Origin of the sequence: Halomonas sp. M20 (genome assembly GCF_020622265.1) — a bacterium.
Classification (GTDB): Bacteria; Pseudomonadota; Gammaproteobacteria; order Pseudomonadales; family Halomonadaceae; genus Modicisalibacter.
The window spans coordinates 1-115,343 of sequence record NZ_JACNMQ010000008.1; the positions used below are offsets into that span (position 1 = coordinate 1).

The 115,343-nt window shown below is 56.1% G+C and carries 97 protein-coding genes, 1 tRNA gene and 2 pseudogenes (1 of these 100 running past the window's edge); 57 read left to right on the top strand and 43 right to left on the bottom strand.

Going from position 1 to position 115,343, the window contains the following annotated elements; genetic code table 11:
- From cysD to rffA, 24 genes and pseudogenes are all read left to right on the top strand, one after another.
- A partial coding sequence (gene cysD, locus H7850_RS16230) for a sulfate adenylyltransferase subunit CysD (RefSeq protein ID WP_227370527.1) occupies positions 1 to 888 on the top strand: 888 nt, incomplete at its 5' end.
- Complete coding sequence (cysN, locus tag H7850_RS16235) at positions 888 to 2,804, top strand: sulfate adenylyltransferase subunit CysN (RefSeq protein ID WP_227370528.1); 1,917 nt, start codon at positions 888 to 890, stop codon at positions 2,802 to 2,804. The genes cysD and cysN, both read left to right, overlap by 1 nt.
- A 75-nt stretch (positions 2,805 to 2,879) precedes the next feature.
- Positions 2,880 to 4,022 carry a non-hydrolyzing UDP-N-acetylglucosamine 2-epimerase gene (wecB, locus tag H7850_RS16240; RefSeq protein WP_227370529.1) on the top strand — a complete coding sequence of 381 codons (1,143 nt, stop codon included), beginning with the start codon at positions 2,880 to 2,882 and terminating at the stop codon, positions 4,020 to 4,022.
- A 19-nt stretch (positions 4,023 to 4,041) separates the two neighbouring features.
- Entirely contained in the window at positions 4,042 to 5,295 is a 1,254-nt protein-coding gene (gene wecC, locus H7850_RS16245) for a UDP-N-acetyl-D-mannosamine dehydrogenase (RefSeq protein ID WP_227370530.1), read from the top strand.
- Between the two features lie 25 nt (positions 5,296 to 5,320).
- On the top strand, positions 5,321 to 6,349 hold the full coding sequence (locus tag H7850_RS16250) for an SDR family NAD(P)-dependent oxidoreductase (RefSeq protein WP_227370531.1): 1,029 nt from the start codon (positions 5,321 to 5,323) through the stop codon (positions 6,347 to 6,349).
- Between the two features lie 70 nt (positions 6,350 to 6,419).
- Positions 6,420 to 7,604, top strand: coding sequence for an NAD-dependent epimerase/dehydratase family protein (locus H7850_RS16255; protein ID WP_227370532.1), 1,185 nt, complete (start codon positions 6,420 to 6,422; stop codon positions 7,602 to 7,604).
- A gap of 21 nt (positions 7,605 to 7,625) precedes the next feature.
- Entirely contained in the window at positions 7,626 to 9,401 is a 1,776-nt protein-coding gene (locus tag H7850_RS16260) for a glycosyltransferase (protein ID WP_227370533.1), read from the top strand.
- A gap of 12 nt (positions 9,402 to 9,413) precedes the next feature.
- The gene (locus tag H7850_RS16265; RefSeq protein WP_227370534.1) at positions 9,414 to 10,658 is read left to right on the top strand and encodes a sulfotransferase; all 1,245 of its coding nucleotides are present in this window, start codon (positions 9,414 to 9,416) and stop codon (positions 10,656 to 10,658) included.
- The gene (locus H7850_RS18285; protein WP_227370535.1) at positions 10,648 to 12,975 is read left to right on the top strand and encodes a glycosyltransferase; all 2,328 of its coding nucleotides are present in this window, start codon (positions 10,648 to 10,650) and stop codon (positions 12,973 to 12,975) included. The genes H7850_RS16265 and H7850_RS18285 overlap by 11 nt, the downstream gene beginning before the upstream one ends.
- A gap of 115 nt (positions 12,976 to 13,090) precedes the next feature.
- Positions 13,091 to 13,792 (top strand): sulfotransferase domain-containing protein, encoded by a 702-nt coding sequence (locus tag H7850_RS16275; protein WP_227370536.1) that lies wholly within the window; start codon positions 13,091 to 13,093, stop codon positions 13,790 to 13,792.
- Positions 13,793 to 14,023: 231 nt separating this feature from the next.
- The gene (locus H7850_RS16280) at positions 14,024 to 15,697 is read left to right on the top strand and encodes a hypothetical protein (RefSeq protein WP_227370537.1); all 1,674 of its coding nucleotides are present in this window, start codon (positions 14,024 to 14,026) and stop codon (positions 15,695 to 15,697) included.
- Between the two features lie 306 nt (positions 15,698 to 16,003).
- Positions 16,004 to 17,125, top strand: a complete 1,122-nt coding sequence (locus tag H7850_RS16285) for a glycosyltransferase (protein WP_227370538.1) — start codon at positions 16,004 to 16,006, stop codon at positions 17,123 to 17,125.
- 107 nt (positions 17,126 to 17,232) lie between these two features.
- A pseudogene (locus H7850_RS16290) lies at positions 17,233 to 17,712 on the top strand (transposase).
- 64 nt (positions 17,713 to 17,776) lie between these two features.
- A complete protein-coding gene (locus H7850_RS18365) occupies positions 17,777 to 18,838 on the top strand; it encodes an acyltransferase family protein (protein WP_227370539.1) in 1,062 nt (353 codons plus the stop codon).
- A 69-nt stretch (positions 18,839 to 18,907) separates the two neighbouring features.
- A pseudogene (locus H7850_RS16300) lies at positions 18,908 to 19,678 on the top strand (transposase).
- 176 nt (positions 19,679 to 19,854) lie between these two features.
- Positions 19,855 to 21,117, top strand: coding sequence for a glycosyltransferase family 4 protein (locus H7850_RS16305; protein WP_227370540.1), 1,263 nt, complete (start codon positions 19,855 to 19,857; stop codon positions 21,115 to 21,117).
- Between the two features lie 133 nt (positions 21,118 to 21,250).
- Entirely contained in the window at positions 21,251 to 22,642 is a 1,392-nt protein-coding gene (locus tag H7850_RS16310; RefSeq protein ID WP_227370541.1) for an undecaprenyl-phosphate glucose phosphotransferase, read from the top strand.
- Between the two features lie 225 nt (positions 22,643 to 22,867).
- On the top strand, positions 22,868 to 23,959 hold the full coding sequence (rfbB, locus tag H7850_RS16315; RefSeq protein ID WP_227370658.1) for a dTDP-glucose 4,6-dehydratase: 1,092 nt from the start codon (positions 22,868 to 22,870) through the stop codon (positions 23,957 to 23,959).
- On the top strand, positions 23,956 to 24,837 hold the full coding sequence (gene rfbA, locus H7850_RS16320) for a glucose-1-phosphate thymidylyltransferase RfbA (protein WP_227370542.1): 882 nt from the start codon (positions 23,956 to 23,958) through the stop codon (positions 24,835 to 24,837). Before rfbB ends, rfbA begins: the two co-directional genes overlap by 4 nt.
- A gap of 144 nt (positions 24,838 to 24,981) precedes the next feature.
- Positions 24,982 to 26,385, top strand: a complete 1,404-nt coding sequence (locus H7850_RS16325; RefSeq protein ID WP_227370543.1) for an O-antigen ligase family protein — start codon at positions 24,982 to 24,984, stop codon at positions 26,383 to 26,385.
- A gap of 5 nt (positions 26,386 to 26,390) precedes the next feature.
- Positions 26,391 to 27,563 (top strand): glycosyltransferase, encoded by a 1,173-nt coding sequence (locus H7850_RS16330; RefSeq protein ID WP_227370544.1) that lies wholly within the window; start codon positions 26,391 to 26,393, stop codon positions 27,561 to 27,563.
- Positions 27,564 to 28,625 carry a TDP-N-acetylfucosamine:lipid II N-acetylfucosaminyltransferase gene (locus H7850_RS16335; protein ID WP_227370545.1) on the top strand — a complete coding sequence of 354 codons (1,062 nt, stop codon included), beginning with the start codon at positions 27,564 to 27,566 and terminating at the stop codon, positions 28,623 to 28,625.
- Between the two features lie 6 nt (positions 28,626 to 28,631).
- Positions 28,632 to 29,207: an acyltransferase gene (locus H7850_RS16340; protein WP_227370546.1), complete on the top strand. Its 576-nt coding sequence runs from the start codon at positions 28,632 to 28,634 to the stop codon at positions 29,205 to 29,207.
- Complete coding sequence (rffA, locus tag H7850_RS16345; RefSeq protein ID WP_227370547.1) at positions 29,191 to 30,321, top strand: dTDP-4-amino-4,6-dideoxygalactose transaminase; 1,131 nt, start codon at positions 29,191 to 29,193, stop codon at positions 30,319 to 30,321. Before H7850_RS16340 ends, rffA begins: the two co-directional genes overlap by 17 nt.
- Here rffA and H7850_RS16350 read toward each other — a convergent pair.
- Together H7850_RS16350 and H7850_RS16355 are read right to left on the bottom strand one after the other, a co-directional pair.
- Positions 30,309 to 30,878 (bottom strand): YrbL family protein, encoded by a 570-nt coding sequence (locus H7850_RS16350; protein WP_227370548.1) that lies wholly within the window; start codon positions 30,876 to 30,878, stop codon positions 30,309 to 30,311. The two genes, rffA and H7850_RS16350, sit on opposite strands and share 13 nt — an antisense overlap.
- 16 nt (positions 30,879 to 30,894) lie before the next feature.
- Positions 30,895 to 32,040, bottom strand: coding sequence for a glycosyltransferase family 4 protein (locus tag H7850_RS16355; RefSeq protein WP_227370549.1), 1,146 nt, complete (start codon positions 32,038 to 32,040; stop codon positions 30,895 to 30,897).
- A 158-nt stretch (positions 32,041 to 32,198) separates the two neighbouring features.
- Between H7850_RS16355 and H7850_RS16360 the strand changes: the two genes are divergently transcribed.
- Complete coding sequence (locus H7850_RS16360) at positions 32,199 to 33,047, top strand: hypothetical protein (RefSeq protein WP_227370550.1); 849 nt, start codon at positions 32,199 to 32,201, stop codon at positions 33,045 to 33,047.
- Between the two features lie 141 nt (positions 33,048 to 33,188).
- Positions 33,189 to 33,791, top strand: a complete 603-nt coding sequence (locus H7850_RS16365; RefSeq protein WP_227370551.1) for a Yip1 family protein — start codon at positions 33,189 to 33,191, stop codon at positions 33,789 to 33,791.
- 133 nt (positions 33,792 to 33,924) lie between these two features.
- Here H7850_RS16365 and H7850_RS16370 read toward each other — a convergent pair whose 3' ends face one another.
- The 6 genes from H7850_RS16370 to H7850_RS16395 form a co-directional block, all read right to left on the bottom strand.
- Complete coding sequence (locus H7850_RS16370; RefSeq protein ID WP_227370552.1) at positions 33,925 to 38,211, bottom strand: S8 family peptidase; 4,287 nt, start codon at positions 38,209 to 38,211, stop codon at positions 33,925 to 33,927.
- Positions 38,212 to 38,235: 24 nt separating this feature from the next.
- The gene (locus H7850_RS16375) at positions 38,236 to 38,718 is read right to left on the bottom strand and encodes a hypothetical protein (RefSeq protein WP_227370553.1); all 483 of its coding nucleotides are present in this window, start codon (positions 38,716 to 38,718) and stop codon (positions 38,236 to 38,238) included.
- Positions 38,719 to 38,740: 22 nt separating this feature from the next.
- Positions 38,741 to 39,502 carry a hypothetical protein gene (locus H7850_RS16380; RefSeq protein ID WP_227370554.1) on the bottom strand — a complete coding sequence of 254 codons (762 nt, stop codon included), beginning with the start codon at positions 39,500 to 39,502 and terminating at the stop codon, positions 38,741 to 38,743.
- Between the two features lie 42 nt (positions 39,503 to 39,544).
- Complete coding sequence (locus H7850_RS16385; protein ID WP_227370555.1) at positions 39,545 to 40,006, bottom strand: hypothetical protein; 462 nt, start codon at positions 40,004 to 40,006, stop codon at positions 39,545 to 39,547.
- A 15-nt stretch (positions 40,007 to 40,021) separates the two neighbouring features.
- The gene (locus tag H7850_RS16390; protein ID WP_227370556.1) at positions 40,022 to 40,891 is read right to left on the bottom strand and encodes a hypothetical protein; all 870 of its coding nucleotides are present in this window, start codon (positions 40,889 to 40,891) and stop codon (positions 40,022 to 40,024) included.
- Between the two features lie 182 nt (positions 40,892 to 41,073).
- Positions 41,074 to 41,979, bottom strand: coding sequence for an AfsR/SARP family transcriptional regulator (locus H7850_RS16395; protein ID WP_227370557.1), 906 nt, complete (start codon positions 41,977 to 41,979; stop codon positions 41,074 to 41,076).
- Between the two features lie 215 nt (positions 41,980 to 42,194).
- On the opposite strand from H7850_RS16395, the gene H7850_RS16400 reads away from it, so the two are divergent.
- Positions 42,195 to 43,010: a motility protein A gene (locus H7850_RS16400; RefSeq protein WP_227370558.1), complete on the top strand. Its 816-nt coding sequence runs from the start codon at positions 42,195 to 42,197 to the stop codon at positions 43,008 to 43,010.
- Positions 43,003 to 43,935, top strand: coding sequence for a flagellar motor protein MotB (locus H7850_RS16405; protein WP_227370559.1), 933 nt, complete (start codon positions 43,003 to 43,005; stop codon positions 43,933 to 43,935). Before H7850_RS16400 ends, H7850_RS16405 begins: the two co-directional genes overlap by 8 nt.
- 20 nt (positions 43,936 to 43,955) lie before the next feature.
- Here the strand turns inward: H7850_RS16405 and H7850_RS16410 are convergent, their stop codons facing one another.
- From H7850_RS16410 to rbsD, 5 genes are read right to left on the bottom strand one after another with little or no spacing between them, the layout of a single operon-like run.
- Positions 43,956 to 44,972 carry a LacI family DNA-binding transcriptional regulator gene (locus H7850_RS16410; protein WP_227370560.1) on the bottom strand — a complete coding sequence of 339 codons (1,017 nt, stop codon included), beginning with the start codon at positions 44,970 to 44,972 and terminating at the stop codon, positions 43,956 to 43,958.
- Positions 44,973 to 44,984: 12 nt separating this feature from the next.
- On the bottom strand, positions 44,985 to 45,872 hold the full coding sequence (gene rbsB, locus H7850_RS16415; RefSeq protein WP_227370561.1) for a ribose ABC transporter substrate-binding protein RbsB: 888 nt from the start codon (positions 45,870 to 45,872) through the stop codon (positions 44,985 to 44,987).
- A gap of 37 nt (positions 45,873 to 45,909) precedes the next feature.
- Positions 45,910 to 46,872: a ribose ABC transporter permease gene (rbsC, locus tag H7850_RS16420; RefSeq protein WP_227370562.1), complete on the bottom strand. Its 963-nt coding sequence runs from the start codon at positions 46,870 to 46,872 to the stop codon at positions 45,910 to 45,912.
- Positions 46,869 to 48,431, bottom strand: coding sequence for a sugar ABC transporter ATP-binding protein (locus H7850_RS16425; RefSeq protein WP_227370563.1), 1,563 nt, complete (start codon positions 48,429 to 48,431; stop codon positions 46,869 to 46,871). Before H7850_RS16425 ends, rbsC begins: the two co-directional genes overlap by 4 nt.
- A complete protein-coding gene (gene rbsD, locus H7850_RS16430) occupies positions 48,428 to 48,847 on the bottom strand; it encodes a D-ribose pyranase (RefSeq protein WP_227370564.1) in 420 nt (139 codons plus the stop codon). The genes H7850_RS16425 and rbsD overlap by 4 nt, the downstream gene beginning before the upstream one ends.
- 291 nt (positions 48,848 to 49,138) lie before the next feature.
- On the opposite strand from rbsD, the gene H7850_RS16435 reads away from it, so the two are divergent.
- Positions 49,139 to 49,642 (top strand): hypothetical protein, encoded by a 504-nt coding sequence (locus tag H7850_RS16435; protein ID WP_227370565.1) that lies wholly within the window; start codon positions 49,139 to 49,141, stop codon positions 49,640 to 49,642.
- A gap of 32 nt (positions 49,643 to 49,674) precedes the next feature.
- Here the strand turns inward: H7850_RS16435 and H7850_RS16440 are convergent, their stop codons facing one another.
- On the bottom strand, positions 49,675 to 50,436 hold the full coding sequence (locus H7850_RS16440) for an alpha/beta hydrolase (protein WP_227370566.1): 762 nt from the start codon (positions 50,434 to 50,436) through the stop codon (positions 49,675 to 49,677).
- A gap of 92 nt (positions 50,437 to 50,528) precedes the next feature.
- Positions 50,529 to 52,196, bottom strand: a complete 1,668-nt coding sequence (locus H7850_RS16445; RefSeq protein WP_227370567.1) for an amidohydrolase — start codon at positions 52,194 to 52,196, stop codon at positions 50,529 to 50,531.
- Positions 52,197 to 52,499: 303 nt separating this feature from the next.
- On the opposite strand from H7850_RS16445, the gene H7850_RS16450 reads away from it, so the two are divergent.
- The 3 genes from H7850_RS16450 to H7850_RS16460 all read left to right on the top strand — a co-directional run bounded on the left by H7850_RS16450 (position 52,500) and on the right by H7850_RS16460 (position 56,152).
- The gene (locus tag H7850_RS16450; RefSeq protein WP_227370568.1) at positions 52,500 to 53,678 is read left to right on the top strand and encodes an acyl-CoA dehydrogenase; all 1,179 of its coding nucleotides are present in this window, start codon (positions 52,500 to 52,502) and stop codon (positions 53,676 to 53,678) included.
- 18 nt (positions 53,679 to 53,696) lie between these two features.
- On the top strand, positions 53,697 to 54,914 hold the full coding sequence (locus H7850_RS16455) for a CaiB/BaiF CoA transferase family protein (RefSeq protein WP_227370569.1): 1,218 nt from the start codon (positions 53,697 to 53,699) through the stop codon (positions 54,912 to 54,914).
- Between the two features lie 92 nt (positions 54,915 to 55,006).
- On the top strand, positions 55,007 to 56,152 hold the full coding sequence (locus tag H7850_RS16460) for a glycosyltransferase (RefSeq protein WP_227370570.1): 1,146 nt from the start codon (positions 55,007 to 55,009) through the stop codon (positions 56,150 to 56,152).
- Between the two features lie 29 nt (positions 56,153 to 56,181).
- Here the strand turns inward: H7850_RS16460 and H7850_RS16465 are convergent, their stop codons facing one another.
- Both H7850_RS16465 and H7850_RS16470 read right to left on the bottom strand, forming a co-directional pair.
- Positions 56,182 to 57,042 (bottom strand): glycosyltransferase family 2 protein, encoded by an 861-nt coding sequence (locus tag H7850_RS16465; protein ID WP_227370571.1) that lies wholly within the window; start codon positions 57,040 to 57,042, stop codon positions 56,182 to 56,184.
- Positions 57,039 to 59,111: an HAD-IIB family hydrolase gene (locus H7850_RS16470; protein ID WP_227370572.1), complete on the bottom strand. Its 2,073-nt coding sequence runs from the start codon at positions 59,109 to 59,111 to the stop codon at positions 57,039 to 57,041. The genes H7850_RS16465 and H7850_RS16470 overlap by 4 nt, the downstream gene beginning before the upstream one ends.
- A gap of 105 nt (positions 59,112 to 59,216) precedes the next feature.
- On the opposite strand from H7850_RS16470, the gene H7850_RS16475 reads away from it, so the two are divergent.
- The gene (locus tag H7850_RS16475; protein ID WP_227370573.1) at positions 59,217 to 60,263 is read left to right on the top strand and encodes a glycosyltransferase family 4 protein; all 1,047 of its coding nucleotides are present in this window, start codon (positions 59,217 to 59,219) and stop codon (positions 60,261 to 60,263) included.
- A gap of 24 nt (positions 60,264 to 60,287) precedes the next feature.
- Here H7850_RS16475 and phnE (H7850_RS16480) read toward each other — a convergent pair whose 3' ends face one another.
- The 4 genes from phnE (H7850_RS16480) to phnD form a co-directional block, all read right to left on the bottom strand.
- Positions 60,288 to 61,088, bottom strand: a complete 801-nt coding sequence (phnE, locus tag H7850_RS16480) for a phosphonate ABC transporter, permease protein PhnE (protein WP_227370574.1) — start codon at positions 61,086 to 61,088, stop codon at positions 60,288 to 60,290.
- Between the two features lie 12 nt (positions 61,089 to 61,100).
- On the bottom strand, positions 61,101 to 61,913 hold the full coding sequence (gene phnE / locus H7850_RS16485) for a phosphonate ABC transporter, permease protein PhnE (protein WP_227370575.1): 813 nt from the start codon (positions 61,911 to 61,913) through the stop codon (positions 61,101 to 61,103).
- Positions 61,910 to 62,701 (bottom strand): phosphonate ABC transporter ATP-binding protein, encoded by a 792-nt coding sequence (gene phnC / locus H7850_RS16490; RefSeq protein ID WP_227370576.1) that lies wholly within the window; start codon positions 62,699 to 62,701, stop codon positions 61,910 to 61,912. Before phnC ends, phnE (H7850_RS16485) begins: the two co-directional genes overlap by 4 nt.
- A 225-nt stretch (positions 62,702 to 62,926) precedes the next feature.
- A complete protein-coding gene (phnD, locus tag H7850_RS16495; protein WP_227370577.1) occupies positions 62,927 to 63,949 on the bottom strand; it encodes a phosphate/phosphite/phosphonate ABC transporter substrate-binding protein in 1,023 nt (340 codons plus the stop codon).
- Positions 63,950 to 64,123: 174 nt separating this feature from the next.
- Between phnD and H7850_RS16500 the strand changes: the two genes are divergently transcribed.
- Both H7850_RS16500 and H7850_RS16505 read left to right on the top strand, forming a co-directional pair.
- Entirely contained in the window at positions 64,124 to 64,933 is an 810-nt protein-coding gene (locus tag H7850_RS16500) for an HAD-IIB family hydrolase (RefSeq protein WP_227370578.1), read from the top strand.
- A 97-nt stretch (positions 64,934 to 65,030) separates the two neighbouring features.
- Complete coding sequence (locus H7850_RS16505; protein WP_227370579.1) at positions 65,031 to 67,031, top strand: sulfatase-like hydrolase/transferase; 2,001 nt, start codon at positions 65,031 to 65,033, stop codon at positions 67,029 to 67,031.
- 160 nt (positions 67,032 to 67,191) lie between these two features.
- Here H7850_RS16505 and H7850_RS16510 read toward each other — a convergent pair whose 3' ends face one another.
- The 3 genes from H7850_RS16510 to H7850_RS16520 all read right to left on the bottom strand — a co-directional run bounded on the left by H7850_RS16510 (position 67,192) and on the right by H7850_RS16520 (position 69,566).
- A complete protein-coding gene (locus tag H7850_RS16510) occupies positions 67,192 to 68,439 on the bottom strand; it encodes a DUF3618 domain-containing protein (RefSeq protein ID WP_227370580.1) in 1,248 nt (415 codons plus the stop codon).
- The gene (locus H7850_RS16515; RefSeq protein ID WP_227370581.1) at positions 68,429 to 68,872 is read right to left on the bottom strand and encodes a phage holin family protein; all 444 of its coding nucleotides are present in this window, start codon (positions 68,870 to 68,872) and stop codon (positions 68,429 to 68,431) included. The genes H7850_RS16510 and H7850_RS16515 overlap by 11 nt, the downstream gene beginning before the upstream one ends.
- Before the next feature lie 76 nt (positions 68,873 to 68,948).
- On the bottom strand, positions 68,949 to 69,566 hold the full coding sequence (locus H7850_RS16520) for a hypothetical protein (protein ID WP_227370582.1): 618 nt from the start codon (positions 69,564 to 69,566) through the stop codon (positions 68,949 to 68,951).
- A gap of 377 nt (positions 69,567 to 69,943) precedes the next feature.
- Here H7850_RS16520 and H7850_RS16525 point away from each other — a divergent pair, with 377 nt between their 5' ends.
- The 3 genes from H7850_RS16525 (at position 69,944) to H7850_RS16535 (ending at position 72,656) form a co-directional block, all read left to right on the top strand.
- Entirely contained in the window at positions 69,944 to 70,450 is a 507-nt protein-coding gene (locus H7850_RS16525; protein ID WP_227370583.1) for a CinA family protein, read from the top strand.
- A 60-nt stretch (positions 70,451 to 70,510) separates the two neighbouring features.
- Positions 70,511 to 71,341: an ammonia-dependent NAD(+) synthetase gene (gene nadE, locus H7850_RS16530; protein WP_227370584.1), complete on the top strand. Its 831-nt coding sequence runs from the start codon at positions 70,511 to 70,513 to the stop codon at positions 71,339 to 71,341.
- 88 nt (positions 71,342 to 71,429) lie between these two features.
- Positions 71,430 to 72,656, top strand: a complete 1,227-nt coding sequence (locus H7850_RS16535) for a cation:proton antiporter (RefSeq protein WP_227370585.1) — start codon at positions 71,430 to 71,432, stop codon at positions 72,654 to 72,656.
- Positions 72,657 to 72,766: 110 nt separating this feature from the next.
- On the opposite strand, the gene H7850_RS16540 is transcribed toward H7850_RS16535, so the two are convergent.
- Positions 72,767 to 74,485: a methyl-accepting chemotaxis protein gene (locus tag H7850_RS16540; protein WP_319799295.1), complete on the bottom strand. Its 1,719-nt coding sequence runs from the start codon at positions 74,483 to 74,485 to the stop codon at positions 72,767 to 72,769.
- A 328-nt stretch (positions 74,486 to 74,813) separates the two neighbouring features.
- Positions 74,814 to 76,796 carry an ATP-dependent DNA helicase RecQ gene (locus tag H7850_RS16550; RefSeq protein ID WP_227370659.1) on the bottom strand — a complete coding sequence of 661 codons (1,983 nt, stop codon included), beginning with the start codon at positions 76,794 to 76,796 and terminating at the stop codon, positions 74,814 to 74,816.
- A 156-nt stretch (positions 76,797 to 76,952) separates the two neighbouring features.
- On the opposite strand from H7850_RS16550, the gene cysQ reads away from it, so the two are divergent.
- Positions 76,953 to 77,780, top strand: coding sequence for a 3'(2'),5'-bisphosphate nucleotidase CysQ (gene cysQ / locus H7850_RS16555; RefSeq protein ID WP_227370586.1), 828 nt, complete (start codon positions 76,953 to 76,955; stop codon positions 77,778 to 77,780).
- A 207-nt stretch (positions 77,781 to 77,987) separates the two neighbouring features.
- Positions 77,988 to 78,392, top strand: coding sequence for a hypothetical protein (locus H7850_RS16560; RefSeq protein WP_227370587.1), 405 nt, complete (start codon positions 77,988 to 77,990; stop codon positions 78,390 to 78,392).
- Positions 78,393 to 78,406: 14 nt separating this feature from the next.
- Here H7850_RS16560 and H7850_RS16565 read toward each other — a convergent pair whose 3' ends face one another.
- The 3 genes from H7850_RS16565 to H7850_RS16575 form a co-directional block, all read right to left on the bottom strand.
- On the bottom strand, positions 78,407 to 80,449 hold the full coding sequence (locus H7850_RS16565; protein WP_227370588.1) for a PhoX family protein: 2,043 nt from the start codon (positions 80,447 to 80,449) through the stop codon (positions 78,407 to 78,409).
- 104 nt (positions 80,450 to 80,553) lie between these two features.
- On the bottom strand, positions 80,554 to 81,915 hold the full coding sequence (locus H7850_RS16570) for a nicotinate phosphoribosyltransferase (protein WP_227370589.1): 1,362 nt from the start codon (positions 81,913 to 81,915) through the stop codon (positions 80,554 to 80,556).
- Positions 81,916 to 81,973: 58 nt separating this feature from the next.
- Entirely contained in the window at positions 81,974 to 83,686 is a 1,713-nt protein-coding gene (locus tag H7850_RS16575) for a SulP family inorganic anion transporter (RefSeq protein WP_227370590.1), read from the bottom strand.
- Positions 83,687 to 83,923: 237 nt separating this feature from the next.
- Here H7850_RS16575 and H7850_RS16580 point away from each other — a divergent pair, with 237 nt between their 5' ends.
- From H7850_RS16580 to H7850_RS16595, 4 genes are all read left to right on the top strand, one after another.
- Entirely contained in the window at positions 83,924 to 85,270 is a 1,347-nt protein-coding gene (locus H7850_RS16580; RefSeq protein ID WP_227370591.1) for an arylsulfotransferase family protein, read from the top strand.
- A 446-nt stretch (positions 85,271 to 85,716) separates the two neighbouring features.
- Positions 85,717 to 86,463, top strand: a complete 747-nt coding sequence (locus H7850_RS16585) for a hypothetical protein (protein WP_227370592.1) — start codon at positions 85,717 to 85,719, stop codon at positions 86,461 to 86,463.
- Positions 86,460 to 87,575: a sulfotransferase family protein gene (locus H7850_RS16590; protein WP_227370593.1), complete on the top strand. Its 1,116-nt coding sequence runs from the start codon at positions 86,460 to 86,462 to the stop codon at positions 87,573 to 87,575. Before H7850_RS16585 ends, H7850_RS16590 begins: the two co-directional genes overlap by 4 nt.
- Before the next feature lie 244 nt (positions 87,576 to 87,819).
- Positions 87,820 to 88,785 carry a hypothetical protein gene (locus tag H7850_RS16595; protein ID WP_227370594.1) on the top strand — a complete coding sequence of 322 codons (966 nt, stop codon included), beginning with the start codon at positions 87,820 to 87,822 and terminating at the stop codon, positions 88,783 to 88,785.
- A gap of 25 nt (positions 88,786 to 88,810) precedes the next feature.
- Here H7850_RS16595 and rarD read toward each other — a convergent pair whose 3' ends face one another.
- Positions 88,811 to 89,728: an EamA family transporter RarD gene (gene rarD, locus H7850_RS16600; RefSeq protein ID WP_227370595.1), complete on the bottom strand. Its 918-nt coding sequence runs from the start codon at positions 89,726 to 89,728 to the stop codon at positions 88,811 to 88,813.
- 194 nt (positions 89,729 to 89,922) lie between these two features.
- Here rarD and H7850_RS16605 point away from each other — a divergent pair, with 194 nt between their 5' ends.
- The 3 genes from H7850_RS16605 to H7850_RS16615 all read left to right on the top strand — a co-directional run bounded on the left by H7850_RS16605 (position 89,923) and on the right by H7850_RS16615 (position 92,192).
- The gene (locus H7850_RS16605) at positions 89,923 to 90,726 is read left to right on the top strand and encodes an amidohydrolase (protein ID WP_227370596.1); all 804 of its coding nucleotides are present in this window, start codon (positions 89,923 to 89,925) and stop codon (positions 90,724 to 90,726) included.
- Entirely contained in the window at positions 90,726 to 91,427 is a 702-nt protein-coding gene (rsuA, locus tag H7850_RS16610) for a 16S rRNA pseudouridine(516) synthase RsuA (RefSeq protein WP_227370597.1), read from the top strand. Before H7850_RS16605 ends, rsuA begins: the two co-directional genes overlap by 1 nt.
- 105 nt (positions 91,428 to 91,532) lie before the next feature.
- Complete coding sequence (locus H7850_RS16615) at positions 91,533 to 92,192, top strand: hypothetical protein (protein WP_227370598.1); 660 nt, start codon at positions 91,533 to 91,535, stop codon at positions 92,190 to 92,192.
- Here the strand turns inward: H7850_RS16615 and H7850_RS16620 are convergent.
- Genes H7850_RS16620 through gloB form a run of 6 tightly spaced genes read right to left on the bottom strand, consistent with a single transcriptional unit; the run spans position 92,189 to position 99,980 of the window.
- Positions 92,189 to 93,781, bottom strand: a complete 1,593-nt coding sequence (locus tag H7850_RS16620; protein ID WP_227370599.1) for an ABC transporter ATP-binding protein — start codon at positions 93,779 to 93,781, stop codon at positions 92,189 to 92,191. The two genes, H7850_RS16615 and H7850_RS16620, sit on opposite strands and share 4 nt — an antisense overlap.
- Complete coding sequence (locus tag H7850_RS16625) at positions 93,771 to 94,877, bottom strand: ABC transporter permease (RefSeq protein ID WP_227370600.1); 1,107 nt, start codon at positions 94,875 to 94,877, stop codon at positions 93,771 to 93,773. The genes H7850_RS16620 and H7850_RS16625 overlap by 11 nt, the downstream gene beginning before the upstream one ends.
- Positions 94,877 to 95,953 carry a microcin C ABC transporter permease YejB gene (locus H7850_RS16630; RefSeq protein WP_227370601.1) on the bottom strand — a complete coding sequence of 359 codons (1,077 nt, stop codon included), beginning with the start codon at positions 95,951 to 95,953 and terminating at the stop codon, positions 94,877 to 94,879. The genes H7850_RS16625 and H7850_RS16630 overlap by 1 nt, the downstream gene beginning before the upstream one ends.
- A 24-nt stretch (positions 95,954 to 95,977) precedes the next feature.
- Positions 95,978 to 97,816: an extracellular solute-binding protein gene (locus tag H7850_RS16635; RefSeq protein WP_227370602.1), complete on the bottom strand. Its 1,839-nt coding sequence runs from the start codon at positions 97,814 to 97,816 to the stop codon at positions 95,978 to 95,980.
- 45 nt (positions 97,817 to 97,861) lie between these two features.
- Positions 97,862 to 99,157, bottom strand: a complete 1,296-nt coding sequence (locus H7850_RS16640) for a LysM peptidoglycan-binding domain-containing protein (protein ID WP_227370603.1) — start codon at positions 99,155 to 99,157, stop codon at positions 97,862 to 97,864.
- 55 nt (positions 99,158 to 99,212) lie between these two features.
- Positions 99,213 to 99,980 carry a hydroxyacylglutathione hydrolase gene (gloB, locus tag H7850_RS16645; RefSeq protein WP_227370604.1) on the bottom strand — a complete coding sequence of 256 codons (768 nt, stop codon included), beginning with the start codon at positions 99,978 to 99,980 and terminating at the stop codon, positions 99,213 to 99,215.
- 111 nt (positions 99,981 to 100,091) lie between these two features.
- Between gloB and H7850_RS16650 the strand changes: the two genes are divergently transcribed.
- The 4 genes from H7850_RS16650 (at position 100,092) to nudC (ending at position 102,942) form a co-directional block, all read left to right on the top strand.
- A complete protein-coding gene (locus H7850_RS16650) occupies positions 100,092 to 100,868 on the top strand; it encodes a class I SAM-dependent methyltransferase (protein ID WP_227370605.1) in 777 nt (258 codons plus the stop codon).
- Positions 100,861 to 101,322: a ribonuclease HI gene (rnhA, locus tag H7850_RS16655; protein WP_227370606.1), complete on the top strand. Its 462-nt coding sequence runs from the start codon at positions 100,861 to 100,863 to the stop codon at positions 101,320 to 101,322. The genes H7850_RS16650 and rnhA overlap by 8 nt, the downstream gene beginning before the upstream one ends.
- Before the next feature lie 61 nt (positions 101,323 to 101,383).
- On the top strand, positions 101,384 to 102,163 hold the full coding sequence (dnaQ, locus tag H7850_RS16660; RefSeq protein WP_227370607.1) for a DNA polymerase III subunit epsilon: 780 nt from the start codon (positions 101,384 to 101,386) through the stop codon (positions 102,161 to 102,163).
- On the top strand, positions 102,163 to 102,942 hold the full coding sequence (gene nudC, locus H7850_RS16665) for an NAD(+) diphosphatase (RefSeq protein ID WP_227370608.1): 780 nt from the start codon (positions 102,163 to 102,165) through the stop codon (positions 102,940 to 102,942). The genes dnaQ and nudC overlap by 1 nt, the downstream gene beginning before the upstream one ends.
- Before the next feature lie 5 nt (positions 102,943 to 102,947).
- On the opposite strand, the gene H7850_RS16670 is transcribed toward nudC, so the two are convergent.
- Positions 102,948 to 103,265 carry an SCP2 sterol-binding domain-containing protein gene (locus tag H7850_RS16670; RefSeq protein ID WP_227370609.1) on the bottom strand — a complete coding sequence of 106 codons (318 nt, stop codon included), beginning with the start codon at positions 103,263 to 103,265 and terminating at the stop codon, positions 102,948 to 102,950.
- A 159-nt stretch (positions 103,266 to 103,424) separates the two neighbouring features.
- Between H7850_RS16670 and sohB the strand changes: the two genes are divergently transcribed.
- Positions 103,425 to 104,465 carry a protease SohB gene (gene sohB, locus H7850_RS16675; RefSeq protein ID WP_227370610.1) on the top strand — a complete coding sequence of 347 codons (1,041 nt, stop codon included), beginning with the start codon at positions 103,425 to 103,427 and terminating at the stop codon, positions 104,463 to 104,465.
- Between the two features lie 37 nt (positions 104,466 to 104,502).
- Here sohB and H7850_RS16680 read toward each other — a convergent pair whose 3' ends face one another.
- Positions 104,503 to 104,817: an ArsR/SmtB family transcription factor gene (locus H7850_RS16680; RefSeq protein ID WP_227370611.1), complete on the bottom strand. Its 315-nt coding sequence runs from the start codon at positions 104,815 to 104,817 to the stop codon at positions 104,503 to 104,505.
- 407 nt (positions 104,818 to 105,224) lie between these two features.
- On the opposite strand from H7850_RS16680, the gene H7850_RS16685 reads away from it, so the two are divergent.
- The 3 genes from H7850_RS16685 (at position 105,225) to H7850_RS16695 (ending at position 108,818) form a co-directional block, all read left to right on the top strand.
- Positions 105,225 to 107,147: a propionyl-CoA synthetase gene (locus H7850_RS16685; RefSeq protein ID WP_227370612.1), complete on the top strand. Its 1,923-nt coding sequence runs from the start codon at positions 105,225 to 105,227 to the stop codon at positions 107,145 to 107,147.
- A 139-nt stretch (positions 107,148 to 107,286) separates the two neighbouring features.
- Positions 107,287 to 107,952: a 7-cyano-7-deazaguanine/7-aminomethyl-7-deazaguanine transporter gene (locus tag H7850_RS16690; RefSeq protein ID WP_227370613.1), complete on the top strand. Its 666-nt coding sequence runs from the start codon at positions 107,287 to 107,289 to the stop codon at positions 107,950 to 107,952.
- 62 nt (positions 107,953 to 108,014) lie between these two features.
- Positions 108,015 to 108,818 carry an alpha/beta fold hydrolase gene (locus H7850_RS16695; protein WP_227370614.1) on the top strand — a complete coding sequence of 268 codons (804 nt, stop codon included), beginning with the start codon at positions 108,015 to 108,017 and terminating at the stop codon, positions 108,816 to 108,818.
- A 17-nt stretch (positions 108,819 to 108,835) separates the two neighbouring features.
- Here the strand turns inward: H7850_RS16695 and H7850_RS16700 are convergent, their stop codons facing one another.
- The gene (locus tag H7850_RS16700) at positions 108,836 to 110,227 is read right to left on the bottom strand and encodes a 3'-5' exonuclease family protein (RefSeq protein WP_227370615.1); all 1,392 of its coding nucleotides are present in this window, start codon (positions 110,225 to 110,227) and stop codon (positions 108,836 to 108,838) included.
- 63 nt (positions 110,228 to 110,290) lie between these two features.
- On the bottom strand, positions 110,291 to 111,457 hold the full coding sequence (locus H7850_RS16705; RefSeq protein ID WP_227370616.1) for an ABC transporter substrate-binding protein: 1,167 nt from the start codon (positions 111,455 to 111,457) through the stop codon (positions 110,291 to 110,293).
- Positions 111,458 to 111,654: 197 nt separating this feature from the next.
- On the opposite strand from H7850_RS16705, the gene H7850_RS16710 reads away from it, so the two are divergent.
- Positions 111,655 to 113,364, top strand: a complete 1,710-nt coding sequence (locus tag H7850_RS16710) for a potassium/proton antiporter (protein ID WP_227370617.1) — start codon at positions 111,655 to 111,657, stop codon at positions 113,362 to 113,364.
- 69 nt (positions 113,365 to 113,433) lie between these two features.
- Here the strand turns inward: H7850_RS16710 and H7850_RS16715 are convergent, their stop codons facing one another.
- The 3 genes from H7850_RS16715 to H7850_RS16725 form a co-directional block, all read right to left on the bottom strand.
- Positions 113,434 to 113,883 carry a DUF2501 domain-containing protein gene (locus H7850_RS16715; protein ID WP_227370618.1) on the bottom strand — a complete coding sequence of 150 codons (450 nt, stop codon included), beginning with the start codon at positions 113,881 to 113,883 and terminating at the stop codon, positions 113,434 to 113,436.
- A gap of 189 nt (positions 113,884 to 114,072) precedes the next feature.
- The gene (locus H7850_RS16720) at positions 114,073 to 114,615 is read right to left on the bottom strand and encodes a porin family protein (protein ID WP_227370619.1); all 543 of its coding nucleotides are present in this window, start codon (positions 114,613 to 114,615) and stop codon (positions 114,073 to 114,075) included.
- A gap of 244 nt (positions 114,616 to 114,859) precedes the next feature.
- Positions 114,860 to 114,950 (bottom strand) — tRNA-Ser (locus H7850_RS16725).
- Positions 114,951 to 115,128: 178 nt separating this feature from the next.
- On the opposite strand from H7850_RS16725, the gene H7850_RS16730 reads away from it, so the two are divergent.
- Positions 115,129 to 115,343, top strand: the 5' portion of a protein-coding gene (locus tag H7850_RS16730) for a hypothetical protein (protein ID WP_227370620.1). Its footprint extends 79 nt past the window's final position; 215 of the gene's 294 nt are visible here — the first part of the coding sequence; its start codon is at positions 115,129 to 115,131; its stop codon lies beyond the right edge, outside the window.

A 115,343-nucleotide genomic window follows, 5' to 3' on the forward strand; every position in this document is an offset into this window, starting at 1 on the left:
CACCTCAAGCAGCTCGAGGCGGAGTCGATCCACATCCTGCGCGAAGTCGCCGCCGAGTTCGCCAACCCGGTGATGCTCTACTCCATCGGCAAGGACTCCTCGGTGATGCTGCATCTGGCGCGCAAGGCCTTCTATCCGGGGACGCCGCCGTTTCCGCTGATGCACGTCAACACCACCTGGAAGTTTCGCGAGATGATCGCGTTCCGCGACCGCATGGCCGCGGAGGTGGGCATGGACCTGATCGAACACATCAACGAAGAGGGGCGGGCCGCCAACATCAACCCCTTCGATCACGGCAGCGCCAAGTACACCGACATCATGAAGACCCAGTCCCTCAAGCAGGCGCTGGACAAGTACGGCTTCGATGCCGCCTTCGGCGGCGCGCGCCGGGACGAGGAGGCCTCCCGAGCCAAGGAACGGGTCTACTCCTTTCGCGACAAACACCATCGCTGGGACCCCAAGAACCAGCGTCCGGAGCTGTGGAACGTCTACAACGCCCGGATCAACAAGGGCGAATCGATCCGCGTGTTTCCACTCTCCAACTGGACCGAGCTCGACATCTGGCAGTACATCTACCTCGAATCGATCCCCATCGTGCCGCTGTACTACGCCGCGCCACGCCCGGTGGTCGAACGCGACGGCATGCAGATCATGGTCGACGACGACCGCCTGCCGCTAGAACCCGGCGAAGTGCCCGAACAGAAGTCGGTGCGTTTTCGCACCCTGGGTTGCTACCCGCTGACCGGCGCGGTGGAATCCACCGCCGCCACCTTGCCGGAGATCATCCAGGAGATGCTCCTGACCCGCACCAGTGAACGCAGTGGCCGCGCCATCGACCACGACCAGGCCGGCAGCATGGAGCGCAAGAAGCGCGAGGGGTACTTCTAATGGCACACCAATCGAATCTGATCGCCGACGACATCGACGCCTACCTCAAGGCCCACGAGAACAAGGATCTGTTGCGCTTCATCACCTGCGGCAGCGTCGATGATGGCAAATCGACCCTGATCGGGCGGCTCCTGCACGACGCCAAGATGATCTACGAGGATCAGCTCGCCGCCATTACCCGGGATTCGAAGAAAAGCGGCACCACCGGCGAGGCGGTGGATCTGGCATTGCTGGTGGACGGCTTGCAGTCCGAGCGTGAGCAGGGCATCACCATCGACGTCGCCTACCGCTACTTCTCCACGGACAAGCGCAAGTTCATCATCGCCGACACCCCGGGCCACGAGCAGTACACCCGCAACATGGCCACCGGCGCCTCCACCGCCAGTCTGGCGGTGATCTTGATCGATGCGCGCCATGGCGTACAGACCCAGACCCGCCGGCACAGTTTTATCTGCGACCTGCTGGGCATCCAGCATCTGGTGATCGCGGTCAACAAGATGGACCTGGTGGATTTCTCCCAGGCGCGTTTCGACGAGATCGTCGCCGACTATCAAACGATCAGCGACAAGCTGAATGCCCGAGACATCCGCTTCGTTCCCGTCTCGGCGCTCGAGGGCGATAACGTCGTCGATCGCAGCGAGTCCATGAGCTGGTATGACGGTCCCGCGTTACTCGACCTGCTCGAGACCGTCGAGATCACCCACGACCAGAACCTGCGCGATCTGCGCCTGCCGATACAGTATGTCAACCGGCCCAATCTGGACTTTCGCGGATACTGCGGCACCCTGAGCGCCGGGGTGATGACGCAGGGGCAAGCGGTACGTGCACTGCCTTCCGGCAAGACCTCCACCATCGAGCGCATCGTTACCTTCGATGGCGACCTGGATGCGGCATACCCCGGTCAGGCAATCACCGTGACCCTCGCGGATGAGATCGACATTTCTCGGGGCGACTGGCTGGTGGCCGAAACGGATTTAGTGCCGATGGCCGGAAGCTTCGAGGCGGATATCGTGTGGATGCACGAGTCGGCGCTGGAGCTTGGTAAATTGTACGACCTCAAGCTCGCCACTCGGGATCTAGCCGGCAAGATCACGGCCATCGACTACCAGGTCGATGTCAACAATCTGGAACAACGTCACGCCGACCATCTGGATCTCAATACTATTGCCCGCTGCCAAGTGGAACTGACCGCGCCAGTACCGGTGGACGACTACCGCGTAAGCCCGGGCACCGGCAGCTTTATCCTCATCGACCGGCTGAGCAACGTCACCGTGGGGGCGGGCATGATCCATCGGCCCCTGGAAAGTGAACTGCCCTACGAGTATCGCGAACACGACAGCAAGGCCAACGTGGTATGGAACCGCACCAGCGTGACCCAGGCCATGCGCGAGCAGATCAACGGCCATGCGGGCAAGTGCATCTGGTTTACCGGCTACTCAGGTTCCGGCAAGTCGACCTTAGCCAATGCTCTGGAAGTGGAACTCAATCGACGCGGCTACCACACCATGCTGCTCGATGGCGACAACGTCCGCCATGGCCTGTGCAAGGACTTAGGGATGGGCGAGGACGACCGCGCCGAGAATATCCGCCGAGTAGGGGAAGTGGCACGGCTATTCGCCGAGGCGGGCATCGTCGTGATCACCGCCTTCATCTCGCCGTTCCGCTCGGACCGCGATGCAGCTCGCGAACTGTTCGACGAAGGCGCTTTCTTCGAAGTGCACGTCGATACGCCGCTGGATATCTGCGAACAGCGCGATCCTAAAGGGCTTTATCAGAAAGCGCGAGAGGGCAAGATCAAGGACTTCACCGGTATCAATAGCCCTTATGAAGCGCCCAAGGCGGCGGAGATCTCTATCAATACCGCTGACTGCAATTTGCAGGAACTGGTCGGCCGGTTGGTTAGAGCCTGCTTCTGAAAAATTTAAGACGATGCAAATAATTAGCGTCTCTATTTGATTTCATAATCTCATTTGCTTGATAACAGGTTGACCATGTCGTTAAAAACGCTTTGTGTCTTTGGTACGCGTCCGGAAGCCATCAAGATGGCACCACTGGCTCTTACTCTGGCCAACGATGAACGTTTCGACGCTCAGGTTTGTGTGACAGGCCAGCACCGGGAAATGCTCGATCAGGTGCTGGATCTGTTTGGGCTCAAACCAGAGTACGACCTGAATATTATGAAGCCCGGGCAGGATCTAACCGATGTTACTACCACGATCCTGCAAGGCATGAAGCACGTGCTAGAAAGTGTAAAGCCGGATATCGTGCTTGTTCATGGTGATACTGCAACAACGTTTGCCACGACACTAGCTGCTTATTATCAGCAGATACCCGTCGGGCATGTCGAAGCCGGTCTGCGCACGGGAAATATCTACTCCCCCTGGCCCGAAGAGGCCAATCGCAAGCTTACTGGCGCACTGGCTGAACTGCACTTTGCCCCGACTGAGCGTTCCAGGCAGAACCTGCTGGAAGAGGGGGTCTTTCCCAGTAAGATACATGTGACCGGCAATACGGTCATTGATGCTCTGCTCGACGTGGTGGCCAAGCTGGAGGGCGATGATGCCTATCGGGAACGCTTCGAAAAGCACTTTGATTTTCTGGATAGCAAGCGAAAACTGATTCTGGTGACGGGGCACCGGCGTGAAAGCTTCGGTGAAGGCTTCGACCGCATCTGCCGCGCCCTGCACGACACCGCCGCTCAGCATCCCGAGGCTCAAATCGTTTACCCGGTACATCTAAACCCTAATGTACGCGAACCGGTAAATCGCCTTCTAAGTGATGTCGATAACGTACACTTAATTGAGCCGCTGGACTACCTGCCGTTCGTCTACCTAATGAATCGTGCGCATATCATCCTGACCGACTCCGGCGGCATCCAGGAAGAGGCGCCCTCGCTTGGCAAGCCGGTGCTGGTGATGCGTGACATTACCGAGCGGCCGGAAGCAGTGGATGCGGGTACCGTGCGGCTGGTAGGTAGCAATCTTGAGTCAATTGTGAGTGAGGTTTCTCGGCTATTGAATGACGGCAGTGCCTATGACCAAATGATCATTGCACATAACCCGTATGGGGATGGTCATGCATGCCAAAGGATTATAAGCGTACTCGTCAACTGGAAGATTCGTGCAGGTGCATAACGGGAACAGTAGAACCACTATGTCTTTTAATAAAATCTGTGTCATTGGGCTAGGCTATATTGGCCTACCGACTGCAGCAGTCATTGCTGCTAGACAACGACAGGTTGTAGGTGTCGATATTGATGAAGACGCAGTAAATACGATAAACCGTGGCGAGATTCACATTGTTGAGCCTGATCTGGATATGCTCGTTCACGCGACTGTCAAAGAAGGCTATCTTAGGGCGACCACTCTTGCCGAAACAGCAGATGCTTATCTCATTGCCGTTCCGACTCCTCTGACCGAAGAAAACCATCCGGATCTTTCATTTATTGATGAGGCTGTGCGCAATCTTGCTCCAGTGCTGAAGCAAGGGGACCTCGTAATCCTCGAGTCTACTTCGCCAGTCGGAACCACAGAACGCTTGGCAGGGATGTTGGCTGAGCAGCGGCCTGATCTGTCGTTTCCGCCAGTCGCTGGAAGCAATGCCGACGTTAACGTTGCCCACTGTCCCGAGCGCGTTATGCCGGGGCAGGTCATTCACGAGCTGGTTCACAATGATCGGATCGTTGGGGGGGTGAGCCCTCGTTGCGCGGAGCGAGCTCGCTCATTCTACGAACTGTTTGTTTCTGGCAAGTGCATAACAACGGATGTTCGCAGTGCAGAGATGTGCAAGCTCGCAGAAAACAGCTTCAGGGATGTGAACATCGCCTTTGCCAACGAACTATCGGCAATTTGTGAAAAACTCGGGGTGCCCGTTTGGGAGCTTATTAGCTTGGCGAACCTTCATCCTCGGGTAAATATTCTGAACCCCGGCGCTGGCGTGGGTGGACACTGTATTGCCATAGATCCTTGGTTTGTCGTCTCTCAGGCAAGGGAAGAAGCCAGGCTAATCCGGCAAGCCAGAAGCGTGAACGACACCCGGCCCAGCAAAATTATCTCAAAGATTCTGGAACGAGTATCCAATCAATTCAATAATCAGCTTAATACAACGGTTGGTCTACTCGGATTGAGCTACAAAGCGAATACGGATGATTTACGCCACAGCCCTGCTCTTGCCATTGCAAATGCATTGGCACACGAAAGGGGGGTGGCGATCATAGCAGCCGAACCACATCTCAGGCGCCGACCTGATGTTCTAGACGGAAACGTCGAGATAGTTTCTCTCGAGAATGCATGCCAGGCCGATATTGTTGTGGTACTTGTTCCCCACAAGCAGTTCCATAGCACGATCCTTGAACTCCAAAGTCGTGATCATGTGATAGACGTTTGTGGTTTGCTGAACACTTTCTGATACATGATACAATGAGAAGGTAAGAATGAACTTTTTCCAAGATAAAACAGTTTTGGTGACCGGCGGCTGCGGTACCGTAGGCCGTGAGCTGGTCAAACAGCTTATTCATAAATACGACGTGAAAGAGTTGATTGTTCTGGACAATAACGAGAGTGAACTGTTTTTCCTGACAGAGGCATACCGGGATCATACAAATGCTCACTTCTTCCTCTGTGATATTCGTGACGAGAATGCACTGACCCGGAAAATGGAAGGCGCAGACATAGTTTTCCATACGGCTGCCTTCAAGCACGTTACGCTCTGTGAGCAAGTGCCCCACGAGGCTATTCAAACCAACATCATGGGGGTGGATAACGTCATCCGAGCGGCCGTAAACGCGGGTGTCTCTAAAGTCATTTTCACAAGCTCGGATAAGGCTGTTAACCCCACTAACGTTATGGGTACGTCCAAGCTTATGGGCGAACGGCTGACCACAGCTGCAAACGTTGAGTATCGCAAATCAGGCTGTATTTTTGCTTCAACCCGTTTTGGCAACGTCCTTGGCTCCCGTGGTTCCGTTATTCCAATTTTCCAGGAGCAGATCAAAAAAGGCGGTCCCATTACACTAACGCACCAGGATATGACCCGCTTTATCATGAGCATTGAAGAGTCGGTTCAACTGATTATCGATTCTTCCATGCTGGCCAGGGGCGGTGAAGTGTTTGTTACCAAAATGCCTGTGATCAGAATCAAGGATCTGGCGGATGTGATGATTGAAAAGCTGGCGGAAGAGTATCAACAGAATCCTCAGCACATTGAAATCCAGGAAATCGGCGTGAAGCCCGGCGAAAAACTTTATGAAGAGCTGATGACTGGCGAAGAAACCGGGCGTGCCATCGAGTTGGAGCGTTACTTCGTCATCAAGCCGGCCATCATGAAGCGTTTCGCCGATATTGATTATTCCTACAATGGGATACTCTCTGAAGAGGTGACCAACCCCTACCATTCGGGGAACGAGCCGGCGCTGACTCATGACGAGCTGGCACAGTTCCTGACCGATAATCGTCTCATTTAAAGCTGCTATTTAACCTACTTATCGCCCAGCGCAGGTGCGAAGGGCCGGTGACAATTGATTGGAGTGACTTATGCACGTTTTGATTCTCGGTGGTGACGGTTACCTGGGTTGGCCGACGGCCATGTATTTCTCGGCTCGCGGGTATGAGGTAACCGTGGTAGACAACTACCTGCGGCGCAACAACTGCCAGGACCTGGACGTTGGCATGCTGTACCCGGTGCCCACCCTGATGGAGCGGGCGAAGATCTGGCACGAGAGAACAGGCCACGAGATCAAGGTAGTCATTGGAGACCTGGCGGATCCAGAAGTAATGCGCTCTCTGTTTGATGGACGTGTGAAATACAACTGGAGTGTTAACTCCACGTTCTCCGGTATTCCTGAAACCGTTGTTCACTACGCTGAGCAGCCCTCTGCGCCGTTCTCCTTAATTGACTACGCCCACGCCGACCAGACGATTGTGAATAATCTGCGGGTGACCAATAACCTGATGTTTGCGGTGCGCGACTTTTCCCGCGATACCCACATCATCAAGCTGGGCACCATGGGCGAGTACGGCACCCCCAATATCGACATCGAAGAAGGTTGGATCGAAATCGAGCACAAGGGACGCAAGGGCAAGTTTCTGTTCCCCCGTGCAGCCGGCTCCATCTACCACACGACAAAAGTCATGGACACAGACCTCCTCTGGTTCGGTGTACGGATGTGGGATCTGAAAGTGACCGATCTGATGCAGGGCCCGGTGTACGGTATTGAGACCGATGAATCCGCTGTAGATCCGCGTTTGAGCACTATCTTCAACTATGACGAAGTGTTCGGCACCATCGTAAATCGCTTCATTGTGCAGGCTGTTGTGGACTACCCCCTAACCGTATACGGCAAAGGCGGGCAGACCCGTGGCTATCTCAATATCAAAGATACTCTTCAGTGTGTGCACCATGCGGAGAAGAGCCCCGCAGACAAAGGCGATCTGCGCATCTTTAACCAGATTATGGAAACTTTCTCTGTCAACGAACTCGCTGAAATGACCCAGCGCGTCGGTCAGCAACTGGGCTACGACGTGAAGGTGGACCACCTTGAAAATCCACGAAAAGAAGCCGAAGAGCACTATTACAATCCTACTTATCAGGGCCTTATTGAGTTGGGTGTGAAACCGCATTACCTGACGGACGAGGTAGTGACTGAGATATTCAAGGTAGTTGAGAAATACAAAAGAGCGATTCGTAAAGACGTGATCTTTAAAGGGATCAAGTGGTAACAACAGAAGAGGTGTTTCCCGATGGTCTGGAGTAGCGAAGAACTCACGAAAGCAAGATTTTGGGCCGAGCCTCTTCAAGTACGTGAAGTGCCAAGTAGAGAAGCGCTATCGAATCTGAAAGTCGGTTTTATTGGAAGTCATCGGCTGAAGATAAATCTTGAATTCGACTGTTCAATTTATACTCTAACCCGACAAAATTTTCGGTCAGTCATAGCTTCTTCTGGTCTCGATTTTATTTTGTTTGAGCCAGCGCTGAATTCTAACCGTAAAGAATGGGATGCAGCCGCAACTGATTACTACAATAATCTTGAGGCTCTGAGTCAGATTGCAAGCCAGAGTGGAGTCCCGCTCGTTTATTGGGATACGCTAGGTGAAGGATATGACTCAATATTTTCACCCATTTGGTCGCTTTTTCCATACCGTTACACAGCTGATTCGAACCGTGGCGGTGAGTGGCGTCAACTGGAACCGGCAATTCAGCCAGCTCTGCATAACCCATTCCGTCATCGTGGAGATGTTACGCTTTTTTCCGTGCCTGTGCTGTTCGATGGGATGGTTGATATTTCGAGACGTTCAAGAGATTTTGAGTTTCTTGAGCTAATAAATAATGAAGAGCTTTGTGTATTTGATTCACGGTATACTATGTTCCCTAATAAGATCCAGGAACTTGATTCTCGCTTTTCTAATGTGTTGGGGCATTTGCCGGTAGAGTTGGCCTATAAGGCCTATAAATTCTCTCGTTATTATTTGACGGTTTCTACGACTCAGAAAGAACCAGTTGCTCGTCTATTTGATTGTATTGAAGCTGCTGCTTGCGGTGCATGGGTGCTCGATGCAGGACCAGAATATATTAAAGGTACATTTAAGGGTTTGTTTCAAAAAATACCAAAGGATGATTTGCAGAAATGGCTGAAAAATACAAGTGGGGAAGAATGGAATGCCCAAAGACAGCTAAACTTGAGAGCGTTAGTGCTAAATCACACATATGCTCATCGTTTAAGTAAGTTGTGTGACGATTTGGGAGTTAGTAATGAAGAGCCTAGGTTTCCAAAAATTTCCATTATTACACCAAGCAATCGTCCGCACCTTTCAAAAAAAATTGTCACACAATTCATTAATCAAACTTACTCTAAAAAAGAACTAGTTTACGTTTATAATGCTAACAGATCAAATGAAATATCTGATGTTGTAGAATCTGTTGATAATCTAAAATTTTATAGCCTTCCCCCAGAAATGAATATTGGTAGTTGCATGAATTATGCTATTAGTAAAGCGACTGGCGAGTTTTGCGTCAAAATGGATGATGATGATTTTTATGGCAATAATTATCTGCTTGATATTTTTGTCTGCCTAAAGTGTATCGCAGCAGATTTTTGGGGAAAGCCGCCTAGCTTTATCTATTTTCAGTCTACTGATGAATTGTATTTTCGAGAAAATTCCAATAGACGAGCCGTGCCATATAGTTTTTGTTTGGGTAAAGAGCTTGGCCTAAGTTATAAAATGAAGAATTCAAAAAGTCTAGTTACTTTTAATTTGGCTGGAAATACTTTGGGCGGGCAAGCATCTTCATTGTTAAGACATAAATTCTCCGTGTCGAATGTTGGAGCTGTAGACACAATTTTTCATGACATGGAAAAAAAACCTAATTCGGTCGTAGCTGTAATGTGCTGTGGTAACATGGCTGTATATCGTGATGAAAACTTGGAGGCTCATAACTGGCGTGTGAGCGAAAATCAACTGAAGGGTAAAGCAAAATTGATTGGGCGGGGAATGAAACATGAGAAAGTGTTCTACTGAGTTGAGGTCGGTATGGCGGAATTAGTCTTTGTTATTGGCTCGGGACGCTCAGGCACGTCGCTAGCTTCACAAATACTGGGTAAACTCGGTGGACGAATTTCTAATGAATTGGTGCCCGTGGGTGAACAGAACCCAGATGGGGCATATGAAGACAAATTTGTTTTCGATACTATCACCCAGCTAATGCGTGAACTTGGGGCGACCCATAATTTGCCGATGCCAGAGGGATGGTTGGAAGCTTCTGCAACGCGAGCTTGCATTAATGCGTTGGTTGATAAAGTGAATGCTGAAGCTAAACTTGAGGGGGGGCCTTGGATATTGAAGGAACCAAGGTCTGCAATACTATTGCCCATGTGGCGAAAAGTGTTCAACCGTACCAAGGTGGCACCGAAATACGTATTGACCCTGCGTGACCCGAAGAACGTCTGTGTTTCGTCCTTCAAACAGTATGGGGAACCAGTCGAAGTTACAGAGTTGATGTGGCTGAATAAGTATGTATCCGCTTTAGGCGAGTTGAGTGTTAGCAGTTACTTACTGCATTATGAATCCTGGTTTACCAATCCTGTCGAGACGTCACGCGATTTGGCCGAATATGTCGGCTTGTCAGTGGATGAGGTCACCTTGAAGTCTATTGTAAGTGAAACGGTCAAGCCTCGTCTTAACCGTTCGGATTTTCTTGGCATTGAGTTAAAAAACCCTTGCGTAACGAACCTGTACCATGTCCTGCAGGCATGCAATGGCCTAGATTATAGGCGCGATCAGTTGAAGGGTGCGCTACAACAGGCAATAGCATCGATGGATGCGTTTTCCGGCTGGGTGCAGCTTTATTACGCCAAGAAAACTTCAGCCCAGCCCGCCGATAAAGAAAAAAAGGATCTAAAAAAGCTGACTAGAGAGTTTGAAAAAGCAAAGTATGATTTGGCAGACGCTCTTCAGCGAGAGTCCCAACTGCTGGCGAAACTCGAAAGCGAACAGGCAAATCAACAAAATATCAATCTGATGGCTACAAAGCTCGTCGAGGCAACTCAATCTATGCAGAAGACTGAGAAGGCTCTGAGAGAGAAAACGGAGGAGATAAAAGCCTTACGCGTGAAACTAAATAAAGTTATGAAACGCTATGACATCATTGTTTCCTCAACAAGCTATCAGTTAAGTCAGGTTTTTGCGAATATGGTGCGATCCCCATTGAGAGGGTTTTTCCTATTGCCGGTTAATTTGTTTTCGGTTCTGAAGAAATGGCGTTCACGTGGTAATTAATATCAAAGTTTCTGTTATTGTACCGCTATACAATACGACGGAATATATTACCGAGTGTCTCGAATCAGTGTTAGTTCAGACATTGAAGGAAGTCGAAATTATCGTCGTTGACGATGGCTCTACTGATGGAGGGGACAAGCTAGCAGAGCGATATTGCGCTAGGTATCCGCAGGTCAAGTTGCTGCGTCAGAAGCGTAAGCGACAAGGTGCTGCGAGAAACTTAGCGCTTTCTAATGCCAACGGTGAATATGTTTCTTTTTTGGACTCTGATGATACATTGCCTGCCGATGCACTTCAGAATATGGTCGACGCGGCAGAGCGATACGACAGCGACATGGTCTGCGGCATTCAGCAGTCCTTCAGCCAATGGCGTAGCTGGGTCGGTGTACCTGTACATCAGCGAGAGTTCAATCGACTGATTGAGCGCACCACCATTGAAGAGATGCCAACCCTGATACAGGATATCAGCGCCTGTAATCGTTTGATCCGTCGTAAAAGTATTGAAAAACATAAAATTCGCTTTCCGGAAGGTACAGCGGGTGAAGATCTGGATTTCATGGCCCGGATGTACCTTAACTGCGATGTCATCACTATATTACCAGAGGTCGTCTACAACTACCGCGGGCGTGTTGATTCGCGTACCAGTCGAATATCAGCGCAGTTTTTTGAGGATCGAGTAGCGGTCACCGAGAGCCTTAAACAGTCTTTTGCCGAAAAAGGCGCGCTGGATATATACCAGCGCCTATTGCGCTCCGAGGTGAGAAAACTCGTAGGCAATCGCTTCCTGAAGGTGATCAAAAGTTCACCTTATGATGAGCAACTGCAGATTTTCGAGATTATCGGCCGCTTAGTGAAGCAGTTGTCTCCAGCGGATATGCGTTCTGCTGAGGATTATTCGCTGCTTCAACAAGTGCGCATCATCATGCTCTGCGGCCAAGAGTATGATGCTCTTGTAGCTTATGAAAACGCTCCGCGCTCACCACGCTACCTAGCCCTGCTCAAGTCTGATGTCATCAAGGCACAACTCTTCGAACCCATGATGCGTATGCAGTTCCAAGGCGTGGCGAGCTTCGAGCGGGTGCAGCAAGCGCAAAACTCGCGAGTATTTTCTATCGCTTCGCGTATCGCTCTCAAAGCGGCAAAAGTTCTGAGGTTGGCATCGAAAGTCAAAATTCTGCCTATGCTTAAGTACTTTGCGATGGCACCGGTAGCTAAGCTGATTGCCAAGTTGAATTCAGATAAAACCATTTGGCTGATGGACGAGAGGGTTGCCAGCAGTGCTGAGGATAACGGTTACTTTTTCTTCAAGCACCTGCGTGAAACCTATCCGCAATTGCCAGTCTTCTTCGTGCTTAACCGCCACTCGCCGCATTGGGATATCGTGGCACCGCTTGGCAATGTAGTGACGCAGTACTCCTTGAAGCATGCTTATTTGCTGTGGCGTGCCCGGGTGATGTTGTCCACCGACAGCTTCCGTGGCCTAGATTACCCGAGCGAAGCTTTACCTCGCCTACGGCGCAAAACATTGAACGTATTTCTGCAGCATGGCGTGGCTGGCAACAAGACCATGACTTACACACGGGAAAATTATCCTTATTTCTCGCAGGTGATCGTTTCGAACGGCATTGAACAGGCGTTTTTCAGCGACCACTATGGATTTTCGCCCGATCAGGTGAAACTGACCGGCATCGCCCGACTGGATGCGCTGCCGACCCAGCGCGCCAAGGAGCGCTCACGTAAAATCCTGGTGGCTCCTACCTGGCGGCGCTGGCTCAGGGGTCGGGACGAAATTCAGGCCAGCCGGTATTACCATGCCTGGAACCGTTTTATCACCAGCCCGCGGCTAGCAGAGTTGCTGGATCAGCACCAGATGGAACTGTATTTCCGTCCCCATTTCAATATGATGCATTTCATTGGCGAGTTCGAAAAAAGCTCGTCACGGGTTCATGTGATCCGTGATCTCGATGAGCCGCTTCATCATCTGATTCGTGAGGCGGATTTACTGATCACCGACTATTCGAGCGTGATGTATGACTTCTTCTATCAGGAGAAGCCTGTCCTGGGTTACATGTTCGACCGCCTTGAGTGGGAGATGCAGCCGCCGGGGCCACCACATTTGGACTATGAGCGTGATCTGGCGCTTGAGTTGGTTACAACTGAGGAAGCTTTGCTGGAGCAGTTACGACAATGCCTTGAAGATGGCTGCGAAATGCCAAAAGATAAGCGTGAGCGACTAACCAAGCTGTTCACCTACCGCGATGGCAGAAACTGTGAGCGAATCTATCAGGCGGTAAAAGAGGACTTGACCCGGGTATGAGCAACTGAGTCGAAAATCGCCGAGAAGGCGCATTTATATGGTGCGTTAAGTCATTTCCATAGATCGGTTTCTACTTCAGTCTGCGGTTATTTCAAAGGGATTAAAGGAGTTTTTTTTGAACAGAGATGGAACGCAACAATTCGTTATTGTAGGACAAGGGCGTTGCGGTAGCAACTTGCTGAAATTTTCACTTAAACAGAATGGTTGTGTTAGTGTAATAGGGGAGTTGTACAACAAAAATGTTTATACTGATGTATTCGAGTTCGACGGTGTATACCGGGCTCAAAGGTTCTATGAAACAGAGCTTGCAAAAGGTCCTGTTATAGCTGCGGGGTTTAAGATATTTGCTCATCAAGCAACTAGAAAACCCGCCAAAACTGTTTGGCAATATTTGGTCAAGAAAAAAATAAAAGTAATTCATTTAGAGAGAAAAAATAAGGTTGACAGACTCATTAGCCTAGAGGTTGCTAATGCGACTGGATCCTTTCTGAAGCGTTCGGAAAGCGACGAATATAAACGACAACAACTAGACTTTCCTGTGAGTTGGTGGCGAGAGCGAATCAAGAAAGATTATGTGATAGAGGATGAATTGACAAAGCGCTTTGCCAAGAATCCTTATATTCATGTTTACTATGAGGATTTAGTGTCAGATTGGACTGAGCAGACAGGCAGGATTCAACGGTTTTTGGATGTGCCTGTTCAGGAAGTTAATAAGGCAATTGAAAAGCAGGAGTTTAAATTAAAATCTGATCGCTTGAAAAATTATGAAGAGTTAGTCGCTGCCTTTAAAAATACCGATTGCGGTTGGATGTTTTAATAAGTCAGTTTTAGGCTAAGAGAGATTGCCTGTTTATAATAATTTTTTTGAAGTGTTGCGAAAGAAGTGGCGTGGTTTCGAGACGAGCCCCTTTTACGACGCTTCTTCATGGTATGGGGCATTGCTTGGAGTTATTTGCTCTTGACTAATTATGAAGTGAAAGCCGGACGTTGGCTAGTTTTCTTGGGAGCGAAGTTTGCCTGGGTGGTACCTTTCAGGACGTCACTCGTCGTGCTACTGACTTTGTTTTCACAGATTGCTCATTTGTTGGCTTTTTTGCTGCCTCTTAAAATAGTGATTCTGCTTGGTTCAGAGGGGGTTCCTCGCTACTTTCCACCATCCTTCGCGCAGTTTGATCGCGATCTGCTGATGGTCATACTTGGTATCGCTACCGTAGGCTTCTTCGTTGCCCATACGCTCGCCGAGCGACTGATTGACTGGGTTACCAAGTCTGCAGCCCACCTGCTCGTGGAGCGTAACAAGAAGTTGGTTTTGTTCGAGAACCAGAATCAAGTTGCCGAGGGGGCCTATCAGGGCTTTGCCAGAGCCCTGGCAGGGCTGATTTTCTGCTTTCTCGCGCTGATTGCCCTGGCGTGGGTGTACCCTGAGATGGCGATGGTCATGGGGGGCTATCTCGCTTTAGTCACCGTGCTGGTGCTGGGTATTTGTTCACATAGTGAACGCACACGGGACTGGGTTAGTTCTAACCTGAGCGGATTCTTGGCTAACCTCAGTGCACTGGGGTTTTTTTGTGTGTTCGGGTACCTGGTTGTTGATTTTGTCGTGCTACAGCCCCCCGGGATTCTTACGGCCATCCTTGCAATCCTTGCGGGGCGTCAGTCATTTGGCCGTGTTGCCGCAGCGGCGGGAGGGTTGTATCGTCTTTATGGCCAGCGCGAAAAGCTGGATGCGATCTTTTTTCATGGGCGTCCTTTGTTGAGAGTGGTCGCAGACAAGCCGGGGTCATTTTGGCAACATCTGGCTCCTGGACAACGAGGTAAATGGGTGGCGCCACTGTTAAGGGAGTTCTGCGATGTTGAAACGCCAGCCCAAGAGGAGATTGACGAGAAGTTGGAGTGGCAGCAGCCGGCCACCCTCAATGTTGGCGCATTTATTTACCGTAAGCAGGGCGTAGTATGGATGGCGAAGCTGTTTGGCCAAAAAAAAGGGGGGGCCTCACAGCATGAAGCTACATTGCTCGCCGACGCACCCAGAGGGCTTCCTGCCCCGGAATTTCAGGGAAGCTCACAATACGATGCCTTTTCTTGCGGTGTGTATCGGCTTGCACCGGGAAAGGTAGTTTCATCGCAGCATCATGGCTCCGTACGTTTCCAGGTATATTCCGAACTGCTCTCAGTAGAGCTTCCTAAGCCCTTGGTAAGGCGCTACCTTCGGTCCATGTCGACACTACCACACCGGATGAGTGCTACCTGGCTGGAGCGGCTTGCAGTCGCGGTTGTTACCCCCGAACAACGGCGGTCGCTGAAGGGACTTAGTCTGCATTGGCAGGGGTTACGCGATCTTCTGAGCGCGCTGCCTCTTGTAATCTACAATCCTTCGTTGAAGCCCGGTTCATTATGGCAAGCTGAGTCCTCTGGGGACTTGTGTATACTGCACTGGGAAAAGTGGAGTTTGGAGCCGGTTGGTGCGGGGTGGCCATTAGGTGGAAAAGCACTTGATCAGTTACTTGAGGCGCACGAGCAAGCCCGTAAACATCGAAAATCCATGCGTCATTGTCCGTTCGAGCACCTAGTGTTGGCAGCACTGGCATTCGAGCTTGAACAGCATGTAAAGAACCAAAAACTGGACATGGCAGCCGAGACAGCAAAGCAGTTGTGGCAGACGCTTGAGGGCTTAGTAGAGGTAAATAAACTTGAGAAAGAGTTGGGGGGTAGTGATCATTAATCGTGCCCGCAACTTTTTGCGTGTTACTGCATATGGAGTCCGCCATAAAAAAATAAAATCTTAATCTCGATTGCAGATTCGGAAATGCTCCCCTTTCGGTCAAATTATAGTACAGTTATTATAATTAAATTTTTTCAATTTAAATTTCGATCATTTTTATAAGATAAGATAATGTTATTTTTATTTATGCCAAAATGAGAGCGGCTTTTGTGATGAAGTTTATTTTTGATCCGGCTTGCAAGCAATAGTAAATTTGCCAAATATTACGAGTCTTGTGATCTGTTTTCCTGTAAAAAGGTATGTTCTTTGCAAGCGTCTACTAAAGTATTAATGTTGGCTCCGGTTCTTAGAAATTGGGGTAACCGGGTGGTTCGCGAGTCGGAATCATTGTCAGAAACGGGGTACTCCGTAACAGCCATGATGCAATGCGAGCAGCCGATCTCTAGAAACGGTGTCGACTATGTTTGTGCTCCCCCGGCTAAGGGACGTTTGAACCGCTTTGTGAAATTGCCTTTAGTGTTATGGTTTGCCATCCGCTTTCGTGCTCATATCTACCATTTGCATAATCCCGATATGCTTCCTCTAGCGTTTTGCTTACGGCTGCTGGGGAAGCGGGTTGTCTACGATACGCATGAAGACTATTCAAGGCGATTGCTTATGCGTGAGTGGATTCCGCCTTATTTTCGCAAGCCGCTTAGTATTCTAATTTCTTCATCTGAGCAATTGTTGAGCCATGTCGTCAATGCAGTTTTTGTAACTCAGGAAAACCAATTAGATGATTTTTCTAAACGCACCTATCTTCTGAGAAACGCACCTTTTATTCCTCTCCGAGTGAAAACAGAAGTCGAATATTTGAGTGCTGATATAAAAAGAGATCCCGATATTTATCGCCTTATATATGCTGGTGGTATATCGAAGGAACGCGGACTTTTTGTCATGATGGAAGCTCTCCAAGCTTTGAATGATAAAGGTATTCCAACCCGCTTGTGGCTTATTGGCCCAGAGCTAAACGCATGTCTTGATGAGGCAAAAAAAATGCCCGGCTGGAAGTTTGTTGATTATATTGGGCTCCAGTCTCAAGAAATTGTTTTCGCGTACATGAAACAAGCTGATGTTGGTTTAGTCATATTGGGAGACATCGGGGATCATTCATCGGCTAGGCCCAGCAAGCTATTTGAATACATGGCTTGGGGGTTGCCATTCATTGCAAGCGATTTTGAATGTTGGAAATCGTTCGTGGGAGGGAAAGGGGGTGTATGGATACAGCCAGATAATGCCGCCGCTCTCTCTGATGCTTTGAAGTCTCTTTATTATGATGTCCATTCGAGAGATGTCTTGTCAAATGAAGGGAAGGTCTTTTTTAATGAGTTTAACTGGGGGGGCGAAAGCAAGATACTTCTCGATACTTATAAGACGATTTTATTATAGCTCTTGTTGTGTGTTGGTCGTATTTTCAATAAATATTATTTTTTTAAATGCCTGATCTGAAGTTTTCGCATAGCATCCATGTCAGGATGACTGACACGGGTGGAGCCATGGCAAGGCGCTTCGTTGCTCCTCTCACTGAATCTGAACATCAGACGCTGACCTCGGCCTATCACGATGGTGAGAAGCGCGTCCTACGTCGGCGTGCCCATGCCCTCCTGCTGAGTGATCGAGGCCATACCGTCAACCAGATTAGTGAGATACTGCAGGTTCGACGGATGCTGTGTCACGCTGGTTCAAACAGTGGGAAGCGTGGGGCCTTGACGGAATTATCGACGAACCTCGCCAATGCCAGCATGCATCGCTCCAAGGCCTTCATGCGCAAGATTTTGGAGTGGATGTCGCATCGTGTGCACCTGGTCTATCTGTCTGCTTACTCGCCAGAACTGAACCTGATTGAGATTTTGTGGCGGCAGATGAAGTACGCCTGGCTGCCTTTGAGCGCCTATCTGTCATTTGACCGCCTCTATGATGAAGTGCACCGTTTGCTCGGTGGCTACGGCAATAAATACATGATTAATTATGAATAGTCACTTATGTAGCATCTGAGCTTCGATTCAGATATGGTCGGCCGATTTTCGTAGGGGTAGAATCGTGCAAAGCAAAGGTCTATTTGGTACGTATCGGTTGATACTGGCAGCTTTAGTTGTAGGTCTCCACATCGGAGGGATACAGGCTATTGGATCATACGCTGTCTTCGGCTTTTACGCATTGAGCGGCTACCTAATGACATTAATTACACATGAGCGCTATGGATTCACTAAAACAGGTATATTTCTTTATTTCGGAAATCGAATACTTAAACTTTACCCTCTATACATTGGCTCTATTCTATTTACAATAGTCTTAATAACATACCTGCCTTCAAATTTTTATGAAAAGTACCATCCAACAATGTTTCTTCCGGGATCTCTTCTTGGATGGTTGAGTAATTTATCCATTATATTCGGACTGGGGTTCAAAGGGTTTGAGATCACATCAAGACTAACCCCGCCAGCGTGGGCACTAACAGTTGAGTTATTCTTTTACCTTGCAATCGGGTTAGGAGTTTCACGCACAAAAAGAATTACAGTTATATGGTTTGGAATGAGCATTCTGTATCACATAATAGTAGTTTCCGCCTCTTTATCTTGGTGGTGGAAATATTTCTCTTTCCTAGGGGCATCTTTACCCTTCTCTACGGGAGCAATGCTATACCATTACCGTGATTCGGTTACGAGGTTGGGTTTCTATTTTTCGACACGAACTGGCCTAATAACTTTATCATTTTTTTTCGCTTTAAACTGGTGGGTAGCAATGCAAATTGACTGGAGAGGAGCACCGTTCTACATAAATTTTGCTATATTTTCATGCGCACTAATGGGATGTATGGCCCGAGGAGGCAATAAAAAAACGAAACGCCTAGACACTCGCCTTGGAGATCTAAGTTATCCGTTATACCTGATTCACTATCAAGCGGGATTGGCAACTATTTTTGTTTCATCGATGCTTGGTTTAGATCTACAAAGACCGAGTCTAGAGCTTCTGGCGATCACATTGCCTGTATCATTATTGTTGGCTTTTTCCCTATCAGTCCTTATCGATAGGCCGATTGAAAGGTTAAGGTGTCGACTTAGACCTCAACCTGTCACAGAGAGCAATTCATCTAAGCTGTAACCATCCCCTAAAATCGGTACCTACGTCATTAGAGTTCTCCGGCCTACAATAAGGCAAACGGAGAGCGGCATGAAGAAATCACGCTACAGCGAGTCACAGATCGTCCAGATCCTCAAAGAGGTCGAGGGTGGCCGCCTGGTCAAGGAAGTGTGTCAGGAGTATGGCATCGCCGATGCGACCTACTACAACTGGAAGTCCACATATGGCGGCATGGAAGCCTCTGATGTGAAGCGCCTCAAGGAGCTGGAAGAGGAAAACCGCCGTCTGAAGCAGATGTACGCCGAGCTGAGCCTGGATCACAACCTGCTGAAGGATGTGATCGAAAAAAAAAAAGCTGTAACGCCGGCGGTTCGACGAGAACGGGTGAATTACCTCAAGCAGACTCACGGCGTCAGTTTCCGTCGAGCCTGCCGAATCACGGGCATCAGTGACGCCGTGTACCGGTATCGACCGGAGTCTTCTCGGGATGAACCGGTGATTGCAGCGCTTCGGAGCGCTATCCAGTCTACGCTTCAGCAAGCTGTTCAAGGTGTTGCGGCGATGGAGGCATGGCTGGAATCACACGCGGGTACATCGGCTGTACGGTGCCTTCAACCTGAACCAGCGACGACGAGGCAAGAAGCGGCTCGCCTCAAGACATCCTGAGCCGTTGGCCGTACCAGAGACGGCCAACCACTTATGTATGTCTTCCGGAATCTCACCGACGTCCGGCCACTGACCGAATCCTGGAGGGCTGAATACAACGACGAGCGACCTCACGATTCATTGGAAGACCTGACGCCATGGGAGTATCTGGCGAAACATCAACGGGCGGAAAACTCTAATCAGCGGTGCTACTAAAACAGGGATGTTTACAGCACCATAAGCCGGCTGGTGGGCGATCCTGAGTTGTGTTCATGGTATCATGCCCGCGCCAAGCAGGCGGTACAGACGCTTAACTGGGAAACTCAGGAGCAGGCATTGTTGGATCTTTACGCAAACGTATTACCGAACCGGGGCGTCGCGGGGGCCCGCGGGTGACGCAGCGGGGCAGGATATTACTGCTGAGCTTCTATTTCCCGCCCGATCTAGGTGCCGGGTCGTTCCGCACTCAGGCCCTGGTCGAGGCGCTGATGAAGCGGTTACCGCCAGGCCATACCCTTGAGGTGATTACCACGGCACCCAATCGCTATGCGCGGTATGCTAGCCCGGCGCCGACCTTCGAGACTGCTTACGATGGAAGTCTCACTGTGCGGCGTATTGAGCTGCCCAGTCACCGTAGCGGTATTCTGGATCAATCGAGAGCCTTCTTGGCGTACGCGTGGCACGTGTCGCGCCTGACACGAGGCCAGCACTACGACTTGGTTATAGCGACTTCGTCGCGCCTGATGACTGCCGTGCTGGGCCGTTATGTGGCGGGCCGTGCGTCGGCGCAGCTTTATCTCGATATACGTGACATCTTTGTAGAGAACCTGCCCTTTTTGCTGCCAAAGGGCGCGCGATGGCTGGGCATTCAATTTTTCGGCGCCCTGGAGCGCTGGGCGGTTGGTCTTGCGGCCAAGGTCAACCTGGTATCGCCGGGCTTCGAGCCCTACTTCAAGTCACGCTATCCCGATCAGCAGTTCACCTGGCATACCAATGGGGTGGACCCGCTCTTTGCTGAATCGGCCACTGAGGCCACCGCGGAGCAGTCTTCCACATTGCAGGCCTCCGACCCGAGTGAGGTGACGCGGGAATCGCGCCGCTTGCGTGTACTGTATGCGGGCAATATCGGTATGTGCCAAGGTATCGATCGCATCTTGCCAGCCTTGGCCAAACGGCTGGAAGATCGCGCCGATTTCGTATTGATCGGCGATGGCGGGAGGCGCGAAGCGTTGGAGGCCGCTCTTAAGGCAGAAATGGTTACCAACGTGGAGATCCGCTCGCCGGTGGCTAGGGAGCAGTTGAACGAGGAGTACCGGGAAGCGGACGTGTTGTTTCTTCACTTGAACGATATGTTCTGTTTTTCGCGGGTGATCCCTTCCAAGCTTTTCGAGTATGCCGCAACGGGCAAGCCGATCTGGGCCGGTGTGCGGGCCTTCCCCGCCAAGTTCTGTAATCAGCATATCGAGAATGTCAGTGTATTCGAGCCGTGCGATTCCGAAGCGGCGATGGGGGCGTTCGATTCGTTAGAGTTGGCGGCTCGCTCGCGTGAGCAGTTCATCGAGCGCTTTCGCCGAGACAGAATTATGGGAAGAATGGCTGACGATGTATTGAAGCTACTAGGGAGTACGACAAAACAGGCTATGGTCACCTCATGACCCGAACTTTCCGGCTGGTCAAACTATAGTATGGATACGCCCCCTTTATTCTAAGTACCATACTGCCCGGCAGCGCATAGTATTGTTACAGAGACGCTGAGATCTTTCTGTCCTTGAGTTACCTGATTAGCCGATGAGCGTTCCGAAACAACAGAGAAGCATTACCGAGCAGTACCCGGCCCAGATATTCGTGCCCCTAATTGACGCGGGGGCCGTGTTCTTTTCGGGCTTCCTGGCCCACTTCATCCGTTTTGGCACGATGGCCGTTCACGAACGCTTCATGCTGGGCATGGTGATCATCGCCATTTTCGTGGTAATGGCCAACTTCATCGATGGTGCCTACGTTCGCTGGCGTACAACCCGCCTCTCCAGCATTCTTTTCCGGTTGCTTGGGGTCTGGGGCATCGTGGCGCTGCTGGCAACGTCGATCATTTACCTAGCGGAAGCCTCAGTGCGTTATTCTCGTTTGTGGCTGGGGATGACCTTATTGTTCTCGTTCGGATTCGCCGCCGGCTTTCGTGTACTGGTGATGCTGTTGCTCAAGCGGGCAAGGGCGTTGGGTAAGAACTTAAGGCAAGTGTTCCTCGTAGGGCCGTCGATGAACGTGCTCAAGGTGGCCAGGGGCATGCGCAAGATGCCCGGCGAGGGCTTCGCCATTGCCGGCGTGCAGCGCCTGAAAGGAGGGTTCTCCGCCTCGGAGTCCTACGACTGCCTGGCGCGGCGGGTCGAGGCGTCGGGGGCACGGGAAGTGTGGCTTTGTCTACCGCTCGAAATGGGCGGTACCGTACGTGAGGTCATGTACGCATTGCGTCATCAGACGGTGGAGGTGCGCTTCATCCCCGAATTTCAGGATATGCGACTTCTAAATCATCGTATCAGCCGGGTGGCAGGGCACTTTTCCATCGACCTAAGCGTCACCCCGCTAGGGGAGACGGCGCGCTTTCTCAAGCGAGTAGAAGATCTTGTGCTGGGCACGCTGTTTCTGATCCTGTCGTTGCCTGTATGCGCCATCATCGCCTGCGTTCTAAAGGTGGAAGCCTCGGGGCCGGTACTCTTCAAGCAATACCGCATGGGAAGCAACGGCCGACACTTCAAGGTCTACAAGTTCCGCTCCATGGAAGTACACCAGGAAGCGGACGGCACTGTCACCCAAGCAAGCCAGGGTGATCCGCGTGTGACGCGTTTCGGCGCGTTCCTGCGGCGCACTTCATTGGACGAGCTGCCTCAGTTTTATAATGTGCTGCAGGGACGAATGTCCATCGTTGGCCCTCGCCCACATGCCTTGTCACATAACGAATATTACAAGGAGTTGGTTCAGTCCTACATGCTGCGCCACAAGGTCAAGCCGGGAATTACCGGTTGGGCACAGGTCAATGGCTTGCGCGGCGAGACGGCGACCCTGGAGAAAATGGAAAAACGCGTCGAGTACGACCTCTGGTATATTGATAATTGGTCGCTATGGCTGGACCTGCGCATCATAGCTTTAACGATATTAAGAGGATTTTCGAATCCCAATGCTTATTAAAATGTAATATTTGTAATGTTGGTGGTCGTATTTTTTATTTAATTACAAAAGTAAGTTGGCTGTATTGCAACTTTATAACGAATGTTCGTCTTTCTGCTAGGTGCAATATCTTTTCCAAATGGTTGCTCGGCAGGTGGCGGGGCGAGTTTAAGTGATCATGTAGTTCCTAGCAGCAGCCATTTGGGTTGATATGCGAAGCATGGAAAGGTGTTGGATAATATTTATATGAATAAAGCTACAAAAAAGATACTTGTCACTGGTGGTGCAGGGTTTATTGGGTCAGCCGTAATTCGGAACTTGATTCTTAATACAAGCTGTAGCGTAGTCAATGTAGATAAACTGACGTATGCTGGTAACCTTGAATCGTTGGAGCTAGTATCAGGCAGTGCTCGTTATGAATTCGAGAAAGTAGATATATGCCGTCAGGATGAGCTTGAAAGAGTATTTGCCGAGCATCGTCCGGATGCCGTCATGCACCTGGCCGCCGAAAGCCATGTCGATCGCTCCATAGACGGTCCTGCGGCATTCATTGAAACCAACATCATTGGAACCTATACGCTATTGGAAGTAGCCCGATGCTACTGGCAGGGGCTGGACGCAAAGCGTAAAGCTGAATTCCGCTTTCATCATATATCTACGGATGAAGTGTACGGCGATCTTGGTAGGCTGGAGGGCTTGTTCGTCGAGACTACGCCTTACAAGCCAAGTTCGCCATACTCTGCAAGTAAAGCGAGCTCTGATCATCTTGTGCGGGCTTGGCAGCGCACTTATAACTTTCCTTCTATAATTACTAACTGCTCAAATAATTATGGCCCCTACCATTTCCCCGAAAAGCTCATCCCGTTGGTGATTCTCAATGCGTTGGAAGGTAGAGAGCTCCCTATCTATGGGAAAGGTGAGCAGGTGCGCGACTGGTTATATGTGGAAGACCATGCCCGTGCCCTTTGCCTGGTAATGAGTAATGGTAAAATCGGTGAGACTTACAACATTGGCGGCCATAATGAGAAGCGGAACATTGATGTGGTACACGCACTATGCGACTTACTAGAAGAGATGGCTCCCGATAAGCCAGCAAGCGTTGAGAACTACCGTGATTTGATTATCTCGGTAAGTGATCGTCCTGGGCATGATCTACGCTATGCCATTGACGCAGGAAAGATGCAGCGAGAATTGGGCTGGGTACCCGTTGAATCTTTTGAAAGCGGGCTCCGCAAAACAGTCAGTTGGTATCTAAATAATCTGGATTGGTGTAAGAGAACATTGAATAATACTTATCAACGTGAACGTCTTGGTGTCGTAGTCGAGCATAAGCTATGAAGGGTATCGTTTTAGCAGGTGGCAGCGGCACACGGCTCTATCCCATCACCTTGGGAATATCGAAGCAATTGCTGCCCATCTATGACAAGCCTATGATTTATTATCCGCTTTCAGTGCTGATGCTGGCGGGTATTCGTGACATCCTTATCATTACTACACCCGAGGATAATGATAGCTTCAAGCGGTTGCTTGGTGATGGTCGTCAGTTTGGAATTGAACTGAGTTACGCTATTCAACCCGAGCCTGACGGGCTTGCTCAAGCGTTTATCATTGCTGAGGAGTTTATCGGCAATGACTGTGTTTGCCTGGTGCTAGGAGATAATGTCTTCTACGGGCAGGGGTTCACCCCTAAGCTGCTCGAGGTTGCAAAGCGTTCCCAAGGGGCCACTATATTCGGTTATCAGGTTAAGGATCCCGAGCGTTTTGGTGTCGTCGAGTTCGATGCCGATCTGCGAGTAGTTTCCATCGAAGAAAAACCACAAAGCCCAAAGTCTCACTTCGCCGTGACAGGTCTTTATTTCTACGATAACGATGTCGTGGACATTGCCAAACAGATTGCACCGTCTCATCGGGGCGAGCTGGAAATTACCAGTATTAACCAAGCCTATCTTGAGCGCGGTGATTTGAATGTCGAACTATTGGGTCGCGGGTTCGCCTGGCTGGATACGGGTACTCATGAAAGCCTCTTGGAGGCTGGCATGTTCGTGCAAACCATTGAGCAGCGTCAGGGGTTGAAAGTAGCTTGTCTGGAGGAAATCGCTTATTTACGAGGGTGGATGACTACAGAAGACTTACAGCTGCGTGCTGAAAAATTCAAGAAGAATGCCTATGGTGTGTATCTACAGAGTCTGGCCAATGGTGACTCCGCATGTTCTTGAAAGAGCCTTGCATATCTCTTGATAGTTTTATTAACCCCACCGAGCTTTTGCCATTGAGTGAGTACTTGCAGTTTTTTGACGGCATGAGCAATGTAGCGTTTTCTTATCGTCACCCGCAGGCCATAGGTAAAACCAGGCATAGCAATGCCTACTGACATGCATATTCGCCTGGGGCCTAAAGCCAACTGGCAGGCATTCTTGAAAGCGCGCAGTTTCGGCACGCGGCCCGCCTGGTTGCTGGTGCCGGGTATCCTGGGGTTGTTTCTCTATGCTTCGTTCCGGGTTTTTTGGCCCGAGGCCGGCAAGCTGGGGGAGCAGTTGACGGCCTTTCTAGGGCTGATCGCGATACTGGTCTATGGGCGGGGTGTTCGCAATTCGCTGGCGCTCTGGCTGCTGCTCGCGGCGGTTGTCGTGCAAGTCCTTTCCTGGTGGTTGGGGTATTTGCATCATCCCGATTGGGTTGCAAGTAATCCTGAAGTCGATCGACTGGCAAAGCTGTTTATCTTCATTGGCGTTGCCTGGTGGTTGGGGGGAAGTACCGGCTGGACCTTCATCGCCTGGGGGAGCGCACTGATATTTTACGTGCTGGCCACACTGATACTGGGCGATGGAATACAGGGCTGGATTCGCGGCCTGCAAGGAGAGCGGATAGGGTTTGGTATACGCAACCTGCAACATGGTGCCATGTTGTTCGGCGTCGCTTTTCTGGGCCTCGTGCTGTTTGCAAGACGCTGGCTGCAGCCGGGGAAGTACAGGGCGCTGCGGCTGACGATCTGGTGCGTCCTTTTCGTGATCTGCCTGCTCGGGGTCGTGACAGGACAGACTCGGGCGATATGGCTGGCGCTGCTGATCGCCTTGCCGGTAGCCGGAGGGCTCTGGTGGCTATATAAGCCCCGCGACGCTTCACTGCGCACGAACCGCAGGTTTCTTGCCATCGGTTGCGTCATGGCACTGGTGGTACTGACAATTGCAGGACTGTCCTTCGATGACACTGTCGAAGAGAGAATCGGCACCGAGTCCCAGGTCATTGCGCAATTGCTGGACGGGCGGGTAGAGGAATTGCCCTACACGAGCATCGGCATCCGCATTCATACCTGGCGTGCCGCGAGTGAATGGATCGCCGAGCGGCCCCTTGTGGGCTGGGGCGGTGAAGGGCGCAGCCTGGTCATCAGCGAAACTGCCTGGTTGCCTGATTGGGTAAAGCAGCAGTTTGGCCATCTTCACAATTTCTTCCTGGAGGTATGGGTAGCCTACGGCGTGCTGGGGTTGGCCGTGATTGGCGCTTTGGCATTCTGGATAGGGCGTGCTACCTGGCTTGCTTGGCGCGGCGGGGTCATGCCGGGGGATATGGCGCTATTCGGGGCCGCCTTTTTCGTTTATTGGATGATCGTCAATCAGTTTGAATCCTACAATTCCTTCTGGACAGGCGTTTACGTGCATAATCTCGTCGTAGGTGGATTGGTCACGCAATATTGGCGTTGGTTGGTGGTGAGCGGGCAAGCTGGGCCGGTGGCAGGTGGGGCGGTAGCGCCGCGCTTGGAGGGATGACGAGTTTGCGTACGTTGGTCGTCGTTAGAAGTTTGAAGATGGGTGGCATGGAGCGTGTCGCCGTCGACTTGGCCGATGCTTTTGCCCAGGAAGGATGCGAAAGTCACCTGCTGGTGTTTAGAAAGCGAGACCAGGGGCTGGCGCCGGAACACCCGGCCGTGAAGGTGCATCTTTTTTCACTACGTTGGTGGCAGCGCGCGACCGGTATCGGCTTGCTGGCAGAGATGGCCTCGCGCCTGATATTGAACCCCTTGATTCGGCGTTCGCAATTCGTATGGACCGGTTGGCTGGGCGGCGGTTTGTTTCGCCTATGGCTGTGGCGTTTCGAGAAGCGTCATGGCCGGGTCGATCGCATCGTTTTCCGCGGTATAGGCACGTTCGAGCTGGTCTGGAGCTTTCGTGACGAGCGGGCGCGCTTCGTGCTCGAAAATCGGTTGCCCGTCGACAAGACATCATGGTCGCAGAAGCTGTTTGCACGCTGCCTGTTTCCGAACAAGCATCTCGTCGCCGTTTCCCAAGGCGTGGCGGAGAGCGTGCGTCTTGCCAAGAAGAAATGGGCATTCAAGCCTGCGTCGCTGACGGTGATCGTCAATCCCTGCCCGGTAGAGAGAATCCGTGAACTCATGCATCGGCCACAGCCGGGCCTCCCTTCGCAACCCTATATCGTCAACGTGGCGCGGCTGGTGCCGCAGAAGGATCATGCCTTGTTACTGCGTGCCTACGCCAAAGCAAACCCGGAGGAGGAGCTGGTGATCGTCGGCGATGGCCCCCTGCGAGGAAGGCTGGAAAGACAGGCCGCGGAGCTGGGTATCGCCGACAAGGTGCATTTTGTCGGGCATCAGGCCAACCCCTACCCTTGGATGCATCATGCTCGCCTGTTCGTGCTGAGCTCCCGGGTCGAGGGTATGGGCATCGTGCTGACCGAGTCGCTTGCCTGCGGCACGCCGGTGGTTTCCGTGGATTGCCCGGGCGGTATCCGTGAGGTGCTAAAAGGCGAGTTGGAGTCTGCTATTGCGGAACAGAGTGATTCAGGGTTGGCGGAGAAGATCAGGGCTTCCCTCGAAGGGCCCAAACCACCGATTGACGACGCATGGCTGCAGGATTTCTTGCCTTCGAAAGTGGTTCGGGGCTTTTTGGAAGAGGAAGCTGGAAGAGCAAGTTGGAAGGACAAACATTGAATGAGCATCGACTGCGAGGCTGTGCCACAGGTGTCTGAAAAAGTCTTGCATATCTGCTACATGGACAAGTTCATCCCCGCATTCATCGACTTCGTGCGCGAGGAAGTCGGCGGTTCCCATAACCATTTCCATCTCATAGAGAATAACCGGCACTACCCTTATCGGTCAGGCGAGGACACCGAGGAGCAAACCAGCAAGTTCGGCTTCTTCGGGCTCTACTTCAAGATGCGCCGCTACGACAAGATCGTGCTGCACGGGCTTTTCAACAAGTACGTCATTTTGCTGCTGGCGCTCAACCCAAGACTGTTGCGCCGGTGCTATTGGGTCATGTGGGGCGGCGATCTTTATAGCTATAAAGCCAGGAAAAAGACGCTCAAGAAGAAGTTTGTGGAGCGCTGCCGGCGCAAGGTGATTCGGGACATGGGGCATCTGGTCACCTACGTGCCCGGCGACGTCGAGCTGGCTCGGCAGTGGTATGGCGCCAAGGGGCGCTACGCCGAAAGCTTTGTCTATCCGAGCAACCTCTACAAGCCTCTGAACGTGCCTGAAAAGGAAGCCGAGGATGCCACGCTTACCGTGCTGATCGGTAACTCCGCGAGCAGGAGCAATGAGCACTTCGAGGCATTCGCCAGGCTGGCCGCGCTAACCAGGACGAACGTACGTGTTATCTGTCCGCTTTCCTATGGCGATCTGAAGTACGCAAAGCGCGTCATTGAGCGTGGCCAGGAATTGTTCGGCGATCGCTTCACGGCGCTTACGGATTTCATGCCGTTGGAGGATTACTTGAAGCTGCTTGGCGAGGTGGACATTGCGTTGTTCGCCCATCGCCGCCAGCAGGCCATGGGCAATCTCATCACCCTGCTGGGACTCGGCAAGAAGGTGTACATACGTCGGGAAATCACCCCCTGGTCGATGTTCGAAAGCCTGAACGTCAAGGTTTTCGATATGGACGAACTCAACCTCGCTACATTGGATAGCGACACGGCCAGCCACAACCGGGAAATCATCAGCGCGTATTTTTCCCGGGAACGATTGGCCCGCCAGCTCAAGGACATCTTGTAGGAAGCCATGGCATACCTTACTCAAGAAGCGCTCGAGGCGCTGGGATTCAAGAAGCTTGGCAAGAACGTCAAGATCAGCGACAAGGCTAGCATCTACGATCACGATCGCATCGAGATCGACGACAATTCGCGGATCGACGATTTCTGCGTAATCTCCGGTCGGGTCAGCATCGGCAAGTTTTGCCATATTTCACCGCAATGCCTGGTGGCGGGGGGTGAGCTTGGGGTATTCCTTGCCGATTTTTGCGGCCTTGCTTATGGCGTCAAGGTGTTTTCCCAGTCGGATGACTACAGCGGTGCGACCCTGGTCAGTTCCCTGGTCGACAAGAAGTACAAGAACGAGTTCTTCAGCGCCGTGGTGCTGGAAAGGCATGTGATCGTCGGCGCTGGGTCTATCATCTTGCCCGGAGTGGAGGTCAAGGAAGGGGGCTCGATTGGCGCAATGACGCTGGTGAACAAGAGCACCGATCCTTGGGGGATCTATTTTGGCAGCCCGGCTCGGCGTATCAAGGATAGGAAAAAAGACATGCTGGAGCTAGAAAAGCAATTTTTGCAAGAGCGCAATGATGATTCCGTTCAATAGGCCGCCCTACACCGGCAACGAAGATGCTCATGTGCTGGATGCCATGCGCAGCGACAAGATATCCGGTGACGGCGAATACACGTTGCGCTGCCAGCAGTGGTTTCGTGAACAACTCGGCTGCCACAAGGCGCTGCTGACGCCTTCCTGCACCCATGCCCTGGAGATGGCGGCGCTGCTGATTGACATTCGTCCCGGCGATGAAGTGATCATGCCCAGTTATACCTTCGTCAGCACCGCCAATGCCTTCGTGCTGCGCGGCGCCAGGATCGTCTTCGTCGACATTCGCCCGGATACCATGAATATCGACGAGGCGTGCATCGAGGCTGCGATCACGGCCAACACCAAGGCGATCGTTGTCGTGCATTATGCCGGCGTGGCCTGCGAGATGGATGACATCATGGCGCTGGCCGAGCACCATGGCATCTTTGTCATCGAGGATGCCGCCCAGGGCATGATGGCGACCTACAAGGGGCGGCCCCTTGGCAGCATTGGCCATCTTGGCGCTTATAGCTTCCACGAGACCAAGAACTATACCAGCGGTGGTGAGGGCGGGCTGCTGATCGTCAACGACGCGCGTTACGTGGAGCGGGCCGAGGTCCTCAGAGAAAAGGGCACCAATCGCAGCCAGTTCTTCCGGGGCATGGTGGATAAATATTCCTGGGTCGATGTAGGCAGCAGCTATCTGCCCAGCGAGTTGCAGGCGGCGTATCTGTGGGGACAATTACAAGCCGTCGACAAGATCGATGCCGACCGGCGGCGTGCCTGGCATTATTACTATGGTGCGCTTGCGCCCCTCGCCGAGCGCGGGCGTATTTGCCTGCCAACGATACCCGAGGCATGTCGGCACAACGCCCACATGTTCTACCTCAAGGTCGCGGACATCGACGAGCGTTCTCGTCTATTGGCTTTCTTGAAAGAACAAGACGTGATGGCGGTGTTCCACTACGTGCCGCTACATGCCTCGGTAGCCGGGCAACGCTGGGGTACCTTCATCGGTGACGACAGGTATACCAGCCTAGAAAGCGACCGGCTGATTCGTTTGCCGCTATGGTACGGCATCGGTGAGAAAGAGCTGAATTGCGTCGTGGCAGCCGTGATGCGCTATTTCGACTGAGCCTGTAGATTTTCCAGGCGCTTCATGAACCGCCCCCACTGGCGCTCGATCTTGGTCCTTCCCAGGCGCCTAGAGTGGGCGGCGAGCTTGACGAAGTCGCGGTCGCCGATGCCATCGATCAAGAATAAACGGGGTGGTGTTTTTTCCAGGTTGCAGACGATATTGCTGGCCCGCAAATCGCTGGTGAAAATACGGTTGGCGTGCAGATAATCATGCAGTTGCGTTAGCGGTGTGGCGATCTCCGCCATGGTGAGTCGGCCATCGGCCAGTAGAATATCCAGCCGCGGTAGCGGGCTGCCTTCCGTGTCTTGTAGCAGGTCGAAAACCAGCCCGTCGCCAAGGTTGGTTTCGACCCAGCCGTGACAGCGTGGCAAATGGGACCAATCAATTCCACGACGCTCGAGTTTAGTGAAATATTCGTAGTCTTTCCGATTCTGCTGCTTGTTGTTCTTGAAGTTATGCGCGATCTTCACACAACGCGTCGGGTCTTGAGGATGGCGGTAGCAGTTGCGTTCGGTGCCTCGCCCAATCAAAAGATCGTCTTGCAGATGAAGCATGCGCGCGTTTCCTTTTTCAGCTGCCGTCGGCAAGCGACTGAAACGAAGCCTTGAGTTTCTTGTACTGCTCCTGGTGCGAATAGTGCGTAGCAAGTTCAGCCAGGCGTGGTCCCAGTTCTTCCTGTTCGTCGTTTGCAAGCAACTCGGCGATTCGCAAGGCCCAGGCGTTGCTATTGTTCTCGAGTATCAGATCGGGGAACTCTTTCTCGATCAATTCAGCGGCCCCGACCCAGGTAGATAGTAGCACCGGGGTGCCGCAGGCCATGGCTTCCAGCGCGACACGTCCAAACTCCTCGATATGGGCAGGGAGTGTAAATACATCGAGGGCGCCATAGAAGTGCTCGACATCCGACACCGTCGAGTGCCAGATGAAGCGATCGCTTATTCCCAGTTTTTCCGCCTGCTGCCTGTAAGGGGTGGCATCGTCTTTACCGATCACGAGAAAGCGGCATTGGTTGGGAAGCCGCTGGCTCAGTAGCCCGGCGATCTCCACGAATCCTGCCACATTACGCTTCTTGAAGTTGCCGGATGTAATCAATCCGATCAGAAATTCATGCTGGCCAACGCCCAATGTCTCTCTGAAAGTGTCCCGTTCCGCGCGAGCCTTGATAGGCGTGAACTGCACTGGATCATAGCCGGGGTAGCTGACTTCGAGTTGGTGGTCGGCCAAGCCATAACGGCGCTTGAAATCGTCGGCCATCATCCTGGAGTTGACGGCTATTCGTTGGAACCGGCCCTGGGAAAGTACATGATCGTGGATGGCGGCAACTTCGTGGCCTTTTGGCAGCGCCTTTCCATGAATACGCTGGCTGGCTAGATGCACGCAGTTATGCATGTAGATGACATCCCGGCTTTCCGCATCGCCATGGCTTACCAGCAGCGCCGGACGGTGACGCTTGCACCAAGACTGCACGCGCCGATTGAACCAGAAGCGTCGAAAAGGGCCTTTGAATGGCCAGCGGCGTAAGCGAATGAATTCTGCGCCCGTCTGTTTGGTCAGTGCGGGCTTTCCGCGCTCTGCGAGGATCACCACACGATACCCCAGCTCTTTGAGTGCCGCGGCCTGCTCGAAAGCATTACGGCTTGCCCCGGTGCTTTTTGCTATTTGACGAATAGCGATGACGGCCAAGGGAAGCGGGTGCGACAGGGTGGGCGAGGGCATTTGGATGGTTCGCTTTTACAGGCAAGTGTCGGAGTGGTGCTAAAGAAAGCATCTTAGGCTATGTGCTAGAGCCACTTCTGGCAACCCAGGCTAAAATATTGCATATTACAGTATCGTAATTATTATCTGACTAATGGATTTCCAGATAGACGTTCTTGATGTCTTCGATAGAAAAACTACCCAAATTACCCAGCGGGGAACCCGCTATTCCGGCGCTTTATGATCCCCAACTGCGCTGGGCGATGCTGCGCTCGCGTTGGGCCTATATCGTGCGCCTGGCTTTCGAAATGCGTATTCTCAGGCCGCTGGAAGATCGACTATTCGAGCGCTGGTTGACGCAGAAGCGGTTTGCCCGGCAGGTGGAGGCCACGGGGCTTCCCTATAGAAGTGTCGAGGCCCATCTGGATAAAAACCTGGCGTTACAGGTTGATCCGAATGCGTTGACGCAGCTGATATCCATCCCACGCTCGTTTCCGGTCAAATCGGAGCGCCGTTCCGCCTTGAATCAGTTTATCTGGAAGGGGGAGTGGGATCGAACACGCTATGATTTTCGCAAAGGGAGCCGCTATCGGCTCATCGACGATATCTGGCGGCACCAGGATGATCTGATCGAGAGTGCGTCTTATCGGCGGCTTGTGCAGCGCATTGCCCAAGGAAATCCATTTCGTTCCCACCAGAAGGGCATTCTACTCAATACCCCGGACAAGGTGCTGGCGTACCTGAACGTCTATATCGGTTATATGAAGGACATGCAGCGTGACGGTTTCGACAATACGCTGGGCAAGGATCGTCTGGGAGTGGCAATCGATCGACATGGTCGTGTCGTTAAACTGAACCGGGGATTGCACCGGCTTGCCATGGCCCAGGTGTTGGGTCTGAAGACGATCCCGGTGCAAGTGCGTTCCGTGCATGCCCGGTGGTGGTTTGAGGTCACCAGTGGTGAACGGGGAGAGGCCGCCTTGATGAAGATGGTGGAGGCCCTGCGGGATTGTCGGCCCGCTTCTTGAGTGGGCTGGTTGAGAAGGCAGGCGTGACGTTCAGGATTCAATCTTCTGCATGTCTTCTATACTGTTCGATGAGAAGGGGCGATGCTGTGCTGATAGGCGCATCGCTCCTACCGACAAGCAGTGCTATAGAGGACGAGTTCTATGCTGACCCACGTCTGGGGGCTGATGGCCCACCCCAATCGCGAATGGAAGCAGATCCAGAGCGAGAGGGAAACGATCACTCATCTGTATGCGCATCATGTTCTCGGGCTGGCGGCGATTCCGGTGATCTGTGCGTTCATCGGCACGACGCAAGTCGGCTGGAGTCTTGGCGAAGGTCACACAATCACGCTCAAGCTGGACGATGCATTCTACGCTGGCATCGTGTTCTATCTTGCCATCATCGCCGCAGTCATCTTCATGGGAAATGTGATCCATTGGATGGCAAAGCGGTACGCTACACCACCCAGCAAGCGTCGTTGCGTCATCTTTGCCGGCTATGTCGCTACTCCGATGTTCCTGAGCGGTCTTGTGGCGCTCTACCCCTTGATCTGGTTATGCCTGCTGGCAGGAACCATCGGTCTTTGCTATAGCGGCTATCTGTTGTATCTGGGAATCCCTAATTTTCTGGGCATCGACAGGAAAGAGGGCTTTATCGTGACTGGCTCGACACTGGCGATCGGTGTGCTTGTGCTCGAGGTGCTACTGGGTGCCACGGTACTGCTATGGGGCTATGGGGCAAGGATGCTGCTGGGTACTTATTAGAACGGTATCCAGCCTTTGCTCGAATCCCGTGTCGATGCCGCTGAGCCGAGGCCGCCCGCCGGGTGGTGGATTGGCATCACCCGGCGGTGATTGGCAAGAAGGTTGGCTTTATGGCTCCAGTGCTGCATACGCATCAAGGCCAGATTACTCCGGCAGTAGAGCGTCGCTCGAAGCCGTTCATTACCGTTAGGCTGATCTGATTGGCGGCATCCGCCACGCCGCTGGCCACGGAGCTCACGTGGCTGACGATAGCCGGGGTCGGACTGCCGGTACTGTTGTAGCTGTCTTCAATCTGTTCGGCGATCTGCTCGGCGGCGTATTCACCGAAAGGCTTGCCCGGAATATATGCATAGGCACTGGCTTCACCGCCCGGCATGGCCGACATGGCTGCCGCTGCCGCCTGGTTGATCATCGAGTTCTGCATGAAGGCAGTTGGGTCGCTGCCGTGATGCTGAGACTGCCAGGCATGGGCCAACTCGTGGATCAGGGTGTCCGAGCGGGGTCGGGTCGCAAAACTGGCGATCGAGCCCTGGTTCATGGCGATCCACCAGTCGCCACTCACCGGGAAGGCCACGGTGAACGGCCGACCACCGCAGCCGAGGCCGTCGGTGATGAGGATATGACTGAAGTCAAGGCTCGCCCCATAGACGGTGCGCGCTTCCGCCTGCTCGGCGGGATCCAGAAAACGCAGCCGACTCGGCGCCTTGATACCCGGGCAGACGATATTTTCGATGGCATCCGGTATCCATTCCTTCAGACTCTCAAGGGCGTCTTGTATCCGTTGCAGCAGCTCCCGGACGTTGTCTGGCACGGGCGGCGATGTCGGTGGCCTCAATGGTGGCGGCGTAATTATGGGCGCTGGACGCAGTCGCTCAAGCTCGGCCCAGGTCAAGGGCCCGATCTTGCCGTCCCACTCCTCGCGCTGGCCGGGAAAGACGCAGCGTTGGAAGATCCGCGTGGCCGTATCCGTTTGCGGGCCAAAACGGCAGTCGACCCGTAGCAGCGCCGGGGATAGAGTGGCCCGCATCCGCCCGATGGCAGCGAGGTCGGCTCCGGTGCGGCAGTGGTAGCCGCCACTATCGAGCGCGGATAGGAATTTATTGAGCAGCCACTGGGCATCGCCGACGGTGGGGTTGCGCGAGCGGCGGCGGTCGCTGCCACGATAGACCAGCGGATGCAGACCGCGGCCCTCCGGGTCAGGCAATGCTGCCGGTGGCCCCTCTCCCGGGCGGCAGTGGTGAAGCACGGATTCCGTTTCCAAGATGTCCGCGATGCCATCGCCATCGAGGCCATTCCACGGGCGAAGCAGCATGGCATTGCCGGGTAGACGCGGCCGCGCCGAACTCCCGCGCAACCGCCAGGCGCACCGCCTTGAATTATCGATGCGCCTTATTCGAATCATACCGCCTGTATCCTGGGCCTCCACTACGCTCAGACGGGCCAGGCCTCCTTCGTCCAGCGCCCGTTCGATAAGCAGATCGCCGCGTTCGGGCTGAGCGGATAACGTTTCGCCTGGCCCACCCAGTATCTCGAAATCGTTCTCCCAAAGCGTGCGGTTTGCCGCTCCATACAATCCTAGCGCCGCATCCATGAAGCGTGCGGCGGCTTCGCCCGTCTCCATCACGCCATCCGCACGATCGACCAAGGGCAAGTTCGCTGCAATCTCATGCAACTGCGCACTCGGGGCCGATGCCGAGGCTGTAGGCAAAAAGGCGCTATCAACTTCCAGCGCCGGTACTGGCATCATTTCTTGCCAGAGTGGCTGCGATGAAGCGGGAATTTCCTTATCCGGCCAGAGCGCCGAGTCGAGAAAGCCATCATCCTGCTCCTCGCTGGGAGCCGACTGTGAGCTGCCTCCGGCGGCGAACCACTTGCGCTTCGTGCCGGATTTCAGAGTCGGTTCGCCGTCGGTGGCATGGATACCATCGAAGAGGATGACGCCCTTGAATCCTTCGGTTTCCACCGCAAAGGTCTTAGCCCACACCTTGGCGAAGTTATCGCTATTGCATCCCAGGAAGCGGTGGCGTCGAGCGGACGACCCCGCACGAAAGCTCTTCTTGAGCTTGGAAGTGGCGTTATCCTTGATGTCATCCACCGCGATGATCTCGTGGGAATCCGGAGCTACCGGGGTGGCGCTGCTGCTATGAGCGAGGGTCAGCCAGAGCCCGTCCCGGGCGTGCCCCCAGTACCAGAGCCTGGAGATCGGATCGCTGAACGTCTTGAGCTTGCTCCACAGCTCGTCGGCTTTCTCGAGCCAGCGTAGGTTCCAGCCCCTGGACTTGGCCCGCCCCTCGAGCAGATCGACATAGGAGGAAAAGCCCTTGTCTCGAACTTCCTTGACCGATTTGCGGCGATGCTTGACGTCGTCCTCCCATCGGCGCACGTAGGCGGGCTTGTAGATGAACCACCAAACCTCCTCGTCGCTTGCGCCGAGGCTGCGATTCGGCCCCGAGCCGTCGCTCAGCAGCAACGGCGGCGTCACATAGTTCGCCCAGGATTTGTCGTGTTCGTCATCGCGGTCGTCGAACAGGCCGGGGCCGCCGGAGACGAGGATGAAATTGCGGTTGGTCGCCTCGCTCAATGTGTTTTCGGAATGCGCCTGTATATCGTCGAGCGGGGGCGTCTCCGGAAAGAGTGAATCATCCGGTTCGTTGTCGAAGTGTGCCATGTCGTCACCTGCTGGTAGATGCCCGAGGGCTGTGGCGCGCTCTACACTGTGCGCTATATTGAGGCGCCCGCCACCGAGCCGTCTTCTGTCCTGGTCGCCGGCTTCCACTGGCTCGAGTTCTCCCAGCAGGGCGCGACGGGTCTCGGCGATTGGCAGCAAGCGTCCGGCGGCCTCGAACATCAGCAGTAGCGTGCCCGCCACGTGAGGGGCGGCCATGCTGGTGCCGGTCTTGCGGGTCAGCAAGGGGGCGTCGTCTACTGTTCGGGGATGGGAGCGGGCCGCCAGGATGGCACCACCCGGGGCGATCAGGTCGGGTTTCGTGCGTCCGTCCCGGGTAGGACCGGCACTGCTCGCCGATACCAACGGCAAGCCCTCGCGGTGGGCGTCGTAGGCCCCCACGGCCAGGGTCTGGAAACCGTTGCAGATGGTGCCGGTGGTAGTGGTCGGCTCCGCATCTTCCTCCACGAAGCGGGTCTGGCAGCTACGACAGCCCGAGTCTCGCTCGATCCAGGCATGGAAGCGTCCATCCACTACCTCGTCTGCGCTCAAGCGCAGCCGCCAGGCGCCAGCGGGGGCATCGGGGCTCAGGAACAAGTCGACGTGGTGATCGCCGGACCCTGGGTCCGAGGCACGGTGATAGAGCCGCCCGACTCCCTCGCCATCGATTATCAAGGGCACCGTCTCGCCCTGGCGGGCGCGGAAGGGGGCTTGGGAATTCGGGGCAAACACCTCGACAAGTAAGCGGTCGCGGCCTTCGTACCAGACTTCGAACTCATTCGGCGTGCGGTCCGCCGCGTCGGTGATCCAGGTCAAGGTGCGCTCTTGCCCCGGGCCGATACGCCCACTGGCGTGGGTGGCGGCACGGTAATAGTTGCCGCAGCTCTGGGTGATGGCACGTCCGGGGTGGTCGAGCAGCAGGGCATCCATACCTTGTTCGAGCAGCGATTCGCCCTTGTGACTGCCAGAATGACTGCCGAGGCTGGTATTGATCACGCAGGGCCGCTTGCCAGCGGTGCGGTGAATGAAGTCCAGAGCTTCCAGGATGCGTACCGAGTCGCCGAGATCGCTCAGACCGAACACTCGCGAATTGGCAAGATGCACGAAGATCAGCTCCGCGCCAGGTGCCACTCCCAGGGGGCTGCCCCCAAGACGTCCGTTGCCGGCAGCGATGTCCAGTACGTGGGTGCCGTGAGCACCAGCGCCGGGTGGGGCGTCCACGTCGGCAGAGTCATAATCCAGAGCGGTGTAGGGATCATCCTGTTCCAGTGCCACGTCGATGGCGGCGCGTGTCAACAAGCGGCCATAGCCGTAGGGAGCCGGTGAGGCGGGGTTGGCCTGCCCGCGTTGGTCCCACAGGGCGAGCAGCCGTGTACGTCCATACTCGTCGCGCAGATTGGGATGGGCAAAGTCGCAACCGAAATCGACAACGCCAAACACACATCCGGCACCGGTTGCCTGGAGATTGTCCGGACGGCGCAGGTCGGTAGCTCGCAGCTCGGTATCGTTGGCCTCACCAAGGCCCAGTGGCTCCTGATGTAGAGCATCGAGCAGACGTGGCGCCTTGAGGCTCACGACGCGAGGGTCCGACCACACCTGCTGGATATCGCCCCGCCGTAACCGGCAGGTCGCCACCGAGCCGAAACGCGACACTAGGGTCACCGCTGGGGGGGTCTGGCCTCCCCGCAGCTTGATCAGAGCCTCGAGCTCGGTATCGGCGGGGCCTTGCATCAGCTCGGCGAGTATCGGGTCCATGGCGGTTCGGCCTGCCCAAAGGCATCAGCGCGACCTGCCCCGGCGACGCTGCTTCGTTCCCCGGACGCCGTCACTTCCCACGAGTTGCAGGATGCCGTCACCGAGCTGCTTGACCGCTTCCTCGACGCTTGCCTTGTTGGCATTAGCTACATTGTCCGGCACCTTGAAGGCGTCCATTAGCTGCTTCACGCCACTAAGCACTTCCTCGCGAAAGGCTTCGAGGTTCGCATCATCGTCGTCGGAGGGCTCTGAAGGCTCCAGCTCGTCCAGTCGCTTCTTCAACTCGAGGTTCTCGGCGGTCAGTCTGATGACCTCCGCGCTGCTGACGTTCAGTCGCGTTTCGAGCTCCTGCTTCTGATCGACCTGGCGTTTCACCAGCACCATACCGATGGGGCTGTTGGCAGGCATCTGACCAAGCTGCAGGCCGGCGTTCAACGCTTCGTCTCGCGGGCGATCCTTCGCTAGCAGGAAGCCGAAGAGGAAGTTGTTGTTGAATATCTCATTCATGATATCTCTCCTCGGGGCCGCGTTATTTGAAAGCGCCGGATAGCAGCAGGGCCATCATCATCGACGAGTTGGAATCGCTACCACCGCCGAAACCACCGGACATCATCAGGATCAGCGGCAGCGCCGAGTCGTCCTTGGCGAAGGCGTCACCGACCACCTGGAAGGTTGTGGGCGCCTGGCCAGATTCTTGCAGAGTGACGGCATTGTTCTTGAACTTGGGCGTGGAGCTCAGCAGCAGCGGTAGTATGCCGGCTTGCTGGACCTGGGCCTTGACCTTCTTGAGCGATTTTCCGGTGTCCGAGCGCAGAGCGTTGATCTTCTTGTCGACCATGGCAGTATTCTTGTCGAGGGTCTTGTCCACCTTGCTGAGAGAACGAGCCAGCTTGGTCAACTCGCCCTTGACCTGCCTGAAGCGCGCATCCACCGATGAGGCCTTGGCCAGCGAGGTGGGAAAGCGTAGCCGGGCATTGCCCGCCGGGGTGCGGATAGTGGCGGAGCGGGTGCGCGACACCCGGTGCAGTGCCATGGGACGGCTCACCCGGCTACGGCCGCGCCGCCGACGCCGATAGCGTGGAAAGCGCCGGCGACGACGCTCAGCAATCGACTCGCCTTCGTCGTCCCACCCCTCCCAGTCATCGTCACTTTCGTCGTAATCGTCTTCCGCGAACAGTGCCTCGCCGTCGAAATCATTCTCGTCTTCGCTATCGAAATCGTCGTCGTCTTCCGGCAGCGCGTCGAGCAGATCCTCATCGTCGAGCAGGTCCACCGTGTCTTCGAGTTGCATGGCGTCTTCTCCTTGCCCGCGTATCCCATGTTAGGGGGCGGGTCAGTCAGCTTGGTCGGAAGCCGTCGTTTCCTCGGATGTGGCGGCCTTCCGGGCGGCTCGAGCATTGCGCAAATCGCGCAGGGCCTCGAGCACCGGGATCACAAAGTTTCGAAAGTTGCGCCGACCGGGAATGAAGCTGCCGGGCCCGCCATCTCCTTGGCAGTCGGGACACTGGGGGTCGGTGCCGAAACAGTGGCAGGCGCCCAAGGCGTCGGCGAGAGTATCTGCCTGATAGACGAGCAGCTGATTTTCCCGGCGTAGCCGTTTCACCTCGGCCCGTAGTGCTGCAGTGGTGTCGCTGGCGCTACGCTCGACTTCGGTCTCCTCCACACTCGGCTCGTTGCTGGCGGCACGTATCTGTTCCATCAGTTGCGCCGCGGCAGTGAGCTTCGCATCGTCAATGCCCAGCCGTTGAAGTAGGGCGGGGTCCATGGTGGCCAAGGGATCGTTGACTGAGTTCATCGTCTGGCTCCTTGCCTATACGGCACGCCCGAGCCAGGCGACGATCGACTCGGCTTGTGAGAAGGATGGGTCGGCCTGCGCTTCGGGGTCGGAAGCCCAGCGTTCTTCCGCCAGCAGGGCAAGCAGATGCTCCGCCCGAGCCTGATCGTCGCCAACGTCGACCACCGCCTCACCCGTCTCGTCCAGCAGGTATTCCGGAATGCCAGTACCACCGCTGTGCGCCTCCGTGGCGGCCTCGGTGGCTAACATTTCCAAAGCGTTCATGAATGCACCAAACGGCGCGGCCACCGCCGCTTCTCCTACGTGAACGGTACTTGCCTGGCTGTCACCCAGCAGACGTGCGGTCAGACTCCGCAGGAAGGATGGATTCTGTATCAGCGAGAGCAACTGGGCGGCGGCGTTGTCGCTCGCGGAGCGTCGCCTCGGTCGGCGTCCCGGGCCGCGGCGCCTGATGCGGCGAGAAACACGGGCCGTTCTTGCTGGCGTACTGGTGCGGCGGCGGGGGCGTCGTCGGCTTCCTCCTTGGGTGGCGCGACCGACCAATCCTCCGGCGATACCGCCCAGTTGACTGCCAACGGCAGTGCCCATCGGACCACCGACCACTGTGCCTACGGCCCCACCCACCACGGGGAGTATCTTCGGGGCAGCGCGTACCAGGGTGCGCCCCAGTCCCTTGGCGACTCTACCCAGCGAGCTGAAGAAGCCCTCGATCTCCTCCGGCGTCATCTCGTCGAGGGCCTCGCTCAGAGCCTCGTCGACCTGATCGTCTTCCATGCCCCGGTAGACGGGGGATATCTCACGCAGCAGCTCGGCATAGGTGATGCCCGGGTACTCTGATGTACTCTCCGCCGTTTCTGGTACCCAGTGTTCGAATGTGTCGGCCATGATGTCCCGGCCTCCGTCGATGGTTTCGCGATCGACATGGCATCTAGACACGCGATCCCGGTGGCTTGCGGTGACAACTGTTGGGAAATAAACGCTTACAATGACTAGTTAAGCAGAGGAGTATCTCAGCCGGCTCACATCGGCATCAAAACGGACTCACAAAATTGTCTCGACTTTCTTGCTTACTCTTCAGAGTTCTTCAGCGCCTCTATCAGCAGGTTTTCGGCGATGATCAAGTGATGCATGGCACTTTGGAGAAGCTGCCCGGGTGGCTGGTCTTCCAAAGCGTAGGAAGAACGTGGCAGAGGTGCGCGAGATTCCTGCGAGGTGGATTCTATCGGCGGGGTAGTGTGCAGTGCGCGAACAAGACATAGCGTCTCTTGGGTTGGCACGCCGTGCAAGTCACTTTGCAGACGATTGGCGAGAATACGGAACTGGCGCATGGCCGCAGCGCGATTACCCAAGGCAATATGGGCACGCATCATCGCCCGATGGATACGCTCCTGAAGGGGATCATAGGCCAGCAGGCGATGCCCATAGTCGAGTACGTCATGCCAGGCTCGGCGTTCTTCGGCTAGGTGCAGTAGAGTCGCTAGTAGATCGAGGAACTTGGCGCGAAATCGTTCCCGCTCCAGCCAGCACCAATCTTCGTTCATGCCCTCGGCAAAGTCGCTGTAGCGAAGCTCGTCAAGCCCTGCTTCCAGTAGTGCACCGTAGTCCAGTTTCTCCGATTGGCTATGAGGAAGGCTGCGATGAAGGCGCTCCAATTCCCCTACATCGCTCCAGAATTGGCAATCGATACACAAACCGATGCCGCTGTCCTGAGTGCGAATCAGTTGATCGACAGGCATACCCTGCTGGCGCAGTGCGCTTTTCAAACGCCAGAGCTCCGTACTGAGACAGTTGCTTGTCCTGATGTCGTCCCGCTTGGGCCATAGGAGATCGACGATCTGTGATCGACTGAGCCATTTGCCGGCATGTAGTGCCAAGAGACAGAACAGCGCCCTCGATCGACGTGAAGTGAACTGACTGGCCCGGTTGTGCTCCATTTCAAGCCGGGGTCGACCCAACAGATAGATGTTGATCATAGTGGTCCCCCCCGATAGAACCACGAATATTTACTGTTTTTGCACACCGTTGGTCCGGCAAGAGTTATCCGGTATGTGACAAACGGCAAATTTATGTGAGTGTGTTATGAAGAATAGGTGAGTTGAGGCGTCTTTTCACTGCTTTGCCTCCTGGCTACATCGTTATGATGATCGTATTCCTCAAGCGATCGCCCATCGAAGGGCCCAGGCTCCGCATGAATGCTTCCACGCTGATCGGTATCGTTGCCAGTCTTTTGTTGCTGGCCTGTGTTCTCTTGCTTAGCGCCGATACGGCCATGAGCTTCATCAACCTGCCGGGCTTGATGATCGTTATTGCTGGTACTCTGGCCGCCACATTCATCAGCTACCCTTTGCGTGAAGTGATCCGCGTGGTGCGGATAATCAGGGTGGTTTTTCATCGCGAGAATAGCTACGTCGAGGAAGACGTGCGCGAATTGGTGGTCATGGCCCGACTGTGGTTCCAGGGCGATATCCGCGCGGTAGAAAGAGCCCTCGAGCAGACGCGCAATCCGTTCCTGCGTACCGGTGTGCAACTTGTGATCGACAATACCAAGGAAGCGGAGATCATGGATCTTTTGCGCTGGCGTATTGCTCGCTTGAAGGCTCGGGAACTTGCCGAGGCGCAGATCTTTCGTACCATGGCCGCTTATGCCCCGGCCTTTGGCATGATCGGCACCCTCGTGGGGCTGGTCAACATGCTGCAAACCATGGATGCCGGCGATCTGGCCGTAATCGGCCCCGGCATGGCCGTGGCACTGCTTTCCACCTTCTACGGCATTTTGATCTCGAACCTGATCTGCAAGCCGATTGCCGTCAAGCTCGAACGCCGCACCGAACAGCGCTTGATTGCCATGAATATGGTGCTGGAAGGGGTCTCGCTTATCGCCAAGCGTCGCTTGCCATCTTTTGTCGAGGAGACGCTGAACTCGTTCATCGCCAACTACCAGGATGAAATCCGTGACCCTCTGGAACCTTCCATGGGAAACGAGGGTGTGACGGTCCATGCTTGAAATACACCGTGAGCACACGAGCCATGACCGGCTGTTGACCCTGAATGCCGAAGATCGCGGGGGCGACAGCTGGATGATCAGCTACATGGACATCATGACCCTGTTGGTTGCGCTGTTCGTGTTGGTCTTGAGCCTGAATGGTACGGCGGGAATTACCGCCGATGCCGCGCCCACCTCAGTTGTGTCCAATGTGTCGCCTGAGGCCATAACGGCGGCGCGGCGCATCAATCATTCGCCGGGTCTGCTACCCAGAGCGCTACAGGCGGCCATTCAGGTTGCCTCTACCCCCATCATCAGTGCCAACGCCATTGCCTTGGCACGCCAAGTGGCCAGATCGCAATTGATAACGGATCAAGCCATTGCTGCGGCTCGCTCGATTGCACGCTCACGACTCATTCAAACCCAGACGATCGCGGCCTCGCTGAAGGTGGCGCGTACCCTGAAGGTGAGTGCGGAAGCTCAGGCGGCGGCGATACAGATTGCGGGGCAGTGGCAAGTACGACAATCCGAACAGGCGCTCCCGGTGATCGATGGCGTAGAAGTGTCTCGCGTCAAGGGTGGGATCAATCTACGCATCCAGGATCACCTGTTGTTCGACTCCGGGGATGCGGCGCTGACTGGCTCCGGCGAGGCGGTGACCCAGGAGCTGGTGGCAACGCTCAATCGCTATAAAGGCACCATTTCCGTGGAAGGGCACACTGATAGCGTACCCATCAAGACCGAGCGCTTTCCCTCAAACTGGGAGCTTTCCAGCGGACGCGCGACGGCCATCCTGCGCTATCTCAACCGGGCGGGTATCGAGTCCTCGCGGCTACGTGCGGTGGGCTATGCCGATACGCAACCCTTGAAGGACAACGATACGGAAAAGGGCCGCGCCGCCAACCGGCGGGTGGAGGTGATCATCCACGAGCCCGAGGTTGGTTGATTGGGGGGTGGATTAGAGGCTCAAGCCGCAGAGCTGCGTCCGCTGAATACCGATTCGCGAATCACCAGCCTGGGCGCCAGAGATAGCGTGGGTTCAAGAGGGCGGTCGTGTTCCAGGCGTTCGATGAGTTGGGCGATGGCCGTGGCGCCGAGTTCGTAGATGGGCTGGTGGATGGTGGTCAGGGCCGGGTTCAGATAGCGTGCGAGCTCGATGTCGTCGTAGCCGATCACTGAAAGTTCCTCGGGCACCCGAAGGCCCCATTCATAGGCGGCCCGGATGGCACCGATGGCGACCAGGTCGTTGAAGGCGAACACCGCCTGTGGGTAAGGCTTTTCTTCCAGCAGCGCCGGCATGGCGTCGAAGCCGCCATCGGCCAGCAGGTTGGTGGTAATGATGCGTTGTGCTGGCGGCTCGATTCCGGCGGCTTGCAATGTGTCGAGGGCACCGGCCAGGCGCTCACGAGAGCGCGGATGATCCTCGGGGCCGGTCAGCAAGGCAATATCCTTCAATCCCTGGCTCAGCAGATGATCGATGGCCAACTTGGCGCCGAGGCGCGAATCGTCATTGACCACGCCGATATTCGGGCTCGCCGAAGGCTCGGCATCCATGAGAATGGTCGGCAGATTCTGCTGTGTCAGCGCCTCGAGAAAAGCCGGGGCGTTGCGGGAGGTCATCACCACCAGCCCATCGATACGCCGGTCAAGCAGTGTGTCTAGATACGTCAGCTGTTTCTCTTCGACATCGTCTGCGTTACATAACACTAGACTGTAGCCATTGGCAAAACAGTGATCCTCGACGCCGCGAATGATCGCCGAGAAAAATGGATTGTGAGCAGAGGTCACGATCATGCCGATGGTGTGGCTGCGATTGGATTTCAGCGTGCGGGCTACACTGTCGGGGCGATAGCCGAGTTCACCGATGGCGCGTTGCACCCGCTCGAGGGTGGCGGGGGCAACGCGCCGCGTGTCGTTGACCACATGCGATACGGTGGTGATCGAGACGCCGGCCCGACGGGCGACGTCCTTGAGGCGAATCATAACCGTGCGTACTTACTCAGCAGTGATCAGCTTGAGCGGCACGGGAATATTGTCCTCCACGCTTTCACCCTTGAGCAGCTTGTCGGCGGTGCTGACCCCCAGCTCGCCGATGCGTGCCGGCTGCTGTGCCACCGTGGCCGCCATCTTGCCGTCCTCGACCGCCTGGATACCGGCGTCGGTGCCATCGAAGCCGACCAGCAGCACGTTCTCCTTGCCGCTGGCGGCCAGGGCGCGCTGGGCTCCCAAGGCCATCTCGTCATTCTGGGCGAACACCGCGTCGATCTCGGGATGGGCCTGCAGCAGGTTTTCCATCACGTTCAACCCTTCGGTGCGATTGAAGTTGGCCGGCTGAGACGCCACCAGCTCGACATTCTCGGCATCTTCGATTGCGTTGGTGAAACCTTCGCCACGATCCCGGGTGGCCGAAGCCCCGGGCACGCCTTCGAGCTGCACGACCTTGCCTTTGCCGCCAAGCTGTTCGACAACGTGTTCGCCTGCCAGCTTGCCGCCGGCGACGTTGTCCGAGGCGATATGCGCCGCTACGTTGCCACTGTTGGCACTGCGATCCAGAGTGATGACCGGCACGTTGCGGGCGTTGGCGGTGCGCACGCCGGATGCTGCCGCATCGGAATCCGTCGGGTTCATCATCAACAGGTCGATATCCCGGGACAGGGCGTCTTCGACATTGGAGAGCTCCCGGGCAGCGTCGTTGCCGGAATCCAGCACGATCAATTCATGACCGAGTTCCTCGGCCTTCTGCTGGGCGCCTTCCTGCAACGTCACGAAGAAGGGGTTGTTCAGCGTCGAGATGACCAGGGCGATCTTGTCGGCCATTGCGGTCCCGGTCGTGCCGATGCCGAGTCCGGCGGCGACGGCGGAGGCGAGTAGCAGTTTCTTCATGTTGGAGCTCCTTGGGTCTTGTTTTGCATCGCGTTGTTCAAGTCGATGGTTTTGAACGACTATCTATTAGCACAGCCAGGAGAATGACCGCTCCCTTGGCGATCATCTGGAAATAGGATGACACGCCCATGATGTTCAGCGCATTGTTGAGCACGCCGATGACCAGGGCGCCGATCAGGGTGCCGAAAATGCGCCCGCGCCCGCCCATCAGGCTAGTGCCACCGATCACGACGGCAGCGATGGCGTCCAGTTCGTAGCCGGTCCCGGCGGTGGGCTGGGCCGAACCCAGGCGGGCGGTGAGCACCACCCCGGCCAGTGCCGCGCAGGCGCCGGAAATGGCATAGACGCTGATCTTGATACGATTGACGTTGATGCCAGACAGCCGTGCAACCTTCTCGCCGCCGCCCACCGCATAGACGTGGCGGCCGAAGCGGGTGTGGTGCAACACGCTCCAGCACAGCACGAAGACGAAGAACATCAAATAGATGGGAATCGGTACCCCGAACCAGTAGCCGCCCCCCAGTTGCCAGAAGATGTCCGCGGCATCGCTGGCGCCGATGGAGATTGGCCGACCATCGGTATACACCAGCGCAACGCCGCGCAGGATGGTCATGGCCACCAGTGTGACAATGAACGCTTGAACGCGGCCGTAGGCCACGAACAACCCGGAGATTGCGCCCAGGGCAGCACCGGCGGCCACGGTGCCGGGCACGCTCAGCCAGGGGGCGAGACCGGAGGCGGTCATCGAAGCGGCAAAGGCGCCGGTCAGGGCCAGCACGGCCCCCACTGACAGATCGATGCCCGCAGTAAGGATTACGAAGGTCACGCCCATGGCAATGATGGCATTGATACTGGTCTGGCGCAGCACATTGAGCATGTTATCCAGGGTCAGGAAGTTGTCGCTCATGCCGGCACTGACGGCTACTAACAAGGCCAACGCCAGAAAGGCCTTGTTGTCGATCAGCAGGCGGGTGACGCTGCGGCTCGTGGGGGCATTCATCTGGCTTGCGTCTCCTTCGTGTTGTCGACAAGCGTTTCGGTAGGTGCCTCGACATGGGCGGCAGCGGTCATGATTTTCTCCTGGGTGGCATCCGCGCGGGTGAATTCACCGGTGATACGGCCATTGGCAAGTACCATGATGCGATCGGATAGGCCGAGTAGTTCGGGCATCTCCGAGGAAATCAGTAGCACGCATTTACCCTCGCGCTTGAGTTGGTTGATCAGCAGGTAGATTTCCCGCTTGGCACCCACATCGACGCCCCGGGTGGGTTCGTCGAGGATGACGATATCCGGCTGACACATCAGAGCCTTGGCCAGGGAAACCTTCTGCTGATTGCCACCGGAGAGCGTTTCGGTGGACTGGTCGGGATCGCTCAGCTTGATACGGAAGGCGTCGATGTACTGCTGAATCGCCGCTCGCTCCTGGCCATGGCGAATGATGCCCAGAGGGCCACAAAAGGCGGGAAGGGCGGTCAGTGACATGTTCTCTGCTACCGAATGGTCGAGCAGCAGGCCGGCCTGCTTGCGATCTTCCGGCACATACACTAAACCGGCTCTCAACGCTTGCCCCGGCGAGGCGAAGCGCACCTCGCGACCGCGTAGGCGCACCCTGCCTGAACCCACGGCGACATCGCCGCAGATCGCCCGGGCCATTTCCGTACGCCCGGCCCCCATCAAACCCCCGAACCCCAGCACCTCACCTGCCCGGGCATGAAAGGACACCCCCTCTACACCTGGCGCGACGAGATCATCCACCGCGATCAGGGTGTCACCGGGCGATGGTGACTCGTAAGGGTAGCGATCGGCGAGCTCGCGGCCCACCATCTGCCGAATCAAGTGCTCCTCGTTCGACTCGCTGGCTGGCCCCTGGTGCACCAGCCGACCATCGCGCAGCACCGCCACGTCGTCACACATGCGGAAGATTTCTGCCAGGCGATGGGTGATCAGCACCAGGGATTTACCGGCGTCGCGCAAGGTAGCAATCACCTGGGCGAGGATGTCGGTCTCGATATCGGTCAGCGAGTCGGTGGGCTCGTCCATGACAATGATCTCGGCATCCAGTGACAGGGCCCGAGCGATCTCGACCATTTGCTGTTGGCCGATGCTGAGCTGCGATACCGGCGTGCGCGGGTCGAGCCGTTGCTGCAAGCGCTCCAGCAATTTGCTTGATTCCCGGTAGAGCCGGGGCCAGTCGACGGTGCCCAGTCGAGTGCGCGGCTCGCGGCCCAGGAAGATGTTCTCGCCGGCGGAGAGCGTGGGAATCAGATTGAGTTCCTGGTGGATGATGGCGATGCCTGCATCCATGGCTTGGCGCGGCGTGGTAAAACGCACCTTCTCGCCGCGCAATATGATGCTGCCGCCATCGGCGCGGTAGACACCGCTGAGGATCTTCATCAGCGTCGATTTGCCTGCGCCATTTTCGCCGGCCAGGGCCAGCACGCGACCCGGATGTAGCGCCAGATTGACGTCCGCCAGTACCTTCACACCGGCGAATGCCTTGTCGATGCCGCGCAGCTCCATGAGGAGAGTGCGGTTGTCGTGGGCTGTGGCGGAGGTCAAAACGGCACGCCGCTGCGCAGGATGATATTGGCGAAGGGGGTGCACTCACCGGTGCGGATCACGCCGCGAGCATTGATGATCTCGCGTTTGAACGTCTCATGAGCAATCAACCTTCGCTCGATCGAGCAGCTGTCGCGATGCTCCTGAGCGGCGAGACGCTTCTCGACCATCTGGTGCAGATTTGCGTTGCGCTCATCTATCTCGCTGGCTAGGGTCGCGCTCTCGATACAGAGTTCGTCCAGCACCGCATCCAGTACATCCAAGAAACTGGGAAGGCCTGGACGCAATGCCAGATCGATGCGTGGCATCCCAGGAGGAATGGGTAGTCCGGCATCTGCGATGACCAGAGTATCGGTGTGCCCCAGTTCAGCGAGCAATGTGCTGATCGGCGCGTTCAGCAGGCCTTGGCGTTTCACGGATACCCCACAGTGATGATTATGGTTTGTAGCGTAATACGCAAACGTTTGCGCATGCGATTAGCACAAAGTCTGAAAAAGCATGATCCAGTTGAAATAGTAGCTGTCTCGACCGTTATCCGACTCCTTTCATCAGGACGTGGCAATCTATCGCCCGGCCAGTCGACTCAGGGCTAATTATTTATACTTAGATAAATCATTCTTCTTTAATTGAAGGACCATATAAAGCTTTACCACAATCGGTCGATGCAATAGATAAGACTGGAGAATAGGACTGGCACCACGCGCTCAATGACAGACGGTTTGCTGAGCCCGGCTATGCTAGCAATTCTGCCAGAAGTTCTGACAGAGACTCTGCCAGCAACCCGTTCCGACCGTGAAAGCCTGACCGTGAAACCGACAGCCGCTGCATTGCGCTATTATGAGCGCGAAATATTTCGAGAAAATCGCTTCCTGGGGCTACCCAATGGGATCGCAGCTACTGGGCCGGCGATACTGATGACGCTGACCTGTCTGCGCCTGTCGATGGGTCTTGCCGATGTTCTGTTGTGGATGCTTCCCACTGCCAGCTATCTGCTCGCCTACTCCATTCTCGTGTCGCACTTGCCTGGTCGCGGTGAGCTCAAGGCATTGGCTATCGAGGCGCTCTACGAGGAGATGAGCTACAAAGTAGAACAGCTTGAACTGTGCTTTGACGAAAACGAGTGGCGCATCGAGGGCATGGAAAGCGAGATCGGTCAACTAGAGCTCAGCATTGCAGCCCATCCGCTGCCGTCGGTTCGTGAATTTGCCTGAGTGAAATAAAAGGCAACGCTGACAGTTCATGCTTACCGGTTTTCCAACCAGGCGGCGATCTGTGCCGCGGGTTTCTCCCATCCAGGCTCCTTCAATATCCAGTGCGCGTGCCCCGAGAACTCCATGAACGTGCTTTGCGGCTGATATTTGCGTGCCACCTTGCGCACCACGCAGGCCGGTGTAATGCGATCTTCGGCACCAGCGACGATGAGCATCGGGCAGGTCACGCGGTTTGCATCAACCTGGGCCCCTTTGAAGCCCAGCGGCCAAAGGCCGATCTCGGCCATCACCCGGCCTGATTCCCAACCACAGCGTGAGTAGATGGCACGGCGCTCGGCATCGGGCAACTTGTGCATCATTGCGTAGACGGCGCGCTCGTACTCCAGTTGATGAGCCTGCTTCCAGAAGGCCCCACGGGTAAAGATGCCGAAGAAACTCTTGAGCACGGAATAGCGCAGAGAGAGTATGCCGGCAGGCGCCGCTGGCGTAATGCAGACAGCGGCCTGGGCGCAATCGCGTCCTGCGAGGATCTGCGCGAGCAGCCCACCCATGGAATGCCCGAACAGGATCGGCTTCTCAGGTAGCGCGCGGATCTCGGTTTCGAGATCCGCTGCATAATCGAGCAAGCTCGTAATGCCAAGCTCGGCCAATGGTATTTGATCCACGGGCACGCCATGGTGACGCAAATCCGGCGTCAGGCAGCGATAGCCCTTGGCTTCAAAAAAGCGCCGGTAGTTGTCCCAGTACCAGCTGCCGCCCCACATGCCGTGGATCATGAGGATAGTCTCTTGCATGCTCCCTCCTCGATCCAAGCTGTGCTTCCAGGCATTATCCAGACATTGTCCAGACATCGCCGAGTACGCCTGTTGTCATGCCGATGGCATCATCAGTCTGCCTTTGCTGCCGAATACATCTGCTCCCCCGCGATCCAGGTCTCGGCGACCTGAGTTTGCCAGATGTTCTCAGGATCAGTGCGAATGATGTCGGTATCCACCAGAATGAAGTCCGCCCATTGCCCGGGCATCAGCCCACCCAGGCTCTTTTCCTGATGGGCCGCATAGGCTGCGTCCAGGGTAAAGGCGCGTAGTGCCTCCGTAGCGGTGAGTTTCTGGCCCGGTAGCCAGCCGCCCTGAGGCTGGTCATCTCGATCCTCTCGGGTGACAGCAGCGTGCAGTCCGTAGAATGGATTCGCTGGCTCGACGGGGAAGTCGGAACCCGCTGCGACTCGGCTACCGTTGTCGAGGAAGAAGCGCCAGGCGTAGGCACCGGCAAGGCGTTGCTGCCCCAGCCGATCGCCCGCCATGTTCTTGTCGCTGGTGGCATGAGTCGGCTGCATGGACGGAATGACCCCGAGCGCCGAGAAGCGTGGAATATCATTGACGTTCACGACCTGGGCATGTTCGATGCGGTGGCGCAGTTTTCGGGCGTCCGAATCGTTTTTCAGGTTTTCTTCGTAGATGTTCAAGGCGATGCGATTGGCGCGATCGCCGATCGCGTGCATGTTGGCCTGAAAGCCATGTCGGCTGGAGACGTCGACCAGCGACTGCAGCGATTTCTTGTCTTGCAGCATCAGCCCCTTGGAGTCCGGGCGATCACTATATTGCTTGAGCAGGGCGGCACCACGACTACCCAGGGCACCATCGGCAAAAATCTTGACGCTGCGAATATCGAGCCAATCCTCCGGGTCATCCTGTGGGCCTTTTTCGAGAAGGGCCTCGAATTGTGGATCGCTCGAAGCGATCATCGGGTACAGGCGCACGCCGAGTTGGCCGGCTTCGTCGCGAGAACGGAAAAGCGCGAGTTCCGCGGCGCTGGCACCGGCATCGTGCACGCTGGTGATGCCGACTTCCTGAAGATGCGCGACGGCAGTATCGAAGGCCTGAGTCATCTCCTGCTGGCTGCGATCTGGAATCTTGTCGGTGATCAACTGCTCGGCGTTGTCGATGAATACGCCGATAGGATTGCCTTCGTCGTCGCGCAGGATCTCGCCACCCTCCGGAGCTTGGGTGTCTGCATCGATGCCGGCCAGTTCCATGGCCTTGCTGTTGACCCAGATCGCATGCTTGTCGACTCGGCTCAGCACCACCGGGCGTTCGGTAATCATGGCATCAAGTGTCTCGGCGGTAGGGAACTCCTGGCCTTCCCACAACACCTGGTTCCAGCCGCCGCCACGGATCCATTCGAGATTCGGATTCTGGCTGGCAAAATTCGCTACCTTCTTCGCTCCTTGCCTGGCCGATTCGAGATCCCGCAGATCCACTTCCAGCAGGCTATACCCTAGCGCCATGAAATGACCGTGGGCATCGATCAACCCTGGCAGAAGCGTCTTGCCTTCCGCATCAATGGCGTTCTCGGCCTCGGGGTAGTCCGCCGCCAGCTGTTTGTCACCTCGGGCCACCACCTTGCCATCCTCGATGATCAGGGTAGAAAAGGGAACGAGCTGGCGATTGGTATCGAAACCGTAACCGTTGGCGTTGTCGATCACCGTGGTCTGGGCCTGGGTGGACAGGCTGATGGTGGCGATGGAGAGACTTAATAGCGTCTTTCTGAGCATGGTATCCATTCCTTATGCTTGTACTTTGCAGCAGATGAACCGCCGAGGCTGCTACGCTATGCCTATAACCCATGAACAGTAGCGTTGCGGCAAGGCGTGAGTGCAAAAAACAGCATATGTCATAGCGTTGCCGATGGAAAATCAGCGCCTTGCCGAATTCCTGCTCTGGAGGGTGGGCGCAGGCCTCGTAGTGGTGTAGATTGGAGTTGAATATTTCGAACACTCTTTAACATGTCTCGATCCGTAACGCTGAACGGGCGAGGCCTCCAGAAGAGAATATGGTGAGAACAAGAGGAGAGGACGATGAGCGGATTTCAGTGGGATGATGCGCTGCTGTTGTCGCAGCAATTGACCGACGACGAGCGCCAGATTCAGGATGCTGCCCAGGCCTATTGTCAAGAAAGGCTGCAGCCCAGAGTGCTTGAGGCCTTTCGCGAAGAGAATTTCGATCGGGAGATACTCACCGAGATGGGCGAAATGGGGTTGCTGGGGGCGACCGTCGCCGAGGAGTACGGTGGCTCCGCTATCGGTCATGTCGCCTACGGTTTGATCGCCCGAGAAGTCGAGCGGGTCGATTCCGGCTATCGTTCCGCGATGAGTGTGCAGTCCTCCCTGGTGATGCACCCGATCGAGGCTTACGGCAGCGAAGAGCAGAAGCAGCACTATCTGCCCAAGCTGGCCACCGGCGAGCTGGTAGGCTGTTTCGGCCTTACCGAACCGGATTCCGGCTCCGACCCGGCCAGTATGCGTACCCGAGCACGCAAGGTTGACGGCGGTTACCGCCTGACGGGCCAGAAGATGTGGATCACCAACAGCCCTATTGCCGATCTGGCCATTGTCTGGGCCAAGTCCGATGCCCATGATGACAAGATCAAGGGCTTCATCGTCGATCGCGATGTCGAGGGTTTCACCACGCCGACCATCCACGGCAAGGTATCCCTACGCGCCTCGATCACCGGCGAAATCGTGCTGGACGACGCCTTCGTTGCCGAAGACAAGCTGTTGCCCGAAGCGGCCGGTCTAGGCGGGCCTTTCGGCTGTCTTAACAAGGCACGTTATGGTATCGCCTGGGGCGCCATGGGGGCTGCGGAGTTCTGTTGGCACGCCGCACGTCAATACACTCTGGATCGCAAGCAGTTCGGTCGTCCTCTGGCCGCGACCCAGCTCGTTCAGCTCAAGCTGGCCAATATGCAGACCGATATCAGCCTGGGCCTACAGGCCTGTCTGCAGGTGGGTCGACTGCTGGACGCCAAGCAGGGCACCCCGGAGATGATCTCTTTGATCAAGCGCAACAATGCCGGCAAGGCACTGGATATTGCCCGGGTAGCGCGGGACATGCACGGTGGCAACGGTATCTCCGAGGAGTACGGCGTGATTCGTCACATGGTCAACCTGGAAACCGTGAATACCTATGAGGGAACTCATGACATCCACGCTCTGATACTGGGTCGCGCACAAACCGGCATTCAGGCGTTCTTTTAACGGCGGGGAGTTCGCGCAATGAACAAACCGCTCGAAGGCGTACGCGTCCTGGATCTGTCGCGGGTGCTGGCCGGCCCCTGGTGCGGTCAGCAACTGGCGGATCTGGGTGCTGAAGTGATCAAGATCGAGCGCCCGGGCACCGGCGACGATACCCGGGCCTGGGGGCCGCCCTGGCTTTCAGGTACCCGGGAGTCCGCCTATTTCCTCAGTGCCAATCGGGGCAAGCGCTCCGTGACTGTGAACCTGGCCGACCCAGAAGGGCAGGCGCTGATTCACGAGTTGGTCGGCCACTGCGACGTGGTGCTCGAGAACTTCAAGGTCGGGGGTCTCAAGGCTTATGGGCTGGATTACGAGAGCTTGAAGGCCCTCAAGCCGGATCTGATCTACTGCTCGATCACGGGCTTCGGTCAGGATGGCCCTTATGCTCATCGCGCTGGTTACGACTTCATGATTCAGGGCATGGGCGGATTGATGAGCCTGACCGGGCAACCCGATGGAACACCCGGCAGCGAGCCCATGAAGGTCGGTGTCGCCCTGACGGATATCTTCACCGGTATGTATGCGGCAAATGCCATCATGGCGGCGCTTTTCCAGCGGGAGCGCACCGGGCAGGGCGGCCATCTCGATCTGGCATTGCTCGATGTACAGGTAGGCGTGCTGGCCAACCAGGCTCTCAATTATCTAACCAGCGATGTACCACCCCGGCGCTTGGGCAATACCCATCCCAATATCGTGCCCTACCAGGCGTTTCCTACCCAGGACGGCTACCTGATCATCACCGTGGGTAACGACAGTCAGTTCCGACGGCTGTGTCAGGTGCTGGATCGAGCGCATCTGGCCGACGATGAGCGTTTTGCCACCAATGCGGCTCGGGTCGAGTATCGCGAACTGCTGCTGCCGGAAATTGCTTCCCGCTTGTTGGAGAGAGGTACGGACGATTGGTTGGCGAGCCTGGAAGCAGTAGGGGTACCCTGCGGTCCGATCAACACGCTGGATCGCGTCTTCGATGATCCCCAGGTGCGCCATCGCGGAATGCAGATGCACATGACCCATCCCCAATCCGGCGAAGTCGATCTGGTCAGCAATCCTATTCGACTCAATGGCCAAGCACTCAACGCGGATCTGCCACCGCCGACGCTGGGGCAGCATAGTGATGAGGTGTTGCGGGAGCTTTTGGATCTCGACGATGAGAGCCTGGCGGACTTGCGTCAGCGGGGCGTGATCGGCGGCCATTAAAGATTGAAGCGCTTGGTTGATGACGTTTGTTAAAGTTTAAGCCAATGGATTGGCTTAAATTGTGACTGATACGATTACCAGGAAGGTTCCTCGTGAAAAAACGCATCAGCTTCTTTATCCATCATCAGGGGCGGGGCCATGCGCGCCGCGCCATGGCTATCATCGCCCGGTTCTCGCCGGATAGGCCCGTCACGGTCATGACCGCAGACCCGTCGCTGTTCGACGGTTTCGAGCGCAGTATCGACCTGGTGACGCTGCCCAACATGATCGGCGCCGAAGTGGCCACGCCGGCACTCCATGAAGCTGCCATCACGCCTTCCGTCATGCACTGCGTACCGCTTGGCGTGCGAGCGATGCGGCGTACCATGCGCTTGATTCTGGATCATCTGGATGACAGCGATGCGGGCCTGTTCGTCAGCGACGTTTCCGCCGAGATGGTGTTGCTGGCGCGCATCGCAAGCGTACCGGCGGTCAAGGTGCGCATGCACGGGGATCGCAACGACCCGGGGCATATGGCGGCCTATGAATGTTGCGTGGGCATGTTGGCCCCGTTCGATGAACGGCTCGAGCAGCAGGACTACCCGGACTGGGCCCGGGCCAAGACCTGCTATACCGGCGGGCTATGCACCAGCGACGATGCAGTGAAGGGCAAACATGCTGCACGAAAGAAACTGGGCTTGCCCGAAGATCAGGAAATCATCGTCGTGCTTACCGGGGGTGGCGGTGCTGGAACGCCCTATGCGCCTTTGACGGTGGCAGCCCGAGCGGTACCCCGGTCGCGTTTGATCGTCATTGGCCCGGTGCATCGCGAAGGCCATGAAACAGATTTTGCCAATCTCGAAGAGCACGGCTGGGTATCGAATGTCACGGATTACCTGGCGGCAAGCGATATCGTGCTTGCCTCTGCTGGCGATAACACGGTGCATGAAATCGCCAAGATCGGTCGCCCTTACATCTGTGCGCCGGAATGGCGTTATTTCGGTGAGCAGTCGCGCAAGGCCCAGTGCCTGGCCCGGCTCGAGGCCGCCATCCATCTCGAGACCTGGCCCGGGGATATTCAAACCTGGCAAGCGGTATTTGCCAGTGCCAGGGAGCTTGATATCACCAACTTGCAGATGCTCTATTCCCCGGATGCGGACCGGATAGCCGCGCACTGGCTCGAAGAAACAGCGGATCGGCTCTGGCGCGGTGAAACGGCGCTTGAACAAGTCTTGCCTACCGCCCAAGCCAACGATTGACGATCAGCTAGACTGCTCAGCTATACCATCTAGCTATACAGGGCAGAAGGGGGCAGTTCGGCGTGTGCAATATCCTGCTTGGTCGGATAGCGCAGTATCTGGATGCTTTTACTATTTTCGTTCCAGTCGATTAGCCCCGCATCGCGAAACTGCCCGAGCCAGTACTCCATGCACCAGCGCCCCCACTGACCATGAAAATACTCCGCGTTGCGCAGAATATGCGCGAAGTGCTGATAGGGCGGTGCAAACAGGCGATGGTGCTGATGATAGGCCCGGGCATTGGCGACCCAGAAGAAGGGTAAATCGGTTTGGGCCAGACGCCAGGCGAAATCCGTCTCCTCGCCGCCATAGCCCTCATAGGCCTCGTTCATCCCCCCCGCACGCTGGTAGCTGTCACGATGCAAGGCAAAGGAGAGGCCCCATAGACTACCCGGATCGGGTTCCGCCCGAGTGCCGGTGTCTGGGATTGGAGGGCGTGCGGGATGCGCTTGTCCCAATTGATCGAGTCGCGTGTAGTCAAGCGCTCCCTTCACGCTTTTCGCGGGCAGATAAAGTACTTCACCCAGATAGAGCCCGCGTTTGTCATCTAGGGCTAGCGAGTAGCTTTCGACCAGCGTCGGCGAGGGAATGCAGTCCACGTCGAGAAAGATCAGCTTGTCGTGACGCGCCACGGCGGCGGCCTGGTTGCGTGCTCGCGCCAGGGGCATGATTTCGCCGGGAACATGCAGGTGACGCACCGGGAAGGGCATGGCGGGTAGATCCGGATGAGGCTCGGGCTGCATGTAGGCAATCACCAGCTCATCCGGCAGCTGAGTCTGCAGTGCCAAGCCATGCAAGAGATTGACGAGATGATCGCGCCGTCCGCGAACCAGCGTCAATACGCTACTCAAGAACCACCTCGACGCTTGCGAAAATGGGTTACTCCCTCTATCACGCCCCGAGCATAGCTGGACTTGGCTAAATAGGCGTGGGTCAAACCGGGATGGCTGACCAACCTGTCGGAAAAATTGGCCACGATGATGGAGCAGGGCATGGCCTGCAGCATTTCTACATCGTTACCGGAATCACCGGCAACGAAGATCGCCTCTCTGGCTAGGCCATAGTGTTGCCTGACATGCTCTACCGCGGCGCCTTTCGAGGCTAGCGCGGGAAGGATATCCAGATAGCGCCCGTGGCTGTGTATCACGGTGCAGGCCAAACCTTGCGCCTGGAGCAAGCTACGTATCCGTTCATTGAGTGAGGGTTGCCCTTCGGTCAAATAGCTGAGCTTGAAATCACGCTGTTCAAGAGGGCTTTGTGGCGTCAGCTCAGGTAGCTGCGCCAAGAGTTCGACGATTTCTTGGCGACGCCACCCTTCGGCGATGATTGTTCTCCAGGTGTTGTCTCGCTGATAGGTCGTAGCGTTATCCGCAAGAAAATAGACTTCAGATCCCACCGAGGTGATCAAGACCTCGGGATAGGGCGTGCCTTCCATGCTCAGAATGGCCAAAGCGCTGTGCAGGCTTCTTCCCGTGGCTACACCGAAACCAAGCGAAACCTGCCCGCTGCGCCACCGGCAAAATGTGGCAGCGGATTCCGGAGAGCCCAATAGGGTATTGTCGATGTCGGTAATCAGAAAACTATCGAATCCCGGCTGGGGCTCTGGTCTTCTACAGAGCCTGCCAAGGAGTTCATGGTATTGGCTGACATGCGACTGCCAGTTGAATGCGTTTATCGCACGCGCGCCTCCGTTGGCATGGCGTTGCCAGGCTGTCTCACTGGTGAGCAGTTCGAGCGCTGCCTTGCGAATGCTGGCAGTGGAATGAGGGTCGACCAGTATCCCGTTCTGGCATCGCTTGATGATGTCGTTGGGGCCGCCGCTTTCCGTGGCAATCAAGGGTAAACCTGCGGCGGATGCTTCAAGTAACGTCAAGCCGAAAGGTTCGTTGAACGCTGGATTGACGAAAACACCACGGCGCATACGAGCATAGGCATAAATGGCAGGAATATCCGCTGATTCATGCTGCTTGGGGTAGGCCACCTTGCCATACAGGTCGTACTTGTCGATCAGGTATAAGATCTCGCCAAGATTGTGACCGATTTCCGGTTCCAGGCTGCGGATATCGCCCCGCGTTCCGGCGATAAGTACCAGATTGGCTTTCTCCTGGAGCTCAGGGGATTCGCCATAGGCTTTTATCAGGGTAGCAAGATTCTTCTTGGTGACCGGGCGGGCAATTGCAAGAAGCGGGGGGTTGTCAGGATTGACCAGAAAACGGTTGATTGCTCGGTTCACGCGGTCGCAAGTAGGTGCATCTTGAAAAGCGTCGAGATTGCTGCCAGGGGTAACGACGCGAATCTTGCCAGGGTCGTAATGGGTATAGCTGGCATATTGCACTTCCGCTTCATCGCGACTGCTGGCAATGATCAGATCCGCTTCCCGCAGCGCTCGCTCTTCAAAGGTAATACGCCGTTCGAGCGCATCCAGTTCTTCCTGGGTTGGGGCAGTATCGCAATGGGTGAAGGTGGCGAGCTTTACACGCCCCAGGGAGTGGGCGGTAAACACGAAAGGAATGCCATGGCGTTGCTTGATCGTCGCTGCCACTTCCGCGGCATCCGCATAGTGGGCGTGAATGATGTCCGGTTTTGAGTCCAGAGACTGGATATACGCATCCAGTCCTTCGGTAAAGGAGGGTAGCTCCGTCCATAGCGCTTCTTTCGCGAGATAGCCTGGGCACGTAGTGCGAAATCGTAGGATACGGGTCTTGGCATCGATGACTTCGCAATGGGTGTCGTAGTCTTTCGAATAATCGCTTATGAAGGCGCGGGTAGCGATATCGATGCGTTCAATATTCGCATCCTGGGCAGACGCCTCGACCAGTTCCAGCAGGTAGCGAATGTGCCCGCCCGTATCTGCAGTCAGTCCATATGCGACCTGTTTTCCACGTAAGCACCCTTGTAACGCAATATGTAATATGACCATATGCTTACTTCCTTGTTGGGAAGCCCCGTTCGTCTTCCCGAGTAATCAAGCTCCCGGGCTTCCTTGACTTAGTAACAGAACGCCAATACCAAGGCATGGTACAAGATGGCATTACGGATAGCACAAATCGCGCCCGTCATTTTCCCTATTCCCCCGGTCCATTACGGCGGGACGGAACGCATCGTTCATGACCTGACGGAAGCACTGATCGCTCTGGGCCACGAGGTCACCCTGTTTGCTGCAAGCGATAGCCAGACTTCCGCCAGGCTGGTCTCCGCACTACCCAGTCTTGCCCAGTTGCAGGCCAATGAAGGCGAGTTGCCACCGGGTACGGCAGGCGTCCTTGAGACCGCATTACTGGACAAAGTACGTGGATCAATAATGGAGTTCGATATCCTGCATTGCCATGGTGAATTTTTTCATGCGGCGCTATTAGGAGAGCTTCGTAAAAAGAGCCTTACCACGATACATTGGCGCGTCGATGAACGGGATCGCCAACTGTTCTTTTCCAGTTTTCCCGATCTGCCGGTAGCGGCAATTTCTCATGCGCAGGCCAAAAGCATTCCTGTCGAAAATCGCGCAGGAATCGTGCATCACGGTCTGGATTCCAGGCGATTCCCCTTCGTCGAGCAAAGTAAGGGATATCTGGCGTTCGTTGGCCGTATGACGGATCAAAAGCGACCGGATAGAGCCATCGAAATAGCCACGGCAACGGGCAAAGCCTTGAAACTGGCCGGCGGTATCGATGTGGGTAACCCGAGCTATTTCGATCACCAAGTCAAGCCGCGGCTGAACGACGACATTCGCTATATAGGCTCGGTCGATGATTCTCAAAAAGCGTTGCTGCTAGGCCATGCCGATGCGCTGCTTTTTCCGATCGAGTGGCCTGAACCTTTTGGATTGGTGATGATAGAGGCAATGGCTTGTGGCACACCGGTCATTGCCTGGCGCAACGGCGCCGTCGAAGAAATCGTCGAGCATGGCGTGAATGGCTATATCGTGGAAAGCATGGAAGAAGCATGCTGGGCGGTGAAAAATATCAGTGCACTGGATCGACGTGTTGTACGAGAGCGTTTCATGAGAGGCTTCACTCGCGAGCGCATGGCACGAGATTATGTGACGCTTTATCGACGATTGCTCGCCAACGCCTAGACCTTGAAGCCGCAACTAGTGGAATCAAATCACCTTCTTGCGCAACCAGGCCGCCAGCGCTTCACCCGCGATAACGAGCACGATGATCGCCAGTAGAATGGTAGCCACGGTGCGCCAATCCAGCATGTCGATGGCCCCCTGCAGAATGACCCCGATCCCGCCTGCGCCGACGAGCCCAAGTACCGTGGATTCGCGCAGGTTGATGTCCCAGCGGAGGATGCTCACGGCAAAAAACGTTGGCACCACCTGGGGTACGATCGCATAGAGAATGACCTTGGCCCGGGAGGCGCCGGTAGCTTCCAGCGCCTCGACCGGACGCCGATCGATCTCCTCGATGGCCTCGCCGATCAGCTTGCCGAGAAAACCCAGGGAGCGAAACATGATGGCGACGATGCCGGCGAGCACTCCCGGACCAAAGATTGCCACGAACAGCAGCGCCCAGATCAGGGTATTCACCGAACGGCTGGAGACCAGGATGAAACGGCCAAGCCACAGGGTGGCCCGATTGGGGGTGGTGTTCTGGGCCGAGATGTAGGCGACGGGCAGGGAGAGAAAGACCGCAAAGAACGTCGCGATGGTGGCAATGTTGAGCGTCTCGATCAGCGCCCAGGTAATGGCGTTGATGGCGGAAACATCCGGTGGCACCATGCGTTTGAAAAGATCGCCGATCTGAACGGGTGCATCCCACACCCAGGGCCAGATGATGTCGATAGTGGTCAGTGACCATGCGGCGGCGGCAGCAATGAAGAGCATGCCCGCAAGCCGACCCCAGCGTTGGCGTCGGGTATGGCGCGACCAGGCGCGATCAGCAATCGACTCTTTCACCAGACGCTCCTTTTACCAGAGATTTTTCCGAATGCGCCCACTGATCGCTTCGCTGACCAGGATGACGGCGATGATGACCAGGGTGATCGCCAAGGCAAAATCGTAGTCGTAGCGGCCGAAGGCGTTCATCAGGGTCGAGCCGATGCCCCCAGCGCCGACGATACCGACCACCGCCGAGGCGCGCAGATTGCTATCCAATTGATAGATCGAAAGGCCAATCTGGCGCGGCATGATTTGTGGCAACACGCCGAATTGAAGCACGGTGAATGAGCCAGTGCCGGTGCTGCGCAGCGCTTCCACCTGGCCCCAGTCGATTTCCTCGATGCGCTCCGCGAGCATCTTGGCAACGAAGCCGATGGAGTAGATGGTCAAGGTCAGAATACCCGCCACCGGGCCGAATCCTACGGCCTTGACGAACAAAATGGCGACGATGACCGGGTGAAAACTACGGGCGATGATGATCAAGATGCGGCCCAGCAGATAGACCGGCAGGGCAGCGATGTTGCGCGCCGCCATGAAGGCGATGGGCACACTCAGTGCCAGCCCGAGCAGGGTGGCGAGAATGGCGATCTGCAGGCTTTCCAGAAAACCCTTCAGCAGTAGCCCGCCGCGGTCGAAGTTGGGCGGAAAGGCGCCACCGAAGATGCGCGCTGCGCGCTCCATGCCTTGGCTGATGCGCGCCCAGTCGAAGGGCAGAGTGGCGATTGCCCAGGCGGCATAGATCACGAAACCGATCAGGAGTCCCCAGCGCAGCCAAGGATTGGCAATGAAGGGCGCCTTGCGCCACTGGCGGGGCGTTGCTGCCGGCGTCGAGTTGCTGCTCATGTTGCCACCTTGTCGGTACTCGAGACTGTGGCAGGCGTTTCCTGGTCTTCCGACGTGCCGCTGTACACCGAGTCCATGGCGTCCTGGTCCAGATCGTCGGGCTTGCCATCGAAGATGATGCGCCCGAAGCGCATGCCGACGATGCGCTGAGTGAACTCCTTGGCTTCGTTGACGTTGTGAATATTGATCAGTACGGGCAGGTGCAGCTCACTGGCGAGTCGTTGCAACAACTCCATGATCTGGCGAGATGTGACCGGGTCCAGAGAGGCGGTGGGTTCGTCCGCGAGCAGGATGTCCGGATCCTGCATCAACGCGCGCACGACGCCGACCCGCTGGCGCTCGCCCCCGGAAAGCTCGTCGGCGCGCTTGTTGGCATAATGCGCAATCCCCACCCGCTCCATGAGCTGGAAGGCGCGTTCGATATCTTCCGCCGGGTAACGACGCAGGGCGGCACGCCAGTAGGGGATGTACCCCAGGCGGCCGCACTGCACGTTCTCCATGACCGTCAGCCGATCGACCAGATTGAAGCCCTGAAAGATCATGCCGATACGTCGGCGAGCCTTGCGCAACCCTTCGCCGCGCAGTGTAGTGAGCTCGAGGTCGTTTAGCGCGATACTGCCCGAGGTTGGTTCGACCAGGCGATTGATACAGCGTAGCAACGTACTCTTGCCGGCCCCCGAGGCGCCGATTATCGAAACGACGGATTCTCCCGGCACTTCCAGATCGAGCTCCTTGAGTACGGGCTCGCCATTACCGTAGCGCTTGACCAGGCGGTTGATGCGAAGCATGGGGGATCCTTAGCGTTTATTTCCAAACGTCTTGTAATGATGGATCCCGGGGGCAAGGCAAAGCGAGGGTCTTTTGCCATGGCCGGGAAAAGCTCCATGCAATCCCGGTATTTCCGCCATCCATGGCGGTCAGATAGCAAAAGTAGCGCCCAAGGACGGGTTTACAGCGCCCTCGCAATGCCTTGCTGCCGGAGAAGTCCGTCTTGCTTATCGGGTTTTGTCCTTTTATTCGATATTCTCGCGGGTGTAACTGATCCCGTTCGCTTCCTGAATATCCCGGATGACCTCCCAGTCTTCCTTGTAGCTGATGGGTACGAATTGTGTGACGCCGGTGAACTCTTCACCCAAGGCCGTCCCTTGCATGTCGAAGCTCATGAAGGCGTCCTTGATCTTCTCGGCAAGCTCCGGTTCGAGGTTGTGTGCGTAGGTATAGGAAGTGGTCGGGAAGCGCTTGGACTCGAATACGATCTTGACCTCTTCGGGATCATAGAGCCCTCGATCCGCCATGCGATCGACCACTTCCGAGGCCACCGGAGCGGCATCGTAGTCTCCGGCCACCACGCCGAGCATCGACTGGTCGTGGGAGCCGGAATAGACCACCTCGTAGTCCTCACCGGGCACGATGCCCTGTTTGGGAAACAGCGCGCGTGGCGCCTGATTGCCAGAATTGGAGGTGGGGGAGGTGTGGGCCACGCGCTTGCCCTTGAGATCCTTTAGTTCGTCGATCCCGCTGTCCTTGCGGGTGTAGACCTGCAGCGTATAGCCGAAGTTGCCGTCCTCGGAGCCCATGATGGCAAAGGGCACTGCGCCGGCCAGGTTGACTGCGAAGGGCGTCGGGCCGGTGGAGAAACCTGCGATATGGATGCGATTGCTGCGCATGGCTTCGATTTCCGCGGAGTTGGATTGCACCGCGAAGAAGCGCACGTCCTTGCCGGTCTTTTCGGATAGGTGTTCGATGAACGGCTCCCAGATATCGGCATAGATCGCCGGATCCTCGACCGGAGTGTAAGCGAAGATCAGCGTATCCGGATCGAGTAGCTTCGAGGGGTCGCTTGGTGTATCCGCGACAAGATCGTTATTTGCGTCGCAGTACATGGGAGCCAAGGCGCCTTGGTTGGAGCACTCCTGGGCGGCCATGACACTGGCGGAGGGGACCAGCAACGCGGTAATGGCGGTGCCTAGTATCATCTGTTGAATACGCTGGACGTTGACGCGAAGCCGAGCTGGATCAAGTGCTTTTGTCGACATTGCGAGAGCTCCTTATCCCTTATTGAGATTATTATCGGACCGAGCCAATACGGTATACATAGATGAGAGTAGATAGCAATCCAAGTGGCTTCAATTAGCATAAGGGCGTATGGCCGTTTTCCGGTCAATCCAATAAGTGTTCATTGCAACGCGTAAACAGAGGAAGAAAATCCTATGCGCAGCTTTGCCGATGCAGATTTTGATCTGCTGGCACACGTCGATGTCGTACTCACGGATGTTGACGATACATTGACTCGTCACGGCAAGCTGGCACCGGGAACGCTTGACGCCATGGCGGAACTGATGGCGGCGGGAATTCGAGTGATTCCCGTCACCGGTGGCTGTGCCGGCTGGTGTGATCATATCGTGCGGGCCTGGCCGGTCAGTGCAGTCATTGGCGAAAGTGGGGCGTTTCGTTTTCGCCTGAATGCACACGGCCGGCTCGAGCAGCGTTTCATTCGCCCGCTGAATGAATTGCAAGCGGAGCAGCGCCAGTTATTGAGGATCGCAGAACAAGCGCTGCAGCAAGTGCCTGAGGCGCGGCTCGCCGCGGATCAGCCGTATCGCCTGGTCGACGTTGCGGTCGATCATGCTCAGGACATAGGGCCCTTGAGCAGTGAGCAGGTCGCGGCATTGATCGCACGGTTTCACGAGGCCGGGGCGAGCGCCCGGGCCAGCTCGATCCATGTCAATGCCTGGTTCGGCGATCACGACAAGGCGGCCATGGCGGGGCGTTTACTTGAAGAGGACCTGGGCTTGAATACGAGGGACCGAGCCCGGCGCGTTCTGTTCATCGGCGATGCGCCCAATGACGAGCCGCTTTTTCGTGATGTTTCCTTGAGCGTCGGGGTCGCCAATATCACGCCGCATCTTGCCAGGCTGGTCCATACGCCGCGCTGGCTATGCAGGGCTAGTCATGGTGAAGGCTTCGTTGAAATGGCAACAGGCTTATTGGCGGCGCGCATGCGACCTTTTAATGAATGATGCTGGCGCTGGATGTGTCATTCTATAAACAAGTCACAACGGTGACAGATTGGTGACCGAATGAAATACTCCGGTCGAGAAGCATGGGCCTGCACGAATGAAAAAACAATCATCGCTACTCAAGAAGCGGCTTGGGAAATACCTGCCGATAGCGGCACTGATCATAGTCGTAGGCGGTTTTCTGGTTCATAGTTACTGGCCGGTACTGGCGCCCGATCGCTTTCCACGTCTTTTTGCTGCAATAACCCCCGAGACCATTCTCGAAACACTGGTTACTTGGCATGCACTCGGCGTGGTGATCGTGCTTGGGTTGCTGATATTGATCGTTTTGACCCCCTCGGCCTGGGCCATTGCGCTGGGCATGCTTGGCTTCATCTATACGCTTTTCTGGGGCCTCTGGCGGGTGGCGGACATGATGACCGGCGTGGGCATCAATCAATCCGTCGTCTTTCATTTCTTCAGTGGTACCGAGGGCGCGGACTACACCCAGTTCCTACGGGAGATCATCGTATTCACGGCGTACGTGAGCCTAGCGCTGCTGTTTGTTTTACTTCCCCTGGTCAAGACATGGCGGCAGCGCCGGCGGAGCGTTGATCGGGTTTCGCCTGTACGACATGACATCAAGTACGGCACGATGGTATCGCTAACGCTTGGCTGTCTCCTGGTAAGCATTGGCTGGCTGGCCTCACCCTGGCATCAAAACATCGTCGCCTTGACCCATACCTACTCAACGCTAGACAGCGATCAGGAACGGCGGCTCGAAGCGTTGTACAACACCGATCGGCGCTCTCTCAGCCGCGACAAGAATCTCGTCGTGCTCTATCTGGAAAGCATCGAGTCGACTTATTTCGACGAATCTATTTTTCCCGACCTCTTGCCAAGATTGCGCGCCCAGCGCAACGAATCCGCCTACTTTTCAGGCATCGAGCAAACCCCCGGTGCCGGCTGGACGATCGCGGGACTCGTGAATACCCAGTGCGGTTTACCCTTGGTAACTCCGGGAGCGGGGGCCAACGAGATGGGCAAGGTAGCTCACTTCCTGCCCAAGGCAAAATGCTTCGCGGAGTATCTCGACGAAAACGGCTTCGACACGGTTTACATGGGTGGCTCTTCATCGGAGTTTGCCGGGAAGGGGCGCTTTCTGGAGCAGCACGGGTTCAAGACCGTGCGGGATAAGCACTATTTCAAGGAGTGGCAGCAGAGCAAAGGCAAGTTTGCAGTCTGGGGCGCATACGATGATGAAGTGTTGGAAAGCACCTATTCGGAATTCGTCGAACTCTCGAAAAAAGAAACACCCTTTGCGCTTTTTGCACTCACCATGGATACCCACCATCCTCATGGTCATATCTCGCCCAGCTGCAAGGAGGTTCGCTATCGGGACGGCGAGATAAATACGCTCAATGCCTTGCGCTGCGCGGATCGTCTGGTATCCCGTTTCATCGATCGCGTTCGCAGCTCACCTTATTACGAGAACACGCGTCTGGTCGTGCTATCCGATCATCTGGCCATGATCAACGATGCTCAAGAGATGATCGAAAAAGCGGATAAGCGAGAGAATCTGCTGATGGTGTTCGATAGTGACGTAGCACACGGAGAGCGGCGAGTGCAGGGCACCATGCTCGATGTCGGGGCCACTCTCATGAGTCTGATGGGTGCAGACAAGACCGCTCTGGGGTTCGGACGTTCGCTGTTCGAGAAGGATTCAACCGGTACGCCGGCTTATACCAGGGATTACTACATCAGCGGCGATGTTACCCAGTATCTGAGTTTTGCCCGAGGGTTGTGGGGCATGCCGACGGTCCAGGGGGAGATCAGGAGTAACGGTCAAGGCGTTCTTGTGGGTGACAATCGGCTCGAGGCGCCTTTCTTTTCGGTACTCGACGATAAGAACAAGGTCGTGGAGCTCTATTTTCAGAACTTTGCCGAGCACATCGAAAGTCTGAAGGAAGGAGCTCGTTATCTGTATGCCCTTGAATGCGAAGAGGCCCGCAGTGCCGATGTGGGTATCTGCCTGGTGTCGGGATTGAAAGGTGCTGGGGAGCGTGTGTTTTCCTCGTCGGAATTGCTCAATGGCATATTGGCTACCGACATTCTGTGAGCAAAAAGCCCAGTGCTGAATGATTTCGTTGTCAGTTGATGAAAGATAACAAGCAATAAAAAACGAGGATCGGCTAGCCGATCCTCGTTTCATTGGCGCTACATCAACAATACTCTTAAACGATTATTCTGATGAAAGCGCTACATCAGAGAAGAAGCTTTCAGGCACCACGCGTCGGGGTATTACCCGAATTGATGTCCGTTCTTGAAAGATCCTGCTCCGTTGGTTTGCCCGTACTGGATGATGTCGAGGATGAACTGCCCGGTGTTCCGGTTCCGGTAGTCCCCGTGCTTCCTGGAGTTCCTGATGTCGACGCAGTCCGAGACGAAGTGCCAGTAGTGCCCGTCGTGGATGAAGAGCCTGTAGTGGACGAGCTGCCATGGCTGCTCGACGAGCCTGCAGTCGTACCCCGAGAATCAGGCGCTTCAGGAGCATCCTGCTTCGCTTTCTGGGCTTTTTCTTCAACCTTGGACTGAGCCTTGTCTGCTTGTTTCTGGCCTTCCTCGGCGGCGCGATCGACCAACCTGTCCCGAGTGTCTCCCAGCTGCTCGTCCTCGAAGCGTGTAGAAGGCAGCAGGCTGCCGATGGCGGCACCAATGGCAACGCCTAGAGCCGCAGTCGCCAAAGGATGTTCCTGAATGAATTGCGTCGTTTGCTGGCCGGCGCTCTGAGCGCGATAAGAGGCACCGCGCATGGCAGAGCGTGAACCGCTTTTCATTCGTGAGGTACCATCACGCATACTGCTCGACATGCTCTGAGCGCGGCCTTTTACGCTACTGGACATGTCTTGAGCACGCTCCTTCACGCTGCTCGACATGTTTTGTGCCTTTTCCTTGGCACCACTCATACGTCCCTTGCCTTGGCGGTCGTCGTGATCCGAATCTCCGACGGTGCCCGTCGTATACGCTGCCGGCGGCACGCGCGTAGTCGTGGCCCCCGAAGTCGTGCCGGTGGTTGGCGGAACGCTGGTGGAAGAGGGTACGGAAGTCGTTGGCGGCACTCGGGTGGAGTCGCTCGGTAGACCTGCCGTAGTGGCGGATGACGTGCCGGTCGGTGCCGGACGAGTCGTCATGGGGTAGTGGCGGCTGTCTTCGTAACCATACATGTCGACGTCGTCACGATCACGACGGGAATACTTGCTGGGGTTACGCTGAGCCATGATCAGCCAGCCCAGGCCGACCCCGGTAAGCACGAAAGGAACCGGGTTGTTCTTGATGGTCTCGCTCAGATTGGAGGCAAATTCATTGGCCCCGCCACCGCGCACATAGTCCATCGTAGTATCGATCAATCGCCGAGGTGAGATCCTGTCCTCGAGTTCGTGCAGCGTGCGATCCAGTCTTTCACGATTCTCTTCGATATCGGCTTCGATCTCTTCCGGCTTGCGGGTATCCTGATTATTATCGCTCATTTTTCAGCTGCTCCTTAGCCTCGACTTTGTGATGTTGAGCCATTTCCTTGTCTCTCTGAACGCTGGAAATAGTGCGCTGGGGCATCAGGTTCGTGGCCTTGAGCTTTTTCTTGCCAGTTTGCAACATGATGAACCCGACAATGAGGACGATCACGCCAACGATCAGAGCTGAAAGCCAAGGGGTTTCCAGTACCGTATCCAGCCCAAAGACTGCAGCTGCCAGCAGTACCAGAAAGCCACACATGAGTACCGCGCCCGCGGCTGCTATCGAGCCGACACCGGTACCGATCTGGGAAACCTTTTCACCCATCTCAGCTTTGGCAAGATCGACTTCGTTACGCACCAATGACGTTACTTCGTTCGTCAAACTTGATATCAAGGCGCCAAAGGACGAGGAACTTTCTCTCGTCGTGTTTCTGTTGTCTGTATCCATGCTATTAGCCTCCCTGGCTAGTTGCGTTGATTTTTTTCACTTGAAATTTCTGTATTAGAAACACGAGTTTCAAGTCTCAGTAAGGCCTTGAGCCCAGTGAGTCGCTTGATGTACCCGCCGTCGTGCTGCCAACGCCTGACGTGGACGTAGTAGACCCAAGTGAAGACGAGCCTGTAGTAGACCCACGCGAGGAAGAACCAGAGTAGGAGGTGTTCGATGAACTGTTTTGCTGGGAACTATTCAAAAAGCGTGCCAGGAAAAAGCCGGCTGCAATTGCGCCGCCCAGGAATACAGCGGGTTGACGACGGCTATAGTCCTGTACCTGATGCATCAGGCCATCCAGGTTCTGTTCGCGCAATCGCTGAGAGATGCTATCCGTAGCCCTGGCGATGTTGTTTGCATAGCCAGAAAAGGACGTTTGATCCTGTTCATCGAACTCTTTAGCCATTTTACGGAAAGCAGACGATAGTCCTTCCGCCTGGTTAGCAGCGTTCTCTTTCTGCTGGTCGAACATGCCCTCTGCTTGCTTGCGAGCCGCATCCTTGACTTCACCGGCAGTCTGCCGAGCCTTGTTCTTGGCTTCTTCAGTGTGGCGGGAGTTTCCAGCAACATTTGAGGAGGAGCTCATGTTACCGGAGGATTGAGAGCCCGTAGAAGGTGAGTTCGAGGTATTGGAATTTTCCGGATCGATCATGCGCATATCTCCCTATTTAACCCAGATTAATATTACGAAGAAAACAAGGAGCTTCCAGCTGCCTCTTCATTGTTTTCGGTTCGCCAAGGTAAATGTAGTGTATCGGCGCGCGGTGTCAACCCTCAATTGAGTGGTAGCTTTTTTACAATATCTCAGGAATGTTCTGGCGTGAAGTCGAAAGCTTTGAACAGATACTTAATCCAGCGCCTCAAATATTAAATTGTTATTTTTTGTTAAATAATAACGAGGGTAATATAAATAGTAGCTTTAGACCAAGTAGCGAGATAATCGTCAGATGTTCTTCATCATGGGTTATTGGAGGTAGAAGTTATCTTCTTTTAAGGTTTTGAATTTATGCAGTTCCATGAGGAATTCCAATGTCATTTCTGGAAAACGTTACGCAATATCTCATAGAGCATGAGTTAAAGTTGGCTACAGCGGAATCTTGCACTGCGGGGTTGATGGTTTCGGAACTGGCCAGAATACCGGGTAGTGGCCAGGCGATTGACTGCGGACTGGGAGTCTACTCGCCTGAAGCAAAAAATCGCTATCTTGGCGTACGTTACGCCACTATCGACAACTTCGGGCTTACCAGCGAGGAAACCTCAAGAGAAATGGCGCTTGGGGCGCTTGATAACAACCACGCCGATCTCGCCATTGCTAACACGGGTATTGCTGGCCCTCAGCCTCAAGGAGACATTCCCGTAGGAACAGTATGTTTTGCTTGGGCTTTTCGTCATGCGGAAAAGAAATATCTGTACTCCGAGACTCGTCGCTTCAATGGGGATCGAAACGACGTGCGCCTTGCCGCAGCCCATCATGCGCTCGAGCGTGTTCTTTACTACCATCAGGCAGTACTTGAAGGAAAGGCGCCGCCCTTGTGACCCTGTCACGTCGCTGACGGAAGAGCGCAAAGGATGAGTGCAAAGAGAAAGGAGGCACAAATGAGTGATGATAATAAGGAAGCGATGCAAAGACGCATCATCGAGGCGCTTGGCGTACAAGCATCGATTGACCCGCAGCAGGAAGTTCAGCGTCGTTGCGAGTTTCTGTGCGAACGCATGATCGCTACTGGCCAGCATGGCCTGGTGTTGGGAATAAGTGGTGGCGTCGATTCAACGGTAGCAGGGCGACTAGCGCAAATGGCAGTCGAAAAGGCTCGCGAAAAGGGAGTGGATGCGCGCTTTTATGCGCAGCGTCTCCCTTATGGTGAGCAGCATGATGAAGATGAAGCACAAGCTGCTATCGATTTCATCGTTCCGGACGAGATCCTGACGACGAACATCAAGCAGGCCACGGATGCCATGATCGATGATCTGGAAAAAGGTGGCCTCACCTTCAAGGATGAGCATCATCGGGACTTTGTGCTTGGCAATATCAAGGCACGTCAGCGCATGATCGCCCAATACGCCGTGGCGGGAGCCGCTGGCGCGTTAGTCGTGGGTACCGATCAGGCCGCAGAAGGGGTGATGGGGTTTTTCACCAAATATGGCGACGGAGCCTGTGATCTGGCGCCGTTGACCGGCTTGACCAAGGAGCAGGTGCGTGAACTAGGACGTACCTTGAAAGCACCGTCGGATCTCATTGAGAAAGTGCCTACGGCGGATCTTGAATCTCTCAAGCCGCAACTTACCGACGAAGATGCCCTTGGAGTGAGCTACGAGAATATCGATCGTTTTTTACAAGGCCAAAGGGTGAACGAGGAGGCTTACCAGACCATAGTCGAGGCGTATCAGCGTACCGCGCATAAGAGAGAGCTTCCTGCCGCCCCCTAAACATGCTTGTTTTTTTGAGCGCCGGATACCTCTTCCGGCGTTTTATCAATCGTCTAATTGATCACCCAAGCCAAGGAGCCAGCTAACCATGAAAGATATCAATATCATACTGGCCGTTGCCGGTGGTTTGGTATTGCTATTGGGTTTACTGTCGCGTCCAATCGATCGTTCCTGGTTATCGCCTCCCTTGATAGCCTTTTGTCTGGGGGTAGTGATCGGCCCTCATGCCCTGGGTCTGCTCGATCCCGATGTTTGGGGCAATAGCCACCATCTGCTCGAAGAGGCAGCCCGATTGACCCTCGGCATCAGCCTCATGGGAATCGCGCTTCGGTTGCCCGCTCGATTCCCCTTGGTGCATTGGCGTTCCCTATTGATCTTGCTGGGTATCGGTATGCCGATCATGTTTCTGATCAGTGCACTACTGACTCAGTGGACGCTTGGGGTCCCCTTGTTGATAGCACTATCGATCGGCGCGAGCATTTGTCCGACGGACCCGGTCATTGCCTCGTCGATCGTGACTGGCGGTGTCGCCAATGACAATCTTCCCGCCGGATTCCGACATTTGCTCTCGGTAGAATCTGGCGCAAACGATGGCCTGGCATATCCCTTTGTGTTTCTGCCTATTTTAATACTGACCACGCCCACAGACACGGCCTGGTTGGAGTGGTTCTTCCAGGTCTGGCTTTGGGAAGTGGGCGGTAGTGTAGTGATAGGTGCCGTAATGGGCTGGTGCTGCGGCGAACTGCTGAAATGGTCCGAGCACAAGGGGTTGTTCGATCAGCCTTCTTTTTTGGCGATCACCCTGGCACTGACACTGTTGGTACTCGGAGTCGGCAAACTGTTGGGAACGGATAGCATCCTGGCGGTATTCGCGGCAGGCATTGCCTACGATCAACGAGTGATCGGCAAGGAGCGTAGTGAAGAGGACAACGTTCAGGAGATGGCCAACCTGTTCTTTACCATGCCGGTTTTTGCCTTGTTCGGTTTGATGGCTCCCTGGGGCGATTGGCTGACGCTGGGCTGGAGCGGTTTGTTGCTGGTGGTGCTCATACTGCTATTGCGGCGCTTGCCGGTCATCTTGATGCTGCACAGGTGGCTGCCGCCGGTACGGGAGCGCAATATTGCCTTGGTCATGGGCTGGTTTGGCCCCATTGGCATCTCGGCACTGTTCTATGGCGTGCTGGCATCGAGTCGTACCGGAGACGATTCGATATGGATCGTGGTTAGCCTGTGTGTATTTGCTTCAGTCGTTGCGCATGGGATAACCGCAGCACCCTTTGCCAGGCTATATGCGCGCAATCAGGATCGTTGTTGAGGCTGCTTTCAAGCGTATGAGCATGAGTAGAAGGGACGTGCGGCAGCACCGTAATGAACTTAACAAAAAAACGCCGGGCTGGGCCCGGCGTGCTTGTCGCTGAACGATGCCTAGAACTCTTCCCACTCCAGTTCATCGGCTTTTGCTGCTGCGCGTTTCGCCGTTGGTTGCTTCTCGGCGGCAGATTTCTGCGTGAGGGTACCAGAAGATGGAATGGCTCGGGGTTCGTTAACCGTAGCCGGAGGCTGGCTTGTATTTGCCGTGCCATCGGGAAGACGGAAAATCGATACGGCGGTTTCGAGTTGCGCGGCCTGCTCCTCGAGAGAGGAGGCGGCCGCAGCGGCTTCCTCGACCAGCGAGGCGTTCTGCTGAGTCACTTCGTCCATCTGGGTAATGGCCTGGTTGACCTGTTCGATGCCGGAACTTTGTTCCTGAGACGCGCTGGAGATCTCGTCCATGATGTCGGTCACCCGACGCACGGATTCGACGATGTCCCGCATGGTGCCACCAGCGCTCTCAACCAGAGCCGATCCTTGATCGATCTGCGCAGCGGAGGTCTCGATCAGTGCCTTGATCTCCTTGGCGGCGTCCGCACTGCGGCTGGCAAGATTGCGCACCTCGGAAGCCACGACCGCAAAGCCACGGCCCTGCTCGCCGGCCCGGGCTGCTTCCACGGATGCATTCAGCGCCAGAATGTTGGTCTGGAAAGCGATGGAGTCGATGACGCTGATGATGTCGGTAACCTGTTTGGAACTGGCTGTAATACCTTGCATGGTGGTGATGACTTCACCGACAACCTCTCCACCACGGGTAGCGGTAGTGGAGGCCTCTTTGGCTAACGTGCTGCCCTGACGAGCATTGTCGGCGTTCTGCTTCACCGTGGTGGTCAACTCTTCCATGCTGGCAGCGGTTTCTTGAAGCGCCGCCGCCTGCTCCTCGGTTCGGGAAGAGAGATCGGTATTGCCGCTAGCGATTTCCCGCGAACCGATATGAATCGAACCGCTGCTGTTGCGAACCGTCGAGACGGTCTTGGTCAATCCGTTCTGCATGTTGCCCATGGCGGAAAACAACTGTCCGATCTCGTTGCGACCGTAATCCTGGATCTTGTGAGAGAGATCGCCTTGGGCGATGCGCTCGAAGTGCTGCACGGCTTCCTGAAGAGGCGTAATTACGGTGCGGATCATGCCCATGCGGACCAGCAGGACGATGGCGGCGGCTAGTAGCAAGACAACAAGCTCGGCGATTTCGGCGGTATCGGTCTGATTCGCATAGTCCGCCATAAAGGCATTGCCACGTTTGTCGCTATAGTCCATTAGCCCCTGGCTGATTTGGCGAAACTCTTTTTTCATGGCCTCAACTTTCGGAGCCAGGGCACGAAACGCGCTGATATCGCCTTGCTTCAGGGCATCGTGTTGGCGGCCTAGACCCTCGTTGATGAGTTGGTCATAAGCCACCTTTATGTCAGCTTCGAATTGGCGGCCCTGCTCGGAGTCCTTGGGTGTATTCAGGTAACGGGTAAAAAACGTGTCGGCACGCTCGAATGCAACCAAAGATTCAGCAAGGGCTTTCCTGGTGGCCTCAGCCTTGCCACTGTCACTGTCATTAATGAATTGCTGCATGTACAACATCGCATCGGCAATATTGATTCGGGTGCGATTGATCGGTTTGATCAGGTCCGCATTTAGACGATCAATATTAGTGATGGTGCGCTGACCCTGCTGATTGGTGACGTGGCCCATACCCGCCACGCCTAGGATCAACAAGGTGAATAGGCAAAGTACGACGGTCAGGCCGCCCTTAACGGAGAGGTTGTGTAAGAACTGTTTCATACGTTTTTCCTTGCAAGTCTAGCCTGTCGTTCATTCGAAATAAGCGAATCAGCTACAAGAGATCCTAAATAGCGATTGCTACATCGTTTATGGGGAATAAATTTCTTAGAGTTTTGGAAGCGAGTTCGAGCATCACGCTCATCTTGAGCTCATCGATAGAATCGGATAGGTCGCAATTTTCTTTAATAATAAAGTGATTTTTAGTATTTTTTTGATGTTTGTTGTTAATTGCAAAACAGGCGATTATAGGTTGACGAGCCTTCGCAGGCTCATTTGATTCCTGAGTTATTGGCAATGTGCGACGAGGGACACCTTGAGGGGTTGAGGTTTAGGTCGACTTGACGTCTACCCAGCGCAGCACCTCGGAATAGGGATAGGCTTCGAGCTGCGCAAAACCGGCAAGGCTCCGCGCTTTCATCGGAGTGAAGATCGGCATGCTCAGGCCGCATAGGAAATGCGTCAAACGCTCAGGACCGGGTGGCTGGCCTTCACATAGCGCCTGATGGCGCTGGATGAATTCGCCGCACAGGACGGTGAAGCTCTTGTCTTCCAGAGCAGGCAACGGCGGGGGAGTGGGAAGTATTGCCACCTGTCCTAGACACACGGAGCAGTGACCGCACACTCTTGGTGCCTGTTCGTCACCGAAATAAGCGGCCAAACGATGGCTCAAGCAGGTATCATTCTCGAATAGCGCGAGCATGGCGTGAATGCGCTGGATCTCGTTGCGCTCCTGATCCGTGAAGTAGGCGTGCAGGTCGGCACTCAGCGTTGCCATATCCCTATGGTCGGCGCGTATCTCATACACGTCCGTCATCTGCTTGCTTTCAAGCGCAATCCAGCCCTTGTCCTGAAAATAGTCCAGCGCGGTAATGACGCGCTCGCGCCGGGTATCGATATTCTGTTCGATGCCATGCCGATAGAGCGCCTCGAAATCCAGAGTGCACCAGGTCTTGGCCCTAGGAGCGCAATGCTGGATCGCCTCGACGAACCGGGAACGCTCGCCTTCAAAATGGGATGCCAGCGTCTCGGGTTCGATCAGATACTTGAATCGATAGTCCGCGTAATAGGCGTAGCGGGGCGCAATGAGATTGCGCATCTCAAGCTGCACCAGCAGCGTCTTGAGGGGAAGCGGGCGAATGTTGCTCTGCCGGGATAGGGTGTTGAGCATCAGCTCCCATTGATTTTCGCCACGACGGGTGACCGCGGCGATCTCTTCGAGCACTGTGGTAATGCCTGAAGGCTCCGGGGTATCGCCATAGACGAAGTTTTCCAGCACATTGAGACTGTCCCGGTTGGCCAGTACCAGACACTCCGATGGGTCACCGTCCCGCCCGGCGCGGCCGATTTCCTGACTGTAGTTTTCGATGGATTTGGGCAGATCGAAATGCACCACGTTGCGAATGTTGCTCTTGTCGATACCCATGCCGAAGGCAATGGTTGCAACGATGCAGGGAATCTCGCCAGCCATGAAGCGCTGCTGAAGATGGTCGCGCTGTTCATGGGGCAAGCCTGCGTGGTAGGCCTGAGCGACAAGGCCTTGCCGTTGCAGATACGCTGCGACCTGCTGCGCGGTTTTCTGCAGGGTGACGTAGACGATGCTGGGCTGCGGCGTATCGTTTTTAAGCCGGGGTAATAGCCATTTGGCCAGGTGTGTGAGCTTGTCACTGCTTGCCACCGGTTCGACCAGCAGATTGAGGTTAGGTCGGTAGAAACCGGTGGTAACCACATGCTCCGGGGCAATGTCGAAGCGCCTTCGCATATCCGCAATGACGTTGGGTGTGGCAGTGGCGGTCAGCAGCAGCGCTTGAGGAATACCGAACTGTCGCTGGTAATCCGGCAGCTTGAGATAGTCCGGGCGAAAGTTGTGGCCCCATTCGGAAATGCAATGGGCTTCGTCGACCACCAACAGCGAGATCGGCACCTGGGCAATGAAGCGTCGAAAACGCTCGTTCTTCAAACGCTCCACGGAGATCATCAGGATCTTGATCTCGCCGCCTTTGATACCGTTCATTACGGCGCTGGCCTCATCCCGCGTCTGGGCAGAATCGATGCTGGCGGCAGGAATTCCATGGCGTTGCAGAAAGGCCAACTGATCCTGCATCAAGGCAAGCAAGGGCGAGACCACCAGGGTCAAATTCGCAAGATGCTGTGCCGGCAGCTGGTAGCATAGCGACTTGCCGGAGCCGGTGGGAAAGATGGCCGCGGCGGATTGGCCGGCCACCACGGCGGAAATCACCGCTTCCTGCCCTGGGCGAAAGTCGCCGTAACCGAAGGTCTGCTGCAGGGTCTTGTGAATGGCCTGATCGATCATGTTCGGGATAATCTCGCTGACGCTTGCTTGATAAGAGCGCAACAACCATAGCACGCCCGAGATAGTGCGGCGCGGGTCGCGTAGACTGGGCCACATGGCAAAATGACAAGCCCGGGTGACGGCTCAGGCAACCGATTCAGATAACAGGATGAAACGATGCAAACCCTCGATGAACAGCAACGCCAGCGACTGCTACACGGTGTCGATGAAATCGGCCATCAGGTAATGGACGTTTATCGTCGGGATTTCGACGTCGAAACCAAGGCGGACAACAGCCCCTTGACCGAAGCCGATCTGCTCGCCAATCGGCTGTTGACTGCACTATTGCAGGAGGTGCTGCCTGATACCCCGGTGCTGTCCGAAGAAGCGAAGCAGGCAAGCTATGACGTTCGCCGCCACTGGACTCGCTACTGGTTGATCGATCCCATCGATGGCACCAAGGAGTTCGTCAAGCGCAGCGATGAATTCACCATCAACGTGGCACTTATCGAAAATGGCGTGCCGGTCTTTGGCATCGTGCAGGCGCCGGCGTTGCAGCAGACCTGGTGGGGGCAGTCCGGGGTAGGGGCGTTCAAGCGCTCCGGTGGCGAAAGCCATGATATTCAAGCCAGGGTGCTACCCAGCCCTGAACAGACGCGATGGAAGATCGTTGGCAGCCGCTCCCATGGCGCTGCCGCCTTCGAGGCATTCTGCCGTGAGTTGCCGAGCCACGAGCGGGTCAGCATGGGCAGTTCCTTGAAGCTGTGTCTGGTCGCCGAGGGTGTGGCGGATCTCTATCCGCGTCTGGCGCCCACCTGCGAGTGGGATACTGCCGCCGCCCACGGCGTGGTGCTGGCAGCAGGCGGCGATGTGCTGGATGCCAGGACGTTGGAACCCTTGCGCTATAACCGTAAAGAGAGCCTGAAAAATCCCTTTTTCATTGTCTGTAAGGGGTCGGACGAGCGCTGGGTGAAAGCGCTCAAGAACGCGGTATCCCTGATATGAATATAGCGACGAGTGCTTTACACGCCTGTTTCGTAACTAGAGTTTGTGAGCGATAACGCAGATCTTTGTATCATTAGGTAATGAATCTGCGCACTCATGCAGTCACGGGGACAAACTACAGGATACAAGAGCCGTATTTTGATGGATTGAAGAGGCTTGTAACGGCGCACACTGTTGGGTTCAAGCAAACCGTTTATCGAGCCGCCAATGTTCGCCAAAACCCCCGTGGCGTATTCCCTGCGATATTATGAAAAGACGCTGCTCAGCGCCAACCGCTTTCTGGGTCTACCCAACCCGGTTTGGGGGGCGATCATTACATTCATGATCACCCTCACAGGCTGGTTCGCCAGCGGGGTCGAGTTGTCGCGCTTCATTTCCGAGTACGCGGGGCATCTGGCAGTTCTGGCGCTTGTCATCTGGGGCGTACTGAAGTGCATCACCCCGAGCCGACGCCAGCTGAAGCTCGCGGCTCGGTCGGAGCACCAGGCGGAGGTCTTGAGGGTCGCCGAGCTTTATGGCATCGATCCTACCAGCGTGCGCTTCGTCGATAGCGAGGAAGAGCGCCGCATGATCGAAAGCGGAGCGATGCCGTTTACCACTAAACTGCCTTGAGAATTATCCGGCGTTCACACGCCAATCTCGCCGTTGTCTTCTCGCTGGATCACTATCGTCGATGAGCGTGGCCGCACGTTGCTTCCCCCCGGTGCTGCCTGAGTGGCGTCAGTGTCATAGGGCCAGTTGCCCGGATGCTGTACGTTGATGAATAACGAGGTGTGATCCGGCGTCATGGCGAAGCCGGTGATCTCGCAGTCGTTGGGCCCTACCAGAAAACGCTTGAGCAGTTCTTGGCTGCGCTCGTCGATCGTCGTCGCGTAGCCCTCACGACTGGTTACCTGGGAAGGAATGACCGCGAGCATCTGGTCGTTGGTGTAGTCGGCGACGGCGTTATCGCTGTTGTCGGTCTGAATCCAGAGGATGCCGCGAGGATCGAACATCAGACCGTCCGGACTTGCGAACTGATTGTCTTGGGTGAGTGCCGAGCGGTTGATGGTGTCCGGTGCCTTGGCGCTGGCGCCGAATACGAAGATCGTCCAGCGGAAACTGTTGTCGCCAGTCTCGCGCCAGCGAATGATCTGACCGTTTTCGTTGCGTGGGCGCGGGTTGGGGGCGCTGAGCTGATCGATCTCGCGTTTGTCGTTATTGGTCAGTGTCATATAGACGTCGCCGCTGGCGGGATCCACGTTGCCCCATTCCGGCCGGTCCATAGGCGTGGCGCCCACTAGATCGGCGGCCCGGGCGGTGTTGAGGATGATCTCCGGCAGTTCGCCCAATTCCTTGCCCAGGGTGCTGTAATTCTGCTGGGTGGGCGCCTCGGGGGTCAGGGGTAGCCACTGGCCGCTGCCGTCGTCGTTGAAGCAGGCGACATACAATGTGCCCTTGTCCATGTACTTGGCGCCGGTGGCCAGTCGATCTTTCGGATTGGCATCGGCAGGGTCCCAGTTGGCCTTGGAAACGAATTTATAGATGTACTCGAAGCGTGCGTCATGGCCGGAGTAGAACACCACCGGCTTGCCCGGTTCGAGCTTGCCTGGCCAGCAGCCTTCGTGGCGGAAGCGACCCAGGGCGGTGCGCTTGACGGCGCGGCGCTTCACATCGAAAGGATCGATCTCGACGATGTAGCCGAAGGTGCTGGCCTCGTTGCGATAGTCCTGAGTAGCGTCATCGCCACGCGGAGTCAGATCGAAGCGGGCGAATTCGCTCTCTCGCTCGCTGGCGTCTTGGGCGGCGGTTTCCCAGCCATAACGGGACTCCTCCGTGGGCATCCCCAGGCGCTGCTGATCCGCCGGCAGTGTCTCGGCACGATTGATGAAAATATCGGGCCAGTTCTCTTCGCAGGTTAGATAAGTACCCCAGGGCGTGTAGCCGTTGCCGCAGTTATTGTTCGTCCCCCGGGCCTGGGTACCATCCTTTGAAAAGGCAGTCTTGACGTGGTCGGTGCCGGCCATGGGGCCGGCGAGATCCATGACCGTCGCGCTGGTATAACGGCGGTTGAGCGGGTCGTCGCTGAGGACGTGCCACTGGCCGTTCTCCTTGACAATGCGCACCGCGCTGATGCCATGGGCGTTGATTTCCTTGCGTACCTCGTCCGCCGGACGCTTGCCCATCTCGTTACGGGTAGCCCCGTTGGGGTGCAAGGCGTCCTGATCGATGTATTCGTTATTGACCAGAAGCAGCCCGTCGTCGGAGCGCCCGTCGATGGCGAAGAAGTGCATGCCGTCGTGGTGCATGCCCACGGCATTGGCCTGGTCCTGTGCACTGTTACTACCGTCACTCTTCCAGGCGCTGGCTTGCCTATTCAAGGGCGTACCCCAGGGCGCGAGTATCGTCGCGGTATAGCCCTTGGGGACGACCACCGCGTCGGTCTTCGAGCCTGGTACAGGCTCGAAACGTAATTTGATGTTGCGCGCTGCGGCAGACGGGGAGGGTCGTGTCGGGTCGTTGACTGGGGAATCCGCCTGGACCAACCCCAGGTTGCCGAACAGAGTCGAGGCGGCCAGGGCCAGGCCGCCTCGCATGACATGGCGCCGCGACCAATTGCGTTCGAGGATGGAAGAAAATGGCTCGTTGTCACTCGAGTTGTAGCTGGGTTCGTTGTCGAATTCGCTCATGTCCTCTCCTTGAGGTGTGATTTTACAGGCTTTTCGAGCCGATCAGACCATGACCTTAGAGAGCGAGAATGACGATATGGAGACGTCGACATGACAAGTTGATGTCAGTTGTCGGGTAAACCGAGACGCGATTGCGCCAAACGCCGGCGCGCCTCAAGCTTGTCGCTGATGGTCACGTTGTAAGGGCGGGCTTCGACCAGGCTGCGAAGCTCCGGGGGCAGCCGCGAGATGGCGTCGAGGCTCCTCTCGCGCGCTGCGTCGAGAGAGGCCAGGTTCGCATCCTGAAATTCACCCTGGAGCACGATAGGCTGCAACAGGGCAGTGCCGGGGGCTTGTTCATCCCGCAGGGTCAAGTGATCGCAGCGGTAGCTGCCGTCTTCGCGCTGTTCCCGGTAGATCTGCTTGCGACCGGGCAGGGAATGCTTGCCGGGAGAGTGCTTCAGGCGCGGCTCGCCGGCATATTCCGTCAGCTTGTAGGCAAGCTCCAGAGAAGGGGCATCGCTGGAAGCCCCTAGCGACGTGCCGACGCCGAAACCGTCGATGGGCGCGCCGTTGACCACCAGTTCGCGGATGCTGTGTTCGTTCAACCCGCCGCTGACGATGATCTTGATGTTCTGGTGACCCGCGTCGTCGAGTAGCTGTCGGCAGGTCTTGGCCAGCTGTTCCAGATCCCCGGAATCGAGCCGGATGGCGCCAATGTTCAAGTCGGGATCGCGAGCCATGCGCGCAATCAACCCCTTGACCGCCGAAATGGTGTCATAGGTATCCACCAGCAGCGTGGTGCCAGGGTAGCGGCGTGCAAAGGCAATCAGCGCCTCCTCTTCGTCGTCGTGGGCCTGAATATAGCTGTGCGCCATGGTGCCTTGAGCGGATAGGCCGTGGGTCACGGCACCCAGCACATTGCTGGTGCCGGCAAGGCCTGCAATACGATAGGCGCGAACACCGCGTACCGCCGCGTCGATGCCGTGCATGCGGCGCATGCCGAAATCCACCACCCCGCGCCCTTGGGCGGCATTGACCAGTCGGGTGGCCTTGGAGGCCAGTACCGTTTCCAGATGCACGTAGTTCATCAGCAGACTTTCCAGCAGCTGCGCTTCGATAAGGGGCGCCTCGATCTCAAGCAGGGGTTCCTGGGGGAACAGCGGTGTCCCTTCCTGAACCGCATGGATATCACCGCTGAAACGAAAACCGGCCAGCCATTCGAGAAAGTCGTCATCGAAAAGCCCCAGGCCGCGCAGCTTGCCGATCTGTTCTGCACCGAAACGCAGCTGGGTGACCAGCTGCGCCACATGCTGTTGCCCGCAGGCCAGCATGTAATTGCGCCCTTGTGGCAGGGTGCGAAAAAACAGGCTGAAGGTCGCCGTGTCGTTCATGTTTTCGGCCCAATAGGCCTGAATCATGGTCAGCTCGTAGAGATCGACCAGCAAACCAAGATCTTCTGTCTGTACCAGTGCTTCTTGGGGCATCGGGGGAGTGCTCCTTGCGAGTGATGCGTCGTCCGTCTAAAGCTTAGCGTGTTATTTGTCAGCGCTCATGCTGGGTCAACTCCTTCCAAGCTGAATAGGTGCTCAGAAAGACACGCCCGGTCAGGGATTCGATGAGATCGGAGTATTGCAGACGGTCCATCACTGGCCCCTTGACCTCCGCCAGATGCAGGGTGACCTGGGAGTCCTTGAGACGCGAGTTGATCGCCTTGAGGCTTTCCAGCGCCGAGGCGTCGATGAGGTTGACCGCGGAGCAGATCAATACCACGTGATCGATGCCGGGGCGGGTGGCGATCAGATCGTAAAGGGTATCTTCCAGATAGCGGGCGTTGGCGAAATAAAGGCTTTCATCAATGCGTAGAAGCGCCACTTGCGCGCTGGTTTCAACCTGGTGACGAGCCAGGTTGCGAAAATGCTCGGTGCCAGGTACGCGGCCTACCAGGGCGCTATGGGGGCGGCTGGTGCGATAAAGAAATAGCGCAATCGACAGGGCGACACCAGCGAGGATACCAATTTCCACCCCCTCCAGCAGGGTCAATACCAGGGTGGCCAGCAGGGCGGCGAAGTCGCTGCGGGAGTAGCGCCAGGTATGGCGCAGGGCATCAATGTCCACCAGGGTCAGGATCGATACCGTGATGACCGCGGCCAGGGTGGCAATGGGTAGAAATTCGATGAGCGGTGTAAAGAAAAGCGTTACCAGGGTGATGCCCAGCGCTGCCACGACACCCGCGATGGGCGTGCGGGCGCCGGCATCGAAATTGATCACGGTACGTGACAATCCTCCGGTGACCGGCATGCCGCCGGTGAAAGCGGCGGCGAGATTGGAAGCGCCCAGGCCGATCAATTCCTGATCCGGAGAGATGCGTTCGCGTCGTTTGGCCGCCAGCATCTGGCCCATGGAAACAGACTCCACGAACCCCACCACGCTGATCAACAACGCCGGCACCCATAGTTGGCGCCAGAGGGATGCGTCAAAGGTAGGTAACGTCAAGGGCGGTAAACCGCTGGGTATCTCGCCCACCACGGCCACCCCCATCGAGCTGAGATCGAAGTGCCAGCAGGCAAGCGTTGTCAACGCCACCGCATAGACCGGGCCTGCTCGGGTGATCAGGTTGGCGGGTTTGCTCGGCATCCCCACTCTGGCCAGAAGGGTGCCTCCATGGCGTCGCAGTACGATCAAGAGCGTCAGCGTAGCGGCACTGACGGCAATGGTAGGCAAATTGATGTCACTCAGATGCGGGATCAGGCTGCCGATCAGCTTGGGTAGGGTGAAACCCGACGAGTCGATACCCAGCAAATGGGCCAGCTGGCTGGCGGCGATCAAAAGGCCCGAAGCGGTAAGAAAGCCGGAGATCACCGGGTGGCTCAGGAAGTTGGCAAAAAAGCCCAGACGCAGTAATCCCATCACGCTCAACATGAGGCCAGACAGAAACGCCAGAATCAGAGCGGCCTCGACATACTCCGCGGAACCCGGGGCGGCGATGCCGGAAAGCGCCGCTGCCGTCATCAGGGCCAGGATCGCCACCGGGCCCACCGCCAGCGTGCGGCTCGAGCCGAATACCGCATAGAGCAACAGCGGCAGAATACTGGCGTACAGGCCCACCACGGCGGGCAAACCTGCCAGGAGCGCGTAGGCCAAGGACTGGGGAATGACCATGACCATCACGATCAGGCCCGCGATCACGTCGTAAGTGAACAGACTGCGTTGATAATACGGTAGCCAGGTAACAATAGGCAGGTAGCGCTTGAGCATCTACTTCTCACGACGAGAGTGACGAGGGAACATCCATTTTTCCAGGCATGATGAGGGGTTGGCCCAAGGGGTGCAAGAAGCCGTCCAGGTTCTCCGCTGCTACAAGAAAGCGTTGAATGTTTATTGTATCGACGTTCGCGCTTTCCACAGGATTGTTTATGCTGTCTTGAAAAGAACGGCGTTTGTAAATGCAGTGGGACACTGAAGGCCTTTTTAGGGCTTTTTCAGGAAAAGAGTATGCACAATTCGGATCGCCTTGGCTTGGCCATGTTCTTCATGGCCATTGCCTTGCTGGCATTCATTGGCGGCGCTTATATCGCACTAGCCAAAGTGTTCCCTTACGATTATCTCAACAATGCCTACCAGGCAGGCAGAGCGCTTCTCGTTCAGCGCTCGATAGACGACCCTTACACCGAGACCGACCTCTGGCGACCGGCGCGTACCGATGAGCGCGGCGTCACCATCAACGATCCCGAGCAGGCGTATCAAGGCTACACCCTTTACACCTCCGGAGACGGCACCTACGCGCAACTCATCGACATGAAGGGCGATGTGGCCCATCGCTGGGAGTTGCCCTTTAGCGAGGTGTGGCAGGAAACACCCAGTGGTCGGACGCCTCGCCCCGACGATCTGATGTACTGGCGCAAGGCACGCATGCTGCCCAACGGCGATCTCATCGCCATCTACATTGCCGCCAATGACTCCCCCTGGGGATACGGGCTGGTCAAGATCGATCGCGATTCCCAGCTGCTCTGGAGCTACAAGGCGCATGTGCATCACGATCTGGATATCGCCGCGGATGGGCGCATCGTCACCTTGACCCATGATTTCACCGACGAGGAGATCAAAAAATTTCCTCAATTGCCTTCCCCTTGGCTCAACGACTATATGGTGGAACTCGACGGTGACAGTGGTGACGAGCTGAGCAAGACATCATTGCTCCATGCGTTTTTCGACTCTCCCTATGCGGGGATGCTGTATGCAACGCCGCATTTCGGCATTGCGGATCCGATGCATACCAATAGCGTCGAGTATCTCGAGCAGGCCCAGGCGGAGGCCTTTGCGCCGGCTGAAGGCAAGGCCGGGCAGGTCATCCTGTCGTTTCGCCATCCTGGCGCAATCGCATTGGTCGATCCCGAATCCAGCAAGATGAACTGGGCGATTCGCGGGTCATGGATGGGCCAGCACTATGCCCGGGTGCTGGAAAACGGCAACTTCACCTTGTTCGACAATCTGGCCAACTATGAAAAAGGGAATCGATCTCGAATATTGGAAGTGAACCCACAGAGCAATGCCATTGTCTGGTATTACACTGGAAACGATGAGCATCCCTTCGATAGTGGCTTGCGCGGTGCAATCGAAACCTTGCCCAACGACAATCGCCTGATCACCGAATCGGATGGCGGCCGGTTGTTCGAGGTCACGCCCGCAGGCGACATCGTCTGGGAGTTCATCAATCCAGTGCGAGGGGGTGACAAGGATCAGTTCATCCCGGTGGTCTCATCGGCCCAGCGCATCGCTCCTGAACAACTCGGCGCGGATTTTCGTGCCGTTATCGATACCAACAGGAGAACTTCATCATGATGCGTTCAAACAAAGTAGTTGTTACGTCCTTGATATTGACGGCAAGCGTCGTCTTTCCCTTCGCCGCTCAAGCCTATGTGGGCCCTGGTGCGGGGCTGAGTCTATTGAGCGCCCTATGGGGCATCATTGCCGCGATCGGAATCGCCTTGTTCTTCGTTCTGATGTGGCCGATACGACGCATGATACGACGGCGTAAGGAGCGCTTAGCCTCATCGCTCCCGCAATCGACACCCACTACACCATCCCCGCAACCCCAGGTCCAACAGAACCAGCGTGAGGCAAGCCCAACAAGACACTCGTCGGATTCTGTTCCGCCTCCATCGTCCTGATTCGTCGCGAGCCGGTGGGTCGTCAAGCCTTCCTCCCGCCGGCTTGTTTGCCTTCATGACTACACGAATGCACGTATAGGTTCACGGACGCTAGATACGCTGGCTATAGGAGGTTGCATGGGATTGCTCGATCTTCCCGCACCGGTGTTTGCGGCACTGGATGATGGCATGGCCTGGGTGTTGCCGCCGACGCCACGACTGGCGCTGTGGGCCGCGATCGCGGGAACCTGCACGCTGCTTCTTTATCGGGCGCTTTCGCCTCAGGCGCGCATCGGCCGGGCCAAGCGTACGGCGCGTGAGGCTAGACAGCGGTTGAATCGCTTCGATGGTGAGTTTGCCGATGCAGGACCGCTGATCAAGGAACAGTTTGTTGCGGCTTTCAAGCATCTTGGCCTGGTACTGCCTTCCACGCTGCTTTCCATCCTGCCGCTGCTGGCGCTGCTGGTATGGATCGAGACCGCCTATGGCTATACCTATCCCGCCCCAGGGAATACGCCAACCCTAACGACGGTGCCGGGTGAATTTCAAAGCGACTGGATCGGCGAGGGTAAGCCGCCCGAGCAGAACGGTGAGCGATCGCCCTTGCGTCATATTCTAGTGCGCGACGATGAGGGTGTGATAACTGAAGTGGTGCTGACCGCGCCGGTACCGGTAATTGCTCAACGACAGTGGTGGAACTGGCTGGTTGCCAACCCATTGGGTTATCTGCCTGAGAATAGCGCGCTGCGGCGTATCGAAATCGCGCTTCCACAGCAGACATATCTGCCGTTCGGACCACCTTGGGTGCGCTCCTGGATGGTGATCTTCTTTCCAGTGATGTTGATCGTATCGTTGCTGGTCTATCGATGGGCACGTATAGAATGAGCAGCCATAAGAGTGACGATGACTTTTCAGTTCCCACCTGGATGCATGTACTGGGCGGTTGGGTAAACCGACATCCGCGCACCTGGATTCGCCTGGGGAACATGGAAACGCGACTGGTTCAAGAAATGATCGAGGACATACGGGTGGATCGTCCACTCTATGTTGCCGGGCTGGCGCGTTCCGGGACCACGGTGCTCCTTGAGCGTCTGGCCGAGCACCCTGAGGTAGGCACCCATCGCTATGTGGACTTTCCACTGCTCCATACGCCGTACTGGTGGAACCGGTGGCTTTCTCTGGTGCCGCGGGGTAAGGAAGTTGCTCAGGAGCGTGCCCATAAGGACGGTATCGCCGTCACGTCCCAGAGCCCCGAGGCCTTCGAGGAAATGCTTTGGATGACCTTTTTTCCTCATGCTCACGATCCGTCGAAAAGCTCGATTCTTGGGCGCGATGCACAGCATCCGGCATTCGAGCGCTTCTACGACGATCATATCCGCAAGCTACTGGCCATTCACAAGCGAAAGCGCTACGCAGCCAAGGGCAACTATAATCTGGCACGACTGGGTTATCTGCATCGTCTTTACCCCGATGCTCGCTTTCTGCTGGCAATTCGTTCGCCGGTCGGACACATTGCCTCGCTGATGAAACAGCAGGCGCTTTTCGCCTGCGGCGAAGCCCATAATCCCCGTGCACTGGAGCACATGCGCCGAGTAGGGCACTTCGAGTTCGGTCTTGACCGCCGTGCCATCAATGTGGGCGATGACGCGCTTGCCAGCAAGATCGAAACGCTCTGGCGTGAAGGGTACGAGGTGGAAGGATGGGCGCGTTACTGGGCAGAACTCTATCGCCATGTGGCTGACACGCTAGAGGCGGCTCCCTCTCTACGCGAGGCTTGCCTGGTTCTGCGCTATGAGGATCTATGCAATCAACCGATGCAGACCCTGACGAAGGTTTACGCCCACTGTCAGCTTGACGTCGATCCATCGGCACTCGCGCAGGCGGCGGCGGGGCTACATTTTCCCACCTACTACCAACCGCGCTTCAGTGACCAGGAGATGACGATGATCAAGGACATGACAAAGGAGACGGCTGCACGCTTTGGCTACGACGAATAAGCGTTATTTACATTCCCAAGATCTAATTAAAAATACTTTGTTTTTTGCATAAAACCTGCTCAAGGATTCCCCCCCCAAGCCGTTAAATACGGTAACAGATAGTAACTCACTATAAGCCGACACTCGCCGTGAATTGTTCACGGCGCCATAACGACGGACAGGCAAGGGCAAGCCCTGCTGGAGCCGCAACCAAGTGCAAACGGCACCAACGCAGGGGAATGGGAATATGTCAAATGGAAGGCCCTTGGCCTTGCTTCAGGAATCGCTATTGGGTAAATCGGCGGCGGAAGTATTGACGCGTGAGGCGTTGACCGCCGAGCTGGAAGACGCCGGTCGCAATCTGGCGGGACCATTGCACCGATTGACGGATTCCTCGGATGAGTCTGGACGTATCGACGCGAATGCCGCCAATATGCTCCAGCGCATGCATGAGCCGTTGATGAGACTTCGCGCCTGGGCATTGATGAGTGAGTCCGATGACGCGGTGACTATCGATCCCGCCGTACTCGAGGATTTCATTCATCTTGTTGCCATGGCGCGGAGTCTGGCGGAATTTCATGCCACAACCGGCCCGCAGCGCTTGATGCATCTCATTGGTCTGGCTCAAGTACGTACGCGTCTGGAAGCCCATGTCGGGCTGACGCCGGCTATCGATATCCCCCTGCCAGCCAAGGCCCCGGGGCTGAATATTGTCGAAATTGCCGCCGTGTGTGGTCTCAAGCTGACGACCGTACGTAACGCTGTCTCACGCAGAGAGATGCCCTACGCCAAGAATGAAGGTGTCGCCCTCGACGATGTTCTCGATTGGATGGTGCAGCGCAGCGGGTTCCTCTACTCTCACATCAATGCCACGACTTTGAATCGACGCATCAACGGACGACTCGTCAACGAAGAACTAAAACGTAGCAAAGCGGTGGAGTTCGAACGTTGCATCAGTCGTCTGCGTCTTTCATTGTGGCGTATGCGCAAAGGAGAAAGGCGTCTGGCGCTCAATGCCGAAGGCGTCCGTAATTGCGTTCTGCTGCTGCCGGTCATTGCCCCGGAACTCATTGCGGACTTGGGGCTGGAGCAATTGGAGGATCGAAGCGACGATCCTGCCGCCTCGATGCATCGTGAAGCACTCGGCCTGTCGTCTGGAGAAACCCTATGGCAGTGCCATGTGCCGACCCTGGGCATACTTGAGAAGCTGCTTGAGCGCTTAAGCCAGTGAGAATAGCGCTGATCCAATTTATGGATCAGCGTGCCGTGGCTGTACTGGTGCGGGAGCGGCCCTGCCAGGCGGCATAGGAATACATCGCCAGGCCGATCCAGATCATCACGAAAGTGACCAGTTGGATCGGCCTCAGTGGCTCCTCGAAGACCAGCAAGGCTATGAAGAATTGAATGGTAGGGTTGATGTACATCAGAAATCCTATCGTTGCCAGGCGCAGGCGATGAGTCGCGCCGGCAAAGGCGATCAACGGCAGGGCCGTCACCACGCCGCTGGCCATGAGCAGCAGATTGGCCTGTGCATCACCGATCATGAAGTGGGAGTAGCCCGCGTTGATGAGCCAGAATAGCGCGATGAGCGCCACGGGCAGCAACAACAGCGTCTCGACGAATAGTCCCGTCACCCCGTCCAGGGGTACCTGCTTGCGGAACAGACCATAGGTCCCAAAAGAGAGCGCCAGGCATAATGTAATCCAGGGCAGTTCGCCCAATACCACCAGCTGAATGACGATAGCCAGTGTCGCCAATCCAACCGCCATGCCCTGTAGAAGCCGCATGCGCTCCTTGAGTATCAACATCCCTAGCAGCACATTGACCAGAGGTGTCAGAAAATAGCCAAGGCTTGCTTGAAAGACATGGCGTGTTTCCACTGCATAGATATAGATGCCCCAGTTCAACGCAATCAATACCGCACAGGCGAGTACTCGTCCCAGGCGTTGTGGGTGCCTGAGTGCGCCGAGCACCGGTGACCAGCGGCGCAGCACCGTTACCAGCAGGGCCAGAAACAGGCAGGACCAGATCACCCGATGGACGAGCACTTCCCAAGCCGGAACCCCCTCGAAAAGCGCAAAGAACAGCGGGAAGCAACCCCACCACAAATAAGCGAAAAGGCCCAGAAGGACGCCACGAGTGACTTCCTTGTCAGGCTGTAGGGGCAGGCTCATGATCGGTCGTGTCCTCCTTGTTGGTTAACGCGCTAATCTAACACACTCCCCATACGCAATGGACTGTATGTATCCGCGATGTTTCTTAATGGGGGGAAGAAGGCATTCAGGCTGCAGACCCTTGCTTACTCAGTTAGTCTTATGGACAGGAAACATGATTTGGATAACGCATCCTGCCGCCAAGGAGAATCAGCATGAGTGAATTGCGCACGACTTTGGTGCAGGCGGATCTGCGCTGGGAAGACCCTGAGGCCAACTGTCGGCTGCTTGATGAACAGCTCGGCACCCTGGGAGGCGACGATACGGATCTGATCGTATTGCCGGAAATGTTCGCCACCGGGTTCACCATGAACTCCCGGGAGATGGCGGAGCCCATGGAGCAAAGTTCGAGCGTGGCCTGGCTGCGGGATCAAGCGATCAAGCGCCGCTGTGTGATAACCGGCAGTATCGCGGTCACTGCCGGTGGCGAATACTATAATCGCCTGGTCTGGGCGACCCCGGACGGTGAGCTGATTCATTACGACAAACGACATCTGTTTCGCATGGCCGGCGAACATGAACGCTACGGCATGGGCGATAGCCGCAGAGTGGTCGAACTCAAGGGCTTCCGCATTCTGTTGACGGTCTGCTACGACCTACGTTTTCCCGTCTGGCTGCGACAGCAGCCAAGCGCAGATGAACATTTCGAGTACGATGCCTTGCTCTGCATTGCCAATTGGCCGGCACCGCGCCGTCAGCCTTGGCGTACTCTGTTACAGGCGAGAGCCATCGAAAATCTGTGTTATGTCATCGGGGTGAATCGAGTAGGCGAAGACGCCAAGAAGCAGGCCTATGCGGGGGACTCGATGCTCGTGGACTTCAAGGGCGATCCATTGATCGACGAGCCTCGGGATCAGCCTTTCATTCGCACAGGCTCTTTCGATCGAGAGTCACTTTCCGAGTTTCGTGATAAATTCCCGGCCTGGATGGATGCGGATCGTTTTACACTGGAGGTTTGATGCGGCTGGACAAGTTTCTCAGCGAGACCACGGATCTATCCCGCAGCTTGGCCAAGAAGGCCTTGCATCGGGAAGAGGTCAGCGTGGATGGAGAGATCACCAAGAATCCTGCGACCCAGGTCGATGAATCGAGCGACGTGCGTTGGCAAGGCGAGCCGCTTGAGCTTTCAGGCCCGCGCTATTTGATGATGCACAAACCATTGGGCATTGAATGCACGACCCGTCCCGGACGCTATCCGATAGTGCAAGAGTTGATCGATCTGCCCAATGTGGATCGGTTGCATTCAGTAGGGCGTCTGGATGTAGACACGACCGGACTGGTGCTGCTCACCGACGACGGACAATGGTCGCATCGCGTGACTTCGCCCAAGAAGCGCTGTGCCAAGGTCTATGTGGCGACGCTTGCCGAACCACTGGAAGGTGAAGCCGGGGAACGAGCCATCAAGGCGTTTGCCAAAGGCGTACAACTCGATGGTGAGGAGAAGCTAACGCAGCCCGCGGAACTTGCGTTGATGTCTCCTTGGCAAGTACGCCTGACGATCACTGAAGGCAAGTACCATCAGGTGCGCCGCATGTTTGCCGCCATCGGCAACCATGTGGAAACGCTGCATCGTGAATCGATCGGTCCTCTGCAGCTCGATCCTGATCTCGAACCGGGAGAGTGTCGGTTCTTGCGACCGGCTGAAATTGCTGCGTTCTGATTTATACCGTTATCTTGCTTCCTGAAATCAGGTTTCACTCATTCTGTTTCGCCGATACGTGATGTCACCGTATGGGGTGCAGTGCAGTTAAAAGGAGAAACGGACATGACCAAAATAAATAAACAACAGATCGTCGATGCACTGCTCGAATGCCATGGCCGTACTTTCGCCCAGGAGTTTGGCATTACGCTCCAGCATGATACCCCCGCGCCTTTGTTCAGATTGCTGTGTTTTTCTTTGCTGACCAGTGCACCTCTGAGCGCGAACGCCGCCATGCAAGCCTGCAAGGCGCTGGGCAAGGCGGGCTGGACGACCCCGAGCAAGATGTCGAATTCGACCTGGGAGCAGCGCGTTAGAGTGCTCAACGCGAATGGCTACGCACGCTACGATGAGAAAACCGCCCATCAGCTCGAGGCCATGACCACGCACTTGCAAGAGACCTACGCTGGCGACTTGCGCCAGCTGCGCAGCGCGGCAGATGGCGATATAAAAAAGGCTCGGAACTTGCTCAAGGAGTTCAAGGGCATCGGTGACGTTGGCGCGGATATCTTTCTACGCGAAGTTCAACAGTGCTGGGATGAATTTCGTCCCTTTGCCGACAAGATGGCATTGAAATCCAGTGCCAAGCTGAATCTGGGCGACGATGCGGAAAAACTCGCGAAACAAGTCAATTCAAATGACTTTGCGAGGCTAGTGGCAGCGCTGGTGCGCACACAGCTGGCGAAGGACCATGACCGGGTGCTTGAAGTAGCCGGCGCCAGCTAGTCACTACTACTGCCCAAACCCGCCGCCTCGACCAACGCCTTCGTGTACTCACTTCGTGGAGTGCCGAGTACCTGTTCGCATTCGCCTTGCTCCACGACATGACCTTCCTTGAGCACTATTACCCGATGGGCCATGGCACGCACCACCGCCAGGTCGTGACTGATGAACAGATAGCTCATGCCGCGTTTGGCCTGCAAATCACGCAATAGCGCAACCAACTGTTTCTGCACGGTGCGGTCCAGTGCCGAAGTGGGTTCGTCGAGTACCAATAAATCCGGTTCGAGGATGATGGCGCGGGCCACGGCGATGCGCTGGCGTTGGCCTCCGGAAAATTCGTGGGGGTAGCGGGCAGCACACTCTTCCGGTAAACCCACTTCGCGTAGTGAGGCCAACACTCGCTGCTGAATATCGCCGCGATCAAGTTCGGGATGGTGAAAACGCAGGCCCTCGCTGATGATATCCGCCACCGGAAGCCGCGGGGATAAGGAGCCATAGGGGTCCTGGAAGACGACCTGCATCTGCCGGCGCTGACGTCTCAAGGCGTTGCCGCTCATGCGATCGAGCCGCTCCCCGTTAAAATCGATTTCACCGCTGGCCGGGGTAAGGCGCAGCAGGGCCATGGCCAGAGTCGTCTTGCCGGAGCCTGATTCGCCGACGATGCCCAGAGTTTCTCCCTTGCGCAGATAGAGATCGAGAGGCTGAACCGCAACAAAAGGACTTGGCCTGCGAGAGAAAAGCCGCTTAGGGCGGGAAAACGCCACCTGGAGTCGTCGGGCTTCCAGCAGCGGCGTGTGGTTGCTGATCGCCGTGGGCTGTCCTTCCGGCTCCGCGGACAACAGCAGGCGGGTATAGTCGCTGCGGGGTCGGCTGAAAACGTCACTGACGGGGCCGGTTTCCTGAACGCGTCCGCGATAGAGGACACAGACTCGATCCGCATGACGCCGCACCAGGTTGAGATCGTGGGTGATAAGCAGCATGGCCATGCCGTGACGCTCGCGCAGATCGTCAAGCAGAGCCAGAATTTCTTGCTGTACCGTAACGTCCAGCGCCGTGGTGGGCTCATCCGCGATCAACAAGCGCGGATTGTTGGCGATGGCCATGGCAATCATCACTCGTTGGCGCTGCCCGCCGGAAAGCTGATGCGGCCAGGCATCGAGCAATTCGTCCGGTCGCGGCAGCTTGACCTGAACCAGCAGTTCGCGCACCCGTTCTCGGGCGGCGCGACCGCTTAGCCCCTGATGTAGCCGCAGGGTCTCGCCGATCTGTTTGACGATGGTATGCAGCGGATTCAAGGAAGTCATCGGCTCCTGAAAGATGAAGCCGACCTGATTGCCGCGAACGGTGCGCCAGTCACCCTCGCTCAGACGCGCGAGATCGCGCTCTTCCAGGTAGCTTTCGCCGCGTACCTCGGCGCTTTTCGGTAGCAGGTTGATGGCGCCAAGGGCGCTGACGGATTTGCCGGAGCCGGATTCGCCCACCAGGGCCAGGGTTTCGCCGCGACGTATATGCAAAGACAAGTCTTCGACCACCGGGGCTCCATCGAAAGCCACCGTGAAATTCTTCAGCGAGAACACCGGTTCAGCGCTCATCCACGGACTCCTTCGTTGTTGAAATCCGTTCTGGCTTGGCTGTCAGGGCGGCAATGATATGACGCGGGTCGAAGGCATCCCGCAGGCCTTCGCCGATGAATACCAGCAATGAGAGCATCACGCTCAGGGTGATGAACGCGGTGACGCCAAGCCAGGGCGCCTGCAGGTTGTTCTTGCCCTGGGCCACCAGCTCGCCCAGGGAGGGTGATCCTGGTGGCAGGCCAAAGCCAAGGAAGTCCAGCGCGGTCAGGGTGGTGATGGCGCCGGTAAACAGAAAAGGAATGAACGTCAGGGTGGCGACCATGGCATTGGGCAGCACGTGGCGCCACATGATCAGCCGCGATGGCAATCCCAGCGCCCGGGCGGCACGCACATATTCGAGATTTCGCGCTCGCAGAAATTCCGCGCGCACGATGTCCACCAGTCCCAGCCAGGAGAACAACAGCATGATGCCCAATAGCCACCAGAGGTTGGGCTCGACCAGGCTGGCGAGAATAATGAGCAGAAACAGTACCGGCAGGCCGGACCAGATCTCCGTCAGGCGCTGGCCGATGAGATCCGTCTTGCCGCCGAAATATCCCTGGATACCGCCGACGAGCACGCCCAGTATCAGCGACCCCAGCGTCAGCACCAGAGCGAAGACCACGGAAAGCCGAAAGCCGTAGATCACTCGGGCCATCACGTCACGCCCCTGGTCGTCGGTGCCCAGCCAATGACGAGTGCTGGGGGGCGAGGGGGCGGGTTGCCTCAAGCCGCGATCCAGGGTGTCGTAGGCAAACGGAATCGGTGGCCATAGCATCCAGCCCTGAGCCTCTATCTCGTCGATGACGAAGGAGTCGCGATAATCCGTGCTGGTAGGCAGGAAACCGCCGAACTCGGTTTCAGGATAATCCACCAGCAACGGCGTATACCATTGATCCTGATACTTGATCACTAGCGGTTTGTCATTGGCGATCAACTCGGCGCCCAGGCTGAGCACGAACAATAGCGAGAACAACCAGAGGGCGAATCGAGCCCGACCATTGGCGCGAAATACCGCCATCCGGCGACGAGTGATCGGCGAGAGCGTGGGTGTGAAGCGTTCGATGAGCGCCATCAGGCCCCCCTCGTTTCAAAATCGATGCGAGGGTCCACCCAGACATAAGTCAGATCCGAGACCAGTTTCAAGATCAGCCCGACCAGAGTGTAGAGATAGAGAGTACCGAATATGACCGGGTAGTCACGCTGCATGACCGCCTCGAAGCCTAAAAGCCCCAGGCCGTCGAGAGAGAAGATCACTTCGATGAGCAGCGATCCGGTGAAGAAGATGCTGATCAGCGTCGTAGGTAAGCCCGCGATGATGATCAGCATGGCGTTACGAAACACATGACCATAGAGTACCTGGCGATCGCTTGCCCCCTTGGCCCGGGCGGTCAATACATATTGCTTGTGAATCTCGTCAAGAAAACTGTTCTTGGTCAGCATGGTCAAGGTGGCGAAGCCACCGATCGCCGCAGCGATCACCGGCAGGGTGATGTGCCAGAAATAGTCACCGATCTTGCCCCACAGGCTCAACTCATCGAAGTAGGGGGACGTCAGCCCGCGCAGAGGGAAGAGATCGAAATAGCTGCCCCCGGCGAACAGTACGATCAGCAGGATGGCGAATAGAAACCCCGGAATGGCATAGCCGACGATGACCAGCCCCGAAGTCCAGATATCGAAACGGGAGCCATGGCGCAGCGCCTTGCGAATCCCTAGTGGAATCGAGATGAGATAGACCAGCAGGGTGGTCCACAGGCCGAGGGAAATGGACACCGGCAAGCGTTCGATCATCAGATCGATGACCGGCCGATTGCGGAAAAAACTAGTGCCGAAATCGAAGGTGGCGTAATTGCCGAGCATGGTGAAAAACCGCACATGTGCGGGTTCGTCGAAGCCGAACTGCTCCTCGAGTGCCTTGATGAAGCGTTCATCGACTCCGCGGGCGCCTCGGGATTCGCTGCTACTCGCCGCCGAGTCGCCACCGCCGGAGGACAGGCGGGTGCTGGCGATGCTGTCGAGGCCTTGGTAGCGGGCAATGATTTGATCGATGGGACCGCCGGGGGCGGCCTGCACGATAACGAAATTGAGCAGCATGATTCCCAAAAGGGTAGGAATCATCAGCAATAGGCGACGCAGGATATAGGCGGCCACGAGAGCAGATTCCTTGAGCTTGGTTCAGCGCTTGCGACTACCGTGCTGGCGTTGGTTGACCGCATCAGCCCGCTCGGGGGCCACCCACCAGGCGTCTAGATCGATATTGAACTTCGGGGCAGGTTCGGGGTAGCCGTATTTATCCCAAAGGGCAATGCGAGTCGCAGCGAGATGAAATTGGGGAATGACGTAGAAACCCCAGCGTAGCACGCGATCGAGCGCTTGTGCCGCGGTGTCGAGTTCTTCCCGAGTATCTGCGCGAATCAGCTTCCCTACCAGTTCGTCGATGACCGGATTCTTGAGCCCAATGAGGTTGCGACTTTGAGGCTGATCCGCAAAATCACTGGTCCAGAATTCGCGCTGCTCGTTGCCCGGATTGGCTGATTGCGGAAAGCTGCCGACGATCATGTCGAAATCGAAGCCGCGCAGGCGATTGAGATATTGGTTGACATCGACGATACGAATCTTGCTCTTGATGCCGATGCGTTCGAAATTGCGTATCAACGGCTGGACGATGCGCTCGAACTGGGCGTCATACAGCAGGATTTCCAGCGTAAAGGGACGGCCGCTTTCACGATTGATCAACTGGCCGTTCTGCACTTCATAACCCGCATCGCGCAGCAGGCCAAGCGCCTTGCGTAGGCGGGGGCGAATGTCATCGGGTTGCTCGACGGGCAGCGCTTCATCGAAGAGTCGCTCGGGTAGCTGGTCGCGATAAGGCTCGAGTAATTCAAGCTCGGCACCGCTGGGCTCGCCCCTGGCAGCCATCTCGGAGTTCTCGAAGTAACTTTGGGTGCGCTCATAGGCGCCGTAGAACAGGTTGTCGTTCAGCCAGGGAAAGTCGAAGGCAAGATTCAGCGCCTCGCGCACCTTTACGTTCTTGAACTTATCACGGCGCAGATTCATCACATAGGCCTGCATGCCTGCCGGCTGCCCGTCGGGTATTTCCAGCTTCTTGACGAAGCCTTGCTTCAGGGCGGGGAAGTCGTAAGCCGTTGCCCAGTTGCGGGCGCTCGATTCGAACCGCATATCAAGATTACCCGCCTTGAATGCTTCAAGGGCTACTGTCTGGTCACGATAATAATCGAATATCAGCCGATCAATGTTGTGGCGCCCGCGATTGACCGGAAGATTCTTGCCCCAATAGTCCTTAACCCGCTCATAAACGATACGTCGTCCTGGCTCAACCTTGGCGATACGATAAGGGCCGGAGCCCAGCAGAGGGTCGAGGGTCGGTGTGGCAAAATCGCGATCCTTCCAGAAGTGTTCCGGCAGAATCGGCAATTGGCCCAGAATCAGCGGCAATTCCCGAGAATTTTTCGGGCTGAATTCGAAACGAACGGTATCGTCATCCAGACGCTGTGCCGAGGTAACATCCGCATAATAGGCGGCATAGAACGGCTGACCCTCATCGCGCAGCAGTCGAAAACTGAACACCACATCGTCGGCGGTCACTTGTTGGCCGTCGTGAAACCTTGCCTTGGGATTCAGGTCGAACTCCATCCAGCGTCGGTTCGGGTCCAGGCGTACACCCTGGGCGAGAAGCCCGTACATGCTGAAGGGCTCGTCGGGATTGTTCTCCATCAAGGTGTCGTAAATCTGAGTAAGGCCGTTTGCAGGCGTGCCGGTGACGATGAAGGGGTTGGTGGAGTCGAAGCTGCCGATGGCGTCACGAGTAAGTTCGCCACTTTTGGGTGCCTCGGGATTGACGTAGGGAAAGTGCGTGAAATCGCTTTTGAGCGCCGGCTTGTCGTACATGGCGAGACCCTGCACGGTAGGCACTTTGTCGGCGGTCACGGCAAACCCAGATCCAGAAAATGACATGATCGCAACGGTGATAATGGCCTTACCCATGCGCAACATCGATACTCCTTTCACCATTGCCCAGTGCGGTTTCAATGCACCAAATTACTGTACGTAAAGTGTCAGCTGTTGTCCCGGTTGTAAATACTGATCTGCCTCCAGCTTGTTCCAGCGCAAGATATCCAGCGCTGAAACATCGTGGCGGGCGGCGATCCGTGCAAGGCTATCGCCCGCCCGCACTTGAACGACACGGGCTTGCTGAGTGTCGTCGGCGCGGTTCTGGGGCGGTATTTGCAGTGTCTGACCTACGCGGATGACATCCCCCCGCAAACCGTTATACCGGCGCAGTTCGTTGACGGATACCGCGTAGCGCGCCGCCACAAGAGAGAGCGAATCGCCACTGCGCACTCTGTAACGATCACCCCGAGTGAAGGCCTCCCGGCGCTTGGCCAGCATGGCGACAAGGCTGTTCTTTAGCCTGTGTGGTACCAGCAGTTCCGGCGCTCGGGAAGGCAGCGTGATTTTCTGCAAGAGACCCGGGTTGAGATCTTCCAACCGCCTGCGGCTGATGCCGGTCAACTCCGCTACCTGAGCCAGATTGATTCGATTCTCGATCGGTACTCGGGCAAAGCCGGGTTGATCTGGGATGCTGGGCAGGGCGATATCGTAGCGATCGGGATTGGCGATCATGCGCGATAGCGCCAGGAGCTTTGGCACGTAGTTCATGGTCTGACGCGGCAGGTTGAGGCTCCAGTAATCTCCGGACCGGCCCGCGGCAATGGCCTTGCGGCGGGCGCGATTAACCGTGCCGGCACCGGCATTGTATGCCGCGAGAGAAAGCTCGATATCCCCCTTGTACCACTGGTCGGCCTGTTGCTGGATATAGTCCAAGGCCGCCATGGTGGAGGCAATGACATCAAGGCGTCCATCGTAGGCACGGTCTCGGCGCAGGCCGAGGGCATCGCCGGTGCCGGGCATGAATTGCCACATGCCGGTGGCGCCGCCCACATGACGCGCTGTGGGATCGTAGGCGCTCTCGATGAAGGGCAGCAAGGCAATCTCGCCGGGCATGTCCCGACGCTCGAGTTCGCTGACGACCCAGTACAGCCATGGGCGCGCGCGCTCGGCGATCGTGGTGATATTGCCCGGGTAACGCTGGTAATAGTCTACCCATTTCTGAACGCGAGCTTCACGGGCATCGTTTTCCCACTGGAAGTTGTCCCGCATGCGGGTCCAGATATCGCCTGGAACGAAAGGTTGCAGTACCAGTTCGTTCCAGAAGGGCGCCGTGGGTTGCGAAGCGGGCAGGGCGCTGACCTGGGCGTGGGCTGAAACACCAAGCGCTAGAAGCATCCCACCTGTCGCTTGGCATACCCGACGGAGCAATACCTGTTTGTTCATTTTGTTTGAATCCTTGCTGGAGCACCCGGCGGCGCCCATGCTTCAAAATCATTCTTCAAAAATTGTCTTTCCAGGCACGTAGTGTCGCGAAGGTGCTTTCGGCGGTGTCGGTGGAGCCGTGAGCACTTGCTGTCGAACGCAAGGTTTCGCTGTCGACCCGTAAAAACGGATTGATCTGACGCTCGCGGCCAATCGTGCTGGGTAGGGTCGGCCGATCCAGATCCCGCGCGCGCTGACACTCCTTCATCAATCGATCGCGAATCTTATTATCCGGCTCTGCGGCTTGAGCAAAGCGAAGATTAGCGAGGGTATATTCATGAGCGGCAAAGACCAGCGTGTCTTCCGACAAGGACGCTAGGCGGGATAGCGACGCCTGCATCTGCTCCGGCGTGCCCTCGAACAGGCGGCCACAGCCGCCACAGAACAGGGTGTCACCGCAAAATAGCAAGGACGGCGTACCGGGGCCGAGGAAGGCAATGTGATCCAGAGTGTGTCCCGGTACCGCCATTACCTCGAAGCGTCGCCCGAGAACGCGAAAATCGTCGCCATCGCTTACGCGTTCCTGAATTTCCTTGATCTGAGGATTATTTGGCCCGATGACCCGAGGCGAGTAGCGTTTTGTGAGTTCGGGTAGTCCACCGGTATGATCGTGATGATGATGAGTGATCAAGATCGTGGAAAGGGTGAGGTTTTCCCGCTCGAGATACTGTATGACCGGCTTGGCATCTCCAGGATCCACCACCGCTACATCCGTTGTGGAGTCTTGACGTAATAGCCATATATAGTTGTCGTTAAAGGCGGGAATCGGTATCACGCTCAGCATGAAAGTTTCACCTCGGTCCGGTTGTCCACGCCCGCTTAGCGCGCCAGTGGATTGGGCTGACGGGAAGGTCGACTGCACAAAATGTGCTTAACATGGGGGCGCGAGCGTTCTGTGTCAAATTCTAATATGACGATATCCTTGGCTCAACTGGTACGTCGAGGTCGCCTCTACTGGTCATCGGCAGCGGGTCGCGCGCACTGGCAAGCCGAGCGCGCCTGTATCGGGCCGATCTGTGAGCGCCTGTTCGGGGCTCACAGCCTGCACCTGGGAATGGCGCCGCCTTTGACGGACATGTGTCCGATTCGACATACCTTGACCTGGTCGCCCACCCGAGAGCTGGCGGAGGACGATGCCTGCCTGGTATGCGATCCGACCCGCTTGCCCTTGCCGGATGACAGCCTCTCGCTAGTGGTGTTGCATCACATGCTGGAAGTCGCCCCAGAGCCCCACCGGCTACTGCAGGAAGCAACTCGCGTAATGGCGGACAACGGGTGTCTGGTGATTTTCGGCTGGTTTCCTCTCGGCCTTGAAGGAATGCATCGAGTATGGCCGCGGAGTCGTACAGGAATGCCACGCTGCGGGCGATGGCGAACCCCAGGACGTTTGGGTGACTGGCTCGCATTTGTCGATTTTGAAATCGAGCGAGTAGACTACTGTGGTTTTCGTTTGCCGGGTAGACCGGCGGGCAATGCCAAGCTTGAATCCTTTGGACGACGCTACAATTTGCCGCTCAGCGACGCATATATGATTCGTGCCCGGCCCAGGACTCAGCAGGCGCAAATCATCAAACCCCGATTGACTACACCGGCAATGGGAAGGCCGCTGCTGGGCAATACGCCCCGGATGACCGTCGAGCAGGAGAAAAAACAGGTGAGCGAGGTTGACTGACATAGCATTACCCAAGGTGGTTATTCATACCGATGGTGCCTGTCGTGGCAACCCGGGCCCGGGTGGCTGGGGCGCATTGCTCAACGCGGGGCGTCATGAAAAAACCCTCAACGGCTTCGAAGCCACGACGACCAACAACCGTATGGAGCTGATGGCGGCAATCATGGCGCTACGCGAACTCAAGCGCCCTTGTCAGGTGGAGCTACACACGGACTCCCAGTACCTGCGTAAGGGCATCACCGAGTGGATACATGGCTGGCAAAAGCGCGGCTGGAAGACCGCCGCCAAGCAGCCGGTCAAGAATGCGGAGCTATGGCGCGAACTGCTCGCCGAGAGTCAGCGCCATGAGGTTCGTTGGCATTGGGTGAAAGGCCATAGCGGTGATCCGGGCAATGAATGCGCCGACGCGTTGGCCAATGCGGCCATCGATGCGGCGATGAGCCCGCAAGATTGAAGCGTTGTCGCTTCCTGGCACTTCAGGCGTCAACATTCACCACACTTTCAGCGAGAGATTAATGCGCCAGATCATTCTGGATACCGAAACCACCGGTATCGATCCCAAGGAAGGCCATCGACTTATCGAGATTGGTGCCGTCGAGATGACCAATCGCCGTCTGACCGGCAATACTTACCATCAGTACATCAATCCTGAGCGCGAGATCGAAGCGGAAGCCATCGGCATTCATGGCATTACCAACGAACGCGTCGCGGATGAACCCCGGTTTGCCGAGGTGGCGGATGCCTTCTGGGCATTCATCAAAGGGGCGGAGTTGATCATCCATAACGCGCCCTTCGATGTGGGCTTCATCGATCACGAGTTTGGCATGTTGCAGGCCAGCCGCGATGAACCTCGATTAGGGCCGGTAGCGGATCATTGCGCCATTCTCGATACGCTCAAGATGGCGCGAGACAAGCATCCTGGGCAGCGCAACAGCCTGGATGCGCTGTGCAAACGCTATGAAATCGACAACGGTCACCGCGTGCTGCACGGGGCGTTGCTCGATGCGGAAATATTGGCGGATGTCTACCTGGCGATGACCGGAGGGCAGACGGCGTTACTGCTAGATGCGGATGCCCAGGCGGGGGCGAACAGCGGCGGTACCAGCGGCATTCGGCGTTTGTCCAACGAGCGTCCAAGGCTGGCGGTGACACGATTGAGTGAAGCGGAGCTGGATGCGCACCACGCCAAGCTTTCACGCATTCGCGAGGGCGCCGGTGAATGTGCCTGGGACACCTTGGCGGGCTGGGAAGGATCTACGAACGATTCCACGCCTTCCGCATCGGTGGAGTCCTGATGTTTCGGCGTGATTTACCCTCTGACGACCAGCAGGGTGGCCTGCTGATTCGCATCGGCGATCGCAGCACCATTGCCCCTGCCGCAACCTCAACCGGCGAGGATGACATGCTGGATTTCGTCGATACTTGGCCGACCATGGCGCAACCGATCGGTTTTTGGGATGAACACCCCATAGCCGTGGTTCACGAGCCCGAGGCAACACAATGGCCTACCGCCAGGGAGTGGCTGGCCCAGTTGCCCGAGTCGAAGTTCGCCTTGATTTCGACGGCATTGGAAGTGGTGGCCTGGCAGCGGGATCATCGCTTCTGCGGCCGTTGCGGTCATGCCGCTAAACGGATTGGCGGTGAATTTGCCATGCAGTGCTCGAAATGCGGACTACGCAATTACCCGCGTATCTCACCTTGCATCATTACGCTGGTGACTCACGGTGAAAATCTGCTGCTGGCTCGTAGCCCACGCTTCCCACCTGGACGCTATTCCACCCTGGCGGGATTCATAGAGCCTGGCGAGACCGCCGAGGATGCGGTGCATCGTGAAATATACGAAGAGGTAGGGCTAACGGTGCGCAACCTCAGCTACTATCGCAGTCAGGCCTGGCCGTTTCCTCATTCATTGATGCTGGGGTTCTTTGCCGAAGCTGCCACCCGCCGCATTCGTATCGATGGCATCGAGATTGCCGACGCGGCTTGGTACACGCCGCGTCGTTTACCGCAATTGCCACCGCCTTATTCGATTTCCCGGGCGTTAATCGAAACACATCTCAAGCGCTATTCCTGAGGAGTTCACTCCTTGGGGAAAAGTTTGCTGAGCTTGGTGGCCAGCATCAGATTGCCGGTGGCTTTTAACTTACCGGACATGAAGGCATGCATGCCGTCGATCTCACCGCTCATGATGCCTTTCAGTGTGGTGCTATCCGCCGCTAGGGTGACAGAAGGATCGTCATGCTCACCGTGATGCACGCCGAGCGTGCCATCTTGAACGTGAAGATAGTAATCCTCGTCGTCGGTGACGTTGAACTGGAAGATATCGTCCATGTCCTGAGCCGCTTGAGGATCGAAGCGGTTTTTCAAGCGATCCAGGGTAGCGCTGTTATCGGTCATCAAAAATTCTCTTGTCATGAACTGAAAGGGGAACGCGAATGTGTGACAAACAGTCAGTCTACGTCAAGGGGTGACGGTTGGGCGTCCATCGGTTCACGGCCCTAATGCGTGGTATCGCGGGCATGGAATATTGAAAAAAGATAAACGGAGAAGGCCTCAGTGAAAGAATGGCTAGCGGAATACGGCATGTTTTTGGCGCAGGTGGTCACTCTGGCCCTGATTGTTGGAATATTGATTGCATTGATTGGCAAGGCCCGGGGCCACGAGGAGCATAGCCGCCTGCGAATCGAAGAACTCAACAAGCGCTTGCGGAGTCGCCAGCGACGTCTGCGATTGTCCGGCATGGATCGCAAACGCCGCAAGATGGCTTTGAAACGCTTCAAGAAAGACGACAAAAATGAGATTCGCGCCTCCCACGACAGCGAAAATGAGCCCTGGAAGCAGACGGTCTGGGTGCTGGATTTCAAGGGGAATATCAAGGCGTCGGCGACATCGCGATTCAGTGAGGAGATTTCTGCGCTGCTGGGGGTGGTTGACGAAAACGATGAGGTCGTCGTGCGTCTCGAATCCCCGGGGGGGTTGGTGCATGCCTACGGCCTGGCGGCGGCACAGCTCGATCGCCTGCGTGAAGCAAACGTCACCACTACGGTGTGCGTCGACAAGGTGGCGGCCAGCGGTGGCTATCTCATGGCCTGCTGTGCCGATCGCATACGGGCCGCGCCCTTTGCCGTGCTTGGCTCCATTGGGGTGGTAGCGCAGCTGCCCAACATTCATCGCCTGCTCAAGAAAAACGATATCGACGTCGAGTTGCTCACCGCTGGACGCTACAAGCGTACCTTGACGGTGCTGGGAGAGAATACCGAAGAAGGGCGGGAGAAATTTCTCGACGACCTGGAGAGTACCCATGCGCTTTTCAAGCACTATGTCGGCGAACGGCGCCCTCAGCTCGATATCGAAGCCGTGGCTACCGGCGAAATATGGTACGGCAGCGAAGCGGTAAAAAATGGCCTGATTGATGAAGTGGGCACCAGCGAGGCATATCTACTCGAACGTATGTCTCAGGCACGAGTGATGACCGTGGCGCTCGAGAAAAAACGTGGTCTGGCCGAGCGTGCAGGGTTGGCGGCCTCAATGGGTGTGGAGTACGCGCTCCAGCGTGTTTATGAAGTGCTCGAAGCCGGGGGATGGCAGCGGCGCTAAACGTTGCCTCCTCGCTTATGACGCCAAGTGGAAGCCATCAGGTGTAGAGCTTCGCCAGCGTATCTACCACGGTGCGCGCCTCGTTACCTTGCAATGAGTAGTAGATCGTCTGAGAAGAGCGCCGGGTGTTGACCAGCCCTTCTCGCCGCAAAATGGCCAGATGCTGAGAGAGGGCGGATTGACTTAACGCCAGGCGTGAGTTCAATTCGGAAACGGAGAGTTCCGTTTCATCGAGCAGGCACAGTATGCGCAGACGATTTTCATTTGCCATGGCCTTGAGAAGATTGGTCGCGTTGACAACACTGACATCGCCTTTTTCGAGCAGCTGTGCCGCAGGCTGACGAGTGCTCATGATGCTTCTCCTGGGTATGGCCCGCACTGATGGCGCAAGCCTCATGGTAGGTGCCGGGTTGGCGAACGGTAATAGCCTTACTTTCTTCCTGATTTAGCAAATCTTCAACAACTTCGAATTACTTGTTCAAACGCGTATTTAACGGTAAATCATCGCCAAGTGTTTGCTTCACTTCAGAGCCTGATCTGCATATTGTCGACAATGTTTTGGTGGTCGTGGGTGCCATGAGCGAATTTCATGCGTCTTTCGTCGAAAATTAGCCCATGGTATGAGTTGAAAGCGTATCGACATCGCCTAAAGTGTCAACAATCGGTAATCGGAGGGTTATATCGTTTCTGAGCTTGAATATTGATCTTCCTCCGCGCTATCCATCATATGCGCGTCATTTCCTTTAGAGGCGAGCTTTCATGCATACCTATCAATCCGAGTTCCAGCAATCGATTCAGCATCCTGAAGCGTTCTGGGCAGAGCAAGCTCAGCGCATTCCCTGGTTCAAACCGCCACGGACCATTCTTAGTTACGACGAACAGGATCATGCTCGTTGGTATGGTGACGGCGAGCTGAATATTTGTCATGTGGCACTGGATCATCACGTCGATTCCGGGCGAGGCGACCAGCCGGCGATTTTCTGGGACTCTCCGGTGTCCGGGCAGCGGCGGCAGTACAGCTACCGTGAGCTGCGCGATCAGGTAGCGACCTTTGCCGGGGCCCTGGCAGGATTAGGGGTGGAAAAGGGCGATCGAGTGGTCATCTACATGCCTATGGTGCCTGAGGCGCTGATTGCGATGTATGCCTGCGCACGCCTGGGAGCGATCCATTCCGTGGTGTTCGGCGGCTTCGCCCCCCATGAATTGGCAATGCGCATCGAGGATGCGGAGCCCAAAGTCCTGGTGGCCGCCTCCTGTGGCATCGAAGTCGATACGGTCATCCCTTACAAGCCCATCGTCGACAAGGCCATCGCCGCTAGCGCGCATAAACCCTCGGCATGCGTCATTTTGCAAAGACACCTCCAGAGCGAGCAGGCGCTGGCCGAGCTGGGCGATATCGATCATGACTGGCAGGGGCTGATGGAAAACGCCACGCCAACGGACTGTGTACCGGTCAAGGGCACCGACCCTCTCTATATTCTCTACACTTCCGGCACGACCGGTAAGCCCAAAGGGGTGGTGCGCGATCACGGCGGCTACGCGGTGGCTCTGCATTACTCTATGGAGTGCGTTTATGGAATGGCGCCAGGCGACGTCTTCTTTTCGGCGTCGGACGTCGGCTGGGTGGTGGGCCACTCCTATATCGTCTACGCGCCTTTGATTCTGGGCTGTACCACCGTCGTTTACGAAGGAAAGCCGGTTCGCACGCCAGACGCGGGGGCGTTCTGGCGCCTGATTTCGGAGTATGGCGTCAAGGCATTCTTTACCGCGCCGACTGCCTTTCGCGCCGTCAAGAAAGAAGACCCGGACGGCAAGTGGCTGGAGAAGTACGATATTTCCTGTCTCAAGACGCTGTTCCTGGCTGGCGAGCGGCTTGATCCGCCAACCTTTCACTGGCTCGACGACTTGCTCGACGTGCCGGTGATCGATCACTGGTGGCAGACCGAAACCGGCTGGGCCATTGCCGCCAACCTTCAGGGGCTCGAGCCCATGCCGGTCAAACCTGGCTCCGCGACGGTGCCGGTGCCTGGCTACGACGTGCAGGTGATCAATCGCCAGGGTGAGCCCGCTGCAGCCCATGAGCAGGGCAGTATCGTCATACGCCAGCCCATGCCGCCGGGGTGCCTCGTGGGTATCTGGCGCAATCCAAAGCGTTTTCATCAGGCCTATATGGCGGCAATCCCCGGCTGTTACCTGACCGGCGACGGGGGGTATTTCGACGAAGACGGATATCTGTTCATCATGGGACGCACCGATGATGTCATCAACGTGGCGGGTCATCGTCTTTCCACCGGCGAGATGGAAGAGGTGCTAGGCTCGCATGAAGCGGTGGCGGAGTGTGCCGTGATCGGTATTCTCGACGATCTGAAAGGGCAGGTGCCCCTGGGTCTGGTGATTCCTAAGGACGGCTTCGGTGGTGATACGCACGCCCTTGAAAAAGAGCTGATCGCCCTGGTCCGCACACAGATCGGCCCGGTGGCTGCTCTGAAACAGGTGCTGGTGGTATCGCGGCTGCCCAAGACGCGTTCCGGCAAGATACTGCGCAAACTTCTGCGTACCATCGCCGATGGCAAGGAGTTCGGCATGCCGTCTACCATCGACGATCCTACCAGTCTGCAGGAAGTGCACGAGCATATGATGGAACGGGAGGTGGGAGCTGCGCATCAGTCAAAGCAGGTCTAAGAAACTATTTGTGATCTGCTGTAATTGGGCCCGCTTTCGGCGGGCCCAATTTGTGGTTACCATGCACCGCTCAAATCATATCCCATCGATGCGCGAGGGTTCCCTCACCCCCTCGGCGGTATAAAAAAAGGAATTCACGATGCTGTTGTTGTCCGAAGGGCAAAAACGTCGCTGCCTGATAGCGCTGGTAGCGTTTCATATTTTCGTGATCGCCGCGAGCAACTATCTGGTGCAGCTGCCCTTCACGATTGCCGGCTTGCATACCACCTGGGGCGCGTTCAGCTTCCCGTTCATATTTCTAGCCACGGATCTCACCGTCAGGCTCTTCGGCAAGGGGCCGGCACGTGTGATCATCGCCCGGGTCATGCTGCCGGCACTGGTGGTTTCCTATGTGCTGTCGGTCATGTTCGAGAAAGGGGAGTTCCGTAGTTTTGCCGCTCTTGGCGACTTCAACCTGTTCGTTGCACGTATCGCGCTGGCCAGTTTCATGGCTTACGTGATTGGTCAGCTGCTCGATATCCAGGTGTTCGATCGTCTACGTCGTAGTGCACGATGGTGGGTGGCCCCGGCGTTGTCGACGGTATTCGGTAATCTGGCGGATACCTTTGCATTTTTCGCCATTGCCTTTCATCAAGGGCCGGATGCCTTCATGGCCAGCCACTGGGTGGAGATCGCCTGGGTCGATTACGCAGTCAAATTGGCCATTTCGCTGACACTGTTCTTGCCCATGTATGGCCTGTTGCTGGGATGGTTGAGCCGGGGGCTGCTACGCTGGGGCGCAAGGCCCTCACCGGAAGGTGTTTGAGATAGAACGTGACAAAGAAATTTGGGCGCGGCTAAAGCACACGGATTGAAAAGGAAGACATCATGAGCGACTCCGTCGAACTCTACTATCAAGACAGCATCGAGCAAGACAGCAGCGCGCAGGATGGCGTGCCGTTGGTCGTACTACATGGCTTGTTCGGCAGTGCGGATAACTGGCGTTCTCATGTCAGGAAATGGCAGCAACAGCGCCGAGTAATCACCGTGGATTTACGTAATCATGGGCGCTCTCCTCACGCCGACGAGATGAATTATCGTGTAATGGCTCAAGATGTGATAGCGCTGCTTGATACACTCGAGATCGAGCGCTGCGATCTTTTAGGTCACTCCATGGGGGGCAAAGTGGCCATCACCGTGGCCCGCCTGGCGCCCGAACGCTTGACTTCGCTGATTGTCGCGGACATCGCGCCCGTCGCCTATGGCCACGATCACGACAGCGTCTTTGCCGCCCTTCACCGGGTCGTGGAGGGTGAGCCTACTTCCCGCAAGGAAGCCGACGCATTGATGGCCGAAGCAGTGGAGACACCGGCGGTGCGTATGTTCCTGGCGACCAATTTGGTACGTGATGGCGACGGCGTGATGCGCCTGCGGGTCGGTCTCGATGAAATCGAAGCGGCTTATGAAAATATTATCTCTGAGCCGGCGGGCGAGGGGGCGTATGAAGGCCCGACATTGGTTTTACGTGGAGCAAATTCTGACTACGTCAGCGACAAGTTATTGCCTCAGTTAAAAGAAGTGCTACCCGAAGCCGAGATCAAGACGCTGGATGCCGGGCATTGGCTGCATGCCGAGGCGCCGGAAGCGTTTCAGCAGGCGGTGAATGGGTTTCTTGCACGTCGTCTCCTCTGAATTTTCAAGCCAGGGTCTCATGCCAATAATGGCCGAACCTCGAGTTGCTCGGGCTGGTTATTCAGAAAGCGGTTGAGAATCTTGTAGGTATCCACATCGAAACGCGCTTTCTGTGTGGTCAGGGAGGCTAGCTCAGGTTCATCGAGATGCTCCAGGCTTCCCAGATAGCACCAGTGATCGACGATATGCCAGACCTGTTTACCGTCCTGAGCGGTTTCGCCAAAAGCGACGCGGCCAGGCCAGGCCCACTGCTGGACTCTGAGTCGCTCAAGGGCTTCTCGAGCACGGTTAGCATGGGCCTCCAGAGGTTCCTTGCCGCAGCAAGCCCCGGCACAGTGTCCCAGCTGCTGCGCAAAACAGCGGCCCTTGCCGCTGGTCAGGCCGAGTACCTGGGGGCATAGCTGGTACTCCTCGGCAATCTGACCCAAGGCGTTGCGTGCATCCTTGCGTGCGCGAAACAGCCCATAGAGGGTCAGCTCCCGGGAAAGATCGAGACTGTCGTCATCGACCAGGCTGGGCGCAAGCTCATCCTCCGGCCAATGCCAGCTGACCAGGCGGCTTTGACGGCGTAATTGCCGGTTATGTACCGGCATCAGTTCCTTGATCAATTGCGCCTCGAGCAGTTGAGCGCCTAAATCTCCCGCAGTTTCACGCCACTCCAGATCGTGAATCTGCTGACTCAAACGCATTTCTCGGTCGTTGCGATGGTCGCTGTTGAAGTGGCTGAGTACCCGGCTGCGCAGATTGACGCTCTTGCCCACGTACAGGATGGCCCGATTCTCGCCGTAGAATAGATAAACGCCAGGACGTTCCGGCAGGGTTTGCAGTCGAGTCGGATCGAGATGCGCCGGCAGGCTAGACTGACGCAGCTGGGCACGAACCAGGGCTTCGAGCTGTTCTCCTTCGTGCTGATGCTGCCAATATTGCCAGAGCGCCAGCATTGCCCGGGCATCGCCTTCCGCGCGATGACGGTCGAAGTCTCCCAGGTCATGGCGTTTGAGTAGTGCGTCGAGATTGTGGTGGCGCTGCTGGGGCGCCAGGCGGCGTGATAGCTTGAGGGTGCAAATCACACTGGTGCTGTAGTCTAGGCCGGCCCGCTTGAATTCATTGCGCAGAAAGCCGTAATCAAAGCGCGCATTGTGGGCCACTATGGCATCACCGCTGAGCCAGGCGAACAGCTCGTTGGCCAAGGCCTCGAAGGTGGGGGCGCCATTCACCATGGCATCATCGATACCGGTGATCTGCTGTATGTGCCTTGGGATATCCGTCTGTGGATCGATCAGCGCGGTAAAGCGTTCGATGATTTGGCCATCGATGACGCGCAGAGCAGCAATTTCGGTAATTCTATCTCGGGTGGTGCGGGTGCCGGTGGTTTCCAGATCGATAAAAACGAGTGGGCGATCATTCATAAAAGCGGCGCAATTTCCTTGCCAAGTATGGCGATAATCTTCATGAGCGGGGGCAACGCTCTATCATCCTTGCGGTGAAGCGTCATTCTGAAGCAGTTCTCCATCGATATCGACCGCAAGTCGTCTGGTCGAGGTTGCCGTTTCGATCAGACCACGGCGCAGTAAATAGGTTTCAAGCTGCTGATAACGTTGCCGTTGTAATGCGATAGGGCGCAACGCCAGATAGCGCAGCACTTCTGGCCAGGCCCGTGCATTGGCCGGGGTGTCGATCCCGGGCTCAGCCGTGCGCACCAACTCCCAGCCTTGTTCTGGATGATTGATGAGCCAGAGAGTCGCTTTCTCCACTGCACTGAAAAACCGTTCGATATCCCGTCGGTGCCGACTCAGTAAGTCCCGGTTAGCGACAACGACTAGTTCGTCATAGGCCGGTAGTTCGCTTTCGTCCACCATGAACTCGTTGACGACTATGCCTTGCTGAGCCAGCTGACGGCGATCCACATGGCGCATGGTACCGATGACCGCATCGACCTCTTTATTTGTCAGTGCCGCTATCAGAGCAAAATCGACATGCTGAAGCGTTATGTCACTTAGGCTTGTAGATTGATCCTTGAGCATGGCGTCCAGCCATATTCGGGCTGAGCCTTCATGCACGTAACCGACTGTTTTTCCCTTCAATTGTGATAGCTGTTCGATACCGGTGTCTTGTCGTGTCAACAGAGTGGCAAGCGGTACCGGCACCAGGGCGCCAACGCGCACTAGTGGTAGACTCCGCTTGACGAGTAGATGCAGCTGCAGCTGAGAGGTCAGAGCCAACTCGGCTCGCCGGGCAGCGACCAGTTTGGGAGCAACACTCGGGTCCGCAGGCGTGATCAGGGTAACGTCCAGGTTTTCCTGATCGAACAAGTCACGTTCCCGAGCCACGATCAAAGGGGCGTGATAGGGCGTCACGTACCAATCGAGCACTACCCGCAGAGACCGTTGAGTGGGCAAGGTCAGGGGGTCCGACACCGTGTCGATGAAAGGGAGTTGCTCTTGAACCTGGGCTCGAACCGGATCACGAATGACAGAAAGGTCATTCGACAAAGGGGCTTTTAGCTCGATTGAGGCATCATTCACCGTTGCAGAGGCTTCAGGAGTATCGCTGCTATGTACTTGTACAACGGTGACAATTGCGGCAACCACGACTAGTAATATGACGAGTGCCTGTTTATGGGGCAGTTTCAGCAGCATTGCTTTCTCATCTATTCGATGTTTCCCAAGATCAAACCCGGCGATAGTCAGACTAACCTTCAGGTTGCAGCTTGCCTAGCATAGGTGATGCTGGGCTCAATTCCTTAACCTCTTTATGTTTCCAAGTTTGAGATATGTGATGCATCTTCGATTTGCCGATATGGCATACTTAGTACCCTTTTTTTCTTGTTGCCGTCATGGATAGTATCAATACTCTTTTTCTGTTTGCTGGTTCGCTGATCGCGCTTAGTGTGCTGGCTAGTCGTTTGTCCTCCATATTCGGTTTGCCACTTCTGCTTATCTTTCTTGCAGTCGGGATGCTCGCCGGTGAAGACGGCATTTTAGGTATCGAGTTCGACAGCTACTCCCTGGCGTTTATCATCGGACATCTGGCGCTGGCGATGATTCTGCTCGACGGCGGGCTGCGCACGCGCATGAAGACCTTCCGCGTCGGGCTCAGGCCGGCACTCTCTCTAGCGACGTTTGGTGTCTTCATTACCAGCGCCGTGGTGGGTGGCATTTCAATGTGGTTCTTTGAGCTGAGCCTCGCGGAAGGGTTGCTGGTGGGAGCGATCGTGGGCTCCACGGATGCCGCCGCAGTTTTTTCGATGTTGCGAGGTCAGGGGGTCAGTCTCAACGAACGGGTCAGCGCGACTCTCGAGATCGAATCCGGTACCAACGATCCGATGGCCATATTCCTGACCATTACGCTGGTCGAGATTCTGATGGGTGGCATTGGCGGACCGCTCGAGATGCTTTTGATGTTCGGCAAGCAATTTGGTCTAGGGCTGGCAATTGGTGTCGGTGCTGGCTGGCTCTCAGGTCGCTTATTGAGAACCATGGACCTGGCTCCGGGTCTTTACTCATTGCTGGCGCTTGCCCTTGGTTTTTTTGTGTTTGGTCTTACCAGTGCGCTGGGAGGCAGCGGGTTCCTGGCAATTTATCTGACCGGGTTGATGATCGGTAATCAGCCAGGGCGGCATCTCAACTTTATCCTGCCGGTACACGATGGTCTGGCCTGGCTCAGCCAGATCGGATTGTTCCTGGTGCTGGGTCTACTGGTGACACCAAGTGAAATGGTCGAGTATGGCGTTCCCGGTGCGTTACTGGCCCTGGTACTGATTTTCATCGCGCGTCCATTGGCGGTCATACTGGTCATCAAGCCCTTCTTTAGCTTTCGCTGGCGCGAGGTCGCATTCATATCCTGGGTCGGATTGCGCGGCGCGGTTCCTATCGTCCTTGCCATCTTTCCGGTGGTTGGCGGGGTCGAGAACTCGGCACTCTATTTCAATGTCGCTTTCTTCGTAGTGTTGATATCGCTTCTGATCCAAGGGACGACACTTCCTGTCATGGCTCGCTGGACAAAGGTTGAGGTGCCGGTCAGCGTTGTGCCCAACCGCCGCGGTCCTCTAGGCATACTGCCGGAAAACGATTTTGAAATGTTCGTTTACGAGGTCAACAACGAAGCGCTTGAAGATGTACCCATTCGCTTGCTGCGATTCCCTTCCGGCGCTCTTATCTCAGCGCTGTTTCGTCAGCATGTCATGCTTCATCCCAAAGGCAGCACGCTGTTAAAGCTTGAGGATGTTATCTGTGTCATCGGACGCAGCGAGGATCTTCCGGCACTCAACCGTCTTTTCAATGGCGATGCTCGTCTTAAGCGCGAGCGCGCGTTCTTTGGTACCTTTACGCTCGATGGTGCCGCCCTGATGGGCGATGTTGCCAGCGCCTATGGACTCACGCTGAGCCCGGGTGAGCAGCATATGACTCTGGGGGAGTTCATTTCATTGCGAGTCGGCGGTCACCCGGTAGTCGGTGACGATGTTGGCTGGCATGGTATTCATTGGGTCGTCAGTGTCATGGAGGGTAACAAAGTGACCAAGGTAGGGCTCAGGTTGTATCAGTAGTCTCGGCGAGTTCCTTATCAAGAGGACGACGGCGCCCTCGGGCGCCGTTCTGAAGGGATAGAGATACCCTTAGCCACCGAGAAACGAAGACATTGCTTTATCGGCGATAGTACCGCAGACCTTTTCGCCCATCTTGTCTTTGAGGCTGCTCAAGTCGAAGCTCTTGCCTTCTTCCTGACCTTTGAGAATGCCGCTCATGCCTTGCTGGTAACCCTCATCTTCGGACGCTTTCTCATGTCCGCCAAGTTTGCCCAGCAATTTATCCTTGGCAGTCTGGGTTACGCTCTTGCTGTACCCCTGTTCCTGACAGTAGCCGAGCACACCTGCCACGTTGCTCATGCTGCCAAGATCGAAAGAACCCGAAGAGAGCGAACTCAACAAGGAGCCACCGCCGGATGAACCGCCGGACATGAGGCCGCCCGCTTTTTCCTTGACGCTATCCATGCTCGATGCCGAACTAACAGGTACTAGAGCGACGGCGGCGATTAGCCCCGCGATGCAAGCAAAGTGTTTGTTCATACAAAGAAATCCTTATCCGAATCGTTAATTGGACTGTTACTTCATGGCGCGGGTTCAGCATGGCGGGTGTAGCGCCCATCTGTAAAGATGAAGCGTCAAGAAAGAAAGCAAGCCAAAAGATACGTGGGCGTGGAAAAGGAAGGGCGACGAGAATGGAAAGGGAGCTGATCACAGCTCCCTGCCGAGCGGTCAGAACTGGTAGCTTACGCCCGCACTGATAGCGCTGACTTCATAGTCGGACTTGTCCAGGTAGGACATGTATTCAAGCGTTCCTGAGAAGCGCGGTGAGAAGAAATTGACTTCGCCGCCGACACCGAAGGAGAATCCGGAGTCGTCGTCGCTCTCGGATCCGTAAGGGGTATCCAATGTACCCTCTACTTGAGCAAAACCGGCCAGTGCATAGATCGAAACGTACTGAGTAACAGGCAAATGACCAACAGCGTAAGCGCCAAGAAGATGGTCGATCTCTGCCGTTGCATTGGCGTCGTACCCATCGACTGTCACATCATCGTCGGAAAGCCCTAAACCCACGCGACCCTCGACAGAGAAATAGTCGGTAAGATAGTGCCCTAGACGTCCGACGACCATAGTAGGATCCGCTTCTACATCGTAATCGGCTTCGTAGCTGACCTTGGCATATTGGAGGCCTGTGTAAGTCGTACCGGTATTATCAGCAAGCGCGGGGCCGGATATGAGTCCAGCTAGAATGAGTACGCCCATTTTTGATTTCATGTTTACGATCTCTGCGATGAGTACGCGATATTGGCCATGCGAGCGGTAGAATTGCCCGTGGCCGCCATGGATATAAAGCAGACTAATGATAGCGCTACGAGATCATGCCAAAATGTCGAGAAGGGGCGCTTCATGGCGCTAACTCAATGTTTTACAGGCTTTTAAGGATATTTTGCAGAAGAGGAAGGGGAGTAAAAGTTAGACAAACAAAAAGCGCCGCAAATTGGGCGCTTGAATTCAAAAGTGGCGGAGGGACAGGGATTCGAACCCTGGGTAGGCTATTAACCTACGCCGGTTTTCAAGACCGGTGCATTCAACCGCTCTGCCATCCCTCCGGCTCACGGCGCTAAATACTACCAATTTTGGCTGATTCGTCAAGAGCTTTGGCAATCATAAGGTTAAACCTCTTGCTTTCAACTAAGCTGAACGAAAAGGACATTTCGGCATGGCGGCTAACCTCATCCCTGAATCGATGGTTCGCCATGGATGACTTATTTCAGGAGAAACCAAGATATGCCAGACAACATCACCCGAGTGCCAGTTGAAAAGGCCCACGGGCTTCAGCTTGCGGATTTGCATGTAGTAGGTGCGGTCGGGCGCCACGACGACTCTCATCGCTATGTCGAGCTGATGAACGATCCGCAGTACATGCCTGCCAATGGCGCTGCCGGTGTCGGGGAAACATCCAGCCTGCTATTGGTCGAGGTCGATGATCCCAACGATCCTGA

Excerpts from the sequence above, each read along its gene's own strand:
- cysN (WP_227370528.1), top strand. The coding sequence starts at position 888 with ATGGCACACCAATCGAATCTGATCGCCGACGACATCGACGCCTACCTC.
- wecB (WP_227370529.1), top strand. The coding sequence starts at position 2,880 with ATGTCGTTAAAAACGCTTTGTGTCTTTGGTACGCGTCCGGAAGCCATC.
- wecC (WP_227370530.1), top strand. The coding sequence starts at position 4,042 with ATGTCTTTTAATAAAATCTGTGTCATTGGGCTAGGCTATATTGGCCTA.
- H7850_RS16250 (WP_227370531.1), top strand. The coding sequence starts at position 5,321 with ATGAACTTTTTCCAAGATAAAACAGTTTTGGTGACCGGCGGCTGCGGT.
- H7850_RS16255 (WP_227370532.1), top strand. The coding sequence starts at position 6,420 with ATGCACGTTTTGATTCTCGGTGGTGACGGTTACCTGGGTTGGCCGACG.
- H7850_RS16260 (WP_227370533.1), top strand. The coding sequence starts at position 7,626 with ATGGTCTGGAGTAGCGAAGAACTCACGAAAGCAAGATTTTGGGCCGAG.
- H7850_RS16265 (WP_227370534.1), top strand. The coding sequence starts at position 9,414 with ATGGCGGAATTAGTCTTTGTTATTGGCTCGGGACGCTCAGGCACGTCG.
- H7850_RS16310 (WP_227370541.1), top strand. The coding sequence starts at position 21,251 with ATGAGCGTTCCGAAACAACAGAGAAGCATTACCGAGCAGTACCCGGCC.
- rfbB (WP_227370658.1), top strand. The coding sequence starts at position 22,868 with ATGAATAAAGCTACAAAAAAGATACTTGTCACTGGTGGTGCAGGGTTT.
- rfbA (WP_227370542.1), top strand. The coding sequence starts at position 23,956 with ATGAAGGGTATCGTTTTAGCAGGTGGCAGCGGCACACGGCTCTATCCC.
- H7850_RS16325 (WP_227370543.1), top strand. The coding sequence starts at position 24,982 with ATGCCTACTGACATGCATATTCGCCTGGGGCCTAAAGCCAACTGGCAG.
- H7850_RS16335 (WP_227370545.1), top strand. The coding sequence starts at position 27,564 with ATGAGCATCGACTGCGAGGCTGTGCCACAGGTGTCTGAAAAAGTCTTG.
- H7850_RS16340 (WP_227370546.1), top strand. The coding sequence starts at position 28,632 with ATGGCATACCTTACTCAAGAAGCGCTCGAGGCGCTGGGATTCAAGAAG.
- rffA (WP_227370547.1), top strand. The coding sequence starts at position 29,191 with ATGATTCCGTTCAATAGGCCGCCCTACACCGGCAACGAAGATGCTCAT.
- H7850_RS16350 (WP_227370548.1), bottom strand. The coding sequence starts at position 30,878 with ATGCTTCATCTGCAAGACGATCTTTTGATTGGGCGAGGCACCGAACGC.
- H7850_RS16355 (WP_227370549.1), bottom strand. The coding sequence starts at position 32,040 with ATGCCCTCGCCCACCCTGTCGCACCCGCTTCCCTTGGCCGTCATCGCT.
- H7850_RS16360 (WP_227370550.1), top strand. The coding sequence starts at position 32,199 with ATGTCTTCGATAGAAAAACTACCCAAATTACCCAGCGGGGAACCCGCT.
- H7850_RS16365 (WP_227370551.1), top strand. The coding sequence starts at position 33,189 with ATGCTGACCCACGTCTGGGGGCTGATGGCCCACCCCAATCGCGAATGG.
- H7850_RS16370 (WP_227370552.1), bottom strand. The coding sequence starts at position 38,211 with ATGGACCCGATACTCGCCGAGCTGATGCAAGGCCCCGCCGATACCGAG.
- H7850_RS16375 (WP_227370553.1), bottom strand. The coding sequence starts at position 38,718 with ATGAATGAGATATTCAACAACAACTTCCTCTTCGGCTTCCTGCTAGCG.
- H7850_RS16380 (WP_227370554.1), bottom strand. The coding sequence starts at position 39,502 with ATGCAACTCGAAGACACGGTGGACCTGCTCGACGATGAGGATCTGCTC.
- H7850_RS16385 (WP_227370555.1), bottom strand. The coding sequence starts at position 40,006 with ATGAACTCAGTCAACGATCCCTTGGCCACCATGGACCCCGCCCTACTT.
- H7850_RS16390 (WP_227370556.1), bottom strand. The coding sequence starts at position 40,891 with ATGGCCGACACATTCGAACACTGGGTACCAGAAACGGCGGAGAGTACA.
- H7850_RS16395 (WP_227370557.1), bottom strand. The coding sequence starts at position 41,979 with ATGATCAACATCTATCTGTTGGGTCGACCCCGGCTTGAAATGGAGCAC.
- H7850_RS16400 (WP_227370558.1), top strand. The coding sequence starts at position 42,195 with ATGAATGCTTCCACGCTGATCGGTATCGTTGCCAGTCTTTTGTTGCTG.
- H7850_RS16405 (WP_227370559.1), top strand. The coding sequence starts at position 43,003 with ATGCTTGAAATACACCGTGAGCACACGAGCCATGACCGGCTGTTGACC.
- H7850_RS16410 (WP_227370560.1), bottom strand. The coding sequence starts at position 44,972 with ATGATTCGCCTCAAGGACGTCGCCCGTCGGGCCGGCGTCTCGATCACC.
- rbsB (WP_227370561.1), bottom strand. The coding sequence starts at position 45,872 with ATGAAGAAACTGCTACTCGCCTCCGCCGTCGCCGCCGGACTCGGCATC.
- rbsC (WP_227370562.1), bottom strand. The coding sequence starts at position 46,872 with ATGAATGCCCCCACGAGCCGCAGCGTCACCCGCCTGCTGATCGACAAC.
- H7850_RS16435 (WP_227370565.1), top strand. The coding sequence starts at position 49,139 with ATGACAGACGGTTTGCTGAGCCCGGCTATGCTAGCAATTCTGCCAGAA.
- H7850_RS16440 (WP_227370566.1), bottom strand. The coding sequence starts at position 50,436 with ATGCAAGAGACTATCCTCATGATCCACGGCATGTGGGGCGGCAGCTGG.
- H7850_RS16445 (WP_227370567.1), bottom strand. The coding sequence starts at position 52,196 with ATGCTCAGAAAGACGCTATTAAGTCTCTCCATCGCCACCATCAGCCTG.
- H7850_RS16450 (WP_227370568.1), top strand. The coding sequence starts at position 52,500 with ATGAGCGGATTTCAGTGGGATGATGCGCTGCTGTTGTCGCAGCAATTG.
- H7850_RS16455 (WP_227370569.1), top strand. The coding sequence starts at position 53,697 with ATGAACAAACCGCTCGAAGGCGTACGCGTCCTGGATCTGTCGCGGGTG.
- H7850_RS16470 (WP_227370572.1), bottom strand. The coding sequence starts at position 59,111 with ATGGTCATATTACATATTGCGTTACAAGGGTGCTTACGTGGAAAACAG.
- H7850_RS16475 (WP_227370573.1), top strand. The coding sequence starts at position 59,217 with ATGGCATTACGGATAGCACAAATCGCGCCCGTCATTTTCCCTATTCCC.
- phnE (WP_227370575.1), bottom strand. The coding sequence starts at position 61,913 with ATGAGCAGCAACTCGACGCCGGCAGCAACGCCCCGCCAGTGGCGCAAG.
- phnC (WP_227370576.1), bottom strand. The coding sequence starts at position 62,701 with ATGCTTCGCATCAACCGCCTGGTCAAGCGCTACGGTAATGGCGAGCCC.
- phnD (WP_227370577.1), bottom strand. The coding sequence starts at position 63,949 with ATGTCGACAAAAGCACTTGATCCAGCTCGGCTTCGCGTCAACGTCCAG.
- H7850_RS16500 (WP_227370578.1), top strand. The coding sequence starts at position 64,124 with ATGCGCAGCTTTGCCGATGCAGATTTTGATCTGCTGGCACACGTCGAT.
- H7850_RS16505 (WP_227370579.1), top strand. The coding sequence starts at position 65,031 with ATGAAAAAACAATCATCGCTACTCAAGAAGCGGCTTGGGAAATACCTG.
- H7850_RS16510 (WP_227370580.1), bottom strand. The coding sequence starts at position 68,439 with ATGAGCGATAATAATCAGGATACCCGCAAGCCGGAAGAGATCGAAGCC.
- H7850_RS16515 (WP_227370581.1), bottom strand. The coding sequence starts at position 68,872 with ATGGATACAGACAACAGAAACACGACGAGAGAAAGTTCCTCGTCCTTT.
- H7850_RS16520 (WP_227370582.1), bottom strand. The coding sequence starts at position 69,566 with ATGATCGATCCGGAAAATTCCAATACCTCGAACTCACCTTCTACGGGC.
- H7850_RS16525 (WP_227370583.1), top strand. The coding sequence starts at position 69,944 with ATGTCATTTCTGGAAAACGTTACGCAATATCTCATAGAGCATGAGTTA.
- nadE (WP_227370584.1), top strand. The coding sequence starts at position 70,511 with ATGAGTGATGATAATAAGGAAGCGATGCAAAGACGCATCATCGAGGCG.
- H7850_RS16535 (WP_227370585.1), top strand. The coding sequence starts at position 71,430 with ATGAAAGATATCAATATCATACTGGCCGTTGCCGGTGGTTTGGTATTG.
- H7850_RS16540 (WP_319799295.1), bottom strand. The coding sequence starts at position 74,485 with ATGAAACAGTTCTTACACAACCTCTCCGTTAAGGGCGGCCTGACCGTC.
- H7850_RS16550 (WP_227370659.1), bottom strand. The coding sequence starts at position 76,796 with ATGATCGATCAGGCCATTCACAAGACCCTGCAGCAGACCTTCGGTTAC.
- cysQ (WP_227370586.1), top strand. The coding sequence starts at position 76,953 with ATGCAAACCCTCGATGAACAGCAACGCCAGCGACTGCTACACGGTGTC.
- H7850_RS16560 (WP_227370587.1), top strand. The coding sequence starts at position 77,988 with ATGTTCGCCAAAACCCCCGTGGCGTATTCCCTGCGATATTATGAAAAG.
- H7850_RS16565 (WP_227370588.1), bottom strand. The coding sequence starts at position 80,449 with ATGAGCGAATTCGACAACGAACCCAGCTACAACTCGAGTGACAACGAG.
- H7850_RS16570 (WP_227370589.1), bottom strand. The coding sequence starts at position 81,915 with ATGCCCCAAGAAGCACTGGTACAGACAGAAGATCTTGGTTTGCTGGTC.
- H7850_RS16575 (WP_227370590.1), bottom strand. The coding sequence starts at position 83,686 with ATGCTCAAGCGCTACCTGCCTATTGTTACCTGGCTACCGTATTATCAA.
- H7850_RS16580 (WP_227370591.1), top strand. The coding sequence starts at position 83,924 with ATGCACAATTCGGATCGCCTTGGCTTGGCCATGTTCTTCATGGCCATT.
- H7850_RS16585 (WP_227370592.1), top strand. The coding sequence starts at position 85,717 with ATGGGATTGCTCGATCTTCCCGCACCGGTGTTTGCGGCACTGGATGAT.
- H7850_RS16590 (WP_227370593.1), top strand. The coding sequence starts at position 86,460 with ATGAGCAGCCATAAGAGTGACGATGACTTTTCAGTTCCCACCTGGATG.
- rarD (WP_227370595.1), bottom strand. The coding sequence starts at position 89,728 with ATGAGCCTGCCCCTACAGCCTGACAAGGAAGTCACTCGTGGCGTCCTT.
- H7850_RS16605 (WP_227370596.1), top strand. The coding sequence starts at position 89,923 with ATGAGTGAATTGCGCACGACTTTGGTGCAGGCGGATCTGCGCTGGGAA.
- rsuA (WP_227370597.1), top strand. The coding sequence starts at position 90,726 with ATGCGGCTGGACAAGTTTCTCAGCGAGACCACGGATCTATCCCGCAGC.
- H7850_RS16615 (WP_227370598.1), top strand. The coding sequence starts at position 91,533 with ATGACCAAAATAAATAAACAACAGATCGTCGATGCACTGCTCGAATGC.
- H7850_RS16620 (WP_227370599.1), bottom strand. The coding sequence starts at position 93,781 with ATGAGCGCTGAACCGGTGTTCTCGCTGAAGAATTTCACGGTGGCTTTC.
- H7850_RS16625 (WP_227370600.1), bottom strand. The coding sequence starts at position 94,877 with ATGGCGCTCATCGAACGCTTCACACCCACGCTCTCGCCGATCACTCGT.
- H7850_RS16635 (WP_227370602.1), bottom strand. The coding sequence starts at position 97,816 with ATGTTGCGCATGGGTAAGGCCATTATCACCGTTGCGATCATGTCATTT.
- H7850_RS16640 (WP_227370603.1), bottom strand. The coding sequence starts at position 99,157 with ATGAACAAACAGGTATTGCTCCGTCGGGTATGCCAAGCGACAGGTGGG.
- gloB (WP_227370604.1), bottom strand. The coding sequence starts at position 99,980 with ATGCTGAGCGTGATACCGATTCCCGCCTTTAACGACAACTATATATGG.
- dnaQ (WP_227370607.1), top strand. The coding sequence starts at position 101,384 with ATGCGCCAGATCATTCTGGATACCGAAACCACCGGTATCGATCCCAAG.
- nudC (WP_227370608.1), top strand. The coding sequence starts at position 102,163 with ATGTTTCGGCGTGATTTACCCTCTGACGACCAGCAGGGTGGCCTGCTG.
- H7850_RS16670 (WP_227370609.1), bottom strand. The coding sequence starts at position 103,265 with ATGACCGATAACAGCGCTACCCTGGATCGCTTGAAAAACCGCTTCGAT.
- H7850_RS16680 (WP_227370611.1), bottom strand. The coding sequence starts at position 104,817 with ATGAGCACTCGTCAGCCTGCGGCACAGCTGCTCGAAAAAGGCGATGTC.
- H7850_RS16685 (WP_227370612.1), top strand. The coding sequence starts at position 105,225 with ATGCATACCTATCAATCCGAGTTCCAGCAATCGATTCAGCATCCTGAA.
- H7850_RS16690 (WP_227370613.1), top strand. The coding sequence starts at position 107,287 with ATGCTGTTGTTGTCCGAAGGGCAAAAACGTCGCTGCCTGATAGCGCTG.
- H7850_RS16695 (WP_227370614.1), top strand. The coding sequence starts at position 108,015 with ATGAGCGACTCCGTCGAACTCTACTATCAAGACAGCATCGAGCAAGAC.
- H7850_RS16700 (WP_227370615.1), bottom strand. The coding sequence starts at position 110,227 with ATGAATGATCGCCCACTCGTTTTTATCGATCTGGAAACCACCGGCACC.
- H7850_RS16705 (WP_227370616.1), bottom strand. The coding sequence starts at position 111,457 with ATGCTGCTGAAACTGCCCCATAAACAGGCACTCGTCATATTACTAGTC.
- H7850_RS16710 (WP_227370617.1), top strand. The coding sequence starts at position 111,655 with ATGGATAGTATCAATACTCTTTTTCTGTTTGCTGGTTCGCTGATCGCG.
- H7850_RS16715 (WP_227370618.1), bottom strand. The coding sequence starts at position 113,883 with ATGAACAAACACTTTGCTTGCATCGCGGGGCTAATCGCCGCCGTCGCT.
- H7850_RS16720 (WP_227370619.1), bottom strand. The coding sequence starts at position 114,615 with ATGAAATCAAAAATGGGCGTACTCATTCTAGCTGGACTCATATCCGGC.